The organism is Paraburkholderia yinzeri, from assembly GCF_046581065.1.
GTDB lineage: Bacteria > Pseudomonadota > Gammaproteobacteria > Burkholderiales > Burkholderiaceae > Paraburkholderia.
Window position 1 is genome coordinate 1,715,521 of sequence record NZ_JBFOCJ010000002.1, and the last position, 111,157, is coordinate 1,826,677.

A 111,157-nucleotide genomic window follows, 5' to 3' on the forward strand; every position below is an offset into this window, starting at 1 on the left:
GCGTCTCGACACCATCGCTTCGCTCGTCGTCGCGCTGCTCATCAACGCCGCCATCCTGATTCTCGCCGCGGCCGCCTTCAATGCCACGGGCCACAACCAGGTGACCGAGATCGAAGACGCCTACAAGCTGCTCGCGCCCATTGTCGGCACGGGCGCGGCGGCGGTGCTTTTCGCGGTCACGCTGCTCGCGTCGGGCCAGAGTTCGACGTTCACGGGCACGGTAGCCGGACAGGTCATCATGGAAGGCTTCCTGCAGATGAAGATTCCGTGCTACCAGCGCCGGCTCATCACGCGCGTGCTCGCGCTGATCCCGGCGTTCGCGGGCGTGGCGCTGCTCGGCAACGGGGCGGTGGGCAAGCTGCTCGTCGCAAGCCAGGTGGTGTTGAGTCTGCAACTGCCGTTCGCGCTCTGGCCGCTCATCCGCATGACCGACGACCGCGCGCTGATGGGCGCGTTCGCCAACCGGCTGCCCACGCGCATCCTGGCGTGGGTGCTCTTCGTCGTGATCACGGTCGCGAACCTGTGGCTCGTCTGGCAGACGTTCAGTGGAAATTGAAGCGGCGGGATGGAAACAGCGGGATTGAAGCGGGCGGAAAGGCAACCAGCAGCGGAAGGGAAAGCGCTTTACCGTCCGGCGGAGTGGGTACGCCGGACGGCTTCGCGTCTTGGTCTCACGTCCGGGTGATCCCGGATCTGCTCTCCTCGCTAGGCAGCCTCGGCGATGCCATCCGGCGTTACGACTTCCGGAAGGTCGCTTTCGGTCTGCGTTGCGCCCCGTCGCGCCGCAGCGGCCTTTTTCGTCTTGCCGGCGCGCGAAGGCGGCTGGCATGCGCCGCACACGACGTTGTGCTGCAGGTCGTGGCGGTGCGCGACGAATTTGCCGCCGCAGCGGCAGCAAGGCGTCAGCTGCAGAATATCGGCATCGAAAAACCGCACCAGGGTCCAGGCACGCGTGAGGTCCAGCACGGGCTCGACCTCGCTGTGGCGGCAGTGTTCCACGTACAGCCGGAACCCCTTGGTAAGCGCGTCGAGATGCGAGCAACGCGCTTCGTTCTTGAGGAACAGGTACGTGTTGTAGAACAGCGAAGCGTGAATGTTCGCCAGCCACGTCATGTACCAGTCCGCCGAGAACGGCAGCATCCCCTTCGGCGGCGATACGCCGCGAATCTCGCGATAGAGGCGGATCATGCGGTCGCGCGACAGGGAAAGCTCGCTTTCGAGCACCTGCATGCGCGCGCCCAGCTCGATCAACGCGATCGCGCGGAAAACTTCCTGGGCGTCTTCGGTGAGGCTGCGCCGCGTGGTCATGACGTCGTCCTCAGGCGAATTGGCCGGCGGGTTGTCCTGCAAGCAGGATGGCCGCGTGAGTGGTCGCCACGTCGGTATGCTTCGTGGTCTGCGTAAGCGCGGACAACATCGCATGATCGTCGAAGCGGAAAAAACAAAGGAGCTGGTCGGAAGCGGCCAACCTGACGATCTGCGCGAGCGACAGTCCGCCAAGCAGATCGGCCAGTTCCGACGACAGGCCCAGCCGGAACATGCCGACGGGCTTGTCCTCACGCAACATGCGTTGCGCAAGCATCAGGTACGACAAATTAATTTCGCGGATAGATTCCAGCGTCTCGCTGCTACGGTCCATTTCTCTCTTCCGAAGCCCCGAATTATTAACCCCCCGGCGTTTTCCGCCGTTGTATTTGTCTGGTCTGTTTGCCGGCCCTCGCTCGTGTGTGTTCGGCGGAGCCTGACTGTTTGATACAAGGTGTTACAACTCGTAACACCTTGGGCCGAATTGTATGAGGGCTTATCTCGGAAATCAATCCCTGTCATAAAAAAATAATGAGGGAGCCATGTGCAATTTCGGTAATTTTTTCTTGTACTTGTTCTGCATCAAATTGCGGCTTCTCACAAACCCAAATTGGGCCGGGATTCGGCGCGAAACCTTGTCAATTGGTGGAGTTTAGGGGTACTCGATGCATGCGCAACGAATTGCGCCGCGCTGGATCCGGGCGCATGACGTAAATAAACTTTTTGAAAGGATTTACGAGGTGAGGTAAGAAATGCCGGATGCAGAATTAATAAGTCGGAAGATTTAAATGTAACTGGAGATCCGACCCTCTGATACAGATTCCCCGCGATGGGGACCGGCTCAGGCGGCGTCGTGGAAGGCTAGCCCCAAAGTGTGACGCTGCCCTGCGCGAATCCGGCTCACGCCGTGGCGCAACGTTGCGCGTGCCGCGCCACGCACGCCTTGCAGCGGGCGATGGTGGACTGCGAACAGCACGGCGTCTCCCTTTTCGAGCGGCACCACTTCCACGCGCGACTGGCGCCGCGCCCGCTGCTCGGTCAAGACGAACTCGCCGCCGCTGAAGTCGGCGCCCGGCGTGCTCAGCAGGACCGTTGCCTGGACCGGGAAGACGTGCTCGCCGTAGAGATCCTGATGCAGGCAGTTGTAATCGCCGGGGCCGTATCGCAGCAGCAGCGGCGTGGGGCGCTGCTGGCCCGCCGCGCGGCAGCGCTCGGCGAACCCGGCGTGGGTTGGCGGAAAGCGGGTGTCGAACCCGAGCCAGTCGGCCCAGCGGTTGGCCAATGCGACGAGGCGCGCGTACAGCAGGCCGCGCAATTCGGCTACCGGATCGGGCAGCGGGTAGGCGAAGTACTTGTACTCGCCGCGGCCAAAACCGTAGCGCGCCATGACGATCCGGCTGCGAAACGGCGCCTCGCGGTCGTAGAGCGCGGCTAGCGCGTCGCACTCCGTGTCGTCCAGCAGCTTGGGGATCAGCGTGTAGCCGCGTTCGGTGAGTTCCTCTTCCATGACGTCCCAGGGCAGGGCGTCGAGGCGCGACGCAAGGGTGGGGTCCGGCTGGACGGGCGGGCGCAGGGCGGCGAGAGACATGTCGGCTCCGGGGCAGGGTGGGTAAGGCGGCATGGCGCTAGTGTCGCGCTCACGCCGTGCTGCGCGCACTCCGGGTCTTGCTCTGCCATTCGCGGGACGGGCCTGCCCGGCTCATCGCTCAGCCGGATGTCGATGCGCGCAGCGCCGCGGCGGTTTGCGGATCGGCCGGAAAGAACGCCTCGATGGCGAGTTCCGAAAGCGTGATATCGACGGGGGTGCCGAACACGGTCGTCGTGCTGTAGAACGACAGGTCGCCCAGCGATGTGCGCACGCGCAGCGGCACGGCAATATGGTGGCCGGGCGCTTCGGCGGCGTCCTGCGGGTCCGGTGTGCCGGGAGGCGGCGGGTAGGCCGCCAGTTCGTCGTGGAGCGACACTAGCGCCGGGTCGGCGCTCGCGTCGATCTGGCGTTGCAGCCGCGTGAGCAGATGGGCGCGCCACGCCTGCCAGTTGAGGATGCGCGGCGCAATGCCCTCGGGGTGCAGCGAGAGGCGCAGCGCATTCGCGGGCGCGGCGAGCAGTGCCGGGGAGGCATGGCCGATCAGCGGCGCGAGCGCGCGATTGCTGGCCACGATGTTCCAGTGACGGTCCACGGCCACGGCCGGATAGGGTTCGTGCCCATGCAGCACCAGCTCTACCGCCTCGCGGGCCGCCGCCAGTTGCGGATCGTCGAGCCCGCGCTCGCGGTAGAGCGGCGCATAGCCTGCCGCGATCAGGAGCGCGTTGCGTTCGCGCAGCGGCACGTCGAGCCGCTCGGCGAGATGCATGACCATCTCGCGGCTCGGCTGCGAGCGGCCCGACTCCACGAAGCTCAGGTGGCGGGCCGAAATGCCGGCTTCGACGGCGAGCAGCAACTGGCTCATGCGCCGGCGCTGGCGCCAGTCGCGCAACAGATCGCCGACACTGCGGCGGCCGAGGGCCGCGGACGGCGCCGCGACGAAAGGGGCGAGCGTGTTCATGTCGTGGATTCCAGGTGCGCAATGCCCGCGCGGCGAGGAGGGATAAGGCCAAATATGGCGCGTGCAAATCGCCTAGAATATAACTCTCGATGTGTGTGGCGGCGTGGCGAGGAGAGATTGCCATGAGGGAAACCGTAGCTGCTTATCTGCTGGGCCCAGTCGTGATGCTGGTGGTGTGCGTCGCCATGTGGGCCGTGGCGCGCCGTACGCGGGGCGAGCTCGAGGAGCGCTTTGCCCGGTGGATCGACGCCCATCGCGGCCATGGCATGCGCCACAAGCATTGAGCGTGCCAGGCCGAGACCTTGAGCACGAGGCGGCGAAGCGCAACGCGCGGTCAGCCGCAATGTCTCGCCCATTTCCCCGGTTACTGTGGCTCCTGGCGGTTTTGCCGCGTGCGCAAAATACCTGGGAGTACGAATGATTGCGCAGGCAGTCATGACCACGACGGCCGACGGCCTGTTGACTGGATTGGAGCCGATTGGCATGGCAGCGGGCATCGCGCCGGCGCTTTCGCCCGCGCGGCCCATCGGCGCGCGGGCGCATGCGTGAAGGGATGTGGCGGGAATTGTCTGCGGTGGGCGGGAACTGCGCGCGGATGCGAAGGTCATTCCGTCATCGCATACCGGAGCCCTTCATGACACGACCCGCTGATTCCCTGATCGTCTTCATCGCCCGTCTCGCGCTCTCGATCCTGTTTCTCTGGGGCGGCTGCATGAAGCTGCTGGGTTATGCGGGCTTCGTGGCATGGCTGCATACGAGGGGCGTGCCCTATGCGGCTTTTGCCGCGCCGGTGGCCGTGGCGGTCGAACTGATCGGCGGCTTCGCGATCGTGTTTGGCGTGCGCACGCGTGCAGTGGCTTTCCTGCTGGCCGTGTACGCTATTGCCACTGCGGTCGTCGGCCACGACTTCTGGAACATTACCGACGCTGCATTGCAGCAGGATGCTGCCGTGCACTTCTGGAAGAACGTGGCGATTGCGGGCGGCCTGCTGCTGCTGGGCGTGACGGGGGCGGGACGCGCTTCCGTCGACGGCCTGCGCGCGCCGCGGGGCTCGCTGCGCGGCTGAGGCCGCCGGCGCCGGACTTCCACAGAGCGAACAAGGAGCGGGCCTTGATACAGAACTTCGACTTCAACGTGAACGGCAAGACCGAGCAGCTATGCGCGAGTCTTGCCGAAGACGGCTCGAATCGCGTGCTGATTAGCTACGCGGCTACGGCGAGGACGCTCGTGATCCTCGACGCCTCCGGCCTGCTCGGAGCGCTCAAGGCCGAACTCGAGGAGCCCGACCGTTTGATTGCCCATGCCATCCGCAAGGCCGAGAACGAGGGGCTGATCGAACGCGCGGTGGCGAGCGGAGAAATTCAGGAAGCGTCGCTTTAGGCCTCGTTTCGGCGATTCGGTACGAGTCGGCGCGCGCTGCTCCGATTTCGCTTCGCCGCTATCCATCGAGCCGCGACGTTTCGAGCCGCGGCGTTTTCTCCATCCGCGCCGGCGGATGCGCTGCCTCGGCTCTCACGAACCACGCCAGCCCCGCCGCGGCCAGCAGCAGCGCCGTCGAGACGAGCGTTTCGGCGTGCAGGCCGGCCACGACCTGGACGGCTCCGCCGCTGCCCGTCAGGGCGCCGAATGCCGCCACCCCCACCGCGCCGCCTGCCTGCCGCGCCGTGTTGAGGAATGCCGAGGCCGTGCCCGCGCGGGCCGGCTCGACGCTCGCGAGCACGGCGGTCGTCATGGCAGGCACGGCCAACCCCATCCCTAAGGGAATCAGCAGACACGCCGCCATCAGGGCGGCGAGCGCCGTCGTCGCGCCGATGAGGCCAAGCAGGGCATAGCCGCTGCCCGCCACGAGTGCGCCGACGATCATGGGCGCACGCGTGCCGAAGCGCGCGACGGCGTGGCCGCTGGCGATGTTCGAGAGCAGGAACCCGGCGGTGAGCGGCACGAATGCGAGCCCGGCCTGCAACGGCGTTTCGCCGCGCGCGTGCTGCAGGTAGAGCGCGAGCACGAAGACGGTGCCGTAGTAGGTGAGATTCACGCAGACGCCGAACAGCACGGCCGCGCTGAACGTGCGGTGGCGCAGCATGCCGAGCGGCAGCATGGGATCGGCGATGCGCGATTCGAGGAAGACGAACGCGCAGCCGGCGAGGAGCGCCAGGGCAAAGCCTCCCGCCACGGCCGGATGCGCGAAGCCGAGCGGCCGCCATTCGATGACCGCGCCCGTGAAGGCCGTGAGCGCGACGACGGCAAGCAGCTGGCCGCGGACGTCGAGGCTGCGCGGGGGCGCGCTGCGTTGCGGTTGTGGATCGGCGGCGTTGGCTGCGAGGGTCCGTCGCGGTGCGGGAATCCACGCCAGCGTTGCGGCGAGCCCGGCCGCGCAGAGCGGGAGATTGACCAGAAAGATGCTGCGCCAGCCGAACGCCGCGATCAGCAGCCCGCCCGCGACTGGCCCCGCCGCGATCGAAATCGCTCCCGCCGCCGTCCAGAAGCCCACGGCGCGGGCACGCAGCGAGCGGTCGTGGCGGCATGCCTCGTTGAGGAGCGCCAGCGAGTTCGGCAGCATCATGGCGGCGCCCGCGCCCTGCACGGCGCGGGCTGCGATCAGCATGGCCGGCTGGGCGGCGAGACCGCATGCGAGCGAGGCGAACGCGAACACCACGAGCCCGGCGGCGTACAGGCGCCGCGCGCCGTAGCGGTCGCCCAGCACGCCGCCGGAGAGCATTAGCACGGCGAAGGCGAGCGTATAGGCGTCGACGATCCACTGCAGGCGGGCGACGCTCGCGTGGAGATCGGCCGCGAGCCGCGCGAGCGCGATGTTGACGATGGTCACGTCGAGTTGCGTGACGACGAAGCCCACGCTGACGGTCGCGACAATACGCGCGAGCGCGGGCGTGAAGCGGACGAGAGGGCGGTGGTCGAGTTTCATGCGTCCTATGTTAGGACCCGGGTTGGCCGCGACGTTTCAGCGCGACGTGAAGCGTCGAATTCGGCGCGGGTCGGACCCGGCTGGCGATTCCGACTTTAGGAATCGTCTTATGGGCGCGTTTTGCACATCTCCACAGAATTGTGCCAACACCCATCCAACATCCCATACCGACCAACTCGACCCATACGGGGGCTCACTTATGCGGATCGCGATACTGCAGCGCGATGCGGCTCAACGGAGCCAGATCGAGCGCGTGCTCGCCCAGGGCGGTCACACCTGCCTGCCCTTCAGCGACGGCTTTGCGCTGACCAAAGCGCTTGCCGCGTCGACGGTCGACATGCTGGTGCTCGACTGGCAGGGCTCGCGGCTATCCGGCGCCGAAGTGCTCAGGACCGTGCGCGCGGTGAACGGCAGCCATATTCCGGTGCTGTTCGCGTCGGAGGACGCTTCGGACGACAGTATCGTGCGAGCCTTTTCCGTGGGCGCCGACGACTATGTCAGCCTGCCGGTTTGCGCGCCGGTGTTCGGGGCGCGCGTCAATGCGCTGCTGCGTCGCGCGTTTCCCGACCGTTTCGAGCATGCCTCGTTCGACGCGGGGCCCTACCACTTCGACATGCGGCACCAGTCGGTCACGGTAAACGGCAAGACGGTGCTGCTTTCCGGCACCCAGTACCGGCTCGCGTCGCTGTTCTTTGCCAACGTCGGCCGGCTGCTGTCACGCGACCATATTTATGCGATGGTCTGGGGCCGCGAGCTGCAGACCTTGACACGCACGATCGACAGCCATGTGTCCCGTCTGCGCGTGCTGCTGGAAATCGACGACGAGAGCGGCTACCGGTTGCAGCCCGTCTACAAGAGCGGCTACCGGCTGTTGCGCCTGCACGGCGGAGGGCGATCGCTCGCACGCGCCGCGGCCTGCGTTGCCGCATGAGCGCCGCAGATGCCACAGGCATAAAAAAGCCGGCGGTGCGTCTTGCGCACCGCCGGCTTTCTTTGGGATTCGGGCGGGGACGTCAGCGGGCGAGGCCCAGTCCCTGCAGCACGGCGTTGCCTTCCTGGGTCAGGCGGATCTGCGCGGCGCCCGCGGCTTCGGTTGGTACCGTTTCCACCAGCCCGGCTTCCTGAAGCGTCGGGATTTCCGGCTTGGCGTGCGCGTCGATCGGCGCGTGCAAGAGCAGCAGCAGCGTAGCCAGTTCGTGGTGGCTCAAAAGCCGGCGCAGCATCGTGCGTTTTGCGGGCTTCGCCGCAACGGCGCTCACGTTGTTCAATGCGTCCTGCTTCGTCGATTCGAGCCTGCTCACGGGCACCTCCTGCTGCGTTTCTCTTCTGGTCAGCGGATGATGCGGACCAAGACTTAAGCGATTCTTAAAACGGCCTCTCGAAAATGTGTCGCCGTGCTACACGACGTTACAGCGCGTGCCCGGATGTAACGCGCCGCCCTCTCAGGGGGCGCAGGTCTTGCTGGCGGCCTCGATCCAGAGATTGGACGCGTGGCGCTTGCCGGCGTAGAAGCGGTACGTCGTGGCCCCGTTGTCGGCGCGGATCTTGATTACGTTCGAGTCGCCGAAGTCGAGCATCTGGCCCTCCGGCAACGGCGTGGTCTGGAAGCTTGCGCCGTGCCGCGACGCCTCGACCGTCAGACAGGCGATCACGTCCTGGACCGACCGGTTGGTCGTCGTATCGATCACGGGCTGACCGGAATCCGGATTGCTCTGGAACCAGGCACAGGCGCCCAGTGCGAGCGAAAGGGCAAGCGGCAAGACAAGCTTCTTCATATCTCTCCTGTGGAAATGCGCGCGGCATGTCGCGTGGGGCTCGGGTGGCCCGAAAGGTGGCCGGAAAGCAGCCCGAAATTATATCGGCAGCATGCGGCGTGCCGGGTTCTGCCGCGTCCGGGTTTTTCGCTCCGACAGGTTGTGCGGGCACGAGTGTTGCGGCCTCGCGACTGTCAGATTGCGGGTGAGCAAGCAGTCACACAACTTCTTACTTTGCGAGATAGACTATCTGAGAGGTGCCGTTCCGTGATCTGGCGAGACGTCAGGGAGAATACACATGAACCGCCCGTCGATCCGCTTTCCTCTTCGTACTGTCGGCGCGGGCTCGCTTTTGCGATGGGTCAAGTGGGGATTCGTTGTCGGGTTCCTCATGGCCGTCGTCATCATTGCGCGCCTGATTCAGATCGAAATCGACACATCGCGTCTGCAGGCGCGATATCTCTCCGAACTCACGCGCGACATCGGCTACACGGTCGAGAGCGGCCCGAGCCAGCGCATCCGTTTTCCCACTACCCATGGCCCTTATGACGTGCGGCTCGGCTACGCCGAACTGCCCGCATTCGAGCAGCGTCTCGATGCCCGCGGCTTTGTTGTCGCGGAGCAGGCGCGTGATTCGGAGCGCATGCTTTCGCTGGCCGACGAAGGTCTCTTTCTCCCCTATGAAGAAAAGGATCAGGCGGGCGTCGTGCTGCGCGATGCCGACGGCACCATGCTGTTCCATACGCGCTACCCGCAGCGCGCGTACGAGAACTTCGCTGCCGTGCCGCCGCTCGTGCGCGATTCCCTGACGTTCATCGAAGACAAATACCTGCTCGCCGAAGATCAGCCGAACCGCAATCCGGCCATCGACTGGGGCCGCTTCAGTCACGCGCTCGTCGACCAGGGCGCGCGTCTCGTGAACCGTCATCAGCACATGCCGGGCGGCAGCACGCTCGCCACGCAGATCGAAAAATTCCGCCACTCGGACGGCGGCCGTACGGCGACGCCGCCCGAGAAGCTGAGGCAGATCGCGTCGGCTTCGGTGCGCGCCTACCTGAACGGCCCGCAGACCATGCCGGCGCGCCAGCAGATTCTCGTCCACTACCTGAATTCGGTGCCGCTTTCGGCGAAGCCGGGCGTCGGCGAGGTGAACGGTCTCGGCGACGGTCTCGCCGCCTGGTATGGCCGTGACTTCCGCGACGTCAATCGCATCCTGAGCCAGCCGGTCACGGCCGCCACGCTCGACGAGCAGGCGCTCGCGTTCCGCCAGGTGCTCTCGCTCCTGATCGCGCAGCGCGCGCCGTCGTACTTCCTGCAGCACGACAACGCCGCGCTCGCGAAGCTCACGGATAGCTATCTGCGTCTGCTGGCGAGCGGCGGCGTGATCACGCCCGCGCTGCGCGACGCCGCACTCGCGACGCAACTGACGTTCGACACTTCGCCGCCGCCGCCCATGAATGCGACGGCGTCGTATGCCGACCGCAAGGCCGTGCTCACGTTGCGCACGCAACTGATGCAGACGCTCGGCCTGAAGACGCTCTACGACGTCGACCGCCTCGACCTCACCGCCACCGCGACGCTCGACGACGGCGTGCAGCAAGCCGTGAGCCAGCGTTTGGCCGACGCGACGACGAAGGACGGCGCGCGGGCGGCGGGGCTCGTCGGCTTCGAGATGCTGCAGCCCTGGGACGACCCGTCGAAGATCGCGTACAGCTTCACGCTGTTCGAGCGGCGCAACGGCGAGGATCTCGTGCGCGTGCAGACGGATAGCGTGAACCAGCCGTTCGACATCAATTCGGGTGCGCGTCTGAATCTGGGCTCGACGGCGAAGCTGCGCACGCTGATCACCTACCTGCAGATCGTGAGCGACCTGCACGCGAAGTACGGCTCGCTCGACAAGAAGGCGTTGAGCGCGATCCAGCCCGATCCGAGCGACGCGCTCTCGCTCTGGGCGCTCGACTATCTGTCGAAGACGGACGACCGCTCGCTGCAGGCGATGCTCGAAGCGGCGGTGCAGCGCAAGTATTCGGCGAATCCGGGCGAGACGTTCTATACGGGCGGCGGTGCGCAGACCTTCAACAACTTCGAGTCGAGCGACAACGCGCAGATTCTCACGGTGCAGCGTGCATTCCAGCATTCGGTGAACCTGGTGTTCGTGCGGCTGATGCGCGATATCGTCCACTACGAGATGATCCAGACGTCGGGGCCGCCTTCGCAATGGCTCGATGATCCAAACGTGCGCCGCGCCTACCTCACGCGTTTCGCCGACGGCGAGAGCCAGGTGTACATGAAGCGCTTCTACACGCGCTACCAGGGCATGAGCATCGACGACGCCGTCGCGACCCTGTTGCAGCACACGCGCAAGGGTCCTGCGCGCATCGCGACGGTGCTGCGCAGTACCGTGCCGGACGGATCGCAGGCGTGGTTCAACGCGCAGATGCGCGCGCAACTGAAGGGCACGAAGTTCCAGTGGCTCGCCGACGATGACCTCGCGAAGTACTACGAAAAGTACGCGATTGACCGTTTCAACCTCAACGACCGCGGCTATATTGCGGGCGTGCATCCGCTGGAACTGTGGCTCGTGAACTATCTGCGCGAGCATCCCGACGCGACGCTCCCGCAGGTCCAGCAGGACAGCAGGGACGTGCGGCTCTACACGTACAGCTGGCTCTTCAAGACCCGCTACTACGCGACACAGAACCGCCGCATCCGCCGCATGATCGAACTGCACGCCTATGACGCGATCGGCAAGTCGTGGCGCGAGCTCGGCTATCCGTTCGACAACATCACGCCGTCGTACGGAGCGGCCATCGGTGCGTCGGGCGACCGGCCCGCGGCGCTGGCCCAGTTGATCGGCCTCGTGGCGAGCGACGGGCAGAAGCTGCCGACGCATAGCTTCGAATCGCTCGACTTCGCGCGCGGCACGCCTTACGAAACGCGCTTCGTGCACGCGGACGTGAAGCCGCAGCCGCTGATCTCGCCGGAAATCACGCAAGTCGTGCGCGAGCTGCTGGACTCAGTGGTGCAAGGAGGCACGGCGAAGCGTCTTGCCGACGGCATGACCTTCGCCGACGGGCATACGCTGCCCGTGTACGGCAAGACCGGCACCGGCGACCAGCGCTTCAATGTCTATGCGTCGGGCGCGCGGCTGATCGAGTCGCGCAAGGTGAACCGCTGCGCGACGTTCGTGTTCGTGATCGGCGACCGCTTCTACGGCACGATCACGGCCTGGGTCCACGAGCCGTATGCGGCGCGCTATACGTTCACGAGCGCGATGGCGGTGCAATTGCTCAAGTCGATGGCGCCGGCGCTGCAGCCTTTGCTCGACCAGCAGGCTGCGCCGGCGTCGGCCGGCGCGGCGCAGTCCACGGCGAGCGTGGTAAAGGGCGGGGCAAAGAGCGGGCCGATGCAGGTGACGCTGTCTGGCTCGCAGCCGGTTACGCTGCGTCAGATATCCTGGCAGGTGATCTCGGGCGATGCGGACCGGTAGTTACGCGCGCGCTGGATAGCGGGCGAAAGAGAGGCGCCGAAGGGCGCCTCTCTTGCATTGCGAAACTCAGTACGCGCCGGCAGGCGGCGGGGGCGGCGAGCCCGGGGGCGGAGGCGGCAGATAGCGCTGCGCTTGCTGCGGCGGTTGTGTCGTCACCATACGGCCCTGAACGGGAATACGGTTGCCGTTCGCATACATGCACTGCATATACGCGTAGTCGTAGCGGCGTTGCACGTCGTAGGCCGAGCCCTGGGCGCCGCCCATGCCAACCGCGCTGCCGGCGAGCAGGCCCGCGCCCGCGCCGATCGCCGCGCCCTGGCCGCCGCCGAACGCCGCGCCCGCGGCGGCGCCGAGCGCCGTGCCCAGCACGGCGCTGCCGACCGCGCTATTGGTCGCCGCCTGGTTGCTGCCTTCGCCGCCCACCTGCTGGTAGGCGAAGCCGCGGCAGTTGGCGTCGTCGGCGCGGAACTGGTCGAAGGTCTTGCCGCTGCCCGGCAGCGCCATCACGCTCGGCCCCTGCGGAACGACGGCACACGCGCTCAGCAAACCCGCCGTGGCGAGGAGCGCAAGATAAGTGGTCTTCATGTGCAGCTCGATATCGTCAAAAGGTTCAGTTTCCGGGTGCTGTTTGCGCGGGAACCGCGCGCCAGCCCGACGAGCACTGCTTCACGTAGGGATAGTAGGTTTTGGTGGCGTCGCAGTAGTACCACGTGTCGTCGCCGCCGCCGCCGCCCGGCCCGCCCGGGTCTTGCGAATAGGACGGGTCGGGCGCGCCTCCCTGAGGCTGGCCCTGCTCGACATAGTCCGGCGCTTGGGGCGGCGGTGCGACCACCACGGGTGCCGGTGCGTAGTAGTACGGCATGGGAGCGACAGGGTAATACCATGGGCCGCCGACGCCGACATAGACGCCGACATGCGACGCATGCGCTGCGCCGCTCGCGCACGCGATGGCAGTCGCGGCGGCCCCGAGTAACAGTTTCGACCTTCTCACAACGATCTCTCCAGAACGACAGGCGATGTGCGGACGCACACGCCATTCGATTATCGAACGCTATGACAACCCCGGTGCCAATGCAATTACCTGAATCGCACTGTTTTTTCGAGTTGTTACAAGAAGCGGGCGGGCCGGTTCGATTTCGGGTGATTGGGGCCGTATCGGCACGCAACCTCGCGCATTGTGGCGTAATCGGCGGCTATGGGGCGTTCTGAAAGGAAATGGCCGGTAACACTCCGGGGCCGGAGCGGTGCGCCGTCACATTTTTACGAACCGTGAAAATTTCTTGGCTCAGGCTTCGAGCGCGAGTGTCGCGAACGTGGCGAGCCAGTGTTCGCCCATGTAGTCGCCCGCCACGTGATCGAGCGCGGCGTCCAGGTGCGTCTGCGCCGCTTCGCGCAGCACGGCGGCGCGTGCATCGCCCTCGGGCAGCGCGCGCGCCAGCGTGCGCTGGCACCATGCGCGGCTCAGGTTGAGGCCGTCGAGGTGGGCGATCTTGCCGTCGGTGCGGTCGGTGACGGTGGCGGGCGTAAAGAGCGCCGCGGGCGCTCGCACAGCGAGGTCGGGCAGGAAGCCGCCGAACCATTCGACGAATGCGTCGCGGGGCAACACGCGGCTCATCAACACGGCTTCCATCAGCGCGGGCGAGAGGAACTCGTCGCCCGACGGCTCCCACGCCTGGCATCCCGCATCCGCTTCGTGCCAGCGCCGCGCCGTGTCCGCGATGCGCTTCGCGAGCGTGTCGCGCCCCGTCTGGCGTGCGAAATCGAGCGCGAGCGTCAACGCGAATGCGGTGTTGAAGTGCGTGCCCACGCGCAGCGGGTACGTCGCCTTCGGCAGAAATGCCTCGAAACGTTCGACGAAGGCCTCCGTGAGCGGCGCGAGCGCGCGTGCCCAGCGCGCGGCCTCGGGCGTCGACATCGCGTCGAGCTGGCCCGCGAGCGCCAGCAGCCAGCCCCAGCCGTACGGGCGCTCGAAGCCATGGTTGTGCGGCAGGTCCAGATACGCGCGTTCGCCCGCCATCTTCTCCTGAGTGAAATGCTCGTCGATCACGGCGACGATGCGCGGCGCTTCGGGCAGGTCCGGAAAACGCGCGAGCAGACGCGAAACGAGCCAGTAGCCGTGCACGCAGGAATGCCAGTCGTAGCTGCCATAGAACACCGGGTGCAAGGCGCGCGGCTCCTGCACGTCCTGCGGGCCGGCGAGCGAGTGCGTGAGCTTGTTCGGATATTCGCGCGTGAGATGCGCGAGGGCGAGCGAGGCGAAGCGGGAGGCGTGAGCGGCGGTGAGCGTATCGGACATGGCGGAACGTGACGGCGGAAACGGAGCCGTCAGCGTACCGCAGATTCCGCCGGGGGCGCCTGGCCGGAGGCGCGGTCAGTCTTGCGGGCCGTGCGCTCGCGCTCGAGCTTGCGCACGGCGTCGCCCACCTCCTGACTGAACTGCGCGAGCGCCGCCAGTTCGAGATCCGGCGGCTGCAGCGCGGGCCACAGCACGTCGACGAGCCGCTGTGCCGTAGCGTCGATGTCGGTCCGCCGGCGGCCCAACGTTGCGTCCCAGAGCACGTGCTCCATCGGCCCGAATACGAGCGATCGCAGGAGCCGCAGCGGCATGTCGGTGCGGATCTGGCCGCTTTCCTGGCCGCGCGCCAGCACACGCATGAGGGGCGCCGTGTAGCGGCGCTGCATTTCGACCAGCGCTTCGCTGAGGTCGTGATGGCGCGTGCGGCCCTCGGAAAGCACGAGCTCGCAGATGCCGGTGCCGCTTTCGAGCATCAGCCGCAGATGCATGCGCACGATGAATGCAAACTGCTGGCGCACGGTGCCGTCCAGCGGCATGCCGGCCTCGATCGCCTCGATCGATTCGTCGTACCAGTCGCCGATCACGCGCGCGCACAACTCCCGCTTGCCGCGGAAATAGCTGAACACCGTCGCCTCGGAAATACCGAGCCGCTGCGCGATTTCCGCCGTGGTCGCGCGCTCGTAGCCCTTTTCGGAGAACACGTCGCGGCCTGCCTGAAGGATCTCCTTCACGCGCTGCTGGGACTTGCGTCCCGCGGGTTGCCGGCGGGAGGCGGGCAGGGCGGCTCGGGTGGCGGCTGGCATTCTGAGTCTGGATCAGTTATCAGGTTTCGATACGTTCATTATCGGTGAAATCTCACACTGATAATCAGGCAATATAGGCGATTCAGGAAATTTGAGCCTTACTCAACATTCCCTATTGACGTATACGTAAATGTGGCGTGAAATGGGCGTCGATGGGGCGAAGGACCTCGCCCGCGCCTGTTTGGAGGAGACACTCATGAGCAACGTACCCGGACTGCAGTTTCCCCTTGGCGAAGAAGTCGAGATGCTGCGCGACAGCCTTGCCACGTTCGCGGCGAGGGAGATCGCGCCGCGCGCGGCCGAAATCGACCGTACCGACCAGTTCCCCATGGACCTGTGGCGCAAGTTCGGCGACCTGGGCGTGCTGGGCATGACGGTTTCGGAGGAGTACGGCGGCGCGAACATGGGCTATACGGCACACATGGTCGCGATGGAGGAGATCTCGCGCGCTTCGGCGTCGGTCGGTCTTTCTTATGGCGCGCACTCCAACCTCTGCGTGAACCAGATCCACCGCAACGGCACCGAGGCGCAGAAGCGCAAGTACCTGCCGAAGCTCGTTTCCGGCGAGCACGTGGGCGCGCTCGCGATGAGCGAGCCGAACGCCGGCTCGGACGTGGTCAGCATGAAGCTGCGCGCCGAAAAGAAGGGCAACCGCTACGTGCTGAACGGCACGAAGATGTGGATCACGAACGGTCCGGACTGCGACACGCTGGTCGTCTATGCGAAGACCGATCCCGAAGCGGGGGCCCGCGGCATGACGGCGTTCCTTGTCGAGAAGGGCATGAAGGGCTTCTCCGTGGCGCAGAAGCTCGACAAGCTCGGCATGCGCGGCTCGCATACGGGCGAACTCGTGTTCCAGGACGTCGAGGTGCCCGAAGAGAATATCCTCGGCCAGCTCAACGGCGGCGTGAAGGTGCTGATGAGCGGCCTCGACTACGAGCGCGCCGTGCTCGCGGGCGGTCCCACCGGCATCATGGCTGCCGTGATGGACGCGGTGGTGCCGTATATCCACGACCGCAAGCAGTTCGGCCAGGCTATCGGCGAGTTCCAGCTCATCCAGGGCAAGATGGCCGACCTCTACACCACGTTCCAGGCGTGTCGCGCGTATCTTTACGCCGTGGGCCGCCAGCTCGACACGCTCGGCAAGGAGCACGTGCGCCAGGTGCGCAAGGACTGCGCGGGCGTGATTCTCTACACCGCCGAAAAGGCGACGTGGATGGCCGGGGAGGCGATCCAGATCCTCGGCGGCAATGGCTATATCAACGAGTATCCCGTGGGCCGGCTCTGGCGCGACGCGAAGCTCTACGAAATCGGCGCGGGCACGAGCGAGATCCGGCGCATGCTGATTGGCCGCGAGCTGTTCGCGGAAACGATGTAACTGCGCCGTCCGTCACGGTCAAGAAAGAAGGAAGCACGCGATGCCGATCATCGAATCGAAGCTGAACCCGCGCTCGGACGACTTCAAGGCCAACGCCGCCGCGCTGGAAGCCCTGGTCGCGGACCTGCGCGAGAAGATCCAGAAGCTTTCGCTGGGCGGCGGCGAGGCCGCGCGCGACAAGCACGTCTCGCGCGGCAAGCTGCTGCCGCGCGATCGCATCGCACAACTGCTCGACCCCGGCACGCCATTTCTCGAATTCTCGCAGCTCGCGGCCTATGGCATGTACAACGACGATGCGCCGGGCGCAGGCGTCATCACCGGCATTGGCCGCATTGCGGGCCAGGAATGCGTGATCGTCTGCAACGACGCGACCGTGAAGGGCGGCACGTACTACCCGGTGACGGTCAAGAAGCACGTGCGCGCGCAGGAGATCGCGCAGGAAAACCGCCTGCCGTGCGTCTATCTCGTCGACTCGGGCGGCGCGAACCTGCCTAACCAGGACGACGTGTTTCCGGACCGCGATCACTTCGGCCGCATCTTCTACAACCAGGCGAACCTCTCTTCGCAGGACATTCCGCAGATCGCCGTGGTGATGGGCTCGTGCACGGCGGGCGGCGCGTACGTGCCCGCCATGAGCGACGAGTCGATCATCGTGAAGAACCAGGGGACGATTTTCCTGGGGGGGCCGCCGCTCGTGAAGGCGGCGACCGGTGAGGAGGTGAGCGCCGAAGACCTGGGTGGCGGCGATGTTCACACGCGTCTTTCGGGCGTGGCCGATCATCTCGCGCAGAACGACCCGCATGCGCTCGCAATCGCGCGCAGCATCGTCGGCAACCTGAACCGCGTGAAGACGCCACCCGTCGCGCTGCGCGAGCCGCTGCCGCCGCGTTACGACGCGAAGAGTCTCTACGGCGTGATTCCTGTCGATACGAGGAAGCCCTTCGATGTGCGTGAAGTGATTGCGCGCATTGTCGACGACTCGGCATTCGACGAATTCAAGTCGCGCTACGGCACGACGCTCGTCACGGGCTTCGCGCATATCTGGGGGCATCCGGTCGGGATCGTCGCGAACAACGGCATCCTGTTCTCGGAGTCGGCGCTCAAGGGCACGCATTTCATCGAGCTTTGCTGCCAGCGCAAGATTCCGCTCGTGTTCCTGCAGAACATCACCGGTTTCATGGTGGGCCGCAAGTACGAGAACGAAGGCATTGCGCGCAACGGCGCGAAGATGGTGACGGCCGTGGCGACGGCGAAGGTGCCGAAGTTCACGGTGATCATCGGCGGCTCGTTTGGCGCGGGCAACTACGGCATGTGCGGTCGCGCTTACTCGCCGCGCTTCCTGTGGATGTGGCCGAATGCGCGCATTTCGGTGATGGGCGGCGAGCAGGCCGCGTCGGTCCTCGCCACGGTGCGTCGCGACGGTATCGAGGGCAAGGGCGGCACATGGAGCGCAGAGGAAGAGGAAGCGTTCAAGCAGCCGATCCGCGATCAGTACGAGCGCCAGGGCCATCCCTATTACGCGAGCGCACGTCTGTGGGACGACGGCGTGATCGACCCCGCGCAGACGCGCGACGTGCTCGGTCTTGGCCTGTCCGCGGCGATGAACGCGCCGATCGAGGACACGCGCTTCGGCGTGTTCCGCATGTAAGGTGGTAAATGAGCGCGAACCTCACGAGGAGACCCTGACGATGCAATACGAAACGCTGCTGGTCGAGGTGGCGGGTCACGTGGCGACCGTCACGCTGAACCGCCCGGACGTGCGCAACGCGTTCAACGAAACCATGATCGCCGATCTGACGGCGGCGTTCGTCGCGCTCGGCGCGCGCGACGACGTGCGCGCCGTCGTGCTGGCTGGTAACGGCAAGGCGTTTTGCGCGGGCGCGGATCTGAACTGGATGCGCAAGATGGCGGGCTACTCCGACGAGGAAAATCGCGCCGATGCGATGCGTCTCGCGCAGATGCTTTCCGCCATCTATCGCTGCCCGAAGCCGGTGGTCGCGCACGTGCACGGCGATGCCTACGCGGGCGGCATGGGTCTCGTCTGCGCGGCCGATATCGTGGTCGCCGCGCAAACGGCGAACTTCTGTCTTTCGGAGGCGCGCCTCGGCCTGATGCCCGCCACCATCGCGCCCTACGTGATCCGTGCGCTCGGCGAGCAGGCGTCGCGCCGCTACTTCGTGACGGCGGAAGCATTCGATTGCGCGACTGCCCAACGGCTTGGCCTCGTGAGCGAAGCGGTCGCCGCGGAGGGGCTCGACGCCGCTGTGCAGCGCATCGTCGAAACGCTCGTGGCGAACAGCCCGAACGCCGTGCGCGAGTGCAAGCAGCTCGTGCAGGACATTGCCGGACAGACGATCGACGAGGCGCTCATCGCGGATACGGCAAACCGCATCGCGCGCATCCGCGCGAGCGAGGAAGGCCGCGACGGCGTGTCCTCGTTCCTCGAAAAGCGCGCGCCGCGCTGGCGTGCGCAGCCGTCCGCCCAATAGCGAGAAAAACATGTTCAACAAGATCCTGATCGCCAACCGGGGCGAGATTGCGTGCCGCGTCGCGGCGACCTGCCGCCGGCTCGGCGTGAAGAGCGTGACCGTTTTTTCGGACGCCGACGCGAACGCGAAGCACGTCGCCGCTTGCGACGAAGCCGTGCATATCGGCGAAGCCGCCGCGGCGCAGAGCTATCTGCGCATCGAGCGCATCATTGCGGCGGCGCGTGCGACGGGCGCAGAGGCGATTCATCCCGGTTACGGATTTCTTTCGGAAAACGAAGATTTCGCGCGCGCATGCGACGAAGCGGGCATCGTGTTCATCGGGCCGCCGGTCGAGGCGATTGCCGCAATGGGCTCGAAGGCGGCGGCCAAGGCGCTGATGCACGCGGCGGCGGTGCCGCTCGTGCCCGGCTACCACGGCGACGATCAGGACGCCGCGCTCCTGCAGCGCGAGGCCGACGCCATGGGCTACCCGGTGCTGCTCAAGGCGAGCGCGGGCGGCGGCGGCAAGGGCATGCGCGTGGTGGAGCGCAGCGAGGACTTCGCGGCGGCGCTGGCGTCGTGCAAGCGCGAAGCGGCGAGCAGTTTCGGCAACGACCGCGTGCTGATAGAAAAGTATCTGACGCGGCCGCGCCACGTCGAAGTGCAGGTGTTTGCGGACCGGCACGGCGGTGCCGTGTATCTGTTCGACCGCGACTGCTCGGTGCAGCGGCGCCACCAGAAGGTGCTGGAAGAGGCGCCGGCGCCGGGGCTCGACGAAAGCGTGCGGCGCGCGATGGGCGAGGCCGCGGTGGCGGCGGCGCGCGCCGTGCAGTACGTGGGCGCGGGCACGGTCGAGTTCATCATGACGGGCGCGGACTTCTACTTCATGGAGATGAACACGCGCCTGCAGGTCGAGCACCCGGTGACGGAGATGGTCACGGGCCTCGATCTAGTCGAGTGGCAATTGCGCGTGGCGGCTGGCGAGCCGCTGCCGCTCGAACAGTCGCAGCTCGTCGTCAAGGGCCATGCGCTCGAAGCGCGGATCTACGCCGAGAACCCCTCGCGCGGCTTCCTGCCTTCCACGGGCACGCTCAAGCATCTGCGCATGCCGGAAGGCGTGGAATTCACGATCGGTACGGCGCTCCAGCGCGCGCCGGTGCGCATCGACAGTGGCGTGCGCGAAGGCGACACGATCACGCCGTTCTACGACCCCATGATCGCAAAGCTGATCGTGCACGGCGCGACGCGCGAGGACGCGCTGGCACGCATGCAACGCGCGCTGGAAGCGTGCGAGGTGGTCGGGCCGCATACGAATGTCGAGTTTCTGCACCGACTCGTGACGTGCGAGCCGTTCGCTGGCGCCGACCTCGATACCGGTCTGATCGAGCGTCATCACGACGCCCTGTTCGCACCGCGCCACAAGCCGCTTCGCGAGGCGCTCGCGCTGGCCTGCGCCGCGCTGCTCGCGCGCGAGGCGGATCGTGCCCGCGACGTATCGCCGTGGACCGCGCTGTCGCACTGGCGCTTGAACGGCGGCTACACGCAGTCGCACACCTGGCGCGACGTCGAGACCGATACGGCGTTTTCGACGACGTACGTGCAGGACGGCAACACACGGAGGCTCGCGTGCCCGGGCGGGCTGGAGTCCTGGACGTGGTGGCGCGGCGCGGGCGCCGACGAATACGGTACGACAATCGGCAATACGCGTGTAACGGGGCGCGTATTCATCGACGGCGACGTGTTCCATGTGTTCTGTCTCGGCACGGCAGTGGTGCTCGAATGGCAGAACCTGCTGGCCCACGCGGCCGATACGGAGCACGGCGAAGGCCGCCTCACCGCGCCGATGCCCGGCAAGGTGATCGCGGTGCTGGTCGAGCCTGGCGCGGTGGTGGAGAAGGGCGCGCCGCTCATCGTCATGGAGGCGATGAAGATGGAGCACACGATCGGCGCGCCTTCCGCGGGGAAAGTGACCGAAGTGTTGTACGGCGTGGGCGACCAGGTGGCCGACGGCGCGCAACTGCTGGTGCTCGAAGCCGGCTAACCTTCTTATCCCGCGTCTTTCGGCACGGGCGGCGCGAATCGCAGTGCCATCGCGATGCGATTCCACGCATTGATGTTCGCGACGGCGGCAGTGAGAAATGCCATTTGCGTGCCCGGGAACTGACGCTCGACTTGTGCGTAGAGCGCATCGCTCACGCCTTCGTGGGGCTTCGCGGTCAGCGCTTCGGTCCAGGCCAGCGCCGCGCGTTCGCGCTCGGTGTAATGCTCCGGCACTTCGTGCCACGTGGCGACCAGATCGAGTTTTACGCGGGGCACCTGAGCATCGCGGGCGATATTCAGGTGGTACTGTAGGCAGAACGCGCAGCCGTTGATCTGGGAAGCGCGAACCTTGAGCAGTTCGGTGAGCGGCTTTTCGAGCCCGGCCGCATCCACGGCCTTGCTCATCGCCACCAGCCCGGCGACGACCGGGGCGGCATCGCGCGAAAACGCTTCATACGTGATGCGATTGGACATGACGGATTCCTCCAGAGTGTCCGGTGATAATATCAGAGCACGAACATATTATTCGAACACTGACATCATGCGCAATAAAACGAAGCGTATACAAGATATCGAGACTCGGAACACACCGGACATTCCTGCGCCCGGCGAGGGCAAGCGCGGCGAGTCCGGATACATCGGCTATCTGCTGCGGCAGGCCGGGGCGGCGCACCGGTTGCGCATGGAGCGCGCGCTTGCCGATCTCGGCGTGACGCCGCCTCAGTTCGTGGTATTGACGATGCTCGCGGCCTATCCGGGCATTTCGGGCGCCGATGTCGCACGGCTGGCGGCGCTCACGCCGCAAACGGTCAGCGTGATCGTGGCGAACCTCGAGCGCAGCGGCGCCATCGAGCGGCGGCCGCATGCCGTGCACGGACGGATTCAGCAGATCGACGTAACGGCGCAGGGCGAGGCGCTGCTCAAGCAATGCCGCACGCGCGTGCGCAGGGTGGAGGCTGGCATGGTCGAGGGCTTCGCGCCGGCCGAAGAACGCGTGATTCGCCGCTGGCTCGCGAACGTCGCGCGCGAAGCGTGAGCATTACTGCGCGTGGGCAAGACTGCAGGCGTGATCGAGCAGGCCTTCGGCGGTGCCGGTGCCGCCCTCCACGTCGCGTCCGCTGTTGACGATGAGCCAGCCATCGCGTGCGGCGTCGGGGCCGGCGCCCGTCACGAGAATCGTCTGGGCGCCCATCGTCTGTTGCGCTCCGAGACCGCGCTCGACCACGCGGAACGGATTATCGCTATCGCGCAGGCTCGTCACACGCGTCACGCGATAGCGGCTGCCGTCCAGCGTGATCCAGCTCCACTGGCCCGGCGGATCGCTGCGATGCGGTGCCAGGGCATTGGCGATATCGGTGCGCATGCAGTCCACATGAATGTGCAACTGGTTCTGCGAACGCTGTGCCGACGAGTTGATTTCGAGCCCAAGCTGGTTGGCGGCGAGCGTCGTGCCGAGTTTCGCGTCGACATACCGGCCCGCATCCCATGCGCCCACCCAGTATTCCGGCGCGCCGCCGTAGAGGATCCCGGGGCTTTCGATGCCCGGCACGCGATCGGTTGGGATCAGCAGATATTGCGCGCGGCCCGCGATGTCCTTGAGCACCGCGTAGCGCTTCTGGAAGTCGACCGTGGTGCAAGGCGCGGGCGTGCCCTGGTCGCGCTGATTCGGCACGCACTGGCCGCCCACCACTTTCCAGAGGCCATTCGGGTCGAACGTGGAAAGGTGGACGCAGCCGCTCAAGGCGACGAGTGCGGTGGCGCTGGCAGCGAGGAGGGCAGTCCGGAGCAGGGCGGTAAGGCGCATCGGCGTGTTGGCGTGTCGCAAGGGAGGCGTCGGGGCAGCGTCGTGCGGGGATGCGCCGCGCGGGTGGGCTGCAGCGGGCAGTTTAGCCGAACGCGCGCGGCAGCCGTATGAACGACAGGTCGCGCTGGCCGGATCGACCGCGCGACGGGCGCTTGCCTATTTACGTCGAGGATGAAAAGTGAGCGGTTGCTCGCTCGCGGCGCCATCGGTCCCGGCCTCATCCGTTGGTCCGCACGTTCCACACGTCCCGCACCCATCGCCGCAATTCCCCGTCGCGCCCTTGGGCTGGACGAACCGCCCAAGCCGACGAGCAAGCGCCGCGCGCTGAGGCCGCAGCAGCGACGCGGCCCACGCCGCCTGCACGCGCGCCGCCATTTTCGGCGCGAGCCTGCGCAGCGTGTAGAGCGCGCTCGCCGTCACGAGCACCGCGATCACCGCATACTGCGCGACGAGCCCGGCGCTCATGCGAGGTGCCTCGCGATCTGATACGTGACGAACGCGGCCACATAAGCCACGACGAACATATAGCCGAAGGAAATCGTCACGGCGCGCCACGAACGCGTCTCGCGGCGGATTACCGCGAGCGTCGACATGCATTGCGGCGCGAACGCGAACCACACCATCAGCGAAAGCGCACTCGCGAGCGAGAAGTTATGGGCGAGCGTGTTGCCGAGGCTAAGGACATCGGCGTCGCCCGTCGCCACGGAATAGACCGTGGCGAGCGCGGCCACGGCCGTTTCGCGCGCAGCGAATGCCGGAATCAGCGCCAGGCTGATCTGCCAGTTGAATCCGAGCGGTGCGAACGGATATTGCAGCGCGCGGCCGATATAGCCCGCGAACGTGTAGTCGATGGCCGGGCCCGTTGCGCCCGTGGGCGGGGACGGGAACGTGGAGATGAACCACATCAGCACGGTCAGCGCGAGGATGATGCCCGTGAGCCGCTTGAGAAAGATCGCGCCGCGCTCCCACAGGCCGATCGCGACGTCGCGCGGGCGCGGCAGGCGATACGAGGGCAGTTCCATGAGCAGGGCGTGCTCGCTGCGGTCGCGCCGCACATGCTTCATTACCCAGCCTACGGCCATTGCGCCCACAATCCCGGCGACGTAGAGCGCGAACAGCACGAGCCCCTGCAGGTTGAACACGCCGAGGATCATGCGGTGCGGAATGAACGCGCCGATCAGCAGCGCATAGACGGGCAGGCGCGCCGAGCAGGTCATGAGCGGCGCGACGAGCATCGTGGCGAGACGGTCGCGAGGATCGGCGATGCTGCGCGTGCCCATCACGCCAGGAATCGCGCAGGCGAAGCTCGAAAGCAGCGGAATGAACGAGCGTCCGGTCAGCCCCACGGACACCATCATGCGATCGAGCAGAAAGGCCGCGCGCGGCAGGTAGCCCGACTCCTCCAGCACGAGGATGAAGAAGAACAGCACGAGAATCTCGGGCAGGAAGCCGAGCACGGTGCCCACGCCGCCGAATAGCGCGTCGGTGACGAGGCTTTTCAGCGGCCCGTCGGGCAGCACGTTGCCGGCCAGCGTGCCGAGCGCGGTGAAGCCGTCGCCGATCGCGTCGGTGAGCGGCTTGCCGAGCGAATAGACGGCCTGGAACACGAGGAACATCACGAGCGCGAGGATCACCGGGCCGAAGACCGGGTGCAGCGTCCAGCGGTCGATCGCGTCGTCGCGCGCGTCGGTGGCGTGCGGCATCGTCACCGCCGCCGCGAGGATAGCGCGCACGGTCTCGTGCAGGTCGCCGCCTGCGCCCGGATCGGCAACTTCCTGGCTGGCGGCGGCCGCCACGGTCGCGGCCGCTGTCGTGGTGTCGGTACGGTCGATCAGTTCGATCAGCGCCTGCGCGCCGCCGCGCTGCACGGCCACCGTCTCGACCACGGGCACGCCAAGACGGCGCGAAAGCTCCGGCACGTTCACGACGACGCCGCGGCGTTTCGCAGCGTCCATCATGTTCAGCGCAAGCACGACCGGCCGGCCGAGGCGTTTGACTTCCAGCACGAAGCGCAGGTGCAGGCGCAGATTCGTTGCGTCCGCAACGCAAACCACGAGATCGGGCACCGCTTCGCCTGGATAGCGGCCGAGCAGCACGTCGTGCGTGACGCGTTCGTCGGGGCTCGTGGAGGCGAAGCTATAGGCGCCGGGCAGGTCGAGCAGGCGGATCTTGCGGCCCGAGGGGGTGACGAAGCGGCCCTCCTTGCGCTCGACGGTGACGCCCGCGTAATTGGCCACCTTCTGGCGCGCGCCGGTGAGCAGGTTGAAGAGCGCGGTCTTGCCGCAGTTGGGATTGCCGACGAGGGCGATACGCAGCGGCGCCTGGCTCACGATGCCCACCCCTCCAGAACGCTCACGCGCTGGGCTTCTGCGCGGCGCAGCGCGAAACGCGTCGAGCCGATCTGCACGAGCAGGGGGTCGGCGCTCCAGGGCGCGCGGGCGACCACGCGCACGGGCTCGCCGGGTACGAAACCCAGGTCGCGTAGACGTTGGGCGATGGGGTCGCGCTCATGCGCGTCTTCGATGCGCTCGACGTAGGCAGTCGCGTCTTTCGACAGGTCGCTCAGAAGCATGGGGCAAGGTACGAATTGGAATGCGAACCGTTCTCATTATACGGAAAGGCGCGGGATCATGTTGCGTCGGCAAGCGCCCAAATGCCGCAGCGCTGCGTGAGATCAACAGGCCGGATCCCCATCCTGTTGCCGATTCCGTTGCGAACCGCTACGTTCATGCAACGGATCGTCGTCGGCCATCAACTGTTATTCTCAACGCGTCTGGCAGGCTCGCATGGCTCCAACGGCAACGATATTCTGTACGGCGTCTTAAGGAGAACAGAAATGGCTGAGACCAAAAAAGCGGCAAAGGTGAAAGAAGCAGGCGGCAAGGCCGATGCCGGAGAGCGGCTGAGCGACAAGGCGTACATGAAGGAGCTGCGCCCCTTGCAGGTCGAACTGGTCAAGCTGCAGGAATGGGTCGAGCATACCGGGGCCAAAGTCTGCATCGTGATGGAAGGTCGCGACGGCGCAGGCAAGGGCGGTACGATCAACGCGATCACCGAGCGCGTGAGTCCTCGCGTCTTTCGAGTGGTTGCGCTGCCGAAGCCGACCGATCGCGAGAAGAGCCAGATGTATTTCCAGCGCTATCTGCCGCACCTGCCCGCCGCGGGCGAGGTCATGATCTTCGATCGTAGCTGGTACAACCGCGCGGGCGTCGAGCGCGTCATGGGCTTCTGCACGGAAGAGCAGGTGGAGGAGTTCATGGCGACCACGCCGCTCATCGAGCGGGCCATGATCCATTCGGGCATCATCCTCCTCAAGTATTGGCTCGAAGTCAGTCCCGACGAGCAGACCCGGCGCCTCGAAGACCGCATCGAAGACGGGCGCAAGGTCTGGAAACTCTCGCCCATGGATCTCGAGTCGTATCGCCGCTGGGACGACTATTCGCGGGCGCGCGACGACATGTTCAAGAGGACCGACACGGACTTTGCGCCGTGGCATATCGCGCACTCGGACGACAAGAACCGGGTCCGGCTCAATGTCATCAGCCATCTGCTCAGCAAGATTCCCTACGAGCCCGTGCCGCGCGACAAGGTGAAACTGCCGAAACGGCAGAAGAGCGCTTATAGCGGGACCGACTACACGGCCCACGTCGTGCCCGAGAAGTATTGACGGCACGCTCCGGCGTTGGGGGCGCGCCGCGCCTCAGATCACCGGCGCGGGCAGCGTACCCAGAATCTGTTCGAACGCGAGCCCGATCGCCAGCAGCCGCCGGTCGCTGCCAAGCGGGCCGTCGAGTTCGAGCCCCACCGGCAGCCGTCCATACGCGAGGCCGGCGGGCAGCGCGAGGCCCGGAATCCCGGCGTTGCTGCCCGGATCGGTATTGCGCAGGTAGGCGCCCATTTCGTCGACAGGCGCCGCGCCGTCGATCGAAACGCGCGACGAACCGTTGAGTTCGTCGATGGGCACCGCGGCAAGCCGCGTGGTGGGGAACAGCAGCGCGTCGAGGCCGCAGGCCGAGAAGGTCTGCGCGTAAAGCTGCTGCAGGCGCGGGCGCCAGATCGTGAGCGCCGTCTGATAGTCGCCGCCTCGTGCGTCGGCGAGAATCGCGTCGTAGGCCGCGCGCACGTCTGGGCTCGCGATGCGCGCGGCCACGTCGGCCACGTTTTGCACCGGCGCCTGGTTCGTCACGAGCCACGCGTGCAGGTCCTCGATCGGCTCGTGCAGGGCGATGGCAAGACTCACCCGATCGTTGATCGACAGCAGCTCGTTCATCTCGACGGGCACGAGCGTCACGCCCGCCGCTTCGAGCTTCGCCGCGGCTTCGCGCAGGGCGTCTTCCAGCGCGATTTCGAGTCCCTCCCAGAGCGGCGCCGGCAGCCCGATGCGCAGGTTCGAGACCGAGGCCTGCGCCAGCGGGCCGTGTCCCGTGATGACACTGTCGAGCAGCGCGACGTCGGCGACGGTGCGCGCCATCGGTCCGACCGTGTCGCGCGTGTGGCTGATCGGAACGACGGCTTGCGGGTCGTGATAGCGCCGGTGCGTGCCGCCGTCGCCCACCGAGGGGCGCAGTCCCACGATGCCGCACAGCGCGGCGGGGATGCGCGTGGAGCCGCCGGTGTCGGTGCCGAGCCCCGCGGGTGCGATGCGCGCGGCGATCGCGGCGGCGGTGCCGCCCGACGAGCCGCCGGGGATGCGTTCGGGATCGTAAGGATTGCGAACGGGCCCGGCGCTCGGGTTCAGGTTCGTGCTCGTGATGCCGAACGCCAGTTCGTGCATGTTGGCCTTGCCGAGCAGGACAGCGCCCGCGTCGACGAGCCGCTGTACCGAAGGCGCGTGCCGCGCCGGCAGGAAGCCTTCGAGCGCGGGCGTGCCGGCGGCCGTCTGCAGGCCGCGTGTGTTGATGTTGTCCTTCACGACGACGGGCAGCCCCGCGAGCGGCAGGCGTGCCCGCTCGTTCGGTCCCAGCGCGTCGATGCGGCGCGCCGCGGCGAGCGCACCCTCGACGTCGAGCACGGTGAGCGCGTTCAGATTCGAGAGCGCGTGAGCGCGCGCGAGCAGCGTCGCCGTGTAATCGGCAGCCTTGAGCTTGCCGGCCCGGATCGCCTCGACGGCTTGCGTCGAGGTGAGTTCGACCTGCTTGTCGACAGACCATGTCATGCGGTCGTTCTCCTTGAGCGGCGGCGGGGCCAGCGCTCAGCGCTTCATGAAGCGCAGCGCGAATCGCGCGAGCGCGGGCACGAACATCGGGCGCAGCAGGCGCGAATCGTAGCCGCTCATCCGTTCGTCGTTTTCTTTCAGGCACAGCTCCAGCATCTCGCGCGGCCCGAGCGCGGCGCCAATCGTCTCGCGGTTCGCGGGCAGGAAGTTCGAGTCGTGCGCGACACCGTCCGCGTCGATGCCGCGTGCGATCGCAAGCCGCTCCCAGACGAGCAGGAACGAGATCACCGCTACGCGCACAGCATGCCATGGCCGGCGCCACCACGGCATGTTCTTGCGGTACCAGGCAACCCAGTTTGCGAAGAACAGGATGTGACGGGCTTCTTCCTGGATCACGGGCTCGAAGGTTTCCACCAGTTCGGCCGGGAAGTAGCCCGAGCGCTCTGCCGCGCGGAACAGGCCGAACGCGAAGAAGCTGTCGATGCACTCGCTATAGCCCGTGAACATCCACGCCCATTCGGGCTTCGGCGGGGCGGGGTAGGCGGGTTCGGGCGCGAGGGCGATGCCGTAGGCCCGCACCAGGTGCGAGAGCACGACCTTGTGGCGCGCTTCCTCGTCGGCGTCCATCTGCAGCGCTTCGCGCAACAATGGCTCGCGCACGGTATCGGCATAGGTCTTCACGCGGATCGACGCGCGGCCCTCGGTCTGCACGGCCATGTCCCAGATGGGGAGCGAGGTGAGGCGCTGGAGCGCGTCGGGCGCGAGTCTCGGCCAGTCGAGCACGGCGGGGCGATACGGATCGTGCGTATCGAGCAGCATTTTGCAGAACATCTTGCGATGCTCTTCCGATCCGATCCTGACGGGCCCTGGCGCGTCATAGGTCCAGCGTCGCAGCGCGGCGTCCTGGTCGGCGGCGAAGGAGCCGTCTTCGTCCTGATGCGTCAGGGTTTCGGACATGGAGCGTGATCGGTGGCGGTGATGTGGCTCCTATTCTGTCACAACGGTAAGGAAACCTGGCGCGATCACGCGCAGCGGCGTTGTTCGTCGATCCACATGCGCGCCCAGCGGAATGCGTAGGCGAGTGCGTGCTCTTCGTCGAAGAAGTAGTCGAGCGCGTCGAACGAGTGCGTCTGGCCCGGCTGCGTGCCGATGGTCAGGTTGGCGGCGAAGAGGCCGTTCGGCTGTTGCTGAGCCGCCGTGGCGACTTCGTAGCCCTTGTAGCGGATGAGTGCGTTCATGGCGTTGTGCGTTGTGATCTCTGCGGGTCTGGCCTGGTCTGGCGATGGCGCGCAACGCAGGAGGCGCAGGCACGGGGCTAGCGTAGGCGCCGGCACGTGCGGACGGAACCAATCTTTCGTCGCAAGCAAATCACCAGTGGCCTGGAACGGTCAGCAGGAGAATCGGGATGAGGCGAGTTGCGAGTCCGGCTTCAATGTGGACCCGCCATGCGGAGGCTGTCTGTGGGATGGCGCACGAGCAGGACCGCCCGGCGTCTGGCGACTCAGACCGCGAGGCTGAGCCGTTTTTCGTTGCGCGCTTCGTTTGCCGCGCCGCTTGTTGCCGCGCTTGTTGCACTGTTTGCCGCCGCGCCCGTCGCGACGCGATGCGCATTGAAGGCCAGCGCGAATTGCGCGGCCTGCAGGCCGACTGTCGAGAGCTGCTCGACGATCTTGGGATCCGAGCAATGCTGCGCGCTCTCGAAGCGCGTTTCGAGCGTGTTGATCCCCGCGCCGAACGGCGTTGGCCAGCCGCGCAGCGCATGCACGATCGAGCGCAGCGAGGTCAGCACCGAGCCCGCGGCTTGCCAGCCGTAGGCGGTCACGATGCAGCCCACGGCGCGGCCGTCGAGGTAGGGGCGCGCGTCGGCGCGCAGTTCTTCGAGCGTGTCGAGCGCATTCTTCACGAGACCCGATACGCCGCCGTGGTAGCCGGGTGTCGCGATGATGACGGCGTCGGCCGCGCGGACTGCTTCGATCAGTTCGAGCTGCTCGTCGGTGCGCGTCTCGTTTTCGGGCGCATAGTGCGGCAGGCTGTGCAGGAAGGCGCCGCCGAAGAGGCGGGTGCGTGCGCCGGCATGCTCGGCGCCGCGCAAGGCGAAGCCGAGCGCGCGCTCAGTCGATGAAGCGGCGCGCGTCGTGCCGCCGATGCCGACGACGAGCGGACGGCGCGGGGTATCGGAAAGGCTCAAGGACATCTCCCTGGATGGCATGAACGGGCTCTGGATGCGAGGCACGCGGGCCGGCGCGCCTCTAGCCCGGATAACAAAGGCCGATGCGCCATCTTAGTCAGCGCGCCGGGCGCCACGAACCGACTTTTTGTTCTAACGATATATCCGGACGGGTATGCGCTGCCCCATGAGCTGCTTTGCAGCGGGGCTCGCCATATGGATATGCGAAAACATTGGTTGGGCCGTGCGAGGGTGAGTGGCTAAGATCAAACCGTCTCCTCCATGACATCTCCTTGACATGGGATTCGGCCCCGCACCGCATGGTGACCGGGGCCGTTTTTTTCGCGAGACGATTTTGGCGCGGCCGCGCCCGGATTACTGCGCGCCGGGCTTGAGCGCCGTGGGATGGGAAGACTGGGCGGGTACCCGGTAGCTCACCTGGAGCACGTTGCCGTCGGGGCCGATCTGCGGCGGGATTTCCGGCATCCGGTTTTCGTGCGGTGCCGTGTTGCCGGGCGTGACCGGAACGACGGGCGCGCTCGCGCGCACGGCCGGTTCGGCGACCTTGCGCGTGGTGAGGCTATCGGCCGAGGCAAGCTTGTGTTTCGTGCCGTGGTGCGAATGAGCGGTCTTGCCTGGCGTACCGGGGTGCGCCCCGGGCGCGCGCGCTTCTGGCGGATTCCAGATTTCGATGTAGTGCTCCCCCGCGAGCGCGGAGGATGCGAGGACGCACAGCAAGGTCCCCGTCATGATGAATCGCACGTCGTCTTCTCCGTGTTGATGACCTGTCCGGAACGGCGCGGCGGGCAAGTTGCACGCGTGGCCGCAGCCCGATGGCAGGCTGCACGCACTGTACATCCGTACAGCCGCTAATGCAAACGTTTGGAGGGGGCGGGCGAGGTGGTGTTGCGCGGAGGTATCGCGGGCGCGGTGTGAGGGGATGCTGTGGGCCGGGACGGTTCTCGTCACTGTCCCGCAGACGGAATCCCGTGCGATGCTTGACCGGGTTGGTCAGGCGTTCTGGCCCTCGATGGCGGGGCCGTGCAGGCCGAGCCAGCGCCCATAGCTGCGCGGCGAAAAGGCGAGCGTGAGCACGATCATTGCCGCGATGGAAACGGCGAGCATCAGCCACGCGGCGGTGAAGCTGCCGGTCAGATCACGGACGCGGCCTGCCACGATCGGCGCGAGGGCGGCGATCACGAAGCCCACACCCTGCACGAACGCGACGAGCCGCGCGGCGACGCGGTGATCGGCGCTATGGTCGAGCGCGGTGACGAGCGTGACCGAGAACGTGCCGCCGAGCCCCGCACCCGCCGCGGCGACCCACAGGAGGGGCGCCGCCTCGGGCCGCGTGGCGAGCCCGACCACGCCGACGAACTGGGCGCAGAGCCCGGCGATGAGCCACGGCCGCCGGTCGGTGAAGGTGGCTGCCGCAACCGGCAGCAGCAGGGCGCTGATGGCCTGGAAGACGGTCATGGCGGCGAGCAGCGAACCGCTCGCGGCGACGCTGGCTCCATGCTGCTGGTAGTACGCGGGCAGCCACGCGACGAGACTCGTGTAGCCGCCGTTGACGAGGCCGAAATGCAGGCCGAGGCTCCACGCGCGGCGCTTGCGCCAGAGCGGGACGTGGGGCGTTGCGGGCGCACCGGTGGAGGTGCTTGACGCCGCGGTCTCGCTGCGCGAACGGCGATTGAGCGCCCCCCAGATTGCTAGCGCGGCGAGCGCGGGGAGGGCCCATACGGCGAGCGCCGCGTGCCAGGAGGCCCACAGGCGCGCCACCCAGGGGCTGAGGCTCGCGCCGAGGCCGCCGCCGCCCATGATCGACGCCGAAAACAGTCCCATCGCGAGCGGCACGCGCTGCGCGAAGCGCTGTTTCATGACGGCGGGCAAGAGCGCCTGGATGACGGCGACGCCGGCTCCGGCAACGGCGGCGGAGAGCATGAGCGTGGCGCCGCCCGACGTGACGGCGCGCGCGCCGCAGGCCAGCGCGATGGCGGCAAGCCCGAGTGCGACGCCGCGCGCTTCGCCGATGCGCCGCGCGAGCCAGCCGGTGCCGAACGCGCCGAGCCCCATCGCGACGACCGGCAGGCTGGTGAGCAGCGATGCGCCGGAGAAGCTGAGCCCGGTTGCGCCGCGGATGGTCGTCATGAGCGGGCTGAGCGAGGTGAGCAGCGGGCGCAGATTGAGGCCGATCGCGACGATGGTCGCGTACCAGGCGAAGGGGGTCGCCGCGCTGGCGGTGGATGCGGAGGCGGAACGAGACGTCACGTGGTCAACCTTTGTAAAGCATTTTGGTTAACCATAATAGCAAAATATGGTTAACCTGTTTGCTATGCCCGGCATAGGCGGAATGATCGATGAGGGGCCATGGCGCAGGTTTCGCGGCTGCGCGTGCGTCGCTACAATGCGAGCCTGAACCCGCTACCGCGTATTGCTTCATGGTCACCCGATCCCGTCCAGCCGCCCCCTCACCCGTTCCCGAAACCGACGAGCCCGCCGACGTCGAGGCGCTCGTCTACACGTCGATCTCGTCGGCCTTGTTGCAGGGCAGGCTGGCGCCGGGGCAGCAATTGGTCGAGCGCGAACTCGCCGCCGCCCTCGGGTGCACGCGCGGCGCGCTGCGCAAGGTGCTTGCGCGGCTCGGCCACGAAGGCAAGCTCGTGCTGGAGCCCAATCGCGGGGCATTCGTGCCGTCGCCTTCGGAGGAAGACGTGCACGCCGTTTATCGCGCGCGGCAGGTGGTGGAGGCCGGTGTTGTCGTGAGCCTGTGCGGGGCGCTGGATGCGACGGCGCGGCGGCGCCTCGCCGCGCACGTGCGCAGCGAGAGAAAGGCCTATAAGGAAGCGCGCGTGGACGAGGCCGTGCGGCTGGCCGGCCAGTTTCACCTGCTGTTGACCGAGCTTGCGGGCGGCGCGGCGCTCGTCGGCGTACTCGCGCCGCTCGTTGCGAAGACCGAGCTGTACAAGGCGTTGTTCGATCCGTCGAAAGCGTCGCTGTGCGCGCCCGAGGAACACGAGCAGATCATCGCCGCGCTGGAGGACGGCGAGCCGGGCACGGCGCTCGATGCCATGCGCCGGCATCTTGCCGAGCTGGAAGCGCGGGTGCTTGAGCAGGTGCGCCTGCGCGCCGGCCGCGACCTGAAGGCCGTGTTCGCGCCTCGTTGACCGCTGTCGATCCATCGGCTAGTGCGCCGCGCCATGTCCGGCTCGCGCCTTCGGGCCGTTCTGCCCACCCGGCGATCGTTGCTAAACTAGCGCGATTGCGCGAGGACCGCTTGCGCCATCCAGGAGGGGAACGCCATGGTGCGATATCGGCATTACAAGGGCGGCATATACGAACTGGTTTGCGAGGCGACGCTCGAAGCCGATCCGTCGGTCACGATGATCGTGTATCGCGCGGCGAACGGCACGATCTGGACACGGCCCGCTTCGGTCTTCTTCGAACTCGTCGAGCATGAAGGCTCGCTCGTACCTCGTTTTGCACCCGTCAACTGATCCCCGAACCTCATCGGCAAGGAATAACCAGATATGCGTCTCCTGATTGCGCTCATCGTGCCCTGGCTGCTGTTCTTTACGATCGGCCGTCCGGTCGCGGGCATTGTCTGCCTGATCCTGCAGATCACGCTGATCGGCTGGATTCCCGCCGCCATCTGGGCCGTCTATGCGCTGAGCCAGTTTCGCACCGACCAGAAGATCGACGCTGCGCTCGGCAAGCGTTGATAACCGCCATCCCGATGAAAGCAGCCGTTACACGCCTAACGACAATTCACAATTCAGCGAGAACTTAATACCGCGCCTCTTTTCTTACAGAAAAGAAAGGAGGGCGTGCGATGTTCAGGTTTATTCTCGCGGCGGGCGCGGCTGCGCTGCTGGGCGGATGTGCGGTGGCGCCGGGTTATGGTTATGGCTACGGTTACGGCCAGCCCTATGCTTCCGGCTACTACGACTCTGCGCCGGCTTATGTGCCGGGTTATGCGCCGGCCTACGGCGGCGTCAATATCGGCATCTGGAATGGCGGTGGTGGCTACGACCGCCATGGCGACGGCTGGCATGGCCGGGGCGAGGGCTATGGTGGCCCGCGGTGGTCGGGCGGACATGATGGTGACCACGGCGGTGGCGGGCACGGTGGTGGTGGCGGGCACGGCGGCGGGGGGCACGGAGGGGGCGGACACGGCGGCGGTTCACATTGAACGCCGCCCAAAAGCAATCAGGCCCGCCTCTCTTGCGAGAAAAGCGGGCCCGATGCGTCTGACCGCGTGCAGGCGCACGCGTCAGGCGGAATTACTGGCCGGACTGCGACGTGCCGTTCGTCGACGGACCGTAAGCCGTTGCGGCGTTTTGCGCATTGACCTTGGCTTCGGCAGCCTGGATGTTTTCCGGGTAGTGCATCCAGTCGTTCGGATCGTAGCCGGCGGCGCGCAACTGCGTGAGCTGGGCCTTCACTTCGGCGCGGGTAACCGGTTGTTGCTGCTGTTCCTGGGCAAACGAGGCTACCGGGACTGCGAGAACGGCGGCCACCAGGGCTGCCTTGAGAAGCGACTTCATGACGTACCTCCAATATCTTGTCTGGGGGGCGTGCGCTTAAGCGTCGCGCCCATGACGGCAATGTAGGCGTTTGCATGGTTAGGGTAAATACCTAAAAAACGAATTCACTATTCTCCTGGGAACAACAATCGTGCGCCCTATTGTTCATACGAAACAGTAATCGATGCGCCTCGTGCCGGCCACGGCGAGCACTGGCGGGGTTTGCCGGAGAGCGGGCGATTGTTGCCGATTTCGCGCAGAGTGGGCGACTGGCCGGCAGGCGGGGTTGACGATAAAAGGGCTGGAAGAAGATCGAGGTTTGCCGGTCACGCTACAGAGGCGTCGGGTGCGTCGAGCACCAGGTCGGTTAGTGCGACCGCCACACACGTCAGCACATAGCCCTCGGCCTTCTCTTCCCGGCTTAGCCCCGGCCATTCGATCGTGAAGCGCACTTCGCCGCTAGTCACGCGGCACAGGCAGGTGCGGCAAGTGCCATTGCGGCACATGCGCGGTAAACGAATGCCGGCGAAGCCCGCCGCCTCCAGCAGCGTGAGTTCCGGCGGCGCTTCGAACGTCACGCCGAGCGGTTCGACGAGCACGTGCGGCACCCGAGGATCGGCACTCACGAGATCGATACTCCCAGGAGGTGCCCCGCGCCCGCGGTGAATGCCGCGGCGACGAGCCCGATCGCGATCTGCCGGAACGCCGAAAACGCTGCGCTGCGGCCATTGAAGAGCGACGTGAAGACGCCTACGGCCGCGAGGCCAAGGGCGCTCAGCAGCACGGACTGCACGATGGCGGCCTCGCCGTGCGCCCAGAGGAATGCCGCCGTGGGAAAGGCGGCGCCGAGCGCAAAGAGGCAGAACGACACTGCCGCCGCCGACCACGGATTGCCGCCGAGTTCCTTCGGGTCGATGCCGAGTTCTTCGCGCGCAAGCGTATCGAGCGCCTGGTCGCGGTCGCGCATGATCTGGGCAGCGACGCGCCGCGCTTCGTCGGCCTCGATGCCCTTGGCCTGATAGATCAGCGCGAGTTCGTGGCGTTCGGCATCCGGGGTGTGTTCCAGTTCGTCGGCTTCCTTCGCGAGCTGGGTGCGCGCGAGCTCGCGTGCGTTCGTGACCGAAAGCCATTCGCCGAGCGCCATCGAGCAGGCGCCCGCCACGAGTCCCGCAAGGCCCGTGAGCAGGATCGCGCGGTTGGCGCTGCCCGCGCCGGCCACGCCCATGATCAGGCAGAAGTTCGAGACGAGGCCGTCGTTGGCGCCCAGCACGGCCGCGCGCAGATCGTTGCCCGAGGCCGCGCCCTTGTGCCACGACTCCGCGGCGGCGATCTGCTCGCCTCGGGATTGGCCGCGCCCGGCTTTGGCCGCCACGATCGCCTCGACGATCGCCGCGTGCTGCTGCTCCTGGGCGGAGAGCTTTTCGGCGCCGGGTTCGTGCGCGTAGCGGTCGCGGTCCGCGTTTTCCGTGGCGGCGACGGTAGGCAGCACGAGCGACGAGCCGAAGAAGCGTGTGAGTGCCTGCAGAAGCCTTGTTTTCGCGCTGCGCCGGTGCGGCCGCAGGCGAACCCCGTTTGCCGCGAGCTTTTCGCGCCAGACGTTCGCGTGCTCGCGCTCGGAGGCGGCGAGTTCCGCGAAGACCTGGCTGCGCCCGGCATCGCGCTCGGCGTGGGCGAGCGTGTCGTAGACGGCGGCGCTGTCGAGTTCGTCGGCGAGATGGCGACGGTAGCGTTTGAGTTCCTGGGCAGTGGCCATGAGGCGCGGACGTGGCGGCGGTCCGCCAAGCTTAACCTGGCCCGCACCCGGCGGGCTCGCGTGGGATCAGCGTTGCCGCCGCAGATGCCGGTAGACCGTGTTGCGCGCGAGCCCCAGTTCGCGCGCGGCTGCGGAGACGTTGCCGCGATGCCGCGCGAGCGCCTCTTCGACGAGCGCAGCCTGACAGTCTTCGAGCCGCGAGGGACGCGGCGCATCCGGCGTGCCGGACACGTGCGCAGTGACTTCGGCGGGGGACGCCGCGCAGTCGGATAGCAGGTCTTCGGGCAGATGGTCGAGATCGATGGCGGCTTCGCCTTCGGCCAGGATCGCCGCGGTGCGCAGCACGTTGGCAAGCTGGCGCAGGTTGCCCGGCCAGCGGCAGCGTCCGAACAGGGCGTGCACGGCAGGCGTGAGCCGCGCCGGCGCGTCGCGCACTTCGCGCCGCACCGTTTCGAGCATGCGTTCGACGAGCGTGTCGAGATCGCTGCGTTCGGCGAGCGGCGGCAGCGTCACGGCGAGCCCGTTGATGCGGTAGTAGAGGTCCTCGCGGAAGGTGCCTTCGGCGATCATCGCGCGCAGATCGCGGTGCGTCGCGCAGACGACGCGCAGGTCCACCGGCACCGCGCGGGTCCCGCCGAGCGGCACGACCGCGCGCTCCTGGAGCACGCGCATGAGCCGCACCTGCTGGGCGAGCGGCATGTCGCCGATTTCGTCGAGAAAGAGCGTGCCGCCGTCCGCCTGCACGATCTTGCCGGGATTGCCGCGCCGCTTTGCGCCTGTGAAAGCGCCGTCTTCGTAGCCGAAGAGTTCGGCTTCGATCAGCGAGTCGGGCAGGGCCGCGCAGTTGAGCGCGACGAAGGGGGCGTCGCGGCGCGGCGAATCACGATGCAGCGCCCGCGCGAGCCATTCCTTGCCCGTGCCGGTGCGGCCGAGCACGAGCACGGGGATATCGCGGCCGCGCACGCGCGCTACGCGCTGCAGGACGGCGTGCATGCGCGCGTCGCCCGTGTCGAGGTCGGCGAGCGTGGGTTGCGGCGGTCCATTCGGCGCCGCTTTCGCCGCGGCTTTTTCCACGGTTTCGGGATGCTGCGGTGCGATCTCGGCGCGCGGCGCCCATGTTCCGAAGGCCGCGCCGGGCACGCCGCGCGCGAGTACGCGCACCCCGCCCGGCAGCGTGAGCGTGACGAGATCGCCATTGGCGCGCATCAACTGCTGCATGAAAGCCGGGAAGGCAATGCCGAACAGCGCCGCGAAGTCGCGCCGCTGCAGATCGGCAAGCGGTGCGCCGAACTGGAACAGTGCGCTGCGGTTCGCACAGAGGAGCGTCCCGGCGGGAGAGAAGGCCGCCAATCCTTCGTAGAGCGTACCAATGAACTCGGCCCGGGCGTGGAACTGCAGCTTCACGGCATCGGCGAAATCCGTGTTGAAAAGCTGGTTCTCGATCATCTGCGCCGACATGCGCACGAGCGCCAGCGTGTGCTTGTTGAAGCCGCGCGGATCGCCGCTCACGTCGAGGGCGCCGATCGTGCGTCCGTAGGGATCGGCGATGGGTGCGCAAGAGCAGGTGAGGATGTGGTTCGCGTGCAGGAAATGCTCGTCGGCGTGGATGGTGGTCGGCTGGCCGTCGACGAGCGCCGTGCCGATCGCGTTCGTGCCGCGATCCTGCTCCGACCACGATACGCCCGGCCGCAACGCCACGCGCCGCGCCTTCGCGACGAAGTCGATATCGCCGAGACTGTGCAGGATCACGCCGTTGCGGTTGGTCAGCAGCACCATGCTCTGCGTATCGACGATCTGCGCGTGCAGCGCATCCATGACGGGGCGCGCGTGATGATAGAGCGTGTGGTTGGCCTCGACGAGATCGCGCAGCGCCGCCGCGCGCAGCGGCTCGAAATCGGGCGCTTCGGCGGCGCGCAGCCCGAGGGCGCGCGAGCGCGCATGAGCTTGCGCGATGGCGTCCGTGCGGGCCGCATCGTGCGGCGTGACGGGGCGTCGGGTCACTCGTGTCTCCGGTTGTTCTGGGCGGTGCGCGAAGCGCGCCGCTGCGTTGCAGCACGGCGCGCTTCGCCAGACTCGCGTCGCTCCATGGTACAGGATTGTCGTGACGGTGTTGGCGCGCGCATTTTCGTCTTGCCTTTGCCGAAGCGGGTGCCAGGATGAAAGCGTGGGGGCAGTGCATCGGTTGGTTCTGCGCCTGCGGGCGGCGGCCGCCAGGCCGCCGCCGGCTCCGTCTTGCGGAGTGCATCATGGTGCAAAGCGAATTCAGGATCCTCGTGGCAACGCTCGCCACTTTCGTCTCGCTCTTCGGCGTGGCGCTCACGATTCACGGACTCTTTTTCGACCGGAACGACCTCGTGCTGTACGGCGCGGCGACGATTGGAGCCGGCGTCTTCGCGTTCGTGATGATGTTGACGCTGCATCCGAAGGATATCGAAGCAGGGCGGCACCGCGAAACGTGAGGGCGGCGCGCCAGGGCAGGAAGCCGCCGCACCGGCGGGCAGGCATTTGCGCGCTTGAAGCTGACCCGATGCTGACCCGAAGCCGACCTGAGGGCAGCCTGGCGCGTATTTTCCCCGATGCGACAACGCCGGCCTTGCGGCTTGCCGGAAGTCGTCTAAAGTGAATCCCATCAACCGTCGCAAACGAATCAGGCCGGGCAGTGCACGCGGCGGTTGACGCGTTGTTCCGCGCGCGCGCCAGGGAGGGGCACAGGCAGCGCGGCCCGTTCACCCTCAACCCCGAAGGCCAGACCATGCAGATCCTGTTTCCAGATGAAGTCCCCGAGTATTCGGGGCCCGAATTGACCCTGGCGTTTCCGGCGATGATCGATGGAGAGAGGGTGGAGTGCACCATCACGGCCGCGGCGCTGGAGGATCACTTTGGCGCGGCTTCGACGCGTGCCGAAGACATGCTCGACGCATTCGACCATCATCGCGACCGGATCGAAGCAGTCGCGCGCCGGCTGCTTTCCGAGACGCGGGCGCAATGCCTCGTGTTGCGCAGCGGTTATGTCCGCTTCGTGCAGGCGCACGCCGTGGTGTCCTGAGTCAGACCATACGCCGCAGCGTGTTGTCGCGCAGCACGACATGGTGGCCGATGGCCGCGAGCGCGTGCACGCCGATCACCCAATAGAACGCATTGCCGATCAATACGTGCGCGCCATGGATAAACTTGCGCGCGACCGGATCGGCGCCCACCAGCGTGATGTCCAGATCGAGGCCCGCGAGCGTGACCGGATGTCCGCCCGTGTTGATCATCAGGATGCCGAGCAGCGGCTGCACGAAGATGAACAGATAGAGTGCGAGGTGCACGAGCCGCGAGAGGAACGCGAGCAGGCGATTCGCGTCGATGTCGGCGGGGGCGCCGTGCCACAGGCGCCACAGCAGCCGCAGGATCGCGAGCGAAAGCACGAGCGTTCCGGCCCAGAAATGCACGTTGCTCCAGAACACGCGGCTGTCCGTCCCCTTGGGACCGCGCACTTCGATCGCGAGATAGGCGAGCGCGACGAGCAGGAAGATGGCCCAGTGGAAGAAGATGGCGGGCTTCGAGTAGCGGTCGGCGGCGGGGTAGGTGGCCAAAGGGGGCTCCAGTAAGCGGGGAACGTCGGATATGGCTGCCTATGATAAGGAGGTCGCGGCTGGCACGGCAGTTTGACGGCCGGACAGCTTGACGTGGCGCCGTATCTTCGGAGAAGCCCGCCCTTGGGCGCTTATTCGCTGCCGAGATAGAAGAAGCGGAACAGGAACACGGCCGCGATGATCCACACGATCGCCTTGACCTGGCGCGCGCGTCCCGTCAGCAGCTTCAGGCCCGCGTACGAGATGAAGCCGAACGCCACGCCGTTGGCGATCGAGTACGTGAACGGCATGGTCAGCGCGGTGAGCGCGGCCGGCACGGCTTCGGTGGCGTCGTCCCAGTCGAGCCCGGCGATCTCGCGCATCATCAGGCACGAGACGTAGAGCAGCGCGGGCGCGGTCGCGTAGCCGGGCACCACGCCCGCGAGCGGCGCGACGAACAGGCATGCGAGGAACAGAACGGCCACGGTCAGCGCGGTGAAGCCGGTGCGCCCGCCCGCCTGCACGCCCGAGGCGCTTTCGATGTAGGCCGTCGTCGACGAGGTGCCGAGGATCGAGCCCGCGAGAATCGCGGTGCTGTCCGCGAGCAGCGCGCGGTTCAGGCGGTGCATCTTGCCGTGCACGAGGAGGCCGGCGCGGTTGGCCACGCCCATCAGCGTGCCGGTGGCGTCGAACAGTTCGACGAGGAAGAACACGAGGACCACGTTCAGCACGCCGGTCGAGAGCGCGGCTTTGATGTCGAGGTGCGCGAAGGTCGGCGCGATCGACGGCGGCGCCGAGAAGATGCCGTGGAACTGGTTGCCGCCGAAGAAGAACGAGAGGACGGTGACGCCCACGATGCCGATCAGGATGGCGCCGCGCACCTTCAGCACGTCGAGCGTGACGATCGCGAAGAAGCCGATGATCGCGAGGATCGTGTGCGGGTCGCCCAGGTTGCCGAGCGTGACGAGCGTGGCCGGGTTGCCGACGATCACGCCTGCCGTCTTGAGCGAAATGATCGCGAGAAAGAGCCCGATGCCGGCCGTGATCGCCACGCGGATCGAATGCGGGATGCCGTTGATGATCGCCTCGCGCACGCGCAGCAGCGTGACGATGAAGAACAGGCACCCGGAGATGAACACGGCGCCCAGCGCCGCTTCCCACGTGAAGCCCATGCCCTTGACCACCGCGTAGGCGAAGTAGGCGTTCAGGCCCATGCCGGGCGCGAGCGCGATCGGGTAGTTCGCGTAGAGGCCCATGATGATCGAGGCGAGCGCCGAAACGAGGCAGGTCGCGACGAACACCGCATCCTTCGGCATGCCGGCGTCGCCGAGGATGGCCGGGTTCACGAAGATGATGTAGGCCATCGTGAGGAAGGTGGTGAAGCCGGCGAGCAGTTCGGTGCGCAGGTCGGTGCCTGCTTCTTCGAAACCGAAATAGCGTTTGATGGCGTCCATGAGGATCGGGCCTTTGAGTTGTCGAGCGGATTGCGTTGTTGTGGAGAGCGGCGCCGGCCGGGGTATCGCGACTGCCGGAAGCACGCGGCTACGGGCGGGATTGTAATCAAGCTTCCCGGCAAAGTGCCGAAATGCCGCAGCCGGCGTGGAGTGGGTGCAACAGGGGGGCGGTGGGATCGGGCGGCGGACCGCACCGTTTGTGCGGATGCACAAGAAGGGGACGCCGGCCCGGAAGGCAGACCGGTGCATCCGTAAGGATTCATGCTTTCGGGCGCGCCGGCGCGGGCCGCAGGCTCACGCCGGCGAGAAGGGGGCGGACCTGAGCGGCCCGCGCGTCATTTGGGTTGTCCCATGGCGCCCGCGCGCTCGGCGCGGCGCTCTGCCACGATGGCGCCCGCACGCTGGGCGTTCTCGGGGTAGTCGATCCAGTCGAGCGGATCGTAGCCCGCGGCGCGCCATTCGGCCAGGTCGGCGCGGACCTGGGCGCGGGTCATCGGAGCGGAGGGATTGTAGGGCTGGGCGAGGGCCGAGGCCGACGCCAGCGAACAGCCGGCCACGAGCAGGCCGAGCGTGATGCGCGGGAGGGAAATCATGGCGATGCCTTTCGTACCAGGAATTACCCTAATAAGTATAGGTCGTATCTCAATAAACGAAAGGTAAAGGGGCACGTGTTGGCGCGTGGCGCACTCAGTTGCGCTGGCCTGTTTCGCGCCGTCTTGCCAGCCGGTAATCGGCCGGCCGCATGCCGGTCCACTTGCGGAACGCGCGGTGGAAGGCGCTCGGCTCGGCGAATCCCACGGCCGCCGCGACGTCGGCCACCGACCGCGCCGGATCTTCGAGCGCTGCGATCGCCAGTTCGCAGCGCAAGGCGTCCTTGATCGACTGGCAACTGTGGCCCTCCTGCCTGAGGCGGCGCCGCAAGGTGGCCGGCGCCACGTTGAGCCGGTGTGCGATGACGTCGGCATCGGGCCAGGCGGTGGCGGGCAGCGCGCGCAGCGTCCGGCGCACGCGCGCCGCGAACGAGCCGGGATTGCGATACTTCACAACGAAGTTGCCGGGCGCATTGCGCAGGAAGGTGCGCACCGACGCGCTCGTCTGGATCACCGGCAACTCGAGGAAGCCCGGCGCGAGATCGACGTAGGACGCATCCTGACCGAAGGTCATGTCGTCGCAGAACATCAGGCGGTACTCGTCGACGGCGGCCGGCGCTGTACAGCGAAAGCGCGCCGCGAGAAGCGGGATGCGCTGCCCCACGAGCCAGCACACGAGCCCGTACACGAGGATGAACCAGGTTGCGTAGGCGAACAGCGTTGGCGTGGGTGTGCCTTCGCGGTGAGCGAAAACGATCCGCACGCGCGTGGCGTCGATCTCCAGGTGGCCGGCCAGGTCGTCGAGCACGAGCCGCATGAAGCCCGCCGCGCGCTGCAGCGCGTGCCGTCCCGTACGGGCGGTGAGCGCCGTGCGCGTCATGGCGGCGAAGCTGCCGCTCTTCATGGCGTGGGAGTCCTGGCCGAAGAATTCGTCGTCGAGCGCACGGGCGATGCCGGACCACAGCGCGCCGTACTGCGCCGCGCTCACGCGGGTGCGCGGCGACGTTAGCGCGGCTCGCGCGATGCCCGCGGCCTCGATTACCGGGCCGACATCGAGCCCGCGCGAACGCGCGAGCGCAAGCGTCTCGTTCACGAGGCTCATCGCGATGGTGCCTTTTTCGCTCAGGCGGGTCGATTTATCGTGCTGCAAAAAATGCGCTCCGGGAAGCGTTGCCGAGCCTGATATGGTAAATCCGATCAGTGAGTTTGAGCGCGGCGGACATGGAAGGCTGGGGCCGGGATGCCTACACTTTTCGCAAGTCTTGCGGCAAAGGCCGCAGGGCGCGACAGTGGATGACAGGACGTGCGGCGCGCAGCATGCGGCGTTGCAGCACGCCGGCCGCAGGGAAGAGACCGCAACGAGTTGCAGGGTCGACAGAAGGGGACACAGATGGACGATTTCTACACCGAGGATCAGCGCATGATCCGCGATGCCGCGCGCGACTTCGCGACCGAGCGCCTCGCGCCCAATGCGGCGCAATGGGACCGCGACGGCAAGCTGCCCGACGAGGTGGTGAAGCAGATGGGCGAGCTGGGCTTCCTCGGCATGATCGTGCCGCAGGAGCTGGGCGGCGCCTACACCGACTACGTGGCCTACGCGCTCGCGATGGAGGAGATCGCGGCGGGCTGCGCTTCGTGTGCGACGCTCGTGAGCGTGCACAACTCGGTGGGGTGCGGGCCGATCCTGCAGTACGGCAGCGACGCGCAGAAAGATCGCTATCTGCGCAAGCTGGCGGCCGGAGAACTGATCGGCGCGTTCTGCCTGACCGAGCCGCAGGCGGGCTCCGAGGCGAACAACCTGCGCACGCGCGCGGAACTGCGCGACGGCCAGTGGGTGCTCAACGGCAACAAGCAGTTCGTGACCAACGGCGCGCGCGCCGACGTGGCGATCGTGTTCGCCGTCACCGATCCGGACGCGGGCAAGCACGGCCTTTCCGCCTTTATCGTGCCGACCGATACGCCGGGCTTCAACGTCGGGCCGCCCGAGAAGAAGATGGGGATTCGCGCCTCGGACACCTGCCCGATCGCGCTCGTCGATTGCGCGATTCCGGAGGCGAACCTGCTGGGCCAGCGCGGCGAGGGACTGCGGATCGCGCTGTCGAATCTGGAGGGCGGGCGCATCGGCATTGCGGCGCAGGCGCTGGGCATCGCGCGCGCGGCCTTCGATGCGGCGCGCGCCTACGCGCACGAACGCGTACAGTTCGGCGAGCCGCTCATCCGGCACCAGAGCGTGGCGAACATGCTGGCGGACATGCATACGCGCATCAACGCCGCGCGCCATCTCGTACATCATGCGGCGCGGCTGCGTACGCTTGGCAAGCCGTGTCTTTCCGAGGCTTCGCAGGCGAAGCTCTATGCCTCCGAGATGGCCGAGGAAGTGTGCTCGCATGCCATCCAGATTCATGGCGGGTATGGCTTTCTCAACGATTACCCCGTGGAGCGCCACTACCGCGACGCACGCATTACGCAGATCTATGAAGGCACGAGCGAAGTGCAGCGCATGGTGATTGCGCGGCAGCTTTGAATGAAAAGGATAGCGAAGTAAAAGAAAGACGCAGACAGAGCGCGCACGAGCGCCGACCGCCATACAGGAGACGACGATGACCGGGTATTCCCCTTCCGCGCGGGCCTTCCTCGACGCCCGCGACCTGCTGTTGCGCCATCGCACCGACTACGCGCGAGCGTATGAGGCATTCGCGTGGCCGAAGCTCGACACCTTCAACTGGGCCCTCGACTACTTCGACGTGATGGCGCACGGCAACGACAACCCGGCGCTCTGGATCGTGGACGATCCGGCGGGCGGTGGCCTGCGCCTCTCGTTCGCCCAGATGTCCGGGCGTTCGTCGCGCATGGCGAACTTCCTGCGCGAGCAGGGCGTGAAGCGTGGCGACCGTCTGCTCCTGATGCTGCCCAATCGCGTCGAACTGTGGGACGTGATGCTGGCGGCGATGAAGCTGGGTGCCGTGGTGCTGCCCGCCACGACGCAGCTCTCGCCCGACGACGTGCGCGAGCGCGTGGAGACGGGCGGGGCGCGCTACGTCGTCGTCGACGCAGCCGAACTCGCCAAGTTCGATACCCTCGACGCCGGCGTGAAGCGCATCGCGGTAGGGGAAGCGCGCGAAGGCTGGATCGATCTCGCGCGCGCCTATGACGCGAGCGCCGACTTCGTGCCCGATGGGCCCACGCGCGCGAGCGATACGCTGCTGCTCTACTTCACTTCGGGCACGACCTCGAAGCCCAAGCTCGTCGAGCACACGCACGAGAGCTACCCGGTCGGCCATCTTTCGACGATGTACTGGATCGGCCTGATGCCCGGCGACGTGCACTGGAACATCAGCTCGCCGGGCTGGGCCAAGCACGCGTGGAGCTGCTTCTTCGCGCCGTGGAACGCGCAGGCCTGCGTGTTCGTCTACAACTACGCGCGCTTCGTGCCGAAGGACACGCTGAACGCTATCGTGCAGTTCGGCGTGACCACGCTGTGCGCGCCGCCCACGGTGTGGCGCATGCTCGTGCAGGAGCCGCTTGCCGCGTATCCGGTGAAGCTGCGCGAGATTGTCGGCGCGGGCGAACCGCTCAATCCGGAGGTCATCGAGCGCGTGCGCCATGCGTGGAATATCACGATCCGCGACGGCTACGGCCAGACCGAAACTACCTGCCAGATGGGCAATTCGCCGGGCCAGCCCGTGGTGCCGGGGTCGATGGGCCGACCGCTGCCGGGCTACCGCGTCGAACTCGTCGATACCGACGACCAGCCTGCGAGCGAAGGCGAAATCGCTTTGTCTCTGGCGCAGCGGCCGCTCGGCCTGATGAAAGGCTACGCGAACAATCCGAAAGCGACCGAGTATGCGATGCGCAACGGCTACTACCACACGTCCGACGTCGCGATGCTGCGCGACGACGGCTATTACGTCTACGTAGGTCGGGCGGACGACGTGTTCAAATCGTCCGATTATCGGCTGAGCCCCTTCGAGCTGGAGAGCGTGCTGATCGAGCACGAGGCGATTGCCGAGGCCGCCGTGGTGCCGAGCCCGGACGAGCTGCGGCTTTCGGTGCCGAAGGCCTATGTGATCGTGCGTCAGGGCTACGAGGCCGGTCCCGAATTGGCGCGCGAGGTGTTTCGCTACTCGCGCGAAACGCTCGCGCCGTACAAGCGCATTCGCCGTCTTCAGTTTAGCGAACTGCCGAAGACCATCTCCGGCAAGATTCGCCGCGTCGAACTGCGCCGGCGCGAGATGGAACGCCCGGCCGACATGGCGCGCTTGCCCGACGAATATTGGGAAGAGGATTTCCCCGAGCTGCGTTAATCCGCGCCCGTCAATTGAAATGGAGAACCAGGTAATGAATGCAACACCCGCTTCTGCACGGGCACCCCAGGCATCCGGGGAAGCCGGGACCGAAGTGCTGTTTCGCGTCGTCAACCGCGTCGCGATCGTCACGCTGAACCGTCCCGCCGCGCTCAATGCGCTCTCGCACGGCATGGTGCGCACCCTGGCCGCGCTGCTCGAACGCGTGCGTGCCGACGACGGCATCGTCGCCCTGGTGCTCAACGGGGCGGGGCCGAAAGGCTTCTGCGCAGGCGGCGACGTGCGCGCCATCTACCAGCAGGCCCGGCGCGAGGAGCGGCTTGGCGACGACGGCTGGCAGCAGTTCTTCATCGACGAATACCGGCTCGACCATGCGCTGCATACGTTCCCGAAGCCGGTCGTCGCGTTGCTCGACGGCGTGACGATGGGCGGCGGCATGGGTCTCGGCCAGGGGGCCGCGCTGCGGGTTGCGACCTCGCGCACGAAGATCGCGATGCCGGAGACGCGCATCGGCCTCTTGCCCGATGTGGGCGCGACGCATTTTCTTTCGGTAATGCCGGTGGAAACGGAGCTCTACGTAGGGCTGACCGGTATCGCGCTTTCCGGTGCGGATGCGGTCCATTGCGGACTCGCGGATATCTGCGTGCCCGGCGAATGGCTCGACGGCTTCGAAACGCGGCTCGCGCAGGCGCTGTTGGAAGGCGATGTGGAGGCCGCGCTGCGGCGCGTGTTCGACGCGCCCTGTCACGATGCGCAGGCGGGCGCGCTGGAGCCGAACGCGCCATGGATCGCGCAGTACTTCGAGCGGAGCAGGACGGCGGAGCAGATCGTAGAAGCCTTGCGAGCCGACCTCGCCAACGAGACCGGGGCGCCGGAGCCGCAACAGGCATGGCGCCGCGCAACGCTCGACGCGCTCACGCACTATTCGCCGACCATGCTCGAAGTGACGCGCGAGGCGTTGCTGCGCGGCCGGCAGATGACGCTGGCCGAAAGCTTCCGCATGGAGCTCGGCATCGTGGCGCGGGCAATCGAGGAGGGGGACTTCTGCGAGGGCGTGCGCGCGCATCTCGTCGACAAGGATCGCACGCCGCGCTGGGCGCCCGCCACGCTGGCCGAACTGCGGCCCGAACGCGTGCGGCACTTCCTCACGTCGCCGTGGCGCAGCGACGAGCATCCACTGGCGGGGCTCGGCGCCTGACCCGATGCTTCCCTGGCGGTGCGGTGTTCAGGGCTGCGACGTGCTGCTCTCGGTCACGGCCGAGGGCGTAGCATGCACCTCGAACGGCTCTCCCGTCGCGAAGAACGTGCCGCCCGCCACGTAATGGCAGGTGCGCAGGTCGGGCGCGGCGTCGAAGTGCCAGCGGTTGTTCGAGTACACCCGGCGGTCCGCATACGCGGCCACGACTTCGGCCAGGATGAGGTCGTGGCGCCGGCTCTCGTCGGGAATCACCTTGCACTCCATCCAGGCCGTGCACGCGGCCAGCATCGGCACGTCGATCTTCTGGCCGCGGAACGTTTCCAGCTTGAACGCCGCGAACTTGTCGAGCTCGACGCCGTTGCTCGTGCCCACCGCGAGCGTCTGCTGCGCGAATGCCACGCCAGGCAACTGCAGGCCGAACACCCCGCTTTCTTCGACCAGCTTGCGCGTGAGCGTGCGGCTGTCGATCACGACCACGACCTTCGGCGGATCGAAGTCGAGCGGCATGGCCCACGAGGCGGCCATCACGTTCGAGCGTCCGCCGTGCTGGCTCGTGATGATCGTGACGGGGCCGTGGTTGAGCAGGCGCGTGCAGCGGGCGAGATCGACGTTCTCGCGGAAAGAGTTGGTGGTCATGGAGCAGTCCTCGTGTTCGGTGGTTGCGCGCAGGGCGCGCGGCGTGCTGGCGTCATGATACGAGGCAGGGAGCGGCAGCGCCCGGGGCGGCCCGTAGTCGGGCCCTCGACCGGACCTCGGCGGTCCTCAATCCGACGCTTCACGCGCCTCCGGTTCCCCGGGCGCTTCGAGACGCCGTGCGCGTTGTGCCTCGCCCATTTGCTTCGCAGGCCTATGCGACGTTGCCATGAGCCGCAGCGTGGCCACCGACCCGGCGACGGCGAGCAGCATGGGAATGGCCAGGTCGTGGTTGACGTGCGTGAATTCGAGGATCAGCACGGTGGCCGTGACCGGCATCTGCATCGACGCCGCGAGAAAGGCCGCCGCGCCGACGATCGCGAACGCGCCCGCTGCGAGGCCGGGCCACACGTGATTCGTCAGGCCGGCGATCGCGATGGCGAGCAGCGCGCCGATCGCCAGTCCCGGCGTCAGCAGCCCGCCCTTCGCACCCGCGCGCAGGCTCGTGGTCGTGATAATCAGTTTCAGCGCGAGCAGTGTGGCGGCGAGGCCGATGCCGAGATCGTCGTTGAAGCTGAGGCCCGCCGGGCCCTTGCCGTTGCCGAGCAATTGCGGAAACCGGATCGCGAGCAGTCCGATCGCCACGAAGTTCGCGAGCGAGTAGAGCGGCAGGCGCCAGTCTTTCGGGGAAGCGTCGCGCGCGCGGCCCGTCATGCGCGTGAAGCCGTGAGCGGCCGCGCCGAAGAGCGGCCCGCACAGCGCGGAAAATACGAGGAGCTGCGCGTTGATCGTATAGAAGGGCACGTGATACTGCTGTGCGTCGCCCAGCCCGATCCAGGCGACGACGGCCGCGATGGCCGAGGTCGTGAGCGCCGGTATCGCCACCGACCAGCCGAAGGTGCCAAGCAGCACTTCGAGCACGAACATGGCCCCGCCTAACGGCACGTTATAGACCGCTGCGAGGCCCGCGCCCGCACCGCACGCGATCATCACACGGCGTTCGGCGCCGGTGAGCCCGGTGCGCTTCGAAAGCCAGGTCGCCCATGCCGCGCCGATCTCGCGCGGCGCCACCTCGCGCCCGAGCGGGGAACCGAGCGCGACGGTGACGATCTGCAACACCGCGTGCACGGTCGTGGCCGCGAGCGGCATGCGCGCGCCGCCTGGCTTGATGGCGGCGCTGATGCTCACGAGCGGCCGCCCGTAGCGATAGAGTGCCCACCAGCCGAAGCCGCCGATCAGCCCGCAGACCGTGAGCACCGCCACGCGCCGCGCGGGCGTGGTGCCGGTTACGCCCTGCAGGAAGCTCTCGCTGCTGATGACGTGCGCCTGGCTGTAGCCGTAGGCGACGTGCTGGATTGCGTGCAGCAGCATCGCGAGCAGCATGCCGCCGATGCCCGCGCCGATGCCGGTCAGCACGGTCACCACCGCGAGCGTGAGAAGCGGGCTGCGCGCGGGTGGACGGTCGGCTTCGGGGCGGGTCTTCGGCATGGCGGCGAATCCGGCGATGGAGAAGCCAGGGCGTGGCGTGTTACAGGTAGCTGCAAACGTAGTCGAGTGTCTCGATCACGTCGATGTCGAAGCGGCTTTTGCCTGGCACGGAGAACGACTCGCCCGCGCCGTAAGTCTGCCACTCGCTGCTGCCTTCGAGGCGGATGCGGCACTTGCCGGCCTGCACTTCCATCAGCTCGGGCGCGTCCGTGCCGAAGTTGAGCGGGCCGGGCAGGATCACGCCGAGCGTCTTGCGGCTGCCGTCGGCGAAGAGGACGGTGTGCGAGACGCACTTGCCGTCGAAGTAGACGTTGGCGCGTTTGATAACGGAAACCTGGTCGAATTGCGTTGCGGCCGTCATGGCGGTCTTCCTCTGGGTCGTCGTGAATGAAATCCTGGGCGCCGGGCCTCCCTCCGGGTGTTCGCGCGGCGCGAGCCCGACATCATACCGGCAGCGCGGCACGCCGGGAATGAACAAGGGGCGCCCGCGGCGCCCCTGGTCTCATGCATTCCCGACACGTCCGGCCGGAGGCTTATTCCGGCTTGACCGTCACCGAGGCTTCGGTGGTCAGCAGCATGAACGTGAAGCTTTCCTGCAGATAGAGCCGCACGCTCTTGTCGTCGTGGCTCAGATAGCCGATCGAAAGGTCCTGCCCCAGGTGGAGCGCGAAGTCGCCGCCGCGCGTGCTGAGAATGCTGCCGCCTTCGATCGCCGGCGCCCAGATGATCTCGCCGTTCACGAGCCGGCGGATGTGTTCCAGGATGGGGTAGCCCTGGTCGCTGGCCTCGCTCACGGCCGTGTAGGCGTCCGAGCCGAGCAGCACCGCGTACGGGCCGTCCACGCCCTGCAGGCGCAGTTCCGCGAGCGCCTTCGCGATCACGGCGGGGTAATCGGCGATGTCGGCAGGCAGCGTCAGCACGGGGTTCGACGAGCCCTCGCGGATGCCGGCGATCTGTGCGGCCGTGTAGCCGTCGAAAATCGCGCGGTCTTCCGCGAAGGCGAGGCGCGTGGCCGCATCCTTGGCCGGTTGCCAGTCGGAGTCTTCCGCGCCGCGCTCGACGTCGTCGATGGCGTCGCGCGAGAGTTCGAACGGCACGCGCAGTTCGACCAGCGCCTTCACTTCGCGCTGGCGGGCGCGTATGCCCTCCAGCGGCGCTTCAATGCCGTTCTGGTGGCCGGTGCCGACGCCTGCGAGATCGGCGCCGCCGGGGCCGTCCACGTCCACGACGCGGCGGCCCGCGAGCGAACGCTTGAAGGTGCGCGCGACTTCTTCTTCGATTTGCGACCAGGCCGCCGAGGAGATGGGCGCCAGATCGCGATGGAGATTATTCATGACGAGGGGTTCCTTTGAGGGATCCGATGGCGAGCGAACCGTCGCCGGACGGTGCTGCGGCGGCGGATTCGGGGTTGATTTCGTCAGGCGCATTTGGCGCGCCCGGTGTGACGCCCGGCGCGGCGCCGGGTTCGCGTTCGGCCAGCGCTTCCAGCAGCGGTTCGGACGGCACGAAGAAGAGCGAGCCCGTCACGGCGTGGCTGAAGTCCAGCAGGCGGTCGTAGTTGCCGGGCGGGTTGCCGACGAACATGTTCTCCAGCATCTGCTCGATGGGCTGCGGCGAGCGCGCGTAGCCGATGAAGAACGTGCCGAATTCGCCCTGGCCCGGCCGCCCGAACGGCATGTTGTCGCGCAGGATCTTGATTTCGTTGCCCTGCGCGTCTTCGAGCGTCGTGAGCGAGCTGTGCGACCAGCTCGGCTTCACGCCCGGTTCGAGCTCGATGTCCTGCAGCTTCGTGCGCCCGATGATGTGCTCCTGCGCCTCCACCGGCAGCGCGTTCCAGCCTTTCATGTCGTGCAGGTACTTTTGCACCAGCACGTAGCTGCCGCCCGCGAAGTCGGGGTCGGCCCCGCCGATCACCGTGAAGTGCGTGGCTTCGTCGCCCTCCGGGTTCTCGGTGCCGTCCACGAAGCCGATCATCGCGCGCATGTCGAAGTTGCGAAAGCCGTGCACTTCGTCCACCGTCGTCGCGGCGCCTTCGAGGCGGGTCATCAACTGCGTGGCCAGTTCGAAGCAGAGATCGGTCTGGTCGGCGCGGATATGGATCAGGATGTCGCCGGGCGTGGCTACCGCGAGGCGTTCGCCGCTGCCGAACTCGCGGAACGGATGCAGCTCGGCCGGGCGCGGCTCGCCGAAGAGCTTGTCCCAGGCGGCGGAGCCGAAACCCACCACGCAACTGAGATTACCCTTCGGCACGCGCTTGCCGACGGCGCGCGCGAGGTTTGCGACGTCGGCGCACCAGGCGCGCACCTGGGCGCGGCTCGCGGCGTCGTCGTTCACCGTCGCGACGATGAAGAACGCGCTCTTCGTGACGGAGGTGGAGACGGCCTGGGGATCGGGCGGGGCGGAAGACGGCGTCATGGTCTGAGGTATCGTCTGGCGGGGAGTGGTAAAAGGGTGAAACATGATGAGCGCATAGTTTAGCCAACTGGCGCAATCCGCGTTTGCAGGTCGAGCGGGGTGCGTGCGAGCATGACCGGGAGCTTCTTCGAGGAGACGCATGATGTGGGACCACACCGAGCATGAAGGCTTCGAGATCTGGGTGCTGCCGATTCCCGCGTTCGGGCCGCGCTCGCCGGAACCGCTGTTCCATTACAGCGGCTATATCTGCCGGCATGGTGCGGATGCGCATCTGGACGGGCAGAGCATCCGCTTTCACGACATGATGCGCAATTACACCGGCGCGGACGCGGCGCTCGACGCGGCCTACGCCGACGCCCGTCGGCGCATCGACCGCTTTCATGCCAAGGGGAACTGGGCGTAGGCCGCACGCCGGTTCGCGCGCGATGCTGCACTGCGGCAGGCGCGCCTGGCGGGTATGGCGCGGTCGCTAGCGGTTGCCGGACACGACCAGCATCACCGGCCGCCCCTCGCAACCCACTGCGCCCGGCACGTGCAGTACGCGCCATGGCGCGCTCTTGCCGGGCGTCGCGAGCGGGGGCGCGATGCTGCCCTCCCCGGGAGCGGCCGTGAGGATGTTGAACGGCCAGGAAGCGCGCCGCAGTTGCTCGTGGATCAGCGAGCCCGTCCAGATCGGCACCGTGCTGTCGCTGCTGTTGCCACTGCCTCCATTGCCTCCGCTCCCGGCTTTCAGCGCATAACCGGTCGGCCAGAAACGCAGCACGTCACGCCGCCCGTCCGCCTGCCCAGGACCGCCCGACACCGGTTCGCGCGCGAACACGAGCGGCGAAGGCACGCCGTTGTTCAGCCTCGGCAGCAGCGGCAGCGTCATCACGTCCACGTGCGGCGCCACGAGCGCGAGCACGTTGCGCATGGAGAACTGCGCGCCCTCGCTCCAGCCCGCGTCGCGCAGCGCGGCGCGCAGATCGTCCGCGCTCGCGGCCCACTGCAGCGTCGTGGGCTCGCGGCGCTCGCCTTTCATGTCGAAGCGGTAGCACGCGAAGTTTCGCCACAGCCTGTCGCTCCAGTCCATCTGCGAGATGACGATGGGCGGCGCGGTCCCGACGGGGGCGGCGCTGCGCGGCGGCTCGCCCTTTTGCAGCACGAACGCCGTGGCGAGCACGGCCAGCACGATCGGCGGCACGAAATTGCGCTGCGGCGGCCGCTCCGGATAGCGCCAGAGCGACATCAGCACGACGACCGCGACCCAGATCGAGGCGAGCGCGGCGCCGCCGATCGCGTCGGAGAACAGGAAGCGGTCGAAATAGAGCCCGGCGAAAGTCACGGCGACGATGATGCCGTTGCCGAGCGCCGCGACGAGCGCCGCTTCCGCCATGCTCGCGCGGCGCACGAGCAGGAACATGAGGAAGCCATAGACGATCACCATCGACGCCACGCGGTCGCTCGGGAACACATAGGTCTCGACGTTCCTGACGGCGAGCGGCGCGTGATGCACGCCAAGCCGGATGGCGAGGATCACCAGTTGCGAAAACGTCGCCGCGATCATCCAGTACGCGATGGTGCGCCAGCGCCGTTCGAGCGTCATCCAGATCGTCACGGTCACGACCAGCGCGGTGAGCGTCAGGCCGCTGCCGAGCGTTTCCACGCGCGCGAGCGCGGCGTCGGCCCAGATGGTGTGGATCGAACGCATGAAGAGGCGCACGGACTGATCCACCTGGACGAGCGGATCGCCGTGCAGCACGTTGTCGAGCACGTACGAGAAGACGGCCGCGCCGAGCGGCACGAGCCCCGTGACCACGACGAGGGCGCCTAGCGCCGGCTGCTCGGGGTCGAGCAGGCGCGCGAGCCGCCGCGCCGCCGCACCCTCGTGGCCCTGGGCCCAGTGCGCGACGCTGCGGCGCGAGGCGCTGGCCCACGCGTCGAAATGCAGCAGCAGAATCCGCACGAACCGCCAGATGAGCCAGAGCGCGCAAGCGAGGATCAGTGCGATCACAACGAGGCGGAACGACACGGCACCGGCGATCTGCAGCGACGCGCCGAACACCACGCCCGGCAGGATGTGCGCCGGGGCCCAGATGAGCGCCGAGACGATGTTCATCACGAGGAAGCGCATGGGCGCCATGCCCGCCATGCCGGCGACGATGGGCACGACGGCGCGCAGCGGCGCGATGAAGCGCGCGAGGATCACGCTGCGCGCGCCGTGCTGCGAGAAGTACGCCTTCGCCTTGGCGAAGATGGCCGGATAGTGCGAGAACGGCCACATCTGGGCGAGCGACTCGCGGTAGCGGTGGCCGATCCAGAAGCTCAGGGCGTCGCCGGCCACGGCGCCCGCAATGGCCGCGACGAAGAGCCAGCCGAGGTTCAGCGTGCCGGTGCCCGCGAACGCACCCGCAATGAACATGGCCGTGCTGCCCGGAATGAACGTGCCGATGAGCGCGAGCGATTCCAGGAAGGCGGCCACGAAGACGAACGCGAGCGTCCACCCCGCATGCGCGGCGAGGAGGTGCAGCAGGTGAGCGTAGGCGTGCTCCATCGACGGGGCGGACTGGGTGGCGGGGAGTGGCGCGAGCCGATTGTCGGCATCGCGCATCATGGGCAATATACCCGGCCGCCGCTCCGAGCGTGCGATTGGGTGACGGATCGCACGGTCCTGGCGGAGCGCTGTTATGGCAAGGAAACGCGGCGCATGCGGAGGACATGCGCCGCGGAGCGTTCAGGCGACGCCGAGGCGCCGCGAAATCAGATGACGCCTTTGTCTTTCAGGCCGGCAAGCGCTTCGCCGGAAAGCCCCAGGACCGACTGCAATACCTCGCGCGTGCCTTCGCCGAGCTGCGGCGGCGCGCGCCGCACGGGCATGCGCTCGCCGTCGAAGCGCCACGGCGGCGAGAGTACCGGCGTCGTGCCGCTGGCCGTATGCGGATGCGGCTGCTCGGTCACGAGGCCCGCGTCGGTCGCGCGTTTCGACAGCAGCGCCTCGCGCAGTCCGGCCACTTCGCCGCACGGAATGCCGGCGCGCGCGAGCCGTTCGAGCAGCAGCGCGCGCGGGCGACTGCGGAGTTCGCGCGTGAGCTCGGGCACCAGCACCTCGCGATGCTGGGCGCGCAGGAGGTTGGTCTTGAAACGTTCGTCGTCGGCCAGATCGAGGCGCTCGATGACTTCGCGGCAGAATCGCTCGAACTGCTTGTTGTTGCCCACCGTGATCACGATCGGGCCGTCCGCTGCATCGAAGACGCCATACGGCATGATCGACGGATGCGCGTTGCCGTAGCGCGGCGGGTCCTCGCCCATCACGAGCGCTTCGAGGCCGTAGTAGGCCGTGATCATGAGGCCGCAGTCGAACAGCGCCATCTCGATGTGGCGCCCGCGGCCGGTGCGTTCGCGCTCGAAGAGCGCCGCGAGCAGCGCCTGCGCCGAATACATGCCCGTGAACAGATCGACCACCGCGACGCCGAACTTCAGCGGCGGCTGGTCTGCCTCCCCGTTCAGCGCCATCAGGCCCGCTTCGCCCTGCACGACGAGGTCGTAGCCGGGCCGCGCGGCTTCGGGGCCGGTGCGGTCGTAGCCGGCGATCGAGCAATAGATGAGGCGCGGATTCTCCGCGCTCAACTGCTCGTAGCCGAGGTTGAGCTTTTCCGCGCCGCCGAACTTGAAGTTCTGGACCACGATGTCGCAGGTCTTCGCGAGGTCCTGCGCAATGCGCTGGCCTTCGGGCGTCTGCAGGTCGAGCGTGACCGAACGCTTGTTGCGGTTCACGCTGTTGAAGTACGCCGTCTCGGTCTTGCCGATGCGCAACCCCCAGTCGCGCGTGTCGTCGCCGCGGCCGGGGTGTTCGACCTTGATGACTTCGGCGCCGAGGTCGCCGAGCGTCATCGCGCACCATGGGCCCGCGAGGACACGCGAAAGATCGAGTACGCGCACGCCCGCGAGCGGCAAGGTCCTGTTTTCGGTCTGCATGGGCAAGTGTTCCTGGTTCGTTGGCGGGCGTGCGGTTTGCCGGATTTTGCGTCGGCGCGTCGCGTTACGTTTCGCTTGCGCCACCGTCCGATGCCAGCGCGATATAGCGTGCGAGGTGATGATCTTCGTCGCCCAGTTGATGATCGATCATCACGAGACGTTTCGCGTAGTGCGAAAGCGGCAGCTCCCACGTCATGCCGATACCGCCGTGTAGCTGGATCGATTCCTCGGCCACGCGCGCGCCCGTGCGTCCGATCGTGTACTTCGCGGCCGAGAGCGCGCGCTCGCGTTCGCTGCGCGGCGCATCGACGGCCGCCGCCGCATTGATGACCGCGGAGCGCGCCTGCTCGATTTCGAGCAGCACGTCGGCCATGCGATGCTGCAGCGCCTGGAAGCTGCCGATGGGCACGCCGAACTGCTTGCGCGTGCGCAGATATTCGAGCGTGTAGTCGCGCGCCACATCCATCGCGCCCAGGCTTTCCGCCGCGAGCGCGAGAAGGCCAAAACCTGTTGCATGCTCCAGCGTTGCGAAGCCGCTGCCCTCGGCGCCCACGATCGCTTCGGCATCCACCTGCACATCATTCAGCGAGACTTCGGCCGCGCGGCCGCCGTCGATCTTCCCGTAGCCGCGCACGCTTACGCCGGGCGCATTGCGCGGCACGAGGAAGAGCGAGATGCCCGCTTCGTCGAATCCACCACCGGGTTGACCCACTGCGGTGCGCGCGGAAACGAGCAGCAGATCGGCGTGTTCCGCATGCTGCACGACGCCCTTCGCGCCGTTCAGCACCCAGCCGCTGCCGCGCTTTTCGGCATGCGTGGTCACGCGCGCCGCTTCGTAATGCGAACCCGGTTCGTCGTGCGCGAAGGCGGCGAGCCGCGAGCCGTCGATGAACGCGGCGATGTGTGCCTGCTGCGCTTCGCTGCCCGCGTGCGCGAGCGCGCGGCCGACGATCAGCGTGTCGAGGAACGGTTCGACCACGAGCCCCCGGCCAAGCGATTCGAATACGACCGCGATGTCGAAGCCCGCGCCGCCGAAGCCGCCCTGCGCCTCGGGAAAGAGCGCGCCGATCACGCCGAGTTCGGCGAAGCGGCGCCACATGTCGATGCTGAAGCCCTCCGCGGAGCGCGCGATTTTATCGCGCGCGTCGAAACCGTACTGCTCGGCGATGAAACGGTTGAGCGTGTCCGTGAGCATCCGGCGGTCTTCGGTGTGCTGGAAGTTCATGGCCGGACCTCTTAAAGACCGAGAATCATCTTCGAGATGATGTTCTTCTGGATTTCGTTGGAGCCGCCGAAGATCGACAGCTTGCGGTTGTTGAAATACTGCGCCGCGGCGCTCGCAGCCTCGTCGGGACCGATGGCCTCGCCGTCGAAGCCTTCTTCCAGCGCTTCCTCGACGAACGGCGCCGCGTACGGCCCCATCGCGCGGCGCAGCAGCGACGAGATTTCCTGGCGGATCTCCGTGCCGCGAATCTTCAGCATCGAGCTTTCCGCGCCCGGCACGCCGCCGCCTGCCACGGCGGCGATCACGCGCAGGTTCGTCGTCTTCATGTTCTCCAGATCGATCTCGACTCTGGCCATGCGCGCCGCGAACTGCGGATCGTCGGCGAGCGGCTTGCCGTTGCGCGTGACCTTCCGTGCCGCGCGCTTCAGGCGCGCGAGCGCCGCCACCGAAAAGCCCACGCCCGCGATGTTCGTGCGCTCGTAGGTGAGCAGATACTTGGCATAGGTCCAGCCCTTGTTCTCCTCGCCCACCAGGTTCGCCGCCGGCACGCGCACGTCGGTGAAGAACACTTCGTTTACCTCATGTTCGCCGTCGAGCGTGACGATGGGGCGTACCTCGATGCCCGGCGTGTTCATGTCGATCAGCAGGAAGCTGATGCCTTCCTGCTTGCGCACGTCGGTGGCCGTGCGCACGAGGCAGAAGATCATGTTCGCGTAGTGGCCGAGCGTGGTCCACGTCTTCTGGCCGTTCACGATGTAGTGGTCGCCCTGGCGCTGGGCTGTGGTGCGCACCGAGGCCAGGTCGGAGCCCGCGCCCGGTTCCGAATAGCCCTGGCACCACCAGTCGGCGCCGTTCAGGATGCGCGGCAGCCAGTAGCGCTTCTGTTCCTCGCTGCCGTACTTGATGAGCACGGGCCCGAGCATGTTCACGCCGAACGGCACGATGCGCGGCGCGCCCGCAATCGCGCATTCGTTCTCGAAGATGAACTTCTGCACCGCGGTCCAGCCGGGGCCGCCATACTCCTTCGGCCAGTGGTTCGCGAGCCAGCCCTTTTCGTTGAGCGTTGCGTGCCAGGTGGCCATGTCGTCGCGCGTGAGGTGGCGGCCGTTGCGCACCTTGTCGGCAATGCGCTGCGGCAGGCGCTCGCGCAGGAAGTCCAGCACCTCGGTGCGGAAGGCTTCTTCTTCCGCCGTGAATTTCAGGTCCATGCTTGCTTCACTCCATCAAGAGCGCGTGTGAGTGTTGGCTCACGCCGACTCGTTCAGGCTCGCGAAATTCGCGCCGCGTTCCACCAGCTCGACGAGGAGCGGCGAGGGGCGCCAGAACAGCGGGTCTTCCTTCGCGAACTCGCGGATGTCGGCGAGCACGTTCGCGAGGCCCACCATGTCGGCGTACTTCATGGGGCCGCCGCGGTAGCGCGGGAAGCCATAGCCGTAGAGGAAGGTCACGTCCACGTCGAGCGGGCGCAGCGCGATCTTCTCGTGCACAACGTTCGCCCCTTCGTTGATCATCGCGGCCATGTAGCGGCGCATGATTTCCTCGTCGGTGAAGCTGCGCGGCTGGATGCCCGCGCGCTCGCGCTCGGCGGCGATGATCGCTTCGACTTCCGGGTCGGGTGTACCGGTGCGCGCACCGTCGGGGTAGAGATAGTAGCCGCGGCCCGTCTTCTGTCCGAACCAGCCGCGCTCGCAGATGCGGTCGGCGATCTGCACGTAGCGCGCCTTCGGATCGCGCGTGGCGGCGCGGCGCTTGCGCGTGGCCCAGCCGATGTCGCCGCCCGCGAGATCGCTGACCTGGTACGGGCCCATCGGATAGCCGAAATTGCGCACGGCCTTGTCGATCTGATACGGCGAGGCGCCATCCTCCATCATGTGGTCGGCGGCGGCGCGGTACACGGCGAGCACGCGGTTGCCGATGAAGCCGTCGCACACGCCCGCGCGCACGGGCACCTTGCGCAGCTTCTTCGCGAGCTCGAAGGCCGTGGCCACGACGTCCGCCGATACCTGCTTCGGCACCACCACTTCCAGCAGCTTCATGATGTTCGCGGGCGAGAAGAAGTGCAGGCCCACGACGTCCTGCGGACGCGAGATGCTGGCTGCGATGGCGTCGATGTCGAGATACGAGGTGTTCGTGGCGATCACGGCGCCCGGTTTGCAGACGCGGTCGAGTTCGGCAAACACGGCCTTCTTCACGTCCATGTCTTCGAACACGGCCTCGATCACGAGATCGGCCTTGGCGAGCGCATCGTAAGAGGTGCTGCCCGAGAAGCGCGCGAGAATCTGCGCCTTCGCTTCGGGCGTCATGCGGCCCTTGGCGATGAGACCGTCGTAGACCTTTTCGACGTGGGCGCGGCCGCGCGCGAGCGAGGCGTCGTCGCGCTCGATCATCGTCACGGGCAGACCCGCGTCGAGCACCGCCACCGCGATGCCGGCGCCCATCGTGCCGCCGCCCACCACGCCCACGCTATCGAGCGCGCGCGGCGTCGAAGTCTTCGTTTCCGGCGCCTTCTGCACTTCGCGTTCGGCAAAGAACGCGTGGACGAGGCCCGCGCGCTGCGGGCTCTCCAGGCATTCGAGGAACTGCTTGCGCTCGAAGCGCTGGCCTTCGTCGAACGATTCGTTCAGGGCGGCTTCCACGCACTCGACGATCTTCATCGGCGAGAACAGGCCGCGCGACTTCTTCGCGGTGTCGGCGCGCGCGGTGTCGATGGCGGCCTGGGCGGCTTCGCGGTTCGCGAGGCCCTGCGCGTCGCGTGTGCGGCGCACCGGCGCGTGCGCGGCGAGCAGCTCCTGGGCGTAGGCGAGGCCTTCGGCGAGCACGTCGTCGCTCGCGCCAAGACGATCCACGAGGTCCAGTTTGAGCGCTTCCTGTGCGCCGGCGTGGCGGCCGCTCAGCATCAGCGAGAGCGCGGCCTCCGCGCCGATCAGGCGCGGCGTGCGCTGCGTGCCGCCCGCACCGGGCAGGAGGCCGAGCTGCACTTCGGGCAGGCCCAGCTTTGCGCCCGCCACGGCGAGGCGGTAATGCGCGGCGAGCGCCACCTCCAGCCCGCCGCCGAGCGCCGCGCCGTGGATCGCGGCGATCACCGGCTTGCGGCAGGCCTCGATGCGGTTGCAGACGTCGGGCAGCGCGGGCGGTTGAGGCGGCTTGCCGAACTCGCGAATGTCCGCACCGGCGATGAAGTTGCGCCCCGCGCCGACGATCAGGATGGCCTGCACGGCGTCATTCGCCTCGGCGTGCTCGATGGCGGCGGCGAGGCCGCGGCGCACCTCGACGCCCAGGGCGTTGACGGGAGGATTGTCGACCGTGACCAGCAGAACTTTGCCGCGTAGTTCGTGAGTGACCGGGGAAGCAGCAGGGGAAGCCGGGGGGAAGGCGGTGTCGGATGCCATGGTCTTGTCTCCAGAAGTCGATCCGGGCGGCGCAAGGGGGCATGCCCGATTATCGGATGTGCGTTCGATTTTGGGCTCGCCAAGGTTCATTGACAATCACATTGTCTGTTGACAGACTGTCAAAATATCCTTGACAGTGAGCCGGCCGTGGACGTCAATGCGCTAACCCTGCTGGTGGAGATTCTCGACGCGGGGAATCTTAGCGAGGCTGCGCGGCGCCTGAAGATGAGCCGCGCGAACGTCAGCTACCACCTCAATCACCTCGAAAAGTCGATCGGGCTGCAACTCGTGAGGCGCACCACGCGCCGCGTGGAGGCTACCGAGATCGGGCTGAAGCTCTACGAGCATGGGCGCGCGATCCAGAACGCGCTGCTGGCCGCGCGCGAATCGGTCTCGACGCTCGGCCAGAGCCTGCAGGGGCGCGTGCGGCTATCGGTGCCGAGCGGCTATGGGCAGCTCGTGATGTCCGACTGGCTGATCGAGTTCAAGCGGCTCTATCCGGGCATCGTGCTCGACGTGATGTTCGAAAACCGTGTGGAAGACCTGTTGCGCGACGAAGTCGACATTGCCGTGCGCGTGATGTCGGAACCGCCGCAGAACCTCGTGGCGCGCGACATGGGGTCGGTGCGCTACGTGGCTTGCGCCTCGGCGCAATGGGCGCGCGAGAACGGCATGCCGCAGCGGCTGGAAGACCTGGGTACGGCACCGGTCATTACTGCCGCCGTGGTCGGTAAGCAACTGCGGCTGGCGGGGTATCTGGGCGAGGAACGTCATGAGGTCCTGCTCGAGCCGGCTATCATTTCGGAGAACTTTCTTTTTCTGCGCCAGTCGATTCTGGCGGGGCTTGGAGTGGGGATCGTGCCGGACTATGTGGTTCAGGACGATCTGCGTCGCGGGGAGGTTGTTACGTCGCTTGATGCGTGGCGGCTCAGCATTTTCGGCACGCACATGTATATGCTCTACATGCCGAATCGGCATCGTACGCGGGCAGCGTCCACTTTTATCGAGTTCGTGCTGGCCGAGGCGCACAAGGCGGGGAGAGGGGTGGCGGTGGCCTGATCAGGCATCCGGTGTGTCGTCGGCCGCCTCGCAAGCCCCCGTCACCGGCGGCCTTCCGCGCGTACCCGCCGTGAGCGCCACGCGCTGCTGAATCCCCGCCTTCGCAAGCATATGCGCGCTGATCGGCGCGGTAAGAAACAGAAAAGCCGGAATCAGCAGTTCATGCAGGCTCGCATAGTTATTGTGCGCGCTGAAGTAGACCACCGACGCGAGCACGACGCCCCCCACGCCGAGCGTCGTCGATTTGGTCGGGCCGTGCAGGCGCATGAAGAAGTCGGGCAGGCGCGCGAGCCCGATCGCACCGATCAGCATGAAGAGGCTACCCACGAGCAACAGCACGCTGACGATCGCTTCGACGACGGTTTGCATGGCGTGCCTCCCGTCAGTTCAGTTCGATGATGTCGCCGCGCTGCAGATACTTCGTCAGCGCGACGGTGCCGATGAAACCCATCACCGCGATCAGCAGCGCCGTCTCGAAGAATACGGTGGAGCGCAGGCTGATGCCGTAGACCACGATCAGTGCGATGGCGTTGATGTTGAGCGTGTCGAGCGCGACGATGCGGTCGGGCAGCGACGGCCCGCGCACGAGGCGCACGAGCGTGAGCAGGAACGCGAGGCCGAGTATCGCGAACGAGACCGGAATGGCGATGGCTAGCATGCGAAGATCTCCATCAGCGGGGCTTCATAACGGGTCTTGATCTGGGCGACGAGCGCGGCTTCGTCGTCGAGATCGAGGACGTGCACGATGAGGCGCGTGCGGTCGTCCGAGAGTTCGGCGCACAGCGTGCCGGGCGAAAGCGACACGATGCTGATGAGCGCCGTGAGCGCGATTTCGTGCGTGCTGTCGAGCGGCACTTCGATGAACGCGGGGCGCAGCTTCTGCGTGGGGCCGAGCACGAGCAGCGCCACCTCGACGTTCGCGACGACGATGTCGCAGAGCACGTGCAGCGCGAGCCGTGCGAGCAGCCACGGGTGGCCGAATCGCACGGGCCGCATCCAGAGCCCCGCGCCGACCGCGAACGAAATCGCACAGCCCAGCACTGCGCCGAGCAGGACGTTGCCGGGCGAGGCATCGTTCATCAGCAGCAGCCAGCAGACGAGCAGGACGATGCTGAGCCAGGGATGGGGAAAGAGCCGTTTCAGCATGGTCAGTTCCCGTTGCCTTGCGGAGCCACCGCCGCTGGTGTTACATCGGGAAGGACGGCATGCACGTACGCGGCGCGATCGAGCAACTGCGTGGCGGTGGCGTCCAGATAGCGCTTGAGCGGGCCCGCGCCGAGCGTGGCGGCCACGACGCAGGCGAGCAGCAGCGCGCACGCTCCAAGCTTGGCGCGCGTACCGCGCGGTGCTACTGGCGCCGCCGCCGCATACGCCCGCGAAGCGGGCGCGGCCCACAGCAGGCGCGTACCGGTGCGGCTCAGAGCGACGATCAGGAGCAGGCTCGAAAGCAGCACGGCGGGCCACAGCGTGGCGGCTTTGTCGATGGGCGTGGCGGCCAGCACCATCGCCTTGCCGAGGAAGCCCGAGAGCGGCGGCAGGCCCGCCGCGCCCACGGCGCCCACGAAATAGAGCAAGGTTGCCGTTTGCGTGGGCCAAGGCGATGTCGTGCTGCGCGCCGCCGTTTCTGCCGCCACTTCCGCCACGACGGCGGGTTCGGCCACGAGCACGTCGCCATCGGCCACGGGCGAGAGAGCGGGCGCCGTGGTGTCGTCTAGCGCGGCGTGCGAGCCGGGTTCGTCGGCGGCCGGCTCCGGCGCCTCCGGCTCCAGCGTGTCGGCCAGCAGAAACAGCGCCGCCGAGCAAAGCGTCGTGCTGATGAGGTAGTAGAGCAGTGCGCTCCATGCGGCCGCGGTTTGCAGCGTCGCCGCCGCAATCAGGAGACCTACCGAGACCAGCACGAGATACGCTGTCGTGGTCTTGAGGCTCGACACGGCGAGCGCGCCCAGCGCGCCGAATGCGATTGTCGCGATGGCGAGCCACCATGCCCAGTCGTGCATGAAATGATCGAGCAAGCCGCCGGCACCTGGAGTGCCACCCCCACCAAACACCAGCGCGTCACAGCGCAGCATGGCATACACACCCACCTTCGTCATGATCGCGAAGAGCGCGGCCACCGGGCCGATCGCGCTGCGATACGCCTGCGGCAGCCAGAACGAGAGCGGAAAGACGGCCGCTTTCAGACCGAACACGAGCATCAGCATCGCGCCCGCGAACTGGGCGAGCGGCAGCGAGGCGGCGTCGAGATGGGCGAGCCGTTCGCCCATGTCGGCCATGTTCAGCGTGCCGGTGAGGCCGTACAGCACGCCCAGCGCGATCAGGAAGAACGACGAGCCCACGAGGTTCAGCAGCAGGTAATGCAGGCCGTTGCGCACGCGGCGCCGGCCGCCGCCGTGCAGCAGCAGCGCGTAGGAGGCAATCAGCAGGAGTTCGAAGAATACGAACAGGTTGAAGACATCGCCCGCGAGGAACGCGCCGTTCAGACCCATCAGCTCGAACTGGCACAGCGCGCGGAAGTAGCGGCCGCGCCGGGCGTCGGCGCTCGAGGTGCCGAGCAGGCAGCAGCACGCCAGCACCGCGGTGAGCACGAGCATGAGCGCGCCGAGGCGATCGAGCTGCAGCACGATGCCGAACGGCGCGGGCCACGCGCCGAGCGAATAGGTCGCGATTTCTCCCGAAGCGGCGCGCGCGGCGAGCGCGATCGCGACAGGCAGGAGCGCGATCGTGGCGACGACGTTGAGCGCACGCTGCAGGCGTTTTGCGCGCACCGGCAGCGCGACGATGGCGCCCGCCGCGAAGAGCGGGATCAGGATGGGCAGGATGAGGGCATGGTTCATGCGCCGTCGATCTCCTTGCCGTCCACGTGATCGGAGCCGCTGAGCGCGAGCGAGCGCAGCGCCAGCACGACCGTGAAGGCGGTCATGGCGAAGCCGATCACGATGGCCGTGAGCACGAGCGCCTGCGGGACGGGATCGGCATACTGCGCGCCGGGAGCGATCACGGGCGGCTTGCCCAGGGAGAGCCGGCCCATGCCGAGCAGGAAGAGGTTGACGGCATACGAGAACAGCGTAATGCCGAGGATCACGGGCAGCACGCGCGCGCTCAGCAGCAGGTAGAGGCCGCAGGCGCAGAGCACGCCGATCGTCGCGGCAAAAGCGGCTTCCATCAGCTTTTCTCCACGGATTGCAGGTCTTTGTCGCGCGTGCCGAGGTGCGAGACGATCGTGAGCGTGGTGCCGACCACGGCGCAGAACACGCCGAGATCGAACAGCATGGCGGTGCTCAACTCGACTTCGCCGATGAGCGGCAGATGCAGATGCCCGAATGCGCTCGTGAGGAACGGCTGGCCGAACGCGAGACTGCCGGCGCCCGTGCACGCGGCCACGAGCAGGCCGAGGCCCGCGAGCGTGCGGTAGTTGATGCGGATGCGCGACTCGGCCCACAGCACGCCGCTCGCCACGTATTGCAGCAGGAGCGCGACCGAAACGATGAGCGACGCGATGAAGCCGCCGCCCGGCAGATTGTGGCCGCGCAGGAACACGAACACGGCGACGAGCGTGGTGAGCGGCAGCATGAGGCGCGCGAGCAGGGCGAGCAGCAGCGGATGCGACTGCGAAGACCACGGCAGGCCGCCCGGCCCCGCGGCGGGCGGGGGGAGCCGCAGGCCGCGCAGGAGCGCCTTGACGGCGAGACCCGCGACGACGAGCACGCTGACTTCCACCATCGTGTCGAAGCCGCGGAAGTCCACCAGGATCACGTTCACGACGTTGTGTCCGCCGCTGCCGGGCAGCGCATTCGCGAGGAAGAACGGGGCGATGCCGGTGCCGGCGGGGCGTGTCATCACGGCCCAGGCGACGCCGCCCAGCAGCGCGCCGCCCGCGAGCGCGAGTACGCCGTTGCGCACACGCGCCGGGACCGGCTCGATCACGCGCTGTTCGCCGGGCAGGAAGTAGATGGCGAGCACGAGCAGCAGGACGGTGACGACTTCCACGGAGATTTGCGTAAGTGCGAGGTCGGGCGCGGAGAAGCGCGCGAACGCGAGCGTCACGAAGAGGCCACAGGTGCTCAGCAGGATGAGTGCGTAGAGCGTATGGGTGCGAACGCGCACGACGGCGAGGGCGCAGAGTGCGGTCAGCACGAGGCCGATGAACGTGACCGGATCGACGCTCGTGAGGGCAAGCGTGCCGCCGAACCGGGGGAGGGCCAGCAGCGCGGCGCCTGGCACGACGATCATTGCGGCCACCATCCACGCGAGATAGGACGGCAGCGAGCCATTCTCGAATACGCGCACGACCACGGCAGCGGCTTCCTCCAGATGCTGCACGAAGCGGTCGAAGCCTTCGCTCGCATTCATTTCGGAGAGCCTGGAGCGATGATGGCGGAAAGCGTCACGGCGGAAGAAGAACAGCAGCGCGCCGGCAGCGAACGAGGCCACGCTCATCACGAGCGGCAGGTTGAACCCGTGCCAGATGCTCAGGCTGTAGACGGGCAGCGAGCCGCCCAGCGCGAACCACGCCGCCGATTCGAGCATCCGGCCGATAGTCTGCTGCGGAAAGAGGCCGACCAGCAGACACAGCACGACGAGAATTTCGACGGGCAGACGCATGAAGCGCGGCGGCTCGTGCGGCGGATACTGCGGCAGGTCGCGCGGTGTCGAGCCGTCCCAGAAGACGCCGTAGACGAAGCGCAGCGAGTACGCCACCGAGAGTCCGGCCGCCACCACGGCAAGCGCCGGAATGACCCAGTTGAACTCGCCGAAGAGGCCTTGCGCGAGCGTTTCGCCGAAGAACATTTCCTTCGAGAGAAAGCCGTTGAGGAGCGGCACGCCCGCCATGGCCAGCGAGGCAACGCCCGCGAGCGCCGCGGTCCATGGCAGATAGCGGTGCAGGCCGCGCAGCCGGCCGAGGTCGCGCGTACCGGTTTCGTGGTCGATGATGCCCGCGGCCATGAACAGCGATGCCTTGAACACCGCGTGGTTGAACGTGTGAAAGAGCGCGGCGACGGTGGAGAGTTCGGTGTCGAGGCCGAACAGCAGCATGATGAGGCCGAGATGGCTGATCGTCGAATACGCGAGCAGGCCTTTGAGATCGCGCTGCACGAGCGCCATGGCCGCGCCGCCCGTGAGCGTCACGAGACCGGCGAGGCTCACGGTATAAAACCACCAGTCCGTGCCTTCGAGCACGGGGTAGAAACGCGCGAGCAGGAACACGCCGGCCTTTACCATCGTGGCCGAGTGGAGGTAGGCGGAGACCGGCGTCGGCGCGGACATCGCATGCGGCAGCCAGAAGTGGAACGGGAACTGCGCCGACTTCGTGAACGCCGCGAACAGCAGGAGCAGCAGGATCGCCGGATAGAGCGGGCTCTTCTGCACGTTGCCGGCCTGCGCGAGCACGTCGGTGAGCTCGTAGCTGCCGCACACGTGCCCGAGCAGCAGCATCGCGCCCAGCAGCGCGAGGCCGCCCGCGCCCGTGATGGTGAGGGCCATGCGCGCGCCGCGCCGCGCATCGGGGCGGGATGGCCAGAAGCCGATCAACAGGAACGAAACGAGGCTCGTCAGTTCCCAGAAGATCACGAGCAGCAGCAGGTTGTTCGAGAGCACGAGGCCCAGCATCGCGCCCATGAAAAGCAGCAGGAGCAGGTAGAGACGCGGCAGCGATTCGCTACCCGCGAGGTAGTAGCGCGCGTAGACGAACACGAGCAGGCCGATGGCCAGCACCAGCAGCGCGAACATGAACGAGAGGCCGTCGAGTCGCAGGCTCAGCGCGAGGCCGAGCTCGGGCACCCAGTCGTGCCGCCATTGCAGGACGCCGTAAGTCGGCATGCCCACCCGCTTGCTCGCGAGCAACCCGAGACCGAGGAGCGCTGCGGCGAATGCGATCCACGTCGCGAGCGGCCGGGCGAACTGCATCGCCACCGCAACGAGCGCCGCCGCCGCGAACGGGAGAACGACGAGCCACCCCAATACCATGCGGTTATCTCCGGTTGATCGTGTGCGTGATGAATGGACGGGGGAACGTGGGACGCCGCGCGTGCCAGGGCGGCGTCGCTCACGATCATAGCCGCAAACGGGGCCTGAGTTCATTCAGGTGGCATGAGTTGCGCGGGTGAACGCCTGGCAGCTCGACAATCGAACACGCCGGGACACGCGGGCGCGTTAGACTACCGGTCGATAACTACGGAATACGGGCGGGGGTGCGGGCATGGGCGAGGGGGACTTTCAATCCTGGTCCGGACAAGGCGTATTCGGCGCGTTTCAGAAGAACCCAGAAAAGGAGCAGGCGCTACTGCGCATAACGCTTGGCACTGTGGTGCTGTTCGCGTACCTGGTCGCCGCGGAGGCCTCTCACTCGAAAGAGACATGGGCGACGTCGGGCGCCGTCGCGTTGTACGTGGTGTTCGGCGCGGCGACCTGGCTTGCCACGACACTCCGCCCGGCGCGCTCGGTGCTCAGGTTGACGCTTGCCACGTTTGCCGATCAGGTCGTGCTGATGACGGCGCTGGCCGTCGGCGGCGAGGCCGCGCTGCCGCTTCTATGGGTTGTTTTCTGGTTCCTCGTCGGCGCCGGATGCCGTTACGGCCGAAGCATGCTGGCCCTCTCGTGCGCAGTGGCGTTCTGCGGTTTCGCCGGACTGACGCACTGGCAACCGTGGTGGCGCGCGAACGTCGCGGCCGGCGCGGGCTTGATGCTCAGCGTGGCGGCGACATCGCTCTACCTCGCGGTGCTGGTGTACCGGCTGGAAAAGCAGGCGGCCACCGACCCGCTGACGGGTTTGAGCAACCGCGCCCGGCTCGAGCAGGCCATTGGCCGCACGCTCGCCGTTCGAGGCGCCGGTGCCGTTCATGCGGCGTTGCTGCTTATCGACCTCGATGGTTTCAAGGAAGTGAACGACGACTACGGGCATGCGGTGGGGGACGAACTGCTACGCAGTTTCGCCATCACGCTGACCCATCAGATGCGGCGCGGCGATACGCTGGCTCGCCTTGGCGGCGACGAATTCGTGGTGCTGGCGCACCGCATTCACGACCGGGCCGGCGCGCTGGCGCAAGCCGCGAAGATTCACGCGATCCTGAGCGACATACGAACCATTGGCGGCTATCCGGTTGCGATCTCCGGCAGCATCGGGGTGTGCATGCTGGCCGAGGGAACCGGAGACGTTCCGCGCGACGCCCGGACCGTGATGCGCGCCGCCGACGGCGCCATGTACCGCGCCAAATCGCGCGGAAACGGCCAGACGGCGTTCGCCGATGCGAACCTCTCGATGCCCGTGGCTTCCACGGTTCGATAGCGGGTGCGGGCGGCGCCTTCCTGCGTTGCTGCTTCGTTGTTTCTTTGTTGTTTCGCAGTGCTGGCGAGGCGCATTCCCTGTGCGCGAGATCAGCCGGCGGCGCTGCGCCAGTTGCCATGAAAGCCCGCCGGCACGCGGTGGGACAGATGCGCGAGGGCAACCGGGCCGGATGCAACGTCGGTGGCGTCGAACACCGCAAGGTCGCTGCGGTTTTCACCGCCGCGCCAGACGACGGCGAGCAGCCAGCCGTCGCCTTCAGCGGCATCCGCATGGCGCTCGATAAACACCGGTTCGCTGCAGTAGTCGCCGAGGTCGGGCAGCCATTCCGCGGTGTGGCCGGTCGTCACATCGATGTGGGCGAGGCCCACGCGCGAGCGCGTTCCCTTCGCGCCCTCCGTGGCCGGTGCGGAACTGAAGTAGCCGTGCCGGTAGCGCGACATCGCGAAACGCTCGTCGAAGCGCGGGAATTCGCCGGGGCGGTCGTCCAGTAACTGCTCTCCCACGCTGGCTGTCTTGTCCGGGCCGAGAGTCCAGCGCACGAGTCGCGCGCGGGGCGGCTCGTTTCCCACGGGCGTGCCGTCGAGACGTGGAAACAGCGGGGCGGTGTCGTATTTCATCACGTCGCAGACGATCTGCTTGCCGTTATCGAATGCGTTCATGACGTGGAAAACGAAGCACGGATCGGCGGGCAACCAGCGCACGTCGTCGGCGGTGCCGTTGCGCGGCAGAATGCCGATATGCGTGCCCTTGTCCGGTTCCCACGCATAGGGAGGCAGCCCGTCCGTCGCCCGGTCCATGGAACCCGTCAGCGGGAAGACCGGGAAGAGGATGTGCGTGCGCGTGACGGCGAAGTCGTGAACCATGCTCGGGAACGGCGCCGCGAAGTGCACGCTCCGCTGCAGCCGGCCCTCGCGATCGGCCACGTGAAGCACGAGGTCGCGGGTGAACGGGCCGGTCGCCGCATAAGCGAAGAAGACCAGCTCGCCGGTAACCGGATCGTATTTCGGATGCGCCGTCATCGCGCCCGGCAGCTTGTCGTCGTAGCGATAGTAGCCTCGCGGCGCAAGCGTGAACGGGTCCACTTCGAACGGCGCGTGCGCTTCTTCCAGCGCGAGCAGGCGGTGGCCGTGCCAGATCACATTGGTGTTGGCCACTGTGGAATTGAGTTCGCGCAGGGCCGGGTCGCTCAGGTGCCGGTGAGACAGCGAGCCCGAAAGGCCCTCTCCGCGGTCGTGCTCCATGACCCATTTGGGCGTGCGCACCCAGCGATTGCGGTAGGACACGCGCCCGTCTTCGATCTGGAACGCGTGCAGCATGCCGTCGCCCGAGAACCAGTGGTACGGCCCGCGCGGCGCGAATTGCGGATTCGGTCCGTTACGGTAGAGCGTGCCGCGCAGCGCCTTCGGCATGGTGCCGGTGATCGGCAGATTGGCCGCGTCGCATTCCATGTGCAGCGGCGCGTAGTAGCCGCTGAGAAAGGGCTCGTCGGCGGGAAAGGGCAATGACACGATGATCTCCGGGTTGTGCTCGGCCAGCCTGGCGGGTTCGGTCGTCGGGTGCGCTCAGGTAGTGATGGCTACCCAATGTTTCCAGTGGAAAGATTTTGACTTGGCCGCCGAACATGGTCAAGATATTTTTCCATTGGAGAAATCAATTGCGTAGTTGAAGTCCATCATGCAGAAGAAGATCCGGGCAGGGGGCACGGCGGCCACCCGAACGAGCAGCGCCGGGAACAAACCCGGGAGCGAACCGGCGCCGGCGCGGCGCTACCATCACGGTTCGCTGCCCGACGCGCTGTTGCGCGCAGCGGAAACCGTGCTCCGGCGCGATGGTCTGCGCGGTCTCACGCTGCGGGCGATCGCCCGCGAAGCGGGGGTGTCGCACACGGCCCCGCAGCACCATTTCGGCGATACGACGGGCGTGTTGAGCGAACTGGCCGCGACCGGGCACCGCCGCCTTGCCGCGTCCATGATCGAGCGCGCGCGGGGCGTGGAGGGGGACGAAGCGCGCAGCCGGGCGACCGCGCGGGGCTATATCGACTTTGCCGTGAACAACCCGGATCTGTTTCGCCTGATGGCGCGCAACGAACTGCTCGATGCCGGGCGGCCGTCGCTCGTGGAGGCCCGGCGCCTGTCCGCTCGCGAACTGGCCGGCGTGGCCGGTGCGGAGCCGCCGTCGTCGTCGCCTGCGTCCGACGCCTTTGCCGAGCTCAGCGGCTCGCAAGCGGTGGCGATGACCGCGCTATGGGCCTACGTTCATGGGCTCGCTTCGCTGCTCGTCGACCACCGTCTCACCCGGATTGCGGCCGCCACCGATACGTTTCGGGATCCGCAAGAACTCGTCGATGCCGCGATCGAGCAGATGGGGATCGTGCGGCGCAGCGTGGCGGCATCACCGCCGAAGGCCGATTCGACCGGCCGGCGGGCGACAGAGGAGCCGGCGGCATGGAAGAACGCGTAACGCAAATCGAATCGCTGAGCGCCGTGACGCTGACCGTCAGCGAAATCGGGCGGTCGGTGCGTTTTTACGAGTCGCTCGGCTTTCGGCAGCGTCCGGGTCATGCGGTGCCGGGATTCGCATCGTTCGTGCTGGGCGAGGGTGGGGGGCCGCCAGGCTATCTGAACCTGCTGGAAGGCCCGCATGGCGCCATTGCGGGCTGGGGGCGCGTGATTCTCTACGTCCGCGACGTGGACACGTTCTACCGCGAGGCGCTCGCGGCAGGCCACACACCCGAATTTGCGCCCCGGGACGCGCCGTGGGGCGAGCGTTATTTCCATCTGCTCGATCCCGACGGCCATGAGCTGAGCTTTGCGAAGCCGCTGGGATGAGGTTGGCGCATACGGGCGCGAAGGCGTCCACTTACGCCATATCGACGTGTTTGAAATACGAATGACACCCATAGCGCCGATAGTGCTGCGATACCGTCGCCGCGTGAGCGATGCGGATTGCCATTTGACCGACACAGGAGAGTCGCCATGAACGAAACCGACCGCGAACTGCAAGCCGAGCAGGATCGCCGCCGCCGGCTCGACGAGGAGCTGATCGATGCCTACGACGAAGAGCTCGAAATGGAGGTCGACGACCATCTCCACCACACGGGCCTGCATATCGGCGACGACGCGCGCGAGCTGCGCCGCGTCTATTTCCGCGAGCTGATCCGTCTGCAGGGCGAGCTCGTGAAGCTGCAGGACTGGATCGTGAACACGGGCCACCGCATGGTGGTGATCTTCGAAGGCCGCGACGCGGCGGGCAAGGGCGGCGTCATCAAACGCATCACGCAGCGCCTGAACCCGCGCATGTGCCGCGTAGCCGCGCTGCCCGCGCCGAGCAACCGCGAGCGCACGCAATGGTATTTCCAGCGCTACGTCCAGCATCTGCCGGCGGGCGGCGAGATGGTGCTGTTCGACCGTAGCTGGTACAACCGCGCGGGCGTGGAGCGCGTGATGAACTTCTGCTCCGACGACGAATACGAAGAGTTCTTCCGGTCGGTGCCCGAGTTCGAGAAGATGCTCGTGAGAAGCGGCATCCAGATCCTCAAATACTGGTTCTCCATCACGGACGACGAGCAGGAGATCCGCTTCCAGAGCCGCATCGACGATCCGCTCAAGCAGTGGAAGCTCTCCCCGATGGATCTCGAAAGCCGCCGCCGCTGGGAGATGTACACGCAGGCGAAGGAAGTGATGCTGCAGCGCTCGCATATTCCGGAGGCGCCGTGGTGGGTCGTGCAGGGCGTGGACAAGAAGCGCGCGCGCCTGAACTGCATCAGTCACCTGCTGAACCAGGTGCCTTATCACGAGATCGAGCACCCGCAGGTGACGCTGCCCGCGCGCGAGCATCATCCGGACTATATCCGCCAGCCGGTGCCCGACAACATGATCGTGCCGGACGTGTACTGACTTCCGGCGCGGCTACACGGCGCGATAAACGAAAACGGCGACGAAAACGGCGCGCGCTCCAGTCGGAGCGCGCGCCGTTTTTTCATGTGCAGCGCGACGTCTGCTCAGACGTGGCGGAACACCCAGTAAAGCCCGGCGGCGAGCGCGATCGAAGCGGGCAGCGTGAGCACCCATGCGAGGATGAGACTGCGCACCGTGCTCCATTGCAGACCCGAACCGTTCGCCGCCATCGTGCCGGCCACGCCCGAGGCCAGCACGTGCGTGGTGGAGACCGGCAGGCCGTACACGTCGGCCATGCCGATCGTCGCCATCGCGACCACTTCGGCCGAGGCGCCCTGGCCGTAGGTGAGGTGCTGCTTGCCGATGCGCTCGCCCACCGTCACGACGATGCGCTTCCAGCCCACCATGGTGCCGAGTCCCAGCGCGATCGCCACGGCCACCTTCACCCACGTCGGGATGAACTTGGTGGCGTGGTCGGTCGCGGTGCGGAAGTTGTCGATGGCCTTGGCGTCGACGGCGGAGAAGGCCGGCTGCTTGCTCTTCTCCATGAGGCGGATCGCTTCCGAGGCGAGGTACATGTTGTTGCGCACGTTATCGACGATCGACTGCGGCACGTTCGACATCGAGCCGTAGCCGCCCACTTGCTCGCCCACCTGCGTGGCGAGCGCCGCGAGCGCGGGGACCGTTTGCGGCGAGAGATGGCGCGAGCTGATGTAGCGTTCGACTTCGTCGCGCGGTTCGGTGGGAGCGGCCACGCCGTTCGAGTATTTGCCGAGCGTGGTCGAGGCCTGCTGCGCGACGGCGAGGAAGGTCTGCGTCTGTTCCGGCGTGACCGCCTTGTTGAGCGCATAGGCCGTGGGCACCGTGCCGATCAGGATCAGCATGATGAGGCCCATGCCCTTCTGGCCGTCGTTCGAGCCGTGCGCGAACGAAACGCCCGTGCAGGTGAGGATCAGCAGCGCGCGGATCCAGAACGGCGGCGGCTCGTTGCCCTTGGGCTCCGCATAGAGCTCGGGTACGCGCACCACGGCTTTCAGGATGAGGAGCAGCAGGGCGGAAAGCAGGAAGCCGACAAGCGGCGAAAACAGCAGGGCCTTGCCCACGCCGAGCGCCTGGCTCCAGTCCACGCCGCTCGTGCCGGACGTTCCGTGCATCAACTGGTTCATGAGGCCCACGCCGATGATCGAGCCCACGAGCGTATGCGAGCTGGACGAGGGCAGACCGAAGTACCAGGTGCCGAGGTTCCAGATGATGGCGGCGATGAGGAGCGCGAAGACCATGGCAAAGCCTGCGCTGCTGCCCACCTGGAGAATCAGTTCGACAGGGAGCAACTGCAGGATGCCGAACGCGACGGCGCCCGTGGAAGTCAGCACGCCCAGGAAGTTCCAGCAGCCCGACCAGATCACGGCGAGATGCGGCTCGAGCGAGTGCGTGTAAATGACGGTCGCCACCGCATTCGCGGTATCGTGGAAGCCGTTGACGAACTCGAAGCCGAGGGCGATCAGGAGCGCGAAGCCCAGCAGCACCCAGGGCAGCACGGAGCTCTGGTGGATGGGCGAGAGGTCGTCGGACAGGTGCACGCCGACATAGCCTATGCCGAGGGCAATGACGGCAAAGAAGGCGAGCATGCTCGCATTGCGGCCGCGCGACTGGGCTGCGCCCGGTTGCGGCGACAGGGAAATATCCGGCATGGCCTGCGGGCTCCTTGTGCGTAAAAAAATCGGCAAATGCTACGTACCGATCATCGCTTGCTGTCGTGTCGGGCTTATGACAGTTGCATGCAAGGTTCGTCGCCGGGTCGGGACCGGAAACATCAGACGTATACCTGTCTATACCTAGCTATACGCGCCGGCGCGCGTCGTGGCCCGATTCCGCCCGGCGCAGACCGGCATTGCATCATCACGGAGGATCGCGACAGTGCCAAAGCGGGTTCTCGCGCTACGTCATCGCGCGCGCCGGTGGTGGCTCGCGCGCGGCAGGCAGGCGATCTGGCTGATCGGTGGGCATCCGCTTTTCGGCGGCATGTCCGGTTCGCTCGTGGCGACGGTCATGGCAGGCGTGACCCTGGCGGCGATCTACAGCGGCCGCTCGGAGGAACTGAGCCACGCCGCGGAGAATTCGCGCAACATCGTGCGGATCGTGAGCAGCGATATTGCGCGCAATGTCGAAATCTACAATCTCGCGCTTCAGGCCGTGGTGACGGGTGCGCAGCAGCCCCAAACCTGGACTCTGCCCGAGGCGCTGCGCCAGCAGGTGCTGTTCAACCGGGCGACGGCGGCATCGTCGCTCGGCGGCGCCTACGTGGTCGGCGCCGACGGCTACGTGGCCGCTTCGCAGAGCGGCGGGGCGGCGACCGGCGTGCTGTTTGCCGACCGCGACTACTTTCTCGCCCAGGCGAGCCGCCCCGACACCGGCCTCTTCTTTTCGAAGCCTTATTTCTCGCGTTTGCGTGGCGGCGTGCCGACAATCGCCCTGTCACGGCGCATCAACGGGCGCGAGGGTGAGTTCGCCGGCGTGGCGCTGCTGGCCGTGCGGCTGGAATACTTCCAGCACCTGCTCGAGCGCATCGACGTGGGCCGCCACGGCCGCGTGTTCATCATGATGCAGGACGGCACGATGCTCGCCAGCAAGCCGCCGGCGCAGCGCGGCATGGGCACGAGCTATGCCGATTCGCCGAACTACGCGATCATTTCGCGGCGGCCGTCGGGCACCTACACCGGGCGCTCGCCGCTGGACGGCAGGATGCACATCTTCACGTGGGAGCACATCGACAACGCGCCGCTGATCGTCGGCATCGCGCCGGCCGTGGACGACGTGCTCCTGCCGTGGCGCAGGCGCGCCTGGTTCGCCATCGCCATGACGACGCTGTTCGGCGGCGCCTGGATAATCGTGTCGTGGGCGCTGGCCTTCGCGCTGCGCGACAAGGTGATCGCGGAAGGCGAGTTGATGCGGCTCGCCGTGACCGACCCGCTCACGGGCCTCGCGAATCGCCGCGCGCTGGACAGCCGCCTCGCCGCGGAATGGCAGCGCGCGGTGCGCGAGCACGAGCCGCTTTCGGTGCTGTTCTTCGACATCGACCACTTCAAGATTTTCAACGACACCTACGGCCATGCCGCCGGCGACGAAGTGCTGGCGCTCGTGGCCGGGCGTATTGCGGCGGGCGCGCGGCGCACGTCGGACATGGCGGCGCGTTATGGCGGCGAGGAGTTTGCCGTGGTGCTGCCCGGCACGGCGCTCGAGAGCGCCGTGAAGATCGCGGAAAAGATTCGCAGGCGCATCGAGTCGGCGAACCTCGCGCACAGCGGGTCGCACTACGGCCGCGTCACGGTGAGCGTGGGTTGCACGAGCTGCGATCCGCCGCAAGGGGGCAGCGCCGTGAAACTGCTGGCCGCCGCGGATCGCCTGCTCTACGAAGCCAAGGCGGGCGGCCGCAACCAGGTAAAGGCGCGGCCGTGGAGCGGGGAGGGTGTCGAGCCGGCCAATACGGGCCCGCAGGCCGCGGCCTGAACGGGCGCCGGGCGGTCAGCGGGCCGGCTGCGTGGCAACTCCAGACAACTGAAAGACAACTGCGGGTCAGCGTGCCGATTTCGACAGGCGATGGCCGAGACCGAGGTTCGACACGATCTGCCACGTGTAGACGCGCGAGTAATGCACGCCGAACTGGCGGCCGATCAGTTCGCGCACGCGGCTGTTGGTCCACGCGTCGCTTGCGAAGCCGTGGTCGCGCGCGGAGCCGTGCAGCGCGCTGGCGATCCAGCCTAGCGCGGCCTGGTCGAGCACGGAAGGGCGGCCGCCCACGCTCATCTGTTTGAGTGCGGCGAGCCCGCCATCCTCGACGATCGTTTTGTAACGGCGCACGGTTTGTGCGGAAAGGTGGAGGGAATCAGCGACAACATTCACGGTCGCGCCTTCGATAAGCATCTGGCCCGCGGCCATTCTTCTCGTGACGCTTGGCAAGTCCTCGGTTCGGGTAAGCATGTGATCACTCGTCGACGAAAGATTCCGGTCATGCGGCATTGCGGATACGCCGCTCCTGTCGACCCGGGTTGGCGCCTCAGCGCTGACTCGGGTCCCATGCAAAGCTGTTGACCCAGGTTGGCGCTCGGGCGCCGGGTTGGGTCCCATGCAAAGCTGTCAACCCCGGTTCCTGCATGTGGGTCTTGTCGCTTGCCACGGCCTTGCGTTGGCAACGGATCACGCCTGGCCTGTAGCGGACGGCGAAGTGTTGCGCCCCAGGTGGGGTGCGGGCGGTACGCGCTTGCGCCCCGCAGCGAATATTAATAAATGTTTTTGTTGGGAATGTGTATAGTCCCGCGAAAAATAGTCTGCTTGACTTGTGGATTATCGTGGACTATCGGCAAAATCAATCGGACCGGATTGCGGAACAATGCGCACGAGCGTTACGTATTCCGCTTTCGCGGTTCCGGCAGCGCATGCGCAATGCGTTGTTTCGGTTTTAGTCTGCGATTCAAGTCTGATCTAATGCCGTATCACGCCTTATCGCAGCGTATAGCGTCATTTCGTGCGGATGCAAACGGGCAGCGGCCTGGTCGACCTGCTAGTCGACCCGGTTGCGGTCGCGCACGAGGATCGACACGTACACCGCCGTCGAGATAACGATCACGGCCACTCCTGTGATGACTTCGCGATGGTTGAACTGGACGAGCCCGAATACGGCGATCGCTATGCCGGCGGCGGCGCCGAGCGTGCCCATGGCTGCCACGAAGATGCGTATCTTGCTCCACAGCCGATGACGCCGTTCGGCTCCCGCACCTTCCTTGAGGTGATCGAATCTCATGGGCAGCTCTTCTTGTCGCGGTGGACGGACATCCGACAGGTGTCGGGCGACCGGAATGGGCCCGAATGTCTGTGACAAATCGATTATAGCGAGCACGTTTTTGTGCGCCTTTGGGCTGTTCGCGCGTGTCGCCGAAAAGTTATTGGGTAGTTTGGGCGGCGTTTAAGTTTGTCTTAATTTTGGGTCGCCATGATGGAGTCGTCGGGTCGATTCGATAGTCGATTCGCGGTTGTTCTTCACGTCCCCTGTTGACCGCCGATTGCCTCGGCGGTCTTTTTTTTGCACGGCTTTTTGCACCGCTTTTCGCCACGTTACGCGCGCGGGGCCTCACCCGTGCGCGGGGAAGCCGGCGCGGCCCTGGGTGAGATCGCGCAGCGTCTCCCGCGCGGCCTCCACCTCGGTCGCGGGCAATTCGATCGTCAGGCGCACGGTCATCGTGTAGGCGCTCTCCACGAGGGAGGCTTTCGCCTGCTCGAGCCAGTGGCGCACGCGCGTTTCGTCGGGATAGCCGACCTCGACGATCAGGCGCGCCTGCGCAATGCGCTCGATGCGTGCGGCGCCTTGCAGCGCGGTCGCGATTGCGTCGGTGTAGGCGCGCACGAGGCCGCCCGCGCCCAGCTTCACGCCGCCGTAATAGCGAACGACGGCGGCCAGCACGCCGTCCAGGTCGTGATGGCGCAGCACTTCGAGGATCGGCCGGCCAGCGGTGCCGGAGGGCTCGCCGTCGTCGGACATGCCGGACTGGCCGCCCGCGAGCAGTGCCCAGCAGACGTGCGTGGCCGCAGGGTGCGCTTCGCGCAGCAGGCGCAACTCGACCATGGCAGCCTCGCGGCCGGCAACCGGAATGGCATGCGCGATGAAGCGGCTCTTGCGGATCTCGAGTTCTGCGCGGAGGGGGGCGGCTAGCGTGAAGGTGGGCAAGACAGAGGGCGCGGCAGGGGCGAAACCGCCATGTTAACCGATGTGAACGGCCGCTTCCGACGCGTCGGGCCCCGAATTTTGACGAAATCCGTAATGGATTCTTGCAGCCTGTGCTAATGACGCTTCGGCGGCCAGCCCCGATAATGGTCGTCGTGGCGGGTCTAGCTCTGGCTGGAGCGAAACCGAACTCCTCATTCGGTGATCCGTCATCTTTCTGCTTTCCGCTCGTTGCCGCCGGCTTGTGCGGTGCTGCAGCGAGGCCCTCCGGAATTTCCACCGCTCAACGCGAGAGCCCCAAAAAAAAGCCCGGTCAGGACGTTGTCCTGTGACCGGGGCTCATAAGGCTCGCCTGTTCTCAAGAGGCGATTCAACCTTACGCGCGCCAAAATCATTGCGCAACGCAAAAAAAATCTTGGGGTGTTCCAGAAAAATGCCCCGGGCGTTGCCGGCCGGGGCGAATGAGAATACACCGTGCGCTCCGGGGAACGAAACGCAGAGATAAGTTACCCGCCCGCTCGCCGCGAATCAATTCATACAAATTACCTTCAATTACTTGCAATTTTCTTTCCGTCAAATGCGCGAAGCCGGTTTTCCGCGAGGAAAACCGGCTTCGGTGCGGGGCGCCGCCCGACAACGGCAGCGCGGCGGCAACAGGTAGCCGACCCGATCAGTAGTGCTGCGGGGGCGGCGGACGATGGTCGTCTTCGTGGTAGTGCGGGGGACCCGGATCGTGCGGATGATGGTGCATCCACTCGTCGTGTTCCCAGTAGCGATGGCCGTCCCAGTAGCGGTCGCCATGCCAGCCGATCGAGACTTGCACGTCGACAGGCATCATGTGCGGCTCGCCATACTGCGGTTGCGAATCGGCGCGCAGCGCGAACGGCGCGGATTGCGCGAAGGCGCTCGTGGCGCCCATCAGCGCGCCGCCGGCGATCAGTGCCGCTGCGATGGCGCGAGCGGGGGTCTTCCAGCTCTTTGTGTTCATCAGGTTCCTCCTCTAGAGTCCGTCGTTACGGTATGGCGGCGGAGGCCGCCTTGCCGTCACTCACGAAACCGAGCTTATAGGCCAGGATGCGAACCATGCGTGACCACTTGTAAGTATAAATTTCAAAACGAAAGGCATGAAGAAAGGGCCAATCTGACATTTGGCCCTTGATGCGAAAACGATAACGCGCGGTAACTGACAGTCGACGTCCGATATCAATAGGGTCAGGTTGTCAACTCACGTTACATTCGGATCGGCGTCCAGCGCCCGCGGACCGCCGCCGCGGCGGCCCGTACCCGTTCAGGGTCCGGTTTTCTTTGCTGGGGCGCTGCTCAGGTCGATGGCGCTTTGCGACTTCATCTGCGCGCGCAACTCGTACTTCTGGATCTTGCCCGTGGCGGTGCGGGGCAGCTCGCCGAACCGCACTGCGCGCGGCACCTTGTAGTGCGCGAGGAAGAGACGGCAGTGGGCGATGATCTCTTCGACGGTCGCGCTCGCACCGGGGCGCAGTTCGACGAACGCGCACGGCACTTCGCCCCATTTCGCGTCGGGCATGGCCACCACGGCCGCGAGCGCGACGGCCGGATGCCGGTACAGGGTATCTTCCACCTCGATGCTGGAGATGTTTTCTCCACCCGAAATGATGACGTCCTTGCTGCGGTCGGTAATGCGCACGTAGCCGTCGGGCGTCATCACGCCCAGGTCGCCGGTATGGAACCAGCCGCCGCGGAAGGCGTCTTCGGTCGCGCGGTCGTTCTTGAGGTAGCCCTTCATGCAGATGTTGCCGCGGAACATGATTTCGCCGAGCGTTTCGCCGTCGGCCGGCACCGGCTCCAGGGTCGCGGGATCGAGCACGGTGAGACCGGCTTGCAGGTGATAGCGCACGCCCTGCCGCGCGGCGAGGCGCGCCTGTTCCTCGGCGGGGAGCGCTTGCCAGCTTTCCTGGATCGCGCAGACGGCGGCGGGCCCATACACCTCGGTCAGGCCATAAACGTGAGTGAGTTCGACGCCGATCGCTTTCATCTTCGCGATCACGGCGGGTGCGGGCGGCGCGCCCGCGACCATCGTATGGATCGTGTGCGCGATGCCCTCGCGGCATTCGGCGGGTGCGTCGGCGAGTGCGGACTGCACGATCGGCGCGCCGCAGTAGTGCGTGATGCGCTCGCGGCGGATCAGGTCGAACACGAGCTTCGCGTCGAACCGGCGCAGGCAGACGTTCACGCCCGCGCGCGCCGCGACGGTCCATGCGAAGCACCAGCCGTTGCAGTGAAAGAGCGGGAGCGTCCACAGGTAGACCGCATGCTTCGGCATGTCCCATTCGAGGATGTTGCTCACCGCGGCCAGCGCCGCGCCGCGATGGTGGTAGACCACGCCCTTCGGGTCGCCGGTCGTGCCGGACGTGTAATTGAGCGCGATGGCGTCCCACTCGCTGGACGGTGGCGTCCATTCGAACGCGGGGTCGCCCTGTTCGAGGAACGCTTCGTAGTCCGTGGCGCGCGGAAATTGTTCCGGGCTGGCGGGCGCGATGTCGGCGACGCTGATGATCGTCAGGTTCGGGAATTCCAGCGCCGCGCGTTGCGCGAGCGGCGCATATTCGGTGTCGACGATGAGTGCTTTCGCCTCGCCATGGCGCAGCATGAACAGCATGGTGGCCACGTCGAGCCGCGTATTCAGCGTGTTGAGCACGGCGCCGGCCATCGGCACGCCGAAGTGCGCCTCGACCATCGCGGGGATGTTGGGCAACAGCGCGGCCACCGTGTCGCCGCGGCCGATGCCGGCCTTCGCGAGCGCACTCGCGAGCCGGCGCGTACGTGCGTACATTTCGCGCCAGGTGCGGCGCACGTCGCCATGGACGATCGCGAGGCGCTCACCATAGACCTCGGCGGAACGCGCGATGAAGTCGAGCGGCGTGAGCGGCACAAAATTGGCCTCGCGTTGCGCGAGCCCTTCTTCGAAGAGGTGCACCATGGCGCTGTCTCCTGTCCTGGGCAAAGCCGTCGGGCGTGAAGCCCGGGCGGTTGTGGTTTATCGGTATGATCGCGCTATCCTGGCAGGGCTGCGCGCACGAGTCTGTCGCTGGCGCGACAGAGCCCCCCGGTTCCCTATTCCCCGATCCCACTCAGAGCTTGCGCGATGACGCAGTCCAGTATGCCCCCGGGCAGTAATCCGCCCGCCGAGCCGGCCGACGCCGGCGCCTGCACGCGGGGCGCCCAGCGCGTCGATGCTGCGGATCCGGTCCGGCTCGCCGCGCTGTTCGAACGCTGCACCTGGTTTCGTGCGCTGGCGCCCGAGCATCGCGCGTGGGTGCTGGCCGATTCGCATGCGCAGACTTACGCGCCCGGCGTGACCGTCGCTGCGCGCGAGGCGCCGTCCGCACACTGGCTCGGTGTCAGCGCCGGGCTCGTCAAGCTCGCGATCTTCAACGCCTCGGGGCGCGGCTGCACGTTTTCGGGCGTGCCGCATGGCGGCTGGTTCGGCGAGGGCAGCGTGATCAAGCGCGAGCCCCGCAAGTACGACGTGATCGCGCTGCAGCACTCGCTCGTGATGGCGGTGCCGGCCGATACGTTTCACCGGCTCATGGACTGTAGCTTGCCGTTCAACCGTTTCGTGATCCATCAACTGAACAACCGCATGGGCGAATTCATCGCGCTGATCCAGAACAGCCGCTTGCTCGACGTCGACGCGCGCGTTGCCCAGGCGCTCGCGCAGCTCTTCAATCCCGACCTTTACCCCGAGACCGGACTGGCGCTGGAAATATCGCAGGAGGAGATCGGCATGCTCGCGGGCGCATCGCGGCAGCGGGTCAATCAGGCGCTGCAAACGCTCGAAAAGGCGGGGCTCGTCACGCTCTCGTACAACCGCGTGGACGTTCTCGATCTCGACGGATTGAGGAGGTTCGGCCGCGATCAGCTTTGAAGGGGCAGAAGGCGCACGGCTCGCGGATCGTTGAGCAGGATGAAAGGGTCCCTCTCGCCGCGGGTGCTTTTTGCGGGGCGGCACGCTGCGTAGACTTTGCTCACCGACTCGCGCATGACTGGGTGGTGCACGAAGCCCGCGGCGCGAGTCTCTTTCATGCTTCAGGAGAGCAAAATGAAGACCGCAATGTTGCGTACCGCAGTGGTTTCGATGATGTTTGCCGTTCCCGCGATGTCGTTCGCGCAGTCCGCGAACAACGCGCCGGTCACGCGCGCAGAAGTGAAGCAGCAGATCGTCGATCTGGAATCGGTGGGATACAACCCGGCCCACCTCAACGACGCCACGTATCCCGAGGACGTGCAGGCAGCCATGCAGCGCCTTGGCGAGAAGCGCGCGAATGAGGCACGCCTCGCCCAGGAACGGCAGATTGCGCAGTCGAGCTATGGCAGCTCGCCCGCGCAAAGCAGCGAATCGGGCGCTCCGGCGTCGGCGCGCTAAAGGCGTGGCGATGCCTGCATATCGTGAGCATCGCGCGTTTCAGGCATCCGGCGGCACGCCGAGCAGTTGCAACGTGCCGGCGGTGACGCCCGAGAACACCGGTCCCGCCACCGTGCCACCGTAATAGGCACGGCTGGCGGGATCGTCGATCATCACGGCCACGATCACGCGCGGCGCGCTCATCGGCGCCATGCCGACGAACAGCGCGCGATAGCGGTTCTTCGCATAGCCCGCGCCGATCTGCTTGCGCGCGGTGCCGGTCTTGCCGCCGATACGATAGCCTTCCACCGTCGCCGCGCGGCCCGTTCCGCCTTCGTGCGTCGCCATCTCCAGCATGGTGCGCATGGCAGCGGCAGTGGCCGGCGTCGTGACTCTGCGCGCCATGGTTGCGGGCGCATCGATCGAGTTTTCTTCGGCGATGCCATCGGCCAGCGAATCTTCCGGTTTGACCAGAAGCCGCGCGGGATACATCGTGCCGTCGCCCGCATAAGCCGTGTAGAGCTGCGCGATCTGCAGCAGCGACGCCGAAAGGCCGTAGCCGTAGGCCATCGTGGCCTGCTCGATGGGACGCCAGCGCGCCCACGGCCGTACGCGGCCCGCCGCGGCGCCCGGGAATGTCACGGCGGGTTTCTGCCCGAGCCCATATTCCTGATACTTGTTCCAGATGGTCTGCGCCGGCAGGGTCAACGCGAGCTTCGCGAGGGCGATATTGCTCGACTTCTGGATGGCCTCCGCGACGGTCATGCGCCCGTGGTCCGAGGTGTCGTGGATCGTCGCGGTCCCGATGCGGTACGAGCCCGGCCCGGTGTCGATGATCGTGTCGGGCGTCGCCTTGTGCAGGTCCATGGCGAGCGCCGCCACGACCGGCTTGATCGTGGAGCCGGGCTCGAACGTATCCACCACGGCGCGGTTGCGCAGTTGGCGGCCCGTGAGCCGCGCGCGGTCGTTCGGATCGTACGACGGCCAGTTCGCGAGCGCGAGGATGTCGCCGTTGCGCGCGTCGAGCACCACCACGCTGCCGGCTTCGGCGTTGTGCTTCGCGACGGCGGCCTTCAATTGCGCATACGCGAGCTGCTGCACGCGGCGGTCGATCGTGAGCTGGACGGTCTCGCCGTTCTTCGGCAATACGCGCTCGCGCGTTTCGGATATGACGCGGCCCAGCCGGTCGCGGATCACTTCGCGCTGGCCCGGCGTGCCGTGCAACTGCGTGTCCGCCGCGAGCTCGACGCCTTCCTGCCCGATGTCTTCGATACCGGTGAAGCCCACCACGTGCGCCGCCGATTCGCCTTCGGGATAGAAGCGCTTCGAGTCCGCGATCAGCGTGATGCCGCTCGTGGCCATTGCGTCGATGTGCGCGGCGGTGTCCGGGTCCACCTGGCGCTTGAGCAGCACGAACGAGCGCTCGCCCGAAAGACGGCGGCGCAGCTCGGCGAGCGGCATGGCGAGCAGCTTCGCGAGCGGCTCGCAGGCCGCTTCGTCGACGCGCTTCGGATTGGCCCAGATCTCGAAGCTTTCCAGGCTCACGGCGAGAAGCGCGCCGTTGCGATCCACGATGCGCCCGCGCCGCGCGTCGAGTTCCAGCGTGCGCTGATAGCGCTTTTGCCCTTGCTGGACGTAGAAGTCGTGATTGACCACCTGGATCCACAGCGCCCGCCCCGCGAGCGCCGCGAACCCGGCGAACGCGATGAAGACCATCAGCTTCGAACGCCAGGCGGGCAGGCTCGGGGTGAGCATCGGGTGACGCGTGGCAAGGGCGTGCGGGTCGCGCGGCGGCTTGTTCCGGGAGGTCATCGGGTAGTGGGGCGTCGTGTCATGGCATGAATTGTAATTGCAATGTAATTTAAATGAAATGTTGCGGGCGGGGCTGGCGTCGGACCAGGCCGTACCCGTCGGTACGGCTGCAAACCGGATAGTAGAGCTGATTAATTATCGGGAATGCGATGTCTGCTGATGGCGTCGCGCGTGGGAAGGGGGGAATTGCGGGCCGGCCGAAGCGGCCGGCCGGGAGGCCGTCAGGCGAGCGCCGGCAGCCTGAAGCTAGAGATCGCTTCGCGCAGCATGGTCACCTGATCCTTGAGCGAGTGCGCTGCCGCGGCGGCTTCTTCGACGAGCGCGGCGTTCTGCTGCGTGACCTGGTCCATCTCGCCGACGGCGCGGTTGACCTGCTCGATGCCCGCGCTCTGCTCGCGCGAGGCGTGGCTGATTTCCTCGAGAATCTCGTGCACGCGCCGCACGGACTGCATGATCTCCGTCATCGTCGTGCCCGCGTCCGTGACGAGTTGCGCGCCTTCCGCCACCGTCCCGGTCGACTTTTCGATGAGCGACTTGATTTCCTTGGCCGCCGTGGCCGAACGCTGCGCGAGGCTGCGCACTTCGGCGGCGACCACGGCGAAGCCACGGCCCTGCTCGCCCGCGCGCGCGGCCTCCACGGCCGCATTGAGCGCAAGGATGTTGGTCTGGAAGGCAATGCCGTCGATCACGCCGATGATGTCGCCGATCTGGCGCGAGCTCGTGGTGATGTCGCCCATCGTGCGGACCACGTTTTCCACCACCTCGTTGCCGCGCGTCGCCACGTCGGCGGCCTGGCTCGCGAGCGTGGCCGCGTGCTGCGCGCTGTCCGCGTTCTGGCGCACGTTGGCGGTCATCTGGTCCATGCTCGACGCCGTTTCCACGAGCGCCGCGGCCTGTTGTTCGGTGCGTTGAGAAAGATCCGTGTTGCCCGCGGCGATCTCGTTCGCCCCCACGTTGATGTTCTCCGCGCCGCCCAGCACGCGCGACACGGTTTCGACGAGCGAACCCTGCATGGTCGAGAGCGCGCGCATCAGGCTGTTCTCGTTGCCGCCCTCTACCTGCACGCGCGTAGTGAGGTCGCCGTGGGCGATGCGGTTCGCCGTTTCGACGGCGACCTCCAGCTCGCCGCCGAGGCTCGAGCGCACGCTGCGCACGACGAAGATCATGACGATCGTCGCCACGGCGCCGAGCACGAGCGTCACCGCGAGCCAGATGCCGAGGCTTTCGAAGAAGGCCGCGCGGACGTCGTCCATGTACATGCCCGTGACGATGCACCAGTCCCACGGCGCGAAGCGCTTGCCGTAGCTCGTCTTGGGCACAGGCTGATCGTGGCCGGGCTTGGCCCAGAGGTAATCGACGAAGCCGCCTTCGGGCTGGTTGGCGGCGGCCGCGAGGTCGGTGAACAGATGGTGGCCGGCCGGGTCGGTGAAGCCGGCGAGCATCTTGCCGTCGAGCTCGGGCTTGATCGGATGCATGAGCATCACGGACTGCGAATTATTGACGCTCAGGTAGCCGTCGGTGCCGTAGCGGATCGAGCCGATGACGGCGAGCGCCTGCTTCTGCGCGTCGGCCTCCGAAAGTTTTCCTTGCTGGGAGAGCGTGTAGTAATAGTGGGTGATGCTCATCGCTTCTTCGACGAGCGTTTTCAATTGCGCCTCGCGCTCGCGGATCATCGAGGTGCGGCTTTGCCACGCGCCAAAGGCGACGATGAGCAGAAGGCCGATCCAGAGGATCGCGATCATCGAACGGAGTTTCTGATTCAGGGTCATGGTCGGTCGGGTCGTTCGTGGGGCGGCAGGGGGCTGAGGGGCGGGGTGCGTCCGACTGTGTTAACGGCGCGCGCGCACGACGGCGCGATCAGGGGGAACCCTGAATGCGCGGGCCTTTGCGGGGATATTCATCCGAAGAATGGCGCGGTTTGCGCGCTGAAACGGATGGGTAGCGGGTGGGGAGGGCGGACGGGTGGGAAAAACGTCAAAAGAGCCGTGACAAAACCACAAATTTCACTGCATCACCATGTTTTGCCACGATTAGAGGTGCGACAAGGCAATTGGGAATCATTTCCGTTATAGTCGCGAATTCGGCTCCCGAGCCGACGCGGCCTTGCCGCGCCGGCACCGAGGGCCGGCAAGAAGAGCGGGCGGCGGCGCCCGCCCCAATAACAAAACCCTTGGAAACCGAATGCGAGCGATCATTCTTGCCGCCGGCCTTGGCCTGCGGCTTCAGCAAGCCGAGGGCAAACAGTATCCGAAATGCCTGTTACGTTTTGATGGCGTCTCGCTGCTCGAGCGGCATTTGCGCCTGCTCGAAGCTCAGGGCGTGACAGACGTGGTCCTCGCGCTCGGCTTCCAGCCGCAAAGCGTCGAGGCGGAGCTGGCCCGCATCGGCTGGCCGCACAGGGTCGAGACCGTGCTCAATACCCGCTACGAGCTGGGCAGCGTGCTCACGGTGCACTGTGTGGCCGATGCGCTCACGCGCGGCGGTGACGTCCTGTTGATGGACGCCGATGTGCTCTACGACGAACGCGTGCTGGCGCCGCTCGTTGCCGGCACCGGCGGCACGAACCGCCTCCTGATCGACCGCGACTTCGAAACCGGCGACGAGCCCGTGAAGCTCTGCCTGCGCGAAGGCGTGCCCGTCGAATTGCGCAAGCAGCTCGCGGTAAGTCTGCAGTACGACACGATCGGCGAGTCGGTGGGCTTCTTTCGCCTCAACGAGGCCACGGCGCGGCGCTTCGCGCAGATCGTGGCCGGCTATGTCGAGAGCGGCCGCGCGAACCTGCCGCACGAAGAGGCGTTGCGCGACCTGCTGCTCGAACGCGGCCGCGAGTTCGAGACGGCCGACGTGACCGGCGCCCCCTGGATCGAAATCGATTTTCCCAATGATGTGACGCGCGCGGCGCAACAAGTGCTGCCGCAACTGCGCCGTCCGGCAGGAGTAACACGATGAACGCACGCGAACCCGCCGCGGTTCTCACCGCAGTTTCCACTTCCCGCAGCGCGCGGCTGCGCCAGATGCTCTTGAGTAACGAACTCGAATTCCTGATGGAAGCCCACAACGGTCTTTCCGCGCGCATTGCACGCGAGGCGGGCTTCAAGGCGATCTGGGGTTCGGGTCTTTCGATCTCCGCGCAGTTCGGCGTACGCGACAACAACGAGGCGAGCTGGACCCAGGTGGTCGACAACCTCGAGTTCATGGCCGACGCGAGCGATCTGCCCATCCTGCTCGACGGCGACACGGGCTACGGCAATTTCAACAACGTGCGCCGCCTCGTGCGCAAGCTCGAACAGCGCGGCATTGCGGGCGTGTGCATCGAAGACAAGCAGTTTCCGAAGACCAACAGCTTCATCAAGGGCGAGGCGCAGCCGCTCGCCGACATGGACGAGTTCTGCGGCAAGATCAAGGCCGGCAAGGACTCGCAGACCGACGAAAACTTCTCGATCGTCGCGCGCGTCGAGGCGCTGATCGCGGGCTGGGGCATGGACGAAGCGCTCAAGCGCGCCGAGGCCTATCGCCTCGCGGGCGCGGACGCGATCCTCATCCACAGCAAGCTCTCGAAACCCGACGAAATCCTCACGTTCGCGCGCGAGTGGGCCGGGCGCGGTCCGCTCGTGATCGTGCCGACCAAGTACTACAGCACGCCGACCGATGTGTTTCGCAAGGCCGGCATCAGCGTCGTGATCTGGGCGAACCATCTCGTGCGCGCGTCGGCTTCGGCCATGCAGGCCGTGGCGAAGACGATTCACGACACGGAAACGCTCGTCGACGTGGAAGACCGCATTGCATCGGTCAACGAAATTTTCCGCCTGCAGGACGCCGACGAATATTCCGAAGCGGAAAACCGCTACCTGTCCACGTCGCGCAACGCGGGTTCGGCCATCGTGCTGGCCGCGAGCCGCGGCTCGGGCCTCGACGCTTTTACCGAGGACAAGCCGAAGGTCATGCTGCCGGTGGCGGGCAAGCCGCTGCTGCGCTGGCTTGTCGATGCGTTCAAGAAGCAGTCGGTGAACGACATCACCGTGGTGGGCGGCTATTGCGCCGACGCGATCGACAGCGCCGGCATCAAGCTCGTGCGTAACGAGCGTTACGCGCAGACGAACGAGCTTGCGTCGCTCGCATGCGCGGTGGACGCGATGCAACACGACACCGTGATTTCCTACGGCGATCTGCTGTTCCGCAGCTACCTCCTGCGCGATCTGGTCGAAAGCGAGGCGGAGTTCCGCGTCGTGATCGATTCGTCGCCGGCTACGGAGAACCGCAGCGTGCGCGACTTCGCATGGTGCTCGGCAGCCGACGACCGGGGCCTGTTCGGCAACAAGGTGCTGCTCTCGCGCGTTTCCAGCGATCTGGGCGCAACGGACAACGCGGTTGAAGCGCCGCATGGCCGCTGGATCGGGCTCATGAGCGTGCGCGGCGCGGGCCGCGAGAAGCTCGCGAAGAAGCTCGCGCAACTGCAGACGCGCGCCGATTTCGACACGCTCGACATGCCGGTGCTCCTCAACGCGCTGATCGCGGACGGCGAAAAGATCGAGGTGCAATACGTGCATGGCCACTGGCGCGGCGTGAACGACCTTGAAGACTTCTGCCGCGCGGGCGACTTCGCCCATGAGCAAACGCCGCTGGGCGCGGGAGAGGCGAAACCGGAGGGCGGCGCATGATCGAGGCGGCACAATTTGTCGAAGCGGCGCGTGCGCGCGGTTTCGAATGGTATGCGGGCGTGCCCTGCTCGTATCTCACGCCGTTCATCAACTACGTGCTGCAGGACGAATCGCTGCACTACGTTTCGGCAGCCAACGAGGGCGATGCCGTTGCGTTGATCGCGGGCGTCGCGCTCGCGGGCAAGCGCGGTATCACGATGATGCAGAACTCGGGCCTCGGCAACGCCGTGAGTCCGCTCACGTCGCTCACGTGGACCTTCCGTCTGCCGCAACTGCTGATCGTGACGTGGCGCGGCCAGCCCGGCTTTTCCGACGAGCCGCAGCACGCGCTGATGGGCCCGGTCACGCCGCGGATGCTCGAAACGATGGAGATTCCCTGGGAGATCTTTCCGACCGAGGCCGACCAGATCGGGCCGGCGCTCGAGCGCGCCATCCGTCATATGGACGAAACGGGTCGTCCGTATGCTCTCGTGATGCAGAAGGGCAGCGTCGCGCCGGTCGAACTGAAGAACGGCGCCGCGCCGGAAAGGCATGCCCTGGCGGTTGCCCAATCGAAGTGGACCGATCGGGCTGCGAACGAATGGCCGTCGCGCCGCGATGCTCTCGAACGGGTGATCGCGGCCACGCCCGCGGAATCGACGGTCGTGATCGCCTCCACGGGCTTTTGCGGCCGCGAGCTCTACGCGCTCGACGACCGCGCGAATCAGCTCTACATGGTCGGCTCGATGGGCTGCGTCACGCCGTTCGCGCTGGGCCTCGCGCTGGCGCGCCCCGACCTGAACGTCGTCGCGCTCGATGGTGACGGCGCCGCGCTGATGCGCATGGGCGTCTTCGCGACGCTCGGCGCCTACGGGCCGTCGAACCTCACGCATGTGCTGCTCGACAACGGCGCGCACGATTCCACGGGCGGCCAGGCCACGGTTTCGCAGCAGGTGTCGTTCGCGGCTGTCGCCGCCGCATGCGGCTATGCCGACGCCGTGGAGAGCGACGACCTCGCCGCGCTCGACGGCGTGCTCGCCGCCGCGCGCGAGCGCCGCGCCGGCGCCGATGGCGTGAGCGGCACGCGCTTCGTACGCCTCACGATACGCCGCGGCACGCCCGACGGCCTGCCGCGTCCCACGATCACGCCGCCCGATGTGAAGACGCGCCTGATGCGCCACATCGGCGCGCTCGTTCAGTAAGAATATGTCGATGTTGCTGCTCAATCCCGGCCCGGTCACGCTCACGGAACGCGTGCGCCGCAGCCTGCTGCAGGAAGACCTGTGCCACCGCGAAAGCGAGTTTTTCGACGTGCAGGAAGAGGCGCGCACGCGCCTCGTGAATGTGTATGGCCTCGACGCCGCCCAGTGGCAGGCTGTGCTGTTGACCGGCTCCGGCACGGCTGCGGTCGAGAGCATGATCGCGTCGCTCGTGCCCGAAAGCGGCAAGCTGCTGATCGTCGAGAATGGCGTGTATGGCGAGCGCATCACGCAGATCGCGAAGCAGTATGGCATTGCCCATGAAGTGGTGAAGCACGACTGGATGCAGGCGTCCGATCTCGCCCGTATCGTCGGTCATCTCGACGCCGACCGCGCGATCACGCATGTCGCGATCATCCATCACGAAACCACCACGGGGCGGCTGAACGACCTGCGCGCGCTCGGCGAGGCCTGCCGCGCGCGCGGCGTGCAGATGCTGGTGGACGGCGTGAGCAGCTTCGGCGCCGAAGCGATCGACTTCAACGATACGAGCATCGCCGCCGTGGCCGCGACGGCGAACAAGTGCCTGCACGGCGTGCCGGGCGCGGCCTTCGTGATCGTGCGCCGCGCGGCGCTCGCCACGGCGGCGAGCCGTACCTATTACCTCGACCTCAGGCGCCTCGCCACGCTGCAGGACCAGCGCAACACGCCGTTCACGCCTTCGGTGCACGCATACTATGCGCTCGTCGAGGCGCTGCGCGAGCTGGCCGACGAGGGCGGCTGGCAGGCACGCCACGCGCGCTATGCGGCGCTTTCGGAGCAGGTGCGCGCGGGTCTCGAGGCCCGCGGCATCGCAAGCGTGCTGCCGAAGGACGAATCGTCGGTCGTGCTGCGTGCGTTCCGGCTCCCGCAGGGTGTCGATTATCCGAAGCTGCACGATGCGCTGAAGGCGCGCGGCTTCGTGATCTACGCGGGGCAGGGCGGTCTATCGGCGGAGCTGTTCCGTATCTCGACGATGGGCGATATCCACGCGCCGGATATCGAGCGTTTGCTGGCGGCGTTCGACGATATCGTGCGCTGAACTTACCGACGGTGGTGATCAGGGTTGCTGTGATCGGCTGGTTGGGGCATGGGATTCAGGCGCTGGCAGAGATCGAGGCTCGATCCACCTTCGTCGTCCGCCGCCGCGCGCGGGCCTTCTTCAGCCAGATCAGCAAGCCGGTCACGCTGAGCACCGCCACGCATACCCCCGTAAAGCTGATCGCGATGCGGCCCGCGAGTCCTGCGATGCGACCGGAGTGCAGCGGAAACTGCAGTTGCATGAAAAGATCGCCCATCGTGCCCCGGCCCGGGATCTGCGCGCTGATCAGCTTCCCCGAGCGTGCGTCCATCATCAGCCAGGGATTGCCAAGCCCCGCGTCGCCATGGCTGTTGCCGGCCGCGAAATACCCCACGCCATAGATGCCGAGCGCCGGCACGTAGAAGAGGCCGCCAGGCGGCGCGGCGAGTCGCTCGCGCCGGCCCGCCTCGGGCGCGGCGGCCACGATGCGCTCGCGCGCGGCCGCGGCTTCATCCTCGGTGAGGCGCGGGCCGGGCGCGACGCTGCGGAACGGATCGGGCGCGAGCGTCGAGAACAGCGACACCACGGGCCGCACGACCGGTCCGGCAAGATTCATCGAGACCGACGTGAGCGCGACGATCGTCAGGAGTCCCCATAGCCATACGCCGCCCGAACGATGCAGGTCGAACGTGAGCGCATAGCCGCCGCGCTTCATGCGGAAAGCGAACGACTTGCGCCAGCTTTTCAGGCTCGGAAACGCCAGCGCGAGCGCGATGAGGCCGTCGAAGAGCCAGACCATGCCGACGACCCCCATCGTCCAGATGCCGAGATCGACTCCCGCCCTGGTCGGCAGGAACAGCGTGTAGTGAAACTGGTAGAGACAGGGAATCAGGTTCAGGCGAGCGAGCGAGGGCTTGCCCCACATGCGGTGCCCCTGCACGACGCCGGTCGCGGGGTCGAGCGACACCTCGTTGAAGTCGAGCGCATAGGGCGCCCGGGTGGCCGGGTCGATGCGCGGCTGCACCCGCACGATCAGCGCGTCGCCGGGTTCGACCGAAAGCGGCAGATACGTGACCTGCACGCGCGGATCAGCGGCTTCGAGGCGCTCGGCCAGCTTTACGGCGGGCAGCGGCGCGCCGTCCGTCCGGGCGTGAAAGTACGACGGGTTGAGCCAGGCGTCCAGTTCGTGGTCCCACGCGATCACCGCGCCGGTGAGCCCGGCGAGGAACAGGAAGCCCGCCATGGTGAGGCCGAACCAGCGGTGCAGGCGGACCAGCAGGGGTCTCATGCGACAGTGCGGGCCGGCGCCGCGTCGAGTGGAATCACGTCGTATCAATAGTGCAAATGCGAATTGTTCGTATTCTATGTCGATAGCGTGACGGACGCAAGCCGGACGAAAGGCGTGGGCAGGCACAGGGCGCCACTCTGCCTGAGTGCGAAGATCGACTACGGATGTAAGTGGAGTTGCCAGGTCCCGGGCAGAGCGGCCTACACGGGGTCCTTGTTCGGCGGCCCTTCGGGGCGTTGAGGCTCTTCGTTGTGATGGCCCGGCGGCGGAGGCGTGAGCGGGTCGCGCTCGGGGTCGCGCGTCGGGTCGGCGAGCGGATCGGGCAGCGGATTCGTATGCGAGCAGATCATCTCGGGTACCTCGTGCGCGGGGTTTCCACCGTTGCGGCGGATCCGTTCTTCACTGTACTGCATGGCAACGGCGATGACCACGCGTTCTGCCGGGGCATCCATTGTTGTGAAGATCGCAATGCTGTTTATATGTCATCAGCATTTCACAATCGCGAGCCAGCCCTTAGACTCCTGCCTTTTTCGAAATTGGGTGCCGAAGCGGCGCCCGGTTTGTTTTCTCGGAGCGGGTCATGGGTGCGGCGGTGATTGGGGTGGTGTTTCTGGCGGGTTTGATCGGTGTGCCATCGCTGTTCGGCCACGGCAATTCTGGCGCTAACCGCGCCAGGCCGCAGGCAACGCAGCAGCAGGCCGCCGCGGCGCCCGCACCCGCATCCGCACCGGCCCAGATCGCCGAGGTGGGCGCCGACGCGTCGACTTTCGCCTACACCCGCGCAGGCGAGCGCCCCTGAGGCCGCAAGCTTTCGCGGTTTCCTAGAGGTCGCTCAGGTCGGCCGGCGTGTCGACGTCGCGCAGGATGCCGGGATCGTCCACGTCGATGCGCATGAGCGGATACGTGGCGAGCAGGGCACGCGCGCCGGCGTCGCCGTCCAGCGCGAGCAGCGCCTCGCGATGTTCGAGGCCGAAACCCACCGGGTGTCCGCGCTGTCCTTCGTAGAACGGCGCGGCAAGCGCGGCGCCTTCGTCGATCGCGCGCGCCACGGCCGCGATGGTCTCGACCGCGATGCGCGGCATGTCGGCGAGCGCAACGATCCAGCTTTCCGCGTCGCCGGCCGCGCCCACGCCCGCCGCGAGGCTCGCGCCCATGCCTCTTTGCGCATCGGCGGAATACACCACGTCGCAGCCGGCTTCGTTGAGCACGCAGGCCAGCGTCTCCGCGCCGGGACGCACCACGGCGATGACTTTGGGAACGACGAGCAGCAGGCGGTGCGCGGCTTCGCGCGCGACGCTGGTGCCCCCCGGCAGCGGAGCGAGGAGCTTGTTGCGCAGACCGTTGGGATCGAAGCGCGATCCGGTGCCGGCGGCAAGCAGTACGCCGGTGGCAAGCGATGCGTAGGCCATGGGGTGTCTGGCGCGCGAGAAGATCGAGCATCGATTGTGCGGCGCAAGCGCGTGTGAAGCAAGGCCTGCGAATCAAACCGCCTTGCCCGCACCATAGGCGTGCAGGCAAGGCCGCCAGGGGCATCTCGTCAACCGCAGAGACACGTCATACGGTTGCGCTCATCTTCGGCACGACCTTGTCGAGCGTGATCGGCAGATCGCGCACGCGCACGCCCGTAGCGTGATACACGGCATTCGCGATGGCCGCGGGCACGCCGGTAATGCCGATCTCGCCGATGCCGCGCACGCCGAGCGCATTGAAGCGCAGGTCGGGCGGCCCGGCGAACAGCACGTCCAGTTCGCCGATGTCGGCGTTCACGGGCACGTGATACTCGGCGAGGTTGGCGTTCACGATGCGCCCGAAGCGCGGATCGAGCAGCGCCTCTTCTTCGAGCGCCGTCGCCACGCCCCACACCATCCCGCCCATCAACTGGCTGCGCGCGGTCTTCTCGTTGAGGCGGTTTCCCACGTCGTAGACGCCCACGATGCGCGCCACGCGGATCGTGCCGAGATCGGCGTCCACATGGACTTCGGCGAAGACGGCGCCGAACGAGTGGAACGCGTACTGCTGGCGCTCGCTGCCGGGCTTCGTCGTTGCCACCGCTTCGATCGGCTTGCCGCCCGCGCGCGCGAGAATCGCGGCGGCGGGGTCGCGCCGCGACGTGTCGCTGCGGCTCACGACCCAGCCGTCTTCCACCGTGACATCGCCGGGCGCGGCGCCGTAGACCGGCGAGGCGCGATCCGCCACCGCGAGCGCAATCAGCTTGTCGCGCGCCTGCTGCCCGGCGGCCTGCACGGCGGGCGCGACGCTCGCCGCCGACTGCGAGCCGCCCGAGCCCGGTGCGCGCGGCAGCGTCGAGTCGCCGAGCGCGAAACGGATGCGCTCGGGCGGAAAGCCGAGCGCGTCGGCGGCCACCTGAGTCATCACCGTGTAGGTGCCTGTGCCGAGGTCCTGCGTGCCCGAAGCGACCATCGCGCTCCCGTCGGGCAGGATGCGCGCGAGCGCGGAGGCTTCGCTGCGGTTCGCGGGATAGGTCGCGCTCGCCATGCCGAGGCCGATCAGCGTATTGCCCTCGCGCATCGAGCGCGGCGTGGCCGTGCGGCGCGACCAGCCAAAGCGCTGCGCGCCCGTCTCGTAGCATTCGCGCAGCGCCTTCGACGACCACGGCTTGCCGTCCTGCGGCTCGGCTTCGGCGTAGTTCTTCAGGCGCAGCGCCACAGGATCCATCTTCAACTGCCACGCGAGTTCGTCCATGGCCGATTCGAGCGCGAACGAGCCCGTCGTCTCGCCAGGCGCACGCGTGAAGGTGGGGGTGCCCACGTTGAGTTGTACCAGGTGATGGCTCGTGCTCTGGTTCGGCACCGCGTACATCATGCGCGTGACGAGGCCCGACATCTCGGTCCAGTCCTCGAAGGTCGAGGTGTGCGAGTACGTGTCGTGGCGCATGCCGGTGAGCGTGCCGCCAGGGTGCGCCGCGATCCGGACGTGCTGCTCGGTGCGCGGCCTTCCGCCCACGGAGCCGAACATCTGCGGCCGCGCGAGGGCGAGACGCACGGGCCGCCCCGTCTGCTTCGCGGCCATCGCGCAAAGACTCACGTGCGACCACGACGAGCCCTTGCAGCCGAAGCCGCCGCCGATGAACGGCGAGATCACGCGCACGTTATCGGCAGGAATGCCAAACACTGCGGCCACCGCCGTGCTCGCGCCGGTTACGCCCTGGGTGGCGTCGTAGAGCGTGAGGTCGGGGCCGTCCCAGTGCGCCATCGTCGCATGCGGCTCCATGGGGTTGTGGAACTGCATCGGCGTCGTATAGACGGCATCGAGGCGCACCGCGCCTTCCTGCAGCCCCGCCTCCGGATTGCCGCGCTCCGAATCGGCCGGGCGGCTGGGCTGGCTCGGCGGCGTATGGGCCGTGGCTTTCGCGCTCGCGAAGTCGAGCGCCGCCGGCGCTGCCGCGTACGTGATGGTCACGTGGCGCGCGGCGTCGGCAGCATGTTCGAGCGTGTCGGCGACGACCACGGCGACCGGCTCGTTGCTGTAACGCACGACATTGTCCTGCAGCAGCGTGAGGTGCCGGCCCGCTGGCGGGCTCAGCGGCGGGTGCCCGTTGTTGGGCAGGCGCATCGCGTTCCGGTACGTCATCACGAGCAGCACGCCGGGCATCTGCTGCGCACGCTGCGTGTCGATAGCGCTGATCGTGCCGCTCGCCACCGTGCTCGTCACGAGAACGGCGTGCGCGAGCCGCGCCTCGGGAAAGTCGGCGGCGTAACTGGCGCTGCCGGTGACCTTCAGGATGCCGTCGATGCGGTCGAGCGGCTGGCCGGTGAGGTGGCTCATGCGAAATCTCCTGTCTGGCCGGCTGCGAGCAGCACCGAGCGGACGATCGCGCGCTGCGCAAGTCCGACCTTGAATGCATTGCCGTTGAGCGGCTGCGCGCTCGCGAGCTCGGCGCTTGCCGCTTCGCGCAGCATCGCGGCGCCGAGCGCGTGCCCCGTGATCCGTTGCTCGACGACGCTCGCCCGCCACGGACGGTGCGCGACGCCGCCCAGCGCGACCCGTGCCGCACGCACGGTCTTGCCGTCCATCTGCAAGGCGGCTGCCACCGAGACGAGCGCGAACGCATAGCTCGCGCGGTCGCGCACTTTGAGGTAATGCGTGTGATCGCTGAACGCAGGGGGCGGCAGATCGACGGAGGTGATCAGCTCGCCCGGCTGCAGTGTCGTGTCGAGATCGGGGCGGTCGCCGGGCAGGCGGTGAAACTGCGCGATGGGGATCGCGCGCGCGCCACGCGGGCCGCTTACCTGCACGGTCGCGTCGAGCGCGGCGAGCGCCACGTTCATATCGGAGGGATTGACGGCCACGCATTGCGGACTCGCGCCGAGTATCGCGTGCATGCGGTTGAAGCCGCCGATCGCCGCGCAGCCGCTGCCCGGCGCGCGCTTGTTGCACTGGGCGAACGCGGTGTCGTAGAAGTAGCCGCAGCGGGTGCGCTGCAAGAGGTTGCCGCCCATCGTCGCCATGTTGCGCAACTGCCCCGAGGCGCCCGAAAGCAGCGCCTCCGTGAGCAGCGGATAACGCGTGCGCACGAGCGCGTGATTGGCCGCGTCGCTGTTGCGCACCAGCGCGCCGATGCGAAGGCCGCCGTCCGGCAGCGTCTCGACGTTCTGCAGGGCATCGATGCGCGTGATGTCGATGAGCGTCACCGGATGCGTCACGCCGCCCTTCATGAGGTCGAGCAGGTTCGTGCCGCCGCCGATGAACACGGCGCCCGGTTGCTGCGCGGCCGCGATCGCGCCGTTGACGTCGGCGGCGCGCTGATAGGAAATGGCATCCATGAGAGGCGCCTCCTTCGTCACGCGCTGGCCGCATGCGCGTCGCGCACGGCGGCCACGATGTTGGCATAGGCGCCGCAGCGGCAGATATTGCCGCTCATGCGTTCGCGGATCTCGGCATCGGTGAGTTGCGGGGGACGTTCGCGCACATCGTGCGTGACGGCGCTTGCGGTGCCCGCGTTGAACTCGCTGATGCACGCGGTCGCCGAACACAACTGGCCTGGTGTGCAGTAGCCGCACTGGAACGCGTCGCGCTCAATGAAGGCGCGCTGCACCGGGCTCAGCGTGGTTGCGCTCGAAAGCCCTTCTACGGTCGTGATGCGTGCGTCTTCGTACATGACCGCGAGCGAGAGACACGAGTTGATGCGCCGGCCGTCCGCCAGCACGGTGCACGCGCCGCACTGGCCGCGGTCGCAGCCCTTCTTCGTGCCGGTGAGGCCCGCGTAGTCGCGTAGCGCGTCGAGCAGCGTGACGCGAGGTTCGATATGCAGTACGTACTCGCGGCCGTTGATGTTCAGGTGTACGGGCTGTGCAGGCGCGGGCATCGGCCGTGGCGCTGCGGTTTCGGCGGGGCTGGGCCCGGTCTGCGCTTGCAGATGCGGCGTGGCGCCCAGTGCGGCGGCAGCGGCCGCCGACTGCAGGAAGCGGCGGCGCGAGACGTCGGCGGGGGTGGCGGCGGGCGCGGGCTTGCCTGCGTCGTCGGGAAGATCGTGTGACATGGCGTTCGGCGGCTCCATCGAAGGACGGAAACACGCGCACGCGAGGTGGCATGAGCTTGGGCCCGCGTTGCGCGAATTCAGCGAAATTTCGTCAGACAGCAATTCCGATGCCGCGAGCCTGTGTGGTGCCTTCCTTGCTGGTCGCTTACCGGGAGAAGCGTTACGCGGCAGGTTCGCGCGACGCGGGGGCCGCACGAAGGCCTGGCACGCGCGTCAGACCAGCACGTTGCGCTTGCCGGAACCGAAAGTAAAGAGCGGGACCGCGAAACTTTCGTGACTCGTGCCAGTGTGGCGTCGGGCTGGCGCATGCGTGACCGGTGGCTGACGCGAGACTGGCGGGATGGACATAATCGCCGGATTGCATCTGCGGGTCAGGTGTTGGCCGCCAGCGGCGCTTGTGCTCGATGAATCCGGATTTGAACTCGCGGTGAGATCCCATCCGGCATAATTATGTAGTAATGCGAAGTATATGTAGCAGGACATTCCCGCCGGGCATGCCCGGCGGGATGTGAAGAGGAACCTCAGTCGATACCGTGGAACACGGCGTCGTCCGGGCCGAGGTAGGCAGGCGGGCGCCACGCGGCGTCGCGCATCGAGTGCTGCACGAGGTTCTCGACACCCAGCAGCGTCGCGAAGATCGCCATGCGTACCGGAATGCCGTTGTCGGTCTGGCGGAAGATGGCGAGGCGCGGATCGTGGTTCAGATCCGTCGAAAGATCGTTCGCGCCCGGGCGGCTGTCGCGCGGCAGAGGGTGCATGACCAGCGTCTCGGGGCTGCAGCATTCGTCCATCAGCGCCTGATTGATCTGGAAGTCGGGCGTATAGCCTTCGAACGACTCGTCGGTGAAGCGCTCCTTCTGGATGCGCGTAGCGTACACCACGTCCGCGCCGCGCAGACCGACCCTGAGGTCGTGCGTCTGCTCGACCACGTGGCCATTGGTCGAGATCTTGTCCACGATGTACGTGGGCATTTCGAGCATCGGCGGCGAGATCAGCGTGAACTTGATGCCGCGATAGAGCGCGAGCAGCTTCACGAGCGAGTGCACCGTGCGGCCGTACTTGAGGTCGCCCACGAGCGCGATATGTGCGCCGTCCACGATCTTGCCGAGGCGCGAAAACTCGCGCTGGATCGTGTAGAGATCGAGCAGCGCCTGGCTCGGGTGCTCGCCGGGGCCGTCGCCGCCATTGATGATGGGGATGTTCACGGCACGCGCGAATTCGGCCACCGAGCCTTGATCAGGATGCCGAATCACCATCGCATCGACGTAACCCGCCATCACGCGGCTCGTATCGTAGATCGACTCGCCCTTCGCCATCGACGAGAACGTGAAGCCGGTCGTATCGCATACCGAACCACCCAGCCGGCAGAACGCCGCGCCGAAGCTCACGCGCGTGCGCGTGCTGGCTTCGAAGAACAGGTTGCCGAGCACGGCGCCTTCGAGCACGCGCGAGATTTTGCGGCGGCGGGCAATGGGCTGCATGATGTCGGCCACGCGGAACAGGGCTTCGACGGCATCGCGCGAGAACTGGTCGACGGAGAGCAGTTGCGGCTTGCCTTCGAATTGCATCTGGCTCGCGAGCGAATGCGGGTCTACGCTTTGCGTATAGCCTTCGCGCGGCTCGCCATTGCCGACGATTTCCGAAACGAAGCGCTCGACGATCTCCGGCATGGCCCGCGATTCCTGCGATTCTTCGGGCAGGAGCCAGGTGTCGAGGGCCCGGCGCGACACGCCGATGCGGCTCGCGAACGCATCGCGGGTCATGTTCAGACGCCGCATGGCGTCGCGGAGGAAGGCTTGTTGCGGAACGCTCATGCAGGCACCTCTGAGTCGGGTTGATGTACGCGGTGCGTATATTAATTCGGCGCCGTCAGAAGTCAAGCGGTTTTCTCGGCGGTAGGGCGATCCGAGATTTGGGGAAGCCGGTTGCCGCGGCGCTCCTGATATTGAGATGCCGGATTTTGCGACGCCGTGATAATCGCGCCTTTGCGTTTGTCCTGGCGGGTCGCTACCCGTCATCGCCTTCTCGATGCCCGTTTTCCTTTCGCTTTCTTGCTTCCTCGATGCGGCCGCGCGTGCCGGGTCGCGCCGCCGGGGTTGCTCGTGAAGTCGCCGTGGTTTGCGCCCTGGTCGGACTCCGTCGACGATCTCGCGGGTCGCGATACGCGTTTCGTCACCCATCGCACTGCCCGACGCACCGCCATCGCCGCTGCGCTGGCCACGGCGACGCTTGCCCTCGCGGGCGGCGTCGCGATCGGCCGCTACCTGGCGCCGGCGCCGGTTGCGAATGCCGCGGCGGGAGCGGACGGGCCGGCCCAGCATCGCTATGTCGTGGACGAGTTGGGGCGGATGAATGCGTCGATCGAATTGCTCGATCCGCGCATCGAACGCCTTGCCAGCCAGCTGGCCGAACTGCATCAATTCGATCAGCGTCTGCGTGCGCAGCCGCCTCGCGGCGTCACCACGACGCCGGTCCCAGCAGGGTCGGGCGACAGCGACGAAGGCGGCGAGGGCGGCCCGTTGCTCGCGCCGCGTCACTGCGCCGGCGCGGCCTCGGCGCCGGCGGCTGCGCGCGCGAACGAGCAGGCGACGCGCGGCGAACTCGACTGCCTGTCCGCGACCGTTTCGGCGCTGGAGCACGCTGTCGCACTGCACGAGGCGGCCTTCAGCGCGTTCCCGGGGAGAAAGCCGCTCGTGGACGGCCGCTTCGGCTCGCCGTTCGGCAACCGCATCGACCCGTTCACCCATCGCCTGAGCTTTCATCCGGGCGTCGATCTCGTCGCGCCGACCGGCACGCCCATCCTTGCCGCCGCCGGTGGCCGCGTGATCTACGCGGGACCGAAGGCCGGCTATGGCAACGCCGTGGAGATCGATCACGGCAACGGCTTTCACACGCGCTATGGGCATGCGTCGAAGATCGACGTGCAGGTCGGCCAGATCGTGCTGCCGCTCGAACATATCGCCGACGTGGGCTCGACGGGCCGCTCGACGGGACCGCATCTGCATTTCGAGGTGCTCGTGGACGGCGCGCCCGTCAATCCCGCCGACTATCTCGCGCTATTCGGAGCCTACGCCAATGGTTGAGCGACGCCTCGCACGGACCCGTGCGGACGCGACTCGCGCTTACGAACTGCAGCCGGTTCGCTCGCGCGCCGCGCGCGTGACCATGGTGCTGGCATGGACGGTCGTAACGGCTGCGGCCAGTGCGGCCCTGATGGCGTGGTCGCTGGAGCCCGGCGCTCCGGCGCGCTGCCCGTCCAGCGCGCCGGACGGCCTGCACGAGGCGCTGGCGAACGCGCAATTCAGACTGGAGCAGGAGCGCGCCGCTCGCGCGGCGCTGCAGAAGTCGGCCGATGCCGCGCAGGCCGACGTCGCGAAGCTGCGGGAGGAACTCTTGTTCCTGCGCAGCCACGGCGGCCGCTGAAGGCGGCGGCGCGGCGCGCGTATCGACGCGTATCGACGCGTATCCGCGAGCATTGGCGCGGCAAGGCATATTCAACGGTGGTCATTCATGTTCGGCAAGAAAAAAGCACAGGCAGGCATTCAGCACACCAAACTGGCGACGTTGATCGCACAGGACGTCAGCATCGCGGGCGATATCGAATTCAGTGACGGGCTGCGGCTCGACGGCACGATTCGCGGCAACGTCAGGGCCAAGCCGGGCACGGAGTCGCTGCTCGTGCTGAGCGAGTGCTGCACGATAGAAGGCAACGTGCACGGCTACGACATCGTCGTGAACGGGCATATCGTCGGCGACGTGATCGCGGATCACTTCGTCGAACTCAAGGCGAACGCGCACGTGACCGGCAATATTCGCTACCTCCAGCTGCAGATGGAGTGCGGCGCGACCGTGGAGGGCAAGCTGACCAAACGCGACGCCGCCGCGCCGGATTTGCTGCTCAATGTACCCTTGCCTCATGAGCGCGACTCGCAGGTGTGGGACGAGACGCCCGCCTGAGGCGCTATGCCCGTGTCAGCGCGACCGTGCGTACGCGAGCAATCCCGGTTACACTGTCGCGCATGTCACGCACCGCATCCCGCCGCCTCCGTTCGTCCGCCGTCGCCGCTTCGCGCGCGACGCGTGCGTTCGTGCGCGCCTCGTCGGCCGGCGTGAACGCCAAAGCCAAAAAACAGCGGCTCATCTGACCGGAGCCTGCTGTTCCGTCGTCAGATGTGCGACGGAACAGCCCGCCCTGCCTACCGCGTTATCCCCGGCTCGCTTCCCTTCTGCACATTGCTCGACGGACCTTTCGATACGGTCGGGTTCAAGGGAAAGTCATGTCCATCTTTTCAGGTATCTGGATTCCGCTCATCACGCCGTTCAACGCAGGTGAGGTCGATCACACCGCGCTCGATACGCTCGTGCGCCATTACGCACGCGCCGGCGTGGCCGGCTTCGTCGCGCTGGGCACAACGGGCGAGCCCGCCGCGCTCGACGCGCGCGAGCAGGACGCCGTGCTCGCGACCGTACTGGCGGCGGCGGACGGCCTGCCGGTAGTCGCCGGCGTGAGCGGGAACCATACGGCTTCGGTGTGCGAGCGCGTTGCCGAGCTGAACGCCCTGCCTGTCGCGGGCGTGCTGGCGGCCGCGCCGTACTACATCCGGCCGTCGCAGGCCGGCGTGATTGGCCATTTCGCGGCCATCGCCGATGCGAGCCGCAAGCCTGTGATCCTCTACGACATTCCGGCGCGCACCGGGGTGCAGCTCGAATTGCCGACGCTGCTCGAACTTGCCGGCCACGAGCGCATCGTGGCGGTGAAGGATTGCGGCGGTTCGCTCGACAAGACGCTTTCGCTGATTCTGGATGGGCGTTTGCAGGTGCTCTGCGGCGAAGACATCGAGATGTTCGGTGTCCTGTGTGCTGGTGGTAGCGGAGCGATCGCGGCGTCGGCGCATCTGTGCACGGAGCGCTTCGTGGCGTTGGCGCGCAAGGTGAGCGAGGGACGGCTGGCCGAAGCGCGCTCGCTGTGGCATGCCCTCGTGCCGATCGTGCGCGCGGCGTTTGCGGAGCCGAATCCCGCGCCCGTGAAGGCGGCGCTCGCGCATTGCGGGCTGATCCGCAACGAGCTGCGCGCGCCCATGACGCGCGCGAGCGCAGCGCTCGAAGCCGAATTGGGGAAGCGGGTGGCGTAGGCCGGGCGCACCCGAACGGGCGCGAACCGGTAGCCGGAAAAAAGCGGAGGAGAGCCGCTGCCGCGCGGTCAGCGCGCCGCGCGCGTACCTGAGCGCGCGCGCCGGCGCGTGCGGCCGCGTTCGGGCTCGGCGGGCTCGCCGTTCAGCACGATGCGGCGGCCGGGCACGTGCGCGGCCACGAGACGGGCAATGTCGAGCGCCGAGCTTTCGGCGGGCACGACCTGGCGGCGCGCGCCGTCGTCGAGCAGCGTGGTCCATTCGACAAGCAGGCAAGGCCGGCCCCACGGCTGCGGGAGCGGACCCGAAACCCGGCAGCTCGCGACGTTCGCCCGCGCGCCGTCGTCCAGCAGCAGTTGCAGGTGCATCAGCACGTCGTCTTCAACCATGAACTGGCTCCTTCGTTCTACTTTGCTTGCCAGGTAGCGCCGTCGCGCGGCAAGCGGCGGCGCCTACAAAAAAACGCCGCCGATGCTCCGGCGGCTCAACAGGGGTGATCGTATGGTTACAGCGAAGAATTAAACGAGTCTTAAGAGCCTCCGCGACTGACGACGGACAAAAGGGCGCAAACAAGGGGGCAGACGCACGCAAGCGCGCAAACGACGGGCGCGCGAAATCCCGCGCTGGCCGGGCGCTCAGCGCGTGCAATCCAGATAGTGGGAATGAGAGGGGCGGCTTGGTGTTTTCTGGCGTTCAGTGGTGCTTAGTGCGGCTTACTTTTCTTTTCGCGCAGCGCCGCTCTCACCTTGCGCTCGGCGAACAGCGGCAGATAGTCCTGAATGCTGGCTTCGGCGCGGTAACTGTCGAGGGTGTCGGCATAGAGGCGCGCGACGGTTTCTTCCGGCGTATTGGTTTCCGCGGCGATAGTGTGGACGATTTGCGTGGCGTCGGCTTGAGGCATGGAGGATCTCCAGTCAGCGGGGCAAAGCGGAAGGCTTCCATTAGAGGACACGCTCGCGCCGGATGCCAATTGAAACGGCCTATGGAAAAAGCCCTGAGGAAATGGGTGGCCGCCTGCGGTGCAATGCTGCTCTGGCACGATTGACCGCGACGGCGCGCCTGGCGGCACGCGTGCCCCATGCAGCAAGGGGCGGCCGTGGTACGGCCGCCCCGTTGGGTCACGTCAGATCACGCCACGTTTTCCAGCGTGGGATAGTCGGTGTAACCCGTTTCGCCGCGTGCGTAGTAGGTGGACGGATTCGGTGTGTTGAGCGCCGCGTTCAGTTCGAAGCGGCGCGGCAGGTCCGGGTTCGCGATGAAGAGCTGGCCCCATGCCACGGCGTCGGCTTCGCCGGCGGAGAGTGCGGCCTGGGCCGATTCCAGCGTGAACTTTTCGTTGGCGATGAACGGGCCGCCGAATTCGGCCTTCAGTTGCGGGCCGAGGCGATTGTCGCCCAGCGACTCGCGCGCGCAGATGAACGCGATCTTGCGCTTGCCGAGTTCGCGTGCGACGTAGCCGAAGGTCGCGGCGGGATTCGAGTCGCCCATCGTGTGGGCATCGCCGCGCGGCGCGAGATGTACGGCTACGCGATTCGCGCCCCAGACGTCGATGCACGCGTCGGTGATTTCGAGCAGCAGACGCGCGCGGTTTTCGATCGAACCGCCATAGGCGTCCGTGCGATGGTTCGTGCTGTCCTGCAGGAACTGATCGATCAGGTAGCCGTTCGCGCCGTGCACTTCGACACCGTCGAAGCCGGCCGCCTTCGCGTTTTCGGCGCCGAGGCGGAACGCGGCAACGACGCCGGGGATTTCATCGGTTTCGAGTGCGCGCGGCGTCACGTAGGCGCGCTGCGGACGCACGAGACTCACGTTGCCCTGCGCCGCGATCGCGCTGGGCGCAACCGGCAGCTCGCCGTCGAGAAAGATGGGGTCCGACACGCGGCCCACATGCCAGAGCTGCAGGAAGATGCGGCCGCCGGCCGCGTGCACGGCGTCGGTCACGAGCTTCCAGCCCGCCACCTGTTCCTGCGACCAGATGCCCGGCGTTTCGGCATAGCCGACGCCCTGCGGCGTCACCGAAGTCGCCTCGCTGATGATGAGGCCGGCCGACGCGCGTTCGGCGTAGTACTTCGCCATGAGCGCGTTGGGCACACGGGCCTCGCCGGCGCGCTGGCGCGTGAGCGGCGCCATGACGATACGGTTGGGGAGCGTGAGCGCGCCGATCTGAATGGGGTCGAAAAGGGTTGCCATGTTTCACCTTGAGCGGGCATGGCCCGCGAACTGGATGGGCTGCGAATGAAAGGACGATGGCTCCGTCACAACTGAGCGTTCACGTGAGCGAGAAACGCTTCGATGACCGCTTCGTTGCGCTTGAAGAAAACCCACTGGCCGATCCGCTTCGACGACACGAGCCCCGCTTTCTGGAGCACCGCGAGGTGAGCGGAGACGGTGGATTGCGACAGCCCGCAGCGCGCGTCGATCTTGCCGGCGCAGACGCCCTGGTCGAGCGGCAGTTCCTGATCGGCGAAATACGCCTGCGGCTCGCGCAGCCACGCCAGGATCTCGCGCCGCACGGGGTTGGCGAGGGCCTTGTGGATGGCGTCGATGTCGAGCGCGACAGGAGCGGGGGTGGGTTTCTTCATCTGGGAAACATCGTAGCTGCACGAAGTATATATCGTGATTTTACGATATAGGCGATTGACCGGGTTTCAAGAGGGGGTTCTTGTGTCGGCGTGAAAAAAGGCGTGCACCTTTGCGAGAATTGAAAGGCTGAACTACCCGCCGCAGGCGCGGCTGTCAGCCGTGCTCAGCCGCCGCCACGCGGACTAAAGGTTCGCGGAAACACCGCAAGCGTGCTTCGGTCCACGAGGCGATAGCCTACGGCCGGCCGATTCGATTCCCCGGCGACATAACCCGCTTCGCTCAGGAAGCCTGCGGCGAGCATCCGCGTACGAAAGCCGCTTTTATCCACGGGCCGGCCGAGCACGATCTCGTACATACGCTGAAGCTGCGGCAGCGTGAACGGCTCAGGCAACAGGAACGCCGGCAGCGAAGTGTATTCGACCTTGCCGCGTAGCCGCTCGACCGCCGCTTGAACGATGGTGTCGTGATCAAATGCGAGTCCGCCTTTCCGGGCTACCGCGTCGACAGCGAACCACGCCACTTCGGCAGCGTTCGCGCCCTTCGCGAGCGTGACGTCCTGCGCCGCGATCAACGCAAACCAGACGTGAGTTGCCGACCAGCCGCGCGGATCGCGCGTCGCGCTCCCCCAACTGCCGAGCTGCTCCAGATATGGACTCCTCACGGCGGTCTTGTCGAGCAGCTTGCGGCGCGCGCAACCCTCGAGCGTTGTATCGACCGCTACGTCGACAAAGCCCCCCGGCAGCGCCCAGCGCCCCGGAAACGGTTCGCCGGCTTCGGCCGGACGCCGGACGAGCAGGACCTGCAGCGCGTTATCGAGCACCGAGAAGATCACGACATCGACAGTCGTATAGGGCTGGGGAAACTCATGCCCATGTCCTGCGCGTTGTCCGGAAGCGGGTTTCGGATGTGCCATGGCGAACCAGAAAAACTTGACGACCCTCATTCTAGGTTGTATTGTGCAACTTATGCAAGTTGTACAGTACAACTCAAACAAGGAGTACATCATGTTCGGTATCCGGTTCATCAAGTCACAGCCGACCGTTCACCTCATGCAGTTCCGCGCTGGCCAGATGGTGCGCGAAGGCGCGGGGCTTTCGTTTTTCTACTACGCGCCGGCGACGACGCTGGTTTCCGTGCCGGTTGCGAGCCAGGATCGTCCGTTCATCCTCGAACTGGTGACGGCGGACTTCCAGAGCGTCACCGTGCAGGGGCAGGTGACCTACCGCGTGCGCGATCCGCACCGCACGGCGGCGATGATGGACTTCTCGCTGGGCAAGGACGGCCGGACCTATGTGTCGGAGGATCCGAAGCGGCTCGGGGATCGCGTCGCGATGCAGGTCGAGGTGATCGTTCAGCAGACCGTGCAGGCGATGGATCTGAAGCAGGCGTTGCGCGCTTCTGCGGCAATCGCGCAGACCGTACAGAAGGGGCTCGCGGATCAGCCGGAGATCGAGGCGCTGGGTCTGGAGATTCTGGGCGTCTCGGTGATGGCCGTGAAGCCCACACCGGACATTGCGCGCGCCCTTGAAGCAGAGGCGCGAGAATCCAACCTCAAGGCGGCTGACGACGCCGTCTATCTGCGACGGATGTCGGCCGTGGAGAACGAGCGCGCGATTCGCCAAAACGAACTGGATACCGACATCGCGGTCGAGCAGAAGAAGCGGCAGATCCGCGAAACGCAGATGGAGGCGAAGGCCACGTTGATGCGCAAGGAAAACGGGCTGCGCAACGAACAGATGGCGTCGGACATCGAGCTCGAGGAAAAGCGCAAGGCATTCGTGGCCGGGCAGGCGCAGAACAGCCGGACCCTCGCGGAGGCCGAGGCGCATCGGGTCGCAGCCGTCATGCAGGCGCTGGAGAAGGCCGATCCGCGCATCGTCACCGCGCTCGCCGCTGCGGGCATGCAGCCGGGACAACTGATCGCCCAGGCGTTCGGCGGCATCGCCGAACGCGCGGAGCGCATCGGTCAGCTCAATGTCTCGCCCGACCTGCTCCAGGGTCTGATCGGCGGCGGAGAAAGGAAGGCAGCATGACTACCGAGTCGCGTAAAGTCGTGCTGGTGACACGCTGCACGCGCTATGAAGATCTGATTGCCCGGCACCACACGCTCGCGCAGGCGAAGTTCTACATCGAGCATCTCGGCGCGGACTTCTCCGACTACCTCGCCGAGCACGCCGCCTACGCGCGTGGCCTGGAGTTGACCGTTCGCGCGCTCGAAGGCTGGGGCCGTTACCAGATCGTTGACCGAGGCTACCTGCCCAATTTCATTTTCGCGCCCGACGATATAGTCGTGGCGCTCGGGCAGGACGGGCTGGTGGCGAACTCGATGAAATACCTGGGCGGGCAGCCGCTGATCGGCCTGAATCCGGAGCCCGGCAGGTGGGACGGCGTGTTGCTGCCGTTCGAACCGCCCGACCTTGGCGCGGTACTCGCGGATGTCGCCCGCGGCCGTCGTCCAACGAAGGCCGTGACCATGGCGGAGGCACGGCTTTCGGACGGGCAGGTGCTGCGCGCGGTCAATGACCTGTTTGTCGGGCCGCGTACGCATTCTTCCGCGCTCTATGAGATCGAGTTGGGTGAGCGACGCGAATCGCAGTCGTCGTCGGGCATTATCGTGTCCACGGGACTCGGCTCGACCGCATGGGTCAAAAGCGTGGTGACGGGGGCGATCGGCGTGACGCGGGCCACGCTGGGATCGGACCAGAGTTTCGAGTACCCGCCTCAGTCCTGGGACAGTCCGCAACTGACGTTCGCCGTGCGGGAGCCGTTTCCGAGCCGGGCGTCGAAGACCGAACTGGTTTTCGGCCATGTGAGTGCCGGGCAACCGCTGCGGCTGCGCTCGCGCATGCCGGAAAACGGCGTGATTTTTTCCGATGGAATGGAGGACGACTATCTGCGGTTTACGGCGGGCATGGAAGCGACGGTGACGGTTGCCAAGGCGCAGGGTTGTCTGGTCGTCTAGGGTCCGCGGGCGTCTGTCCTTTGCCAGGAAGGATGGCGTTGGTTTTATGTGAATCGGGCAGAACATCCAGGTCCAGGGGCGTGCCGCACGGCCGGGCGGCGCGTCACCCTCGACAGCTGCAGGGAGCCGCAGCGTAACGCTCTCACCACTTTCCGTCGTCGAGAAGCCGGTCGAAAAGCCGGTCGCGCAAGGCCTCGGGCATGCTGGAGAGGCCGAGCAGCGAGTTGAAGGCGATCCCGGCGGCTGCGAAGTAGCGCAGCAACGAGAGTTCGAGATCTTTCGCCTCGGCCTGTAACTGCTCCATCTTGGCGACATCCTGGGACTTGAGGTCGTCGAGCAGGGCAGGGCTTTCGATCAAGGCCGCGAGGACTGCGCGCGCGACTGAATTCGGCTGCTTGACGGACTCCCTGAAGATGGCGATCTGGGCGGAGAGAACGGGTTCGGGCCGCGTGGTTCCGCCTGTAGTCAGGTGTTCATGGGCAATCTGTTCGAACTGCTCGCGCTGGCGGTCGAGGAGCCCGCGCAATACGCCGTGCTTGTTGCGAAACTGGTGGAGCAGCCCGCCTTTGCTGATGCCGCTTTCGCGTGCGAGCGAATCGAACGTCAGTCCGCCAACACCATCGCGAGTCAAGATCGAGAGCGCCGCGTCAATCGCTTTTCTGCGCGAAATCTCCGAACGTGTCTGGTTATCCATTGTTAATGCGCAGAGCGAGCCGTTGTAATTGGCGAAGCTCCGTATTGTACGCGCGTCCGGGATGGATCGCTAAAAACAAACCGGGCAGACGGTTTACATTCTGAGATGACAATGCTACGCTTCGTCCTCGTTGCGGTCGCATACCGCCGCATCGCGCCCATCAATTTGGCCCCATTTTAAGAGGAAGCCCCCGTGTTCAAGATCCGTTCTTTCTCCAGGTCGGCATTTTACGTAGCACTACTGATGTTATCGGCCTGCGCGAGCATGAAGCCGGTTGCTTATACCGATCTCGCATCGGCGTCGCAGTTGAAGGAGAACCGGGGCGACGATGCCGCCAGGACACCGTTCCGCTACGTGGCGCCAGTGGTGTGGTCGCGCTACGCCGAGGTGATCGTTGATCCCGTGGTGGTGTATCGCGGGACCGACAACCAGTTCGGCGACCTGTCCGACGCAGACAAGTCCGAGCTTGCCGCATACATGAACAAGGCGTTTGCCAAGGCGCTCTCCGGGCGCTTCGACCTGACGGCCCAACCGTCGCCCGCGACGCTGCGCGTGAAGCTCACACTGACCGGCGCAGAGAAAACGACCGCCGTAATCGGCCAGGCCATGCACTTCGACATTGCGGGCAATCTCTACAACGGGGTTCAGGCGGTCCGCGGCGGGAAGGGCGCATTCAGCGGTTCGGTATCCTACGCGGTGGAGGTTTACGACAGCGCGACGGGACGACTCCTGCGCGCCTACGTGACGAAGCAATATCCGAACGCGATGAACCTGCCGGCGGCATTTGGCTCGCTGAGCGCGGCGAAGACGGGCATCGACAAAGGCGCCGACGCTCTCGTCGAGCAGTTGCGCTGACTGCCGGTCGGCATACGGGTGTCGTCGTGGGGAAGCGGTGAATGACGCGTCTTCGCCGACCGTTCTCAGGCTGGTTCCTCCTCGTCGCCGGAGGATTGATCGGGATCCTCACGTTTGCCTATGTGCTGACACCGTCCGGGCCGCGCGTGACCGTGAGCTTTTTGTCGGGAGCGGGCCTCGTGGCTGGGAAAACGAAAGTCCGCTATCGCAATGTGGAAGTGGGGCGGCTGGAGAGCTTGCGCTGGTCCGCCGACTCCCGGCACATCGATGCGGAACTGCAACTCGATGCCGCCGGACGAGCGATTGCGACATGCGGGGCGCGATTCTGGGTCGTACGCCCACGTCTCGGGCCAAGGAACGTTTCCGGATTGATGTCCGTTATCTCCGGCGCCTATATCGATGTCGACGTCGACCTGAAATCGCATCGGGCCTGTGGCGAATTCATCGGACTGGAGACGCCGCCGGTCGTGACCCGCGATCAGCGCGGTACGT

Annotated in this window: 111 protein-coding genes and 1 pseudogene (2 of these 112 running past the window's edge); 44 read left to right on the plus strand and 68 right to left on the minus strand. The window is 66.7% G+C overall.

Features of this window, described 5'->3' with window-relative positions:
- Nucleotides 1-556 carry the 3' portion of an Nramp family divalent metal transporter gene (locus WJ542_RS24800; RefSeq protein WP_411192117.1) on the plus strand. It extends 770 nt beyond the left edge of the window, so only the last 556 of its 1,326 coding nucleotides appear in the window; its start codon lies off the left edge, out of view; the stop codon is at nt 554-556.
- 149 nt (nt 557-705) lie between these two features.
- Here the strand turns inward: WJ542_RS24800 and flhC are convergent, their stop codons facing one another.
- The 4 genes from flhC to WJ542_RS24820 all read right to left on the minus strand — a co-directional run bounded on the left by flhC (nt 706) and on the right by WJ542_RS24820 (nt 3,851).
- Nucleotides 706-1,308 (minus strand): flagellar transcriptional regulator FlhC, encoded by a 603-nt coding sequence (gene flhC / locus WJ542_RS24805; RefSeq protein WP_411192118.1) that lies wholly within the window; start codon nt 1,306-1,308, stop codon nt 706-708.
- A gap of 10 nt (nt 1,309-1,318) precedes the next feature.
- A complete protein-coding gene (gene flhD / locus WJ542_RS24810; protein WP_027795060.1) occupies nt 1,319-1,639 on the minus strand; it encodes a flagellar transcriptional regulator FlhD in 321 nt (106 codons plus the stop codon).
- 507 nt (nt 1,640-2,146) lie between these two features.
- On the minus strand, nt 2,147-2,893 hold the full coding sequence (locus tag WJ542_RS24815; protein ID WP_411192119.1) for a 2OG-Fe(II) oxygenase: 747 nt from the start codon (nt 2,891-2,893) through the stop codon (nt 2,147-2,149).
- A 118-nt stretch (nt 2,894-3,011) separates the two neighbouring features.
- Complete coding sequence (locus tag WJ542_RS24820; RefSeq protein ID WP_411192120.1) at nt 3,012-3,851, minus strand: helix-turn-helix domain-containing protein; 840 nt, start codon at nt 3,849-3,851, stop codon at nt 3,012-3,014.
- 122 nt (nt 3,852-3,973) lie between these two features.
- Between WJ542_RS24820 and WJ542_RS24825 the strand changes: the two genes are divergently transcribed.
- From WJ542_RS24825 to WJ542_RS24840, 4 genes are all read left to right on the plus strand, one after another.
- Nucleotides 3,974-4,135 carry a hypothetical protein gene (locus tag WJ542_RS24825; RefSeq protein ID WP_411192121.1) on the plus strand — a complete coding sequence of 54 codons (162 nt, stop codon included), beginning with the start codon at nt 3,974-3,976 and terminating at the stop codon, nt 4,133-4,135.
- 133 nt (nt 4,136-4,268) lie between these two features.
- On the plus strand, nt 4,269-4,400 hold the full coding sequence (locus WJ542_RS24830) for a hypothetical protein (protein ID WP_411192122.1): 132 nt from the start codon (nt 4,269-4,271) through the stop codon (nt 4,398-4,400).
- An 85-nt stretch (nt 4,401-4,485) separates the two neighbouring features.
- Complete coding sequence (locus tag WJ542_RS24835) at nt 4,486-4,917, plus strand: DoxX family protein (RefSeq protein ID WP_411192123.1); 432 nt, start codon at nt 4,486-4,488, stop codon at nt 4,915-4,917.
- Nucleotides 4,918-4,961: 44 nt separating this feature from the next.
- Nucleotides 4,962-5,231, plus strand: coding sequence for a hypothetical protein (locus WJ542_RS24840; protein ID WP_411192124.1), 270 nt, complete (start codon nt 4,962-4,964; stop codon nt 5,229-5,231).
- 58 nt (nt 5,232-5,289) lie between these two features.
- On the opposite strand, the gene WJ542_RS24845 is transcribed toward WJ542_RS24840, so the two are convergent.
- Nucleotides 5,290-6,774: an MFS transporter gene (locus WJ542_RS24845; RefSeq protein ID WP_411192125.1), complete on the minus strand. Its 1,485-nt coding sequence runs from the start codon at nt 6,772-6,774 to the stop codon at nt 5,290-5,292.
- 199 nt (nt 6,775-6,973) lie between these two features.
- Here WJ542_RS24845 and WJ542_RS24850 point away from each other — a divergent pair, with 199 nt between their 5' ends.
- Nucleotides 6,974-7,705 (plus strand): response regulator transcription factor, encoded by a 732-nt coding sequence (locus WJ542_RS24850; RefSeq protein WP_411192126.1) that lies wholly within the window; start codon nt 6,974-6,976, stop codon nt 7,703-7,705.
- An 82-nt stretch (nt 7,706-7,787) separates the two neighbouring features.
- Here WJ542_RS24850 and WJ542_RS24855 read toward each other — a convergent pair whose 3' ends face one another.
- Nucleotides 7,788-7,997, minus strand: a complete 210-nt coding sequence (locus WJ542_RS24855) for a hypothetical protein (RefSeq protein WP_411192539.1) — start codon at nt 7,995-7,997, stop codon at nt 7,788-7,790.
- 219 nt (nt 7,998-8,216) lie between these two features.
- Nucleotides 8,217-8,549, minus strand: a complete 333-nt coding sequence (locus WJ542_RS24860) for a hypothetical protein (RefSeq protein WP_411192127.1) — start codon at nt 8,547-8,549, stop codon at nt 8,217-8,219.
- 277 nt (nt 8,550-8,826) lie between these two features.
- Here WJ542_RS24860 and WJ542_RS24865 point away from each other — a divergent pair, with 277 nt between their 5' ends.
- Entirely contained in the window at nt 8,827-12,018 is a 3,192-nt protein-coding gene (locus WJ542_RS24865; RefSeq protein WP_411192128.1) for a transglycosylase domain-containing protein, read from the plus strand.
- A gap of 66 nt (nt 12,019-12,084) precedes the next feature.
- On the opposite strand, the gene WJ542_RS24870 is transcribed toward WJ542_RS24865, so the two are convergent.
- The 4 genes from WJ542_RS24870 to WJ542_RS24885 all read right to left on the minus strand — a co-directional run bounded on the left by WJ542_RS24870 (nt 12,085) and on the right by WJ542_RS24885 (nt 15,117).
- Nucleotides 12,085-12,603, minus strand: coding sequence for a YMGG-like glycine zipper-containing protein (locus WJ542_RS24870; protein WP_411192129.1), 519 nt, complete (start codon nt 12,601-12,603; stop codon nt 12,085-12,087).
- 25 nt (nt 12,604-12,628) lie between these two features.
- Nucleotides 12,629-13,009 (minus strand): hypothetical protein, encoded by a 381-nt coding sequence (locus tag WJ542_RS24875; protein WP_411192130.1) that lies wholly within the window; start codon nt 13,007-13,009, stop codon nt 12,629-12,631.
- A gap of 294 nt (nt 13,010-13,303) precedes the next feature.
- Nucleotides 13,304-14,314: a DUF2891 domain-containing protein gene (locus WJ542_RS24880; protein ID WP_411192131.1), complete on the minus strand. Its 1,011-nt coding sequence runs from the start codon at nt 14,312-14,314 to the stop codon at nt 13,304-13,306.
- Nucleotides 14,315-14,343: 29 nt separating this feature from the next.
- Entirely contained in the window at nt 14,344-15,117 is a 774-nt protein-coding gene (locus WJ542_RS24885; RefSeq protein WP_411192132.1) for a TetR/AcrR family transcriptional regulator, read from the minus strand.
- Nucleotides 15,118-15,313: 196 nt separating this feature from the next.
- On the opposite strand from WJ542_RS24885, the gene WJ542_RS24890 reads away from it, so the two are divergent.
- From WJ542_RS24890 to WJ542_RS24905, 4 genes are read left to right on the plus strand one after another with little or no spacing between them, the layout of a single operon-like run.
- Nucleotides 15,314-16,495, plus strand: coding sequence for an isovaleryl-CoA dehydrogenase (locus WJ542_RS24890; protein ID WP_411192133.1), 1,182 nt, complete (start codon nt 15,314-15,316; stop codon nt 16,493-16,495).
- A 40-nt stretch (nt 16,496-16,535) separates the two neighbouring features.
- Nucleotides 16,536-18,143: a carboxyl transferase domain-containing protein gene (locus tag WJ542_RS24895; RefSeq protein WP_411192134.1), complete on the plus strand. Its 1,608-nt coding sequence runs from the start codon at nt 16,536-16,538 to the stop codon at nt 18,141-18,143.
- 40 nt (nt 18,144-18,183) lie between these two features.
- Entirely contained in the window at nt 18,184-18,984 is an 801-nt protein-coding gene (locus WJ542_RS24900; RefSeq protein WP_411192135.1) for an enoyl-CoA hydratase/isomerase family protein, read from the plus strand.
- Between the two features lie 10 nt (nt 18,985-18,994).
- Nucleotides 18,995-21,004, plus strand: a complete 2,010-nt coding sequence (locus WJ542_RS24905) for an acetyl/propionyl/methylcrotonyl-CoA carboxylase subunit alpha (protein WP_411192136.1) — start codon at nt 18,995-18,997, stop codon at nt 21,002-21,004.
- Nucleotides 21,005-21,009: 5 nt separating this feature from the next.
- Here the strand turns inward: WJ542_RS24905 and WJ542_RS24910 are convergent, their stop codons facing one another.
- Complete coding sequence (locus tag WJ542_RS24910) at nt 21,010-21,477, minus strand: carboxymuconolactone decarboxylase family protein (RefSeq protein ID WP_411192137.1); 468 nt, start codon at nt 21,475-21,477, stop codon at nt 21,010-21,012.
- Nucleotides 21,478-21,544: 67 nt separating this feature from the next.
- On the opposite strand from WJ542_RS24910, the gene WJ542_RS24915 reads away from it, so the two are divergent.
- Nucleotides 21,545-22,039 carry a MarR family winged helix-turn-helix transcriptional regulator gene (locus tag WJ542_RS24915; RefSeq protein ID WP_411192138.1) on the plus strand — a complete coding sequence of 165 codons (495 nt, stop codon included), beginning with the start codon at nt 21,545-21,547 and terminating at the stop codon, nt 22,037-22,039.
- Nucleotides 22,040-22,042: 3 nt separating this feature from the next.
- On the opposite strand, the gene WJ542_RS24920 is transcribed toward WJ542_RS24915, so the two are convergent.
- The 4 genes from WJ542_RS24920 to WJ542_RS24935 form a co-directional block, all read right to left on the minus strand.
- On the minus strand, nt 22,043-22,807 hold the full coding sequence (locus WJ542_RS24920) for a CDP-diacylglycerol diphosphatase (protein WP_411192139.1): 765 nt from the start codon (nt 22,805-22,807) through the stop codon (nt 22,043-22,045).
- A gap of 156 nt (nt 22,808-22,963) precedes the next feature.
- On the minus strand, nt 22,964-23,272 hold the full coding sequence (locus WJ542_RS24925; RefSeq protein ID WP_411192140.1) for a DUF6587 family protein: 309 nt from the start codon (nt 23,270-23,272) through the stop codon (nt 22,964-22,966).
- Nucleotides 23,269-25,137 carry a ferrous iron transporter B gene (feoB, locus tag WJ542_RS24930; RefSeq protein WP_411192141.1) on the minus strand — a complete coding sequence of 623 codons (1,869 nt, stop codon included), beginning with the start codon at nt 25,135-25,137 and terminating at the stop codon, nt 23,269-23,271. Before feoB ends, WJ542_RS24925 begins: the two co-directional genes overlap by 4 nt.
- Nucleotides 25,134-25,379 carry a FeoA family protein gene (locus WJ542_RS24935; protein ID WP_411192142.1) on the minus strand — a complete coding sequence of 82 codons (246 nt, stop codon included), beginning with the start codon at nt 25,377-25,379 and terminating at the stop codon, nt 25,134-25,136. The genes feoB and WJ542_RS24935 overlap by 4 nt, the downstream gene beginning before the upstream one ends.
- A gap of 264 nt (nt 25,380-25,643) precedes the next feature.
- Between WJ542_RS24935 and ppk2 (WJ542_RS24940) the strand changes: the two genes are divergently transcribed.
- On the plus strand, nt 25,644-26,474 hold the full coding sequence (gene ppk2 / locus WJ542_RS24940) for a polyphosphate kinase 2 (protein WP_411192143.1): 831 nt from the start codon (nt 25,644-25,646) through the stop codon (nt 26,472-26,474).
- A 33-nt stretch (nt 26,475-26,507) separates the two neighbouring features.
- On the opposite strand, the gene iaaH is transcribed toward ppk2 (WJ542_RS24940), so the two are convergent.
- The 6 genes from iaaH to WJ542_RS24970 form a co-directional block, all read right to left on the minus strand.
- The gene (iaaH, locus tag WJ542_RS24945; protein WP_411192144.1) at nt 26,508-27,962 is read right to left on the minus strand and encodes an indoleacetamide hydrolase; all 1,455 of its coding nucleotides are present in this window, start codon (nt 27,960-27,962) and stop codon (nt 26,508-26,510) included.
- Nucleotides 27,963-27,998: 36 nt separating this feature from the next.
- On the minus strand, nt 27,999-28,919 hold the full coding sequence (locus tag WJ542_RS24950; protein WP_411192145.1) for a ferritin-like domain-containing protein: 921 nt from the start codon (nt 28,917-28,919) through the stop codon (nt 27,999-28,001).
- A 65-nt stretch (nt 28,920-28,984) separates the two neighbouring features.
- A complete protein-coding gene (locus WJ542_RS24955) occupies nt 28,985-29,200 on the minus strand; it encodes a transcriptional regulator (RefSeq protein WP_411192146.1) in 216 nt (71 codons plus the stop codon).
- A gap of 263 nt (nt 29,201-29,463) precedes the next feature.
- The gene (locus WJ542_RS24960; protein ID WP_411192540.1) at nt 29,464-30,156 is read right to left on the minus strand and encodes an NADPH-dependent FMN reductase; all 693 of its coding nucleotides are present in this window, start codon (nt 30,154-30,156) and stop codon (nt 29,464-29,466) included.
- Nucleotides 30,157-30,504: 348 nt separating this feature from the next.
- Nucleotides 30,505-30,891, minus strand: a complete 387-nt coding sequence (locus tag WJ542_RS24965; RefSeq protein WP_411192147.1) for a hypothetical protein — start codon at nt 30,889-30,891, stop codon at nt 30,505-30,507.
- A 249-nt stretch (nt 30,892-31,140) separates the two neighbouring features.
- Nucleotides 31,141-32,397, minus strand: coding sequence for a cyanate transporter (locus tag WJ542_RS24970; RefSeq protein WP_411192148.1), 1,257 nt, complete (start codon nt 32,395-32,397; stop codon nt 31,141-31,143).
- Between the two features lie 170 nt (nt 32,398-32,567).
- On the opposite strand from WJ542_RS24970, the gene WJ542_RS24975 reads away from it, so the two are divergent.
- The 4 genes from WJ542_RS24975 (at nt 32,568) to WJ542_RS24990 (ending at nt 34,318) form a co-directional block, all read left to right on the plus strand.
- Nucleotides 32,568-33,293 carry a GntR family transcriptional regulator gene (locus tag WJ542_RS24975; RefSeq protein WP_411192149.1) on the plus strand — a complete coding sequence of 242 codons (726 nt, stop codon included), beginning with the start codon at nt 32,568-32,570 and terminating at the stop codon, nt 33,291-33,293.
- Nucleotides 33,294-33,428: 135 nt separating this feature from the next.
- Nucleotides 33,429-33,623: a DUF1653 domain-containing protein gene (locus WJ542_RS24980; RefSeq protein WP_027795091.1), complete on the plus strand. Its 195-nt coding sequence runs from the start codon at nt 33,429-33,431 to the stop codon at nt 33,621-33,623.
- Between the two features lie 33 nt (nt 33,624-33,656).
- Nucleotides 33,657-33,848 (plus strand): YqaE/Pmp3 family membrane protein, encoded by a 192-nt coding sequence (locus tag WJ542_RS24985; RefSeq protein ID WP_411192150.1) that lies wholly within the window; start codon nt 33,657-33,659, stop codon nt 33,846-33,848.
- 110 nt (nt 33,849-33,958) lie between these two features.
- Nucleotides 33,959-34,318 (plus strand): hypothetical protein, encoded by a 360-nt coding sequence (locus tag WJ542_RS24990; RefSeq protein WP_411192151.1) that lies wholly within the window; start codon nt 33,959-33,961, stop codon nt 34,316-34,318.
- A 91-nt stretch (nt 34,319-34,409) separates the two neighbouring features.
- On the opposite strand, the gene WJ542_RS24995 is transcribed toward WJ542_RS24990, so the two are convergent.
- The 4 genes from WJ542_RS24995 to WJ542_RS25010 all read right to left on the minus strand — a co-directional run bounded on the left by WJ542_RS24995 (nt 34,410) and on the right by WJ542_RS25010 (nt 38,406).
- Nucleotides 34,410-34,673, minus strand: a complete 264-nt coding sequence (locus tag WJ542_RS24995) for a DUF4148 domain-containing protein (protein WP_411192152.1) — start codon at nt 34,671-34,673, stop codon at nt 34,410-34,412.
- Between the two features lie 305 nt (nt 34,674-34,978).
- On the minus strand, nt 34,979-35,278 hold the full coding sequence (locus tag WJ542_RS25000; protein WP_411192153.1) for a 2Fe-2S iron-sulfur cluster-binding protein: 300 nt from the start codon (nt 35,276-35,278) through the stop codon (nt 34,979-34,981).
- Nucleotides 35,275-36,405 carry a VIT1/CCC1 transporter family protein gene (locus WJ542_RS25005; RefSeq protein WP_411192154.1) on the minus strand — a complete coding sequence of 377 codons (1,131 nt, stop codon included), beginning with the start codon at nt 36,403-36,405 and terminating at the stop codon, nt 35,275-35,277. The genes WJ542_RS25000 and WJ542_RS25005 overlap by 4 nt, the downstream gene beginning before the upstream one ends.
- A gap of 66 nt (nt 36,406-36,471) precedes the next feature.
- The gene (locus WJ542_RS25010) at nt 36,472-38,406 is read right to left on the minus strand and encodes a sigma-54-dependent Fis family transcriptional regulator (protein ID WP_411192155.1); all 1,935 of its coding nucleotides are present in this window, start codon (nt 38,404-38,406) and stop codon (nt 36,472-36,474) included.
- Nucleotides 38,407-38,651: 245 nt separating this feature from the next.
- Here WJ542_RS25010 and WJ542_RS25015 point away from each other — a divergent pair, with 245 nt between their 5' ends.
- Nucleotides 38,652-38,864 carry a DUF2964 family protein gene (locus WJ542_RS25015; protein WP_411192156.1) on the plus strand — a complete coding sequence of 71 codons (213 nt, stop codon included), beginning with the start codon at nt 38,652-38,654 and terminating at the stop codon, nt 38,862-38,864.
- A 293-nt stretch (nt 38,865-39,157) separates the two neighbouring features.
- Entirely contained in the window at nt 39,158-39,451 is a 294-nt protein-coding gene (locus WJ542_RS25020) for a DUF1488 family protein (protein ID WP_027795095.1), read from the plus strand.
- Nucleotide 39,452: 1 nt separating this feature from the next.
- Here the strand turns inward: WJ542_RS25020 and WJ542_RS25025 are convergent, their stop codons facing one another.
- The 4 genes from WJ542_RS25025 to WJ542_RS25040 all read right to left on the minus strand — a co-directional run bounded on the left by WJ542_RS25025 (nt 39,453) and on the right by WJ542_RS25040 (nt 43,108).
- A complete protein-coding gene (locus WJ542_RS25025) occupies nt 39,453-39,983 on the minus strand; it encodes a cytochrome b (protein WP_411192157.1) in 531 nt (176 codons plus the stop codon).
- A gap of 131 nt (nt 39,984-40,114) precedes the next feature.
- Nucleotides 40,115-41,416: an NCS2 family permease gene (locus tag WJ542_RS25030; RefSeq protein WP_411192158.1), complete on the minus strand. Its 1,302-nt coding sequence runs from the start codon at nt 41,414-41,416 to the stop codon at nt 40,115-40,117.
- Between the two features lie 335 nt (nt 41,417-41,751).
- A complete protein-coding gene (locus WJ542_RS25035; protein ID WP_411192159.1) occupies nt 41,752-42,009 on the minus strand; it encodes a DUF4148 domain-containing protein in 258 nt (85 codons plus the stop codon).
- A 94-nt stretch (nt 42,010-42,103) separates the two neighbouring features.
- On the minus strand, nt 42,104-43,108 hold the full coding sequence (locus WJ542_RS25040) for an AraC family transcriptional regulator (RefSeq protein WP_411192541.1): 1,005 nt from the start codon (nt 43,106-43,108) through the stop codon (nt 42,104-42,106).
- Between the two features lie 288 nt (nt 43,109-43,396).
- Here WJ542_RS25040 and WJ542_RS25045 point away from each other — a divergent pair, with 288 nt between their 5' ends.
- From WJ542_RS25045 to WJ542_RS25055, 3 genes are all read left to right on the plus strand, one after another.
- The gene (locus tag WJ542_RS25045; protein WP_411192160.1) at nt 43,397-44,530 is read left to right on the plus strand and encodes an acyl-CoA dehydrogenase family protein; all 1,134 of its coding nucleotides are present in this window, start codon (nt 43,397-43,399) and stop codon (nt 44,528-44,530) included.
- A 76-nt stretch (nt 44,531-44,606) separates the two neighbouring features.
- A complete protein-coding gene (locus WJ542_RS25050) occupies nt 44,607-46,310 on the plus strand; it encodes an AMP-binding protein (RefSeq protein ID WP_411192161.1) in 1,704 nt (567 codons plus the stop codon).
- Nucleotides 46,311-46,344: 34 nt separating this feature from the next.
- A complete protein-coding gene (locus WJ542_RS25055) occupies nt 46,345-47,508 on the plus strand; it encodes an enoyl-CoA hydratase/isomerase family protein (protein ID WP_411192162.1) in 1,164 nt (387 codons plus the stop codon).
- A gap of 27 nt (nt 47,509-47,535) precedes the next feature.
- On the opposite strand, the gene WJ542_RS25060 is transcribed toward WJ542_RS25055, so the two are convergent.
- From WJ542_RS25060 to WJ542_RS25080, 5 genes are all read right to left on the minus strand, one after another.
- Nucleotides 47,536-48,144 carry a flavin reductase family protein gene (locus WJ542_RS25060; RefSeq protein WP_411192163.1) on the minus strand — a complete coding sequence of 203 codons (609 nt, stop codon included), beginning with the start codon at nt 48,142-48,144 and terminating at the stop codon, nt 47,536-47,538.
- A gap of 126 nt (nt 48,145-48,270) precedes the next feature.
- Entirely contained in the window at nt 48,271-49,629 is a 1,359-nt protein-coding gene (locus WJ542_RS25065; protein WP_411192164.1) for a chloride channel protein, read from the minus strand.
- A gap of 40 nt (nt 49,630-49,669) precedes the next feature.
- Complete coding sequence (gene ppnP / locus WJ542_RS25070) at nt 49,670-49,990, minus strand: pyrimidine/purine nucleoside phosphorylase (RefSeq protein ID WP_411192165.1); 321 nt, start codon at nt 49,988-49,990, stop codon at nt 49,670-49,672.
- 172 nt (nt 49,991-50,162) lie between these two features.
- Nucleotides 50,163-50,963, minus strand: a complete 801-nt coding sequence (locus WJ542_RS25075; RefSeq protein WP_411192166.1) for a family 1 encapsulin nanocompartment shell protein — start codon at nt 50,961-50,963, stop codon at nt 50,163-50,165.
- A complete protein-coding gene (locus WJ542_RS25080) occupies nt 50,956-52,044 on the minus strand; it encodes a Dyp-type peroxidase (RefSeq protein ID WP_411192167.1) in 1,089 nt (362 codons plus the stop codon). The genes WJ542_RS25075 and WJ542_RS25080 overlap by 8 nt, the downstream gene beginning before the upstream one ends.
- Before the next feature lie 139 nt (nt 52,045-52,183).
- On the opposite strand from WJ542_RS25080, the gene WJ542_RS25085 reads away from it, so the two are divergent.
- On the plus strand, nt 52,184-52,447 hold the full coding sequence (locus tag WJ542_RS25085; RefSeq protein WP_411192168.1) for a hypothetical protein: 264 nt from the start codon (nt 52,184-52,186) through the stop codon (nt 52,445-52,447).
- A gap of 66 nt (nt 52,448-52,513) precedes the next feature.
- On the opposite strand, the gene WJ542_RS25090 is transcribed toward WJ542_RS25085, so the two are convergent.
- The 5 genes from WJ542_RS25090 to WJ542_RS25110 form a co-directional block, all read right to left on the minus strand.
- Complete coding sequence (locus WJ542_RS25090) at nt 52,514-54,637, minus strand: VTT domain-containing protein (protein WP_411192169.1); 2,124 nt, start codon at nt 54,635-54,637, stop codon at nt 52,514-52,516.
- Nucleotides 54,638-54,783: 146 nt separating this feature from the next.
- Nucleotides 54,784-55,998: a CaiB/BaiF CoA transferase family protein gene (locus WJ542_RS25095; RefSeq protein ID WP_411192170.1), complete on the minus strand. Its 1,215-nt coding sequence runs from the start codon at nt 55,996-55,998 to the stop codon at nt 54,784-54,786.
- 64 nt (nt 55,999-56,062) lie between these two features.
- Nucleotides 56,063-57,223 carry an acyl-CoA dehydrogenase family protein gene (locus tag WJ542_RS25100; protein ID WP_411192171.1) on the minus strand — a complete coding sequence of 387 codons (1,161 nt, stop codon included), beginning with the start codon at nt 57,221-57,223 and terminating at the stop codon, nt 56,063-56,065.
- Between the two features lie 11 nt (nt 57,224-57,234).
- On the minus strand, nt 57,235-58,431 hold the full coding sequence (locus WJ542_RS25105) for an acyl-CoA dehydrogenase family protein (protein ID WP_411192172.1): 1,197 nt from the start codon (nt 58,429-58,431) through the stop codon (nt 57,235-57,237).
- Between the two features lie 39 nt (nt 58,432-58,470).
- Nucleotides 58,471-60,612, minus strand: coding sequence for a 3-hydroxyacyl-CoA dehydrogenase NAD-binding domain-containing protein (locus tag WJ542_RS25110; protein WP_411192173.1), 2,142 nt, complete (start codon nt 60,610-60,612; stop codon nt 58,471-58,473).
- Nucleotides 60,613-60,759: 147 nt separating this feature from the next.
- Between WJ542_RS25110 and WJ542_RS25115 the strand changes: the two genes are divergently transcribed.
- Complete coding sequence (locus WJ542_RS25115) at nt 60,760-61,671, plus strand: LysR family transcriptional regulator (protein ID WP_411192174.1); 912 nt, start codon at nt 60,760-60,762, stop codon at nt 61,669-61,671.
- Here the strand turns inward: WJ542_RS25115 and WJ542_RS25120 are convergent, their stop codons facing one another.
- From WJ542_RS25120 to WJ542_RS25145, 6 genes are read right to left on the minus strand one after another with little or no spacing between them, the layout of a single operon-like run.
- Nucleotides 61,672-62,040, minus strand: coding sequence for a Na+/H+ antiporter subunit G (locus tag WJ542_RS25120; RefSeq protein WP_411192175.1), 369 nt, complete (start codon nt 62,038-62,040; stop codon nt 61,672-61,674).
- A gap of 13 nt (nt 62,041-62,053) precedes the next feature.
- The gene (locus WJ542_RS25125; protein ID WP_411192176.1) at nt 62,054-62,329 is read right to left on the minus strand and encodes a K+/H+ antiporter subunit F; all 276 of its coding nucleotides are present in this window, start codon (nt 62,327-62,329) and stop codon (nt 62,054-62,056) included.
- A complete protein-coding gene (locus WJ542_RS25130) occupies nt 62,323-62,817 on the minus strand; it encodes a Na+/H+ antiporter subunit E (RefSeq protein ID WP_411192177.1) in 495 nt (164 codons plus the stop codon). Before WJ542_RS25130 ends, WJ542_RS25125 begins: the two co-directional genes overlap by 7 nt.
- 2 nt (nt 62,818-62,819) lie before the next feature.
- Nucleotides 62,820-64,505 (minus strand): monovalent cation/H+ antiporter subunit D, encoded by a 1,686-nt coding sequence (locus WJ542_RS25135; RefSeq protein WP_411192178.1) that lies wholly within the window; start codon nt 64,503-64,505, stop codon nt 62,820-62,822.
- Complete coding sequence (locus WJ542_RS25140) at nt 64,502-64,834, minus strand: Na+/H+ antiporter subunit C (protein WP_411192179.1); 333 nt, start codon at nt 64,832-64,834, stop codon at nt 64,502-64,504. The genes WJ542_RS25135 and WJ542_RS25140 overlap by 4 nt, the downstream gene beginning before the upstream one ends.
- The gene (locus WJ542_RS25145; protein ID WP_411192180.1) at nt 64,834-67,635 is read right to left on the minus strand and encodes a monovalent cation/H+ antiporter subunit A; all 2,802 of its coding nucleotides are present in this window, start codon (nt 67,633-67,635) and stop codon (nt 64,834-64,836) included. The genes WJ542_RS25140 and WJ542_RS25145 overlap by 1 nt, the downstream gene beginning before the upstream one ends.
- A gap of 232 nt (nt 67,636-67,867) precedes the next feature.
- Between WJ542_RS25145 and WJ542_RS25150 the strand changes: the two genes are divergently transcribed.
- Nucleotides 67,868-68,953: a diguanylate cyclase domain-containing protein gene (locus WJ542_RS25150; RefSeq protein WP_411192181.1), complete on the plus strand. Its 1,086-nt coding sequence runs from the start codon at nt 67,868-67,870 to the stop codon at nt 68,951-68,953.
- 89 nt (nt 68,954-69,042) lie between these two features.
- Here WJ542_RS25150 and WJ542_RS25155 read toward each other — a convergent pair whose 3' ends face one another.
- Complete coding sequence (locus WJ542_RS25155) at nt 69,043-70,461, minus strand: carotenoid oxygenase family protein (RefSeq protein ID WP_411192182.1); 1,419 nt, start codon at nt 70,459-70,461, stop codon at nt 69,043-69,045.
- A gap of 166 nt (nt 70,462-70,627) precedes the next feature.
- Here WJ542_RS25155 and WJ542_RS25160 point away from each other — a divergent pair, with 166 nt between their 5' ends.
- The 3 genes from WJ542_RS25160 to ppk2 (WJ542_RS25170) all read left to right on the plus strand — a co-directional run bounded on the left by WJ542_RS25160 (nt 70,628) and on the right by ppk2 (WJ542_RS25170) (nt 72,849).
- Nucleotides 70,628-71,413, plus strand: a complete 786-nt coding sequence (locus WJ542_RS25160) for a TetR/AcrR family transcriptional regulator (RefSeq protein ID WP_411192183.1) — start codon at nt 70,628-70,630, stop codon at nt 71,411-71,413.
- Nucleotides 71,398-71,781 carry a VOC family protein gene (locus tag WJ542_RS25165; RefSeq protein ID WP_411192184.1) on the plus strand — a complete coding sequence of 128 codons (384 nt, stop codon included), beginning with the start codon at nt 71,398-71,400 and terminating at the stop codon, nt 71,779-71,781. Before WJ542_RS25160 ends, WJ542_RS25165 begins: the two co-directional genes overlap by 16 nt.
- Before the next feature lie 147 nt (nt 71,782-71,928).
- Nucleotides 71,929-72,849, plus strand: a complete 921-nt coding sequence (gene ppk2 / locus WJ542_RS25170; protein ID WP_411192185.1) for a polyphosphate kinase 2 — start codon at nt 71,929-71,931, stop codon at nt 72,847-72,849.
- Nucleotides 72,850-72,953: 104 nt separating this feature from the next.
- On the opposite strand, the gene WJ542_RS25175 is transcribed toward ppk2 (WJ542_RS25170), so the two are convergent.
- Nucleotides 72,954-74,540, minus strand: coding sequence for an inorganic phosphate transporter (locus WJ542_RS25175; protein WP_411192186.1), 1,587 nt, complete (start codon nt 74,538-74,540; stop codon nt 72,954-72,956).
- Between the two features lie 226 nt (nt 74,541-74,766).
- Between WJ542_RS25175 and WJ542_RS25180 the strand changes: the two genes are divergently transcribed.
- Nucleotides 74,767-76,356: a sensor domain-containing diguanylate cyclase gene (locus tag WJ542_RS25180; RefSeq protein ID WP_411192187.1), complete on the plus strand. Its 1,590-nt coding sequence runs from the start codon at nt 74,767-74,769 to the stop codon at nt 76,354-76,356.
- Between the two features lie 66 nt (nt 76,357-76,422).
- On the opposite strand, the gene WJ542_RS25185 is transcribed toward WJ542_RS25180, so the two are convergent.
- From WJ542_RS25185 to WJ542_RS25205, 5 genes are all read right to left on the minus strand, one after another.
- Nucleotides 76,423-76,827, minus strand: a complete 405-nt coding sequence (locus WJ542_RS25185) for a helix-turn-helix domain-containing protein (RefSeq protein ID WP_411192188.1) — start codon at nt 76,825-76,827, stop codon at nt 76,423-76,425.
- A gap of 580 nt (nt 76,828-77,407) precedes the next feature.
- The gene (locus WJ542_RS25190) at nt 77,408-77,647 is read right to left on the minus strand and encodes a hypothetical protein (RefSeq protein ID WP_411192189.1); all 240 of its coding nucleotides are present in this window, start codon (nt 77,645-77,647) and stop codon (nt 77,408-77,410) included.
- Nucleotides 77,648-77,974: 327 nt separating this feature from the next.
- A complete protein-coding gene (locus WJ542_RS25195; RefSeq protein WP_411192190.1) occupies nt 77,975-78,568 on the minus strand; it encodes an IMPACT family protein in 594 nt (197 codons plus the stop codon).
- 667 nt (nt 78,569-79,235) lie between these two features.
- Nucleotides 79,236-79,553, minus strand: coding sequence for a hypothetical protein (locus tag WJ542_RS25200; RefSeq protein ID WP_411192191.1), 318 nt, complete (start codon nt 79,551-79,553; stop codon nt 79,236-79,238).
- 300 nt (nt 79,554-79,853) lie between these two features.
- Entirely contained in the window at nt 79,854-81,521 is a 1,668-nt protein-coding gene (locus WJ542_RS25205) for an acyl-CoA synthetase (protein WP_411192192.1), read from the minus strand.
- A 165-nt stretch (nt 81,522-81,686) separates the two neighbouring features.
- On the opposite strand from WJ542_RS25205, the gene WJ542_RS25210 reads away from it, so the two are divergent.
- Both WJ542_RS25210 and WJ542_RS25215 read left to right on the plus strand, forming a co-directional pair.
- Complete coding sequence (locus tag WJ542_RS25210) at nt 81,687-82,469, plus strand: Crp/Fnr family transcriptional regulator (protein ID WP_411192193.1); 783 nt, start codon at nt 81,687-81,689, stop codon at nt 82,467-82,469.
- Nucleotides 82,470-82,643: 174 nt separating this feature from the next.
- Nucleotides 82,644-82,967 (plus strand): DUF4148 domain-containing protein, encoded by a 324-nt coding sequence (locus WJ542_RS25215; protein WP_411192194.1) that lies wholly within the window; start codon nt 82,644-82,646, stop codon nt 82,965-82,967.
- A 39-nt stretch (nt 82,968-83,006) separates the two neighbouring features.
- Here WJ542_RS25215 and WJ542_RS25220 read toward each other — a convergent pair whose 3' ends face one another.
- Both WJ542_RS25220 and WJ542_RS25225 read right to left on the minus strand, forming a co-directional pair.
- The gene (locus tag WJ542_RS25220; protein WP_411192195.1) at nt 83,007-84,758 is read right to left on the minus strand and encodes a peptidoglycan D,D-transpeptidase FtsI family protein; all 1,752 of its coding nucleotides are present in this window, start codon (nt 84,756-84,758) and stop codon (nt 83,007-83,009) included.
- Between the two features lie 221 nt (nt 84,759-84,979).
- Entirely contained in the window at nt 84,980-86,527 is a 1,548-nt protein-coding gene (locus WJ542_RS25225; RefSeq protein ID WP_411192196.1) for a methyl-accepting chemotaxis protein, read from the minus strand.
- Between the two features lie 412 nt (nt 86,528-86,939).
- On the opposite strand from WJ542_RS25225, the gene WJ542_RS25230 reads away from it, so the two are divergent.
- Genes WJ542_RS25230 through WJ542_RS25245 form a run of 4 tightly spaced genes read left to right on the plus strand, consistent with a single transcriptional unit; the run spans nt 86,940 to nt 91,675 of the window.
- Nucleotides 86,940-87,707, plus strand: a complete 768-nt coding sequence (locus WJ542_RS25230) for a phosphocholine cytidylyltransferase family protein (protein WP_411192197.1) — start codon at nt 86,940-86,942, stop codon at nt 87,705-87,707.
- Nucleotides 87,704-89,416, plus strand: coding sequence for a phosphoenolpyruvate mutase (gene aepX / locus WJ542_RS25235; RefSeq protein WP_411192198.1), 1,713 nt, complete (start codon nt 87,704-87,706; stop codon nt 89,414-89,416). Before WJ542_RS25230 ends, aepX begins: the two co-directional genes overlap by 4 nt.
- Complete coding sequence (gene aepY / locus WJ542_RS25240; protein WP_411192199.1) at nt 89,413-90,597, plus strand: phosphonopyruvate decarboxylase; 1,185 nt, start codon at nt 89,413-89,415, stop codon at nt 90,595-90,597. The genes aepX and aepY overlap by 4 nt, the downstream gene beginning before the upstream one ends.
- Nucleotides 90,598-90,607: 10 nt before the next feature.
- Nucleotides 90,608-91,675 carry a 2-aminoethylphosphonate aminotransferase gene (locus WJ542_RS25245; RefSeq protein WP_411192200.1) on the plus strand — a complete coding sequence of 356 codons (1,068 nt, stop codon included), beginning with the start codon at nt 90,608-90,610 and terminating at the stop codon, nt 91,673-91,675.
- Nucleotides 91,676-91,730: 55 nt separating this feature from the next.
- Here the strand turns inward: WJ542_RS25245 and WJ542_RS25250 are convergent, their stop codons facing one another.
- The gene (locus tag WJ542_RS25250) at nt 91,731-92,942 is read right to left on the minus strand and encodes a PepSY-associated TM helix domain-containing protein (protein WP_411192201.1); all 1,212 of its coding nucleotides are present in this window, start codon (nt 92,940-92,942) and stop codon (nt 91,731-91,733) included.
- A 200-nt stretch (nt 92,943-93,142) separates the two neighbouring features.
- Nucleotides 93,143-93,394: a hypothetical protein gene (locus tag WJ542_RS25255; RefSeq protein ID WP_411192561.1), complete on the minus strand. Its 252-nt coding sequence runs from the start codon at nt 93,392-93,394 to the stop codon at nt 93,143-93,145.
- 128 nt (nt 93,395-93,522) lie between these two features.
- Here WJ542_RS25255 and WJ542_RS25260 point away from each other — a divergent pair, with 128 nt between their 5' ends.
- Nucleotides 93,523-93,741, plus strand: a complete 219-nt coding sequence (locus WJ542_RS25260) for a hypothetical protein (protein WP_411192202.1) — start codon at nt 93,523-93,525, stop codon at nt 93,739-93,741.
- Between the two features lie 22 nt (nt 93,742-93,763).
- On the opposite strand, the gene WJ542_RS25265 is transcribed toward WJ542_RS25260, so the two are convergent.
- The 5 genes from WJ542_RS25265 to WJ542_RS25285 all read right to left on the minus strand — a co-directional run bounded on the left by WJ542_RS25265 (nt 93,764) and on the right by WJ542_RS25285 (nt 100,256).
- Nucleotides 93,764-94,351, minus strand: a complete 588-nt coding sequence (locus WJ542_RS25265; protein WP_411192203.1) for a nucleotidyltransferase family protein — start codon at nt 94,349-94,351, stop codon at nt 93,764-93,766.
- 145 nt (nt 94,352-94,496) lie between these two features.
- Entirely contained in the window at nt 94,497-96,728 is a 2,232-nt protein-coding gene (locus WJ542_RS25270; RefSeq protein WP_411192204.1) for a xanthine dehydrogenase family protein molybdopterin-binding subunit, read from the minus strand.
- Entirely contained in the window at nt 96,725-97,726 is a 1,002-nt protein-coding gene (locus WJ542_RS25275) for an FAD binding domain-containing protein (RefSeq protein WP_411192205.1), read from the minus strand. Before WJ542_RS25275 ends, WJ542_RS25270 begins: the two co-directional genes overlap by 4 nt.
- 17 nt (nt 97,727-97,743) lie before the next feature.
- Nucleotides 97,744-98,442 (minus strand): (2Fe-2S)-binding protein, encoded by a 699-nt coding sequence (locus tag WJ542_RS25280; protein WP_411192206.1) that lies wholly within the window; start codon nt 98,440-98,442, stop codon nt 97,744-97,746.
- Between the two features lie 521 nt (nt 98,443-98,963).
- A complete protein-coding gene (locus WJ542_RS25285) occupies nt 98,964-100,256 on the minus strand; it encodes an aspartate carbamoyltransferase (RefSeq protein ID WP_411192207.1) in 1,293 nt (430 codons plus the stop codon).
- A 288-nt stretch (nt 100,257-100,544) separates the two neighbouring features.
- Here WJ542_RS25285 and WJ542_RS25290 point away from each other — a divergent pair, with 288 nt between their 5' ends.
- The 4 genes from WJ542_RS25290 to dapA all read left to right on the plus strand — a co-directional run bounded on the left by WJ542_RS25290 (nt 100,545) and on the right by dapA (nt 103,574).
- Nucleotides 100,545-101,525 carry a M23 family metallopeptidase gene (locus WJ542_RS25290; RefSeq protein WP_411192208.1) on the plus strand — a complete coding sequence of 327 codons (981 nt, stop codon included), beginning with the start codon at nt 100,545-100,547 and terminating at the stop codon, nt 101,523-101,525.
- The gene (locus WJ542_RS25295; RefSeq protein WP_411192209.1) at nt 101,518-101,865 is read left to right on the plus strand and encodes a hypothetical protein; all 348 of its coding nucleotides are present in this window, start codon (nt 101,518-101,520) and stop codon (nt 101,863-101,865) included. Before WJ542_RS25290 ends, WJ542_RS25295 begins: the two co-directional genes overlap by 8 nt.
- Nucleotides 101,866-101,952: 87 nt before the next feature.
- Nucleotides 101,953-102,399: a bactofilin family protein gene (locus WJ542_RS25300; RefSeq protein WP_411192210.1), complete on the plus strand. Its 447-nt coding sequence runs from the start codon at nt 101,953-101,955 to the stop codon at nt 102,397-102,399.
- Between the two features lie 320 nt (nt 102,400-102,719).
- Complete coding sequence (dapA, locus tag WJ542_RS25305; RefSeq protein ID WP_411192211.1) at nt 102,720-103,574, plus strand: 4-hydroxy-tetrahydrodipicolinate synthase; 855 nt, start codon at nt 102,720-102,722, stop codon at nt 103,572-103,574.
- A gap of 155 nt (nt 103,575-103,729) precedes the next feature.
- Here dapA and WJ542_RS25310 read toward each other — a convergent pair.
- The 5 genes and pseudogenes from WJ542_RS25310 to WJ542_RS25330 all read right to left on the minus strand — a co-directional run.
- A pseudogene (locus WJ542_RS25310) lies at nt 103,730-103,960 on the minus strand (DUF2866 domain-containing protein); the annotation flags it as partial.
- 314 nt (nt 103,961-104,274) lie between these two features.
- Nucleotides 104,275-104,472 carry a DUF3562 domain-containing protein gene (locus WJ542_RS25315; RefSeq protein WP_411192212.1) on the minus strand — a complete coding sequence of 66 codons (198 nt, stop codon included), beginning with the start codon at nt 104,470-104,472 and terminating at the stop codon, nt 104,275-104,277.
- 227 nt (nt 104,473-104,699) lie between these two features.
- Entirely contained in the window at nt 104,700-105,761 is a 1,062-nt protein-coding gene (locus tag WJ542_RS25320; RefSeq protein ID WP_411192213.1) for an alkene reductase, read from the minus strand.
- Between the two features lie 65 nt (nt 105,762-105,826).
- Nucleotides 105,827-106,153 (minus strand): ArsR/SmtB family transcription factor, encoded by a 327-nt coding sequence (locus tag WJ542_RS25325; RefSeq protein WP_411192214.1) that lies wholly within the window; start codon nt 106,151-106,153, stop codon nt 105,827-105,829.
- A 164-nt stretch (nt 106,154-106,317) separates the two neighbouring features.
- A complete protein-coding gene (locus WJ542_RS25330; RefSeq protein WP_411192215.1) occupies nt 106,318-107,067 on the minus strand; it encodes an NUDIX hydrolase in 750 nt (249 codons plus the stop codon).
- 91 nt (nt 107,068-107,158) lie between these two features.
- Between WJ542_RS25330 and WJ542_RS25335 the strand changes: the two genes are divergently transcribed.
- Nucleotides 107,159-108,187, plus strand: coding sequence for an SPFH domain-containing protein (locus WJ542_RS25335; protein ID WP_411192216.1), 1,029 nt, complete (start codon nt 107,159-107,161; stop codon nt 108,185-108,187).
- The gene (locus WJ542_RS25340; RefSeq protein ID WP_411192217.1) at nt 108,184-109,116 is read left to right on the plus strand and encodes an NAD(+)/NADH kinase; all 933 of its coding nucleotides are present in this window, start codon (nt 108,184-108,186) and stop codon (nt 109,114-109,116) included. Before WJ542_RS25335 ends, WJ542_RS25340 begins: the two co-directional genes overlap by 4 nt.
- Before the next feature lie 142 nt (nt 109,117-109,258).
- Here the strand turns inward: WJ542_RS25340 and WJ542_RS25345 are convergent, their stop codons facing one another.
- Entirely contained in the window at nt 109,259-109,810 is a 552-nt protein-coding gene (locus WJ542_RS25345; RefSeq protein WP_411192218.1) for a TetR/AcrR family transcriptional regulator, read from the minus strand.
- A 243-nt stretch (nt 109,811-110,053) separates the two neighbouring features.
- On the opposite strand from WJ542_RS25345, the gene WJ542_RS25350 reads away from it, so the two are divergent.
- A complete protein-coding gene (locus WJ542_RS25350; RefSeq protein WP_411192219.1) occupies nt 110,054-110,665 on the plus strand; it encodes a DUF3313 domain-containing protein in 612 nt (203 codons plus the stop codon).
- 41 nt (nt 110,666-110,706) lie between these two features.
- On the plus strand, nt 110,707-111,157 hold the 5' portion of the coding sequence (locus WJ542_RS25355) for a PqiB family protein (RefSeq protein ID WP_411192220.1). It continues 1,106 nt past the right edge of the window; the window shows 451 of its 1,557 coding nt (coding positions 1-451); its start codon is at nt 110,707-110,709; its stop codon lies beyond the right edge, outside the window.

Coding starts and splice junctions, on each gene's coding strand:
- flhC (WP_411192118.1), bottom strand. CDS start 1,308: ATGACCACGCGGCGCAGCCTCACCGAAGACGCCCAGGAAGTTTTCCGC.
- flhD (WP_027795060.1), bottom strand. CDS start 1,639: ATGGACCGTAGCAGCGAGACGCTGGAATCTATCCGCGAAATTAATTTG.
- WJ542_RS24815 (WP_411192119.1), bottom strand. CDS start 2,893: ATGTCTCTCGCCGCCCTGCGCCCGCCCGTCCAGCCGGACCCCACCCTT.
- WJ542_RS24820 (WP_411192120.1), bottom strand. CDS start 3,851: ATGAACACGCTCGCCCCTTTCGTCGCGGCGCCGTCCGCGGCCCTCGGC.
- WJ542_RS24825 (WP_411192121.1), top strand. CDS start 3,974: ATGAGGGAAACCGTAGCTGCTTATCTGCTGGGCCCAGTCGTGATGCTG.
- WJ542_RS24830 (WP_411192122.1), top strand. CDS start 4,269: ATGATTGCGCAGGCAGTCATGACCACGACGGCCGACGGCCTGTTGACT.
- WJ542_RS24835 (WP_411192123.1), top strand. CDS start 4,486: ATGACACGACCCGCTGATTCCCTGATCGTCTTCATCGCCCGTCTCGCG.
- WJ542_RS24845 (WP_411192125.1), bottom strand. CDS start 6,774: ATGAAACTCGACCACCGCCCTCTCGTCCGCTTCACGCCCGCGCTCGCG.
- WJ542_RS24850 (WP_411192126.1), top strand. CDS start 6,974: ATGCGGATCGCGATACTGCAGCGCGATGCGGCTCAACGGAGCCAGATC.
- WJ542_RS24855 (WP_411192539.1), bottom strand. CDS start 7,997: ATGCTGCGCCGGCTTTTGAGCCACCACGAACTGGCTACGCTGCTGCTG.
- WJ542_RS24860 (WP_411192127.1), bottom strand. CDS start 8,549: ATGAAGAAGCTTGTCTTGCCGCTTGCCCTTTCGCTCGCACTGGGCGCC.
- WJ542_RS24865 (WP_411192128.1), top strand. CDS start 8,827: ATGAACCGCCCGTCGATCCGCTTTCCTCTTCGTACTGTCGGCGCGGGC.
- WJ542_RS24870 (WP_411192129.1), bottom strand. CDS start 12,603: ATGAAGACCACTTATCTTGCGCTCCTCGCCACGGCGGGTTTGCTGAGC.
- WJ542_RS24880 (WP_411192131.1), bottom strand. CDS start 14,314: ATGTCCGATACGCTCACCGCCGCTCACGCCTCCCGCTTCGCCTCGCTC.
- WJ542_RS24885 (WP_411192132.1), bottom strand. CDS start 15,117: ATGCCAGCCGCCACCCGAGCCGCCCTGCCCGCCTCCCGCCGGCAACCC.
- WJ542_RS24890 (WP_411192133.1), top strand. CDS start 15,314: ATGAGCAACGTACCCGGACTGCAGTTTCCCCTTGGCGAAGAAGTCGAG.
- WJ542_RS24895 (WP_411192134.1), top strand. CDS start 16,536: ATGCCGATCATCGAATCGAAGCTGAACCCGCGCTCGGACGACTTCAAG.
- WJ542_RS24900 (WP_411192135.1), top strand. CDS start 18,184: ATGCAATACGAAACGCTGCTGGTCGAGGTGGCGGGTCACGTGGCGACC.
- WJ542_RS24905 (WP_411192136.1), top strand. CDS start 18,995: ATGTTCAACAAGATCCTGATCGCCAACCGGGGCGAGATTGCGTGCCGC.
- WJ542_RS24910 (WP_411192137.1), bottom strand. CDS start 21,477: ATGTCCAATCGCATCACGTATGAAGCGTTTTCGCGCGATGCCGCCCCG.
- WJ542_RS24915 (WP_411192138.1), top strand. CDS start 21,545: ATGCGCAATAAAACGAAGCGTATACAAGATATCGAGACTCGGAACACA.
- WJ542_RS24920 (WP_411192139.1), bottom strand. CDS start 22,807: ATGCGCCTTACCGCCCTGCTCCGGACTGCCCTCCTCGCTGCCAGCGCC.
- WJ542_RS24925 (WP_411192140.1), bottom strand. CDS start 23,272: ATGAGCGCCGGGCTCGTCGCGCAGTATGCGGTGATCGCGGTGCTCGTG.
- WJ542_RS24935 (WP_411192142.1), bottom strand. CDS start 25,379: ATGCTTCTGAGCGACCTGTCGAAAGACGCGACTGCCTACGTCGAGCGC.
- ppk2 (WP_411192143.1), top strand. CDS start 25,644: ATGGCTGAGACCAAAAAAGCGGCAAAGGTGAAAGAAGCAGGCGGCAAG.
- iaaH (WP_411192144.1), bottom strand. CDS start 27,962: ATGACATGGTCTGTCGACAAGCAGGTCGAACTCACCTCGACGCAAGCC.
- WJ542_RS24950 (WP_411192145.1), bottom strand. CDS start 28,919: ATGTCCGAAACCCTGACGCATCAGGACGAAGACGGCTCCTTCGCCGCC.
- WJ542_RS24955 (WP_411192146.1), bottom strand. CDS start 29,200: ATGAACGCACTCATCCGCTACAAGGGCTACGAAGTCGCCACGGCGGCT.
- WJ542_RS24960 (WP_411192540.1), bottom strand. CDS start 30,156: ATGTCCTTGAGCCTTTCCGATACCCCGCGCCGTCCGCTCGTCGTCGGC.
- WJ542_RS24975 (WP_411192149.1), top strand. CDS start 32,568: ATGGTCACCCGATCCCGTCCAGCCGCCCCCTCACCCGTTCCCGAAACC.
- WJ542_RS24980 (WP_027795091.1), top strand. CDS start 33,429: ATGGTGCGATATCGGCATTACAAGGGCGGCATATACGAACTGGTTTGC.
- WJ542_RS24985 (WP_411192150.1), top strand. CDS start 33,657: ATGCGTCTCCTGATTGCGCTCATCGTGCCCTGGCTGCTGTTCTTTACG.
- WJ542_RS24990 (WP_411192151.1), top strand. CDS start 33,959: ATGTTCAGGTTTATTCTCGCGGCGGGCGCGGCTGCGCTGCTGGGCGGA.
- WJ542_RS24995 (WP_411192152.1), bottom strand. CDS start 34,673: ATGAAGTCGCTTCTCAAGGCAGCCCTGGTGGCCGCCGTTCTCGCAGTC.
- WJ542_RS25005 (WP_411192154.1), bottom strand. CDS start 36,405: ATGGCCACTGCCCAGGAACTCAAACGCTACCGTCGCCATCTCGCCGAC.
- WJ542_RS25015 (WP_411192156.1), top strand. CDS start 38,652: ATGGTGCAAAGCGAATTCAGGATCCTCGTGGCAACGCTCGCCACTTTC.
- WJ542_RS25020 (WP_027795095.1), top strand. CDS start 39,158: ATGCAGATCCTGTTTCCAGATGAAGTCCCCGAGTATTCGGGGCCCGAA.
- WJ542_RS25030 (WP_411192158.1), bottom strand. CDS start 41,416: ATGGACGCCATCAAACGCTATTTCGGTTTCGAAGAAGCAGGCACCGAC.
- WJ542_RS25035 (WP_411192159.1), bottom strand. CDS start 42,009: ATGATTTCCCTCCCGCGCATCACGCTCGGCCTGCTCGTGGCCGGCTGT.
- WJ542_RS25040 (WP_411192541.1), bottom strand. CDS start 43,108: ATGAGCCTCGTGAACGAGACGCTTGCGCTCGCGCGTTCGCGCGGGCTC.
- WJ542_RS25045 (WP_411192160.1), top strand. CDS start 43,397: ATGGACGATTTCTACACCGAGGATCAGCGCATGATCCGCGATGCCGCG.
- WJ542_RS25050 (WP_411192161.1), top strand. CDS start 44,607: ATGACCGGGTATTCCCCTTCCGCGCGGGCCTTCCTCGACGCCCGCGAC.
- WJ542_RS25055 (WP_411192162.1), top strand. CDS start 46,345: ATGAATGCAACACCCGCTTCTGCACGGGCACCCCAGGCATCCGGGGAA.
- WJ542_RS25060 (WP_411192163.1), bottom strand. CDS start 48,144: ATGACCACCAACTCTTTCCGCGAGAACGTCGATCTCGCCCGCTGCACG.
- WJ542_RS25065 (WP_411192164.1), bottom strand. CDS start 49,629: ATGCCGAAGACCCGCCCCGAAGCCGACCGTCCACCCGCGCGCAGCCCG.
- ppnP (WP_411192165.1), bottom strand. CDS start 49,990: ATGACGGCCGCAACGCAATTCGACCAGGTTTCCGTTATCAAACGCGCC.
- WJ542_RS25075 (WP_411192166.1), bottom strand. CDS start 50,963: ATGAATAATCTCCATCGCGATCTGGCGCCCATCTCCTCGGCGGCCTGG.
- WJ542_RS25080 (WP_411192167.1), bottom strand. CDS start 52,044: ATGACGCCGTCTTCCGCCCCGCCCGATCCCCAGGCCGTCTCCACCTCC.
- WJ542_RS25085 (WP_411192168.1), top strand. CDS start 52,184: ATGATGTGGGACCACACCGAGCATGAAGGCTTCGAGATCTGGGTGCTG.
- WJ542_RS25090 (WP_411192169.1), bottom strand. CDS start 54,637: ATGATGCGCGATGCCGACAATCGGCTCGCGCCACTCCCCGCCACCCAG.
- WJ542_RS25095 (WP_411192170.1), bottom strand. CDS start 55,998: ATGCAGACCGAAAACAGGACCTTGCCGCTCGCGGGCGTGCGCGTACTC.
- WJ542_RS25100 (WP_411192171.1), bottom strand. CDS start 57,223: ATGAACTTCCAGCACACCGAAGACCGCCGGATGCTCACGGACACGCTC.
- WJ542_RS25105 (WP_411192172.1), bottom strand. CDS start 58,431: ATGGACCTGAAATTCACGGCGGAAGAAGAAGCCTTCCGCACCGAGGTG.
- WJ542_RS25110 (WP_411192173.1), bottom strand. CDS start 60,612: ATGGCATCCGACACCGCCTTCCCCCCGGCTTCCCCTGCTGCTTCCCCG.
- WJ542_RS25120 (WP_411192175.1), bottom strand. CDS start 62,040: ATGCAAACCGTCGTCGAAGCGATCGTCAGCGTGCTGTTGCTCGTGGGT.
- WJ542_RS25125 (WP_411192176.1), bottom strand. CDS start 62,329: ATGCTAGCCATCGCCATTCCGGTCTCGTTCGCGATACTCGGCCTCGCG.
- WJ542_RS25130 (WP_411192177.1), bottom strand. CDS start 62,817: ATGCTGAAACGGCTCTTTCCCCATCCCTGGCTCAGCATCGTCCTGCTC.
- WJ542_RS25135 (WP_411192178.1), bottom strand. CDS start 64,505: ATGAACCATGCCCTCATCCTGCCCATCCTGATCCCGCTCTTCGCGGCG.
- WJ542_RS25140 (WP_411192179.1), bottom strand. CDS start 64,834: ATGGAAGCCGCTTTTGCCGCGACGATCGGCGTGCTCTGCGCCTGCGGC.
- WJ542_RS25145 (WP_411192180.1), bottom strand. CDS start 67,635: ATGGTATTGGGGTGGCTCGTCGTTCTCCCGTTCGCGGCGGCGGCGCTC.
- WJ542_RS25150 (WP_411192181.1), top strand. CDS start 67,868: ATGGGCGAGGGGGACTTTCAATCCTGGTCCGGACAAGGCGTATTCGGC.
- WJ542_RS25160 (WP_411192183.1), top strand. CDS start 70,628: ATGCAGAAGAAGATCCGGGCAGGGGGCACGGCGGCCACCCGAACGAGC.
- WJ542_RS25165 (WP_411192184.1), top strand. CDS start 71,398: ATGGAAGAACGCGTAACGCAAATCGAATCGCTGAGCGCCGTGACGCTG.
- ppk2 (WP_411192185.1), top strand. CDS start 71,929: ATGAACGAAACCGACCGCGAACTGCAAGCCGAGCAGGATCGCCGCCGC.
- WJ542_RS25175 (WP_411192186.1), bottom strand. CDS start 74,540: ATGCCGGATATTTCCCTGTCGCCGCAACCGGGCGCAGCCCAGTCGCGC.
- WJ542_RS25185 (WP_411192188.1), bottom strand. CDS start 76,827: ATGCTTACCCGAACCGAGGACTTGCCAAGCGTCACGAGAAGAATGGCC.
- WJ542_RS25190 (WP_411192189.1), bottom strand. CDS start 77,647: ATGAGATTCGATCACCTCAAGGAAGGTGCGGGAGCCGAACGGCGTCAT.
- WJ542_RS25200 (WP_411192191.1), bottom strand. CDS start 79,553: ATGAACACAAAGAGCTGGAAGACCCCCGCTCGCGCCATCGCAGCGGCA.
- WJ542_RS25205 (WP_411192192.1), bottom strand. CDS start 81,521: ATGGTGCACCTCTTCGAAGAAGGGCTCGCGCAACGCGAGGCCAATTTT.
- WJ542_RS25210 (WP_411192193.1), top strand. CDS start 81,687: ATGACGCAGTCCAGTATGCCCCCGGGCAGTAATCCGCCCGCCGAGCCG.
- WJ542_RS25215 (WP_411192194.1), top strand. CDS start 82,644: ATGAAGACCGCAATGTTGCGTACCGCAGTGGTTTCGATGATGTTTGCC.
- WJ542_RS25220 (WP_411192195.1), bottom strand. CDS start 84,758: ATGACCTCCCGGAACAAGCCGCCGCGCGACCCGCACGCCCTTGCCACG.
- WJ542_RS25225 (WP_411192196.1), bottom strand. CDS start 86,527: ATGACCCTGAATCAGAAACTCCGTTCGATGATCGCGATCCTCTGGATC.
- WJ542_RS25230 (WP_411192197.1), top strand. CDS start 86,940: ATGCGAGCGATCATTCTTGCCGCCGGCCTTGGCCTGCGGCTTCAGCAA.
- aepX (WP_411192198.1), top strand. CDS start 87,704: ATGAACGCACGCGAACCCGCCGCGGTTCTCACCGCAGTTTCCACTTCC.
- aepY (WP_411192199.1), top strand. CDS start 89,413: ATGATCGAGGCGGCACAATTTGTCGAAGCGGCGCGTGCGCGCGGTTTC.
- WJ542_RS25245 (WP_411192200.1), top strand. CDS start 90,608: ATGTTGCTGCTCAATCCCGGCCCGGTCACGCTCACGGAACGCGTGCGC.
- WJ542_RS25250 (WP_411192201.1), bottom strand. CDS start 92,942: ATGAGACCCCTGCTGGTCCGCCTGCACCGCTGGTTCGGCCTCACCATG.
- WJ542_RS25255 (WP_411192561.1), bottom strand. CDS start 93,394: ATGGATGCCCCGGCAGAACGCGTGGTCATCGCCGTTGCCATGCAGTAC.
- WJ542_RS25260 (WP_411192202.1), top strand. CDS start 93,523: ATGGGTGCGGCGGTGATTGGGGTGGTGTTTCTGGCGGGTTTGATCGGT.
- WJ542_RS25265 (WP_411192203.1), bottom strand. CDS start 94,351: ATGGCCTACGCATCGCTTGCCACCGGCGTACTGCTTGCCGCCGGCACC.
- WJ542_RS25270 (WP_411192204.1), bottom strand. CDS start 96,728: ATGAGCCACCTCACCGGCCAGCCGCTCGACCGCATCGACGGCATCCTG.
- WJ542_RS25275 (WP_411192205.1), bottom strand. CDS start 97,726: ATGGATGCCATTTCCTATCAGCGCGCCGCCGACGTCAACGGCGCGATC.
- WJ542_RS25280 (WP_411192206.1), bottom strand. CDS start 98,442: ATGTCACACGATCTTCCCGACGACGCAGGCAAGCCCGCGCCCGCCGCC.
- WJ542_RS25285 (WP_411192207.1), bottom strand. CDS start 100,256: ATGAGCGTTCCGCAACAAGCCTTCCTCCGCGACGCCATGCGGCGTCTG.
- WJ542_RS25295 (WP_411192209.1), top strand. CDS start 101,518: ATGGTTGAGCGACGCCTCGCACGGACCCGTGCGGACGCGACTCGCGCT.
- WJ542_RS25300 (WP_411192210.1), top strand. CDS start 101,953: ATGTTCGGCAAGAAAAAAGCACAGGCAGGCATTCAGCACACCAAACTG.
- dapA (WP_411192211.1), top strand. CDS start 102,720: ATGTCCATCTTTTCAGGTATCTGGATTCCGCTCATCACGCCGTTCAAC.
- WJ542_RS25315 (WP_411192212.1), bottom strand. CDS start 104,472: ATGCCTCAAGCCGACGCCACGCAAATCGTCCACACTATCGCCGCGGAA.
- WJ542_RS25320 (WP_411192213.1), bottom strand. CDS start 105,761: ATGGCAACCCTTTTCGACCCCATTCAGATCGGCGCGCTCACGCTCCCC.
- WJ542_RS25325 (WP_411192214.1), bottom strand. CDS start 106,153: ATGAAGAAACCCACCCCCGCTCCTGTCGCGCTCGACATCGACGCCATC.
- WJ542_RS25330 (WP_411192215.1), bottom strand. CDS start 107,067: ATGGCACATCCGAAACCCGCTTCCGGACAACGCGCAGGACATGGGCAT.
- WJ542_RS25335 (WP_411192216.1), top strand. CDS start 107,159: ATGTTCGGTATCCGGTTCATCAAGTCACAGCCGACCGTTCACCTCATG.
- WJ542_RS25340 (WP_411192217.1), top strand. CDS start 108,184: ATGACTACCGAGTCGCGTAAAGTCGTGCTGGTGACACGCTGCACGCGC.
- WJ542_RS25345 (WP_411192218.1), bottom strand. CDS start 109,810: ATGGATAACCAGACACGTTCGGAGATTTCGCGCAGAAAAGCGATTGAC.
- WJ542_RS25350 (WP_411192219.1), top strand. CDS start 110,054: ATGTTATCGGCCTGCGCGAGCATGAAGCCGGTTGCTTATACCGATCTC.